This is a genomic window from Shewanella decolorationis, assembly GCF_004354305.1.
GTDB classification, from domain to species: Bacteria; Pseudomonadota; Gammaproteobacteria; order Enterobacterales; family Shewanellaceae; genus Shewanella; species Shewanella decolorationis.
Window position 1 is genome coordinate 4,391,869 of the sequence record NZ_CP037898.1, and the last position, 100,231, is coordinate 4,492,099.

Sequence of the window (100,231 nt, forward strand, 5' to 3'; positions counted from 1 at the left end):
TTGCAAACTTCTTGCTGCTTTCGAATCAAGTGCACATTTTGCATTCGATTCTCACTGATACCGCATTCGCTTTTGCTGTCTGCCGTGTCAGTGGATGCGCATTATAGGCAGCAGAACTTTTTGTGCAAGGGCTTTTTAAAAGAAAAAAGATCGCATGGCGATCTTTTCTACAATGGCGTTCTATTTACGCGCAATCTGCTGCTTAATTCAGCTTTTTCGCGCCTTTATCGATAAAACCTTGGATCAACGATACGGCTTTTGCATCATCCCAATCGACAAATGATCGCACAAACGCGATCAATTGGCCGTTTTGATCGAGAATAAAGGTCGCGGGGATAGTATCTAATGGAAACACCTGCCCGAGGTTTTGTTCTGGATCGTAGTAGGAATTAAAGTTCGCCATTCCTAATGAGGTTAAAAATGGCTGAACCTGCTGTTTGCCATCCGCATCGATAGAGATAGGTAACAGTGCAAACTCTTCCGCTTTAAACTTTGTCGCCAAGCGTTCAATCGCAGGTAACTCTCTGACACAGGGAGGACACCAAGTCGCCCACATGTTTACCATCACGACTTTGCCTTTGTATTGGCTGAAATCGAGCGCCTTGCCATCGACATCACTAAAGGCAACGGGCTCGATGGGATAAGTCTTGGGTAGAACGTTAATCAGATCGACTGTCGACTCTATCGGCTTATTTGCCTGCTGCATGCCGGGGTACGCTTGGGCACCACCAGCAAAGGCAACAGACAGACTCGCAAGGATTGCAGCTAAGGCAAATGACTTCATTTATTATCACGCTTTAATAAAGCATCGAGCGCTTTTTGATCTTCGGCACTGATCTCAGGCTCGGTCGCGCCACCGATGCGTTGTTTGCGGATAAAGATGAAACCAATGATAAGACCGAGCAGCAGCAAACCCACTGGGCCTAACCAAAGAATATAGGTCTTGGTTTCCATTTTAGGTTTGTAGAGAACGAACTCACCATAGCGGCTCGTCATAAACTCGATGATCTCATCATCGCCCTTGCCTTCATCAACCATCTTGTAGACTTCGAGACGCAGATCTCGGGCAACGGGAGAGTTAGAGTCGATCAGGTTTTGGTTTTGACATTGCGGGCAACGCAGTTCATGGGCCAGCGATAAACCACGTTTTTGGTTTTCTGGCGATTTAAACTCGTAGGTGTCGACGGGTGTCGCCATGGCCGTTGTTGCCATACTCAGCAACAACACTAAACCACCGATGATTTTTGTCAGAGTTTTCACGCTGCACCATCCTTCGCCGCTTCAGCTTGTAATTGTTGGATCATCGGGTACAAAGTTTCGCTCCATACGCGCTGGTCGATTGGACCCGCGTAACGGTAACGAATAATGCCTTTATGATCGACAATAAAGCTTTCTGGTGCACCATAAACCCCTAGGTCTAAGCCTAAACGACCATCCTTATCAAAGATATTGATATTATAAGGGTCACCCTGACGCTTTAATTCTTCCAGTGCGGGAATACGCTCATCGCGATAGTTAATCCCATAGATCGGCAGAATATTCTGGCGTTTCAGCATCACTAGATAAGGATGCTCATACTTACAGGATGGACACCAAGTAGCCCAGACATTGAGTAGCGAGACTTTGCCTTTCAGTTGCTCATTGGTAATCATCTCGCTTGGTGTTTCGAGACGTTCCAGTTGGAAAGCCGGAATAGGCTTTCCTTCCAGAGCTGAATCCAGTTTCTGTGGATTTAAAAACAATCCTTTGTATAAAAATACCCCCATGCCAAGAAAGATGACTAATGGGATAAACAGAACCAACTTCTTCATATATTCCCCAACTATTGCGCGGTAGCTAATTTCGCTTTTTCAGCTTGTGGCTTAACCGTAGCCGCCACTTTTGAGCGATAGCGTTTATCCGATGCGGCGAAGAAACCACCGACCATCATGAATATTGCTCCAAACCATAACCAACGAACAAATGGCTTGTAGTTCAAACGCACAGCAAACTCGGTGCTGCTGATTGGGTCGCCCATGGTGACATATAAGTCACGGAACAGACCCCAATCGATACCCGCTTCGGTCATGTCCATAGTACGCACATTGTATTGGCGACGATCAGGCTTAAGTAACGTCAGCAGTTTATCGCCTTTGTAGATCTCAATTTGACCTTGCTGCGCGGTGTAGTTAGGACCGACAACGTTCTTAGTCTCGAGATACTTAAAGGTATAACCCGCAAGCTCTTGGCTCACGCCTGGGCCCATACGCACACTCTTCTCAACCGAGTAGTTCGATACCATAGTGGCACCAATCACCGACACGGCAATACCTAAGTGGGCTAAGATCATCCCTAGTTCACTGCGGCCCATACGTGCCACGCTCACTTCGCCTTCTTTTGGCTTAACGATATTATACGCGGCTCTTGCCGTCGCTAATACAATCCAAGACGCGGCGGCGATACCACAGGCAACCCAAGCGTTGAACGCACCATCAACAATAAACGGTGTCACGATACCAATCGCAGCAGAGACTAATGCTGGCACCAGTAATTGGCGCTTGAGTTCACCAGCTTTGGATTTCTTCCAACGGATGATTGGACCTATACCCATAAAGCCAAACAGTACGAGGACAATTGGTACAAACACAGCGTTGAAGTATGGAGGTCCAACAGAAATCTTACCCATGCCGAGAGCATCGATCAGCAGTGGGTATAGAGTTCCTAACAACACAGTACCCGCTGCAACCGTGAGTAACACGTTACAGACTAACAGCATAGTTTCTTTTGATTTCAGCTCGAAACGTGCTGGGCTGCTCATTTCACTGGCGCGGAAGGCAAACAGCGTGAGCGAGCCGCCGATAGCTAAACCAAGCAGCAACAGAATAAACATACCGCGGCTTGGATCGGCTGCGAAGGAGTGCACTGAGGTCAGAACACCCGAACGTACGATAAAGGTACCAAGCAAGCTTAATGAGAAAGCGAAGATAGACAGCAATACCGTCCAGTTCCGGAAAGCACCGCGTTTCTCAGTCACGATCAATGAGTGCATCAGAGCTGTACCCACTAACCAAGGCATAAAGGAAGCGTTTTCGACAGGATCCCAGAACCACCAGCCACCCCAGCCTAATTCGTAGTATGCCCACCAAGAACCTAATGCAATACCGCCAGTGAGGAAAATCCATGCAGCTAAAGTCCAAGGGCGTGACCAACGTGCCCATGCTGAGTCAAGGTGACCACTCATGAGAGCGGCAATCGCAAACGCAAAGCTCACCGAGAAACCCACATAACCTAAATACAGCATAGGTGGATGGAAGATTAAGCCCACATCCTGCAGCATTGGGTTTAAGTCTCGTCCCTCGGCAGGCATAGGAAATAAACGCTCAAATGGGCTGGATGTCAGCAGCATAAATAAACTGAAACCAATCAGGATCAATGCCAACACAGCGAGAACTCGAGCAGTAAAGACTTCTTCCAAGCCTTTACTGAATAAGGCAACCGCAGCAGCCCACGTCGATAGCGCAAACACCCAGAACAACAGTGACCCTTCATGACCGCCCCATACGGCCGCAATCTTAAAGAAGATAGGTAACTGAGAATTAGAGTGATGTGCTACATAGGCAACGGAGAAGTCATCAACGGCGAAGCTGTAACCAAGAGATACTACGGATAAAGCGATAAAAAAGAACATTCCGTAGGTTAACGGCCAAGCATACCTCACTAGATATTGGTCTTTACGGGCAACACCTATAAGGGGAACGAAGACTAATAGGAAGGCGAATGCCACTCCTATAATCAACGAAAAGTGTCCAAGTTCTGGGATCATGGGTTTTCCTCAGTCTCTAATAATATGTTGATTTAGAAAGACTCTAGACCAACGCACAACATGCTGTTCACACAAATGCACGAAATTTGGTTCATTTTAGTATTTGCTATTGTTCCTGTCTGCCTCTTTCATACAAAACTGGGTGACTTGTCTCATTCTCGATTTTTGTCGAAATGGAGCCATCACAGGCCTACAGTTTTGCATGTGACAGATAAATGAGCCTTAAGTTTCATACAAAATTCACTCTATGGATCAATTTGTGAACCAGTGCCCAACTATCAGTTTTCACTGCAGTGAAGGTCTTATATTACTGTTCAATGAATAATCTTTACGTATAATCTTGCTTCCAAGCCGGCGGTCACAACCGCTTTTATGCAAACTAAAGTGAATATAGAAACAATGACGACATTTTGGATTTTTATTGCGCTTGTTGTGTTGGTCAGCTTAATGCTGATCTGGATCCCGCATTTCAGACAGCAAAAGTTATTACGCACTGAAGAGGCTGGCGTTCGTAAACAAACGAACCTTGAACTGTTCAATCAACGTCTTGCGACTCTCGAAAAAGAACTCAATGAAGAACTGCTAGACCAAGCCGAGTTTGATGCACTGAAGAAAGAGCTAGAAATCAGCCTGCTCCAAGACATCAAACAAGCGAGCGATGAATCACTCGTCAACCAGATCAAACCAAAAAGCATTTTATGGCCATCGGTCATGTCGGTCTGCTTGCTCGCCATTTCAGGTTATCTCTATCAACACTTAGGCGCCTTCGAAAATATTGACAACGCGCAACCTGCTAACCCACATGCAGGTATGGACGCGGCGCAAATCATGGCGCAGCGCGTACAGATGATGGAAGCACAAGTACAAGCCGAACCTGAAAACAGCCAAGCTTGGTTCAGCCTAGGTCACGCTTATATCTCTGCTAATCAGTTCGATAAAGCCGTTGCCGCCTTCGATAAAGTGATGGAATTAGTCGGTAAGCACGCTGAATTAATTGGTCCAAAAGCAACAGCCTTGTACTATAAAGCGGGTCAACAAATGACACCGCAAATTCAAGCCCTGATCGATGAATCCTTAGCACTAGATCCACAGGATCCATCGACCTTACTGCTCGTAGGTATGGATGCTTTCTTCACCGCTAACTATCAAAAAGCCATTGATTCATGGCAAACCATTCTCAATAGCGACCGCACCGATGTAGACCGTGCCGCGCTGATGAATGCCATTGAAACGGCAAACCTGCGTATGCAAGGCGAAACCGCTGGCATGCCAAACGATGATGTCCACAAGCAGGCAAAAGTTGCGACTAAGTCTGTGAGCATTGCGATTTCAATTTCACCCGAACTGGCCGCACAAGCTGGCCCAGATGACACTATCTTCGTCTTCGCCCGCGCGACTGAAGGTCCTAAAGTGCCATTAGCGGCAACTAAGGTGAGCGCAAAATCTTTACCTGTAACAGTAACTCTCGATGACAGCACGGGTATGGGCGGCGATGTGAAACTGAGCCAAACTGCGAGTGTTGAAGTGATTGCGGTGTTGTCTAAGCATGGCAATATCAAACCTCAAGCAGGAGATATTCAAGGCAAGGTCAGCAAAGTGAATGTGGGTGACACTGCAAGCTTAGTGTTAGATACCCAAGTGCAATAAGTTGTCCGCACCTAGCGCTAAGTTTCGGCTTAGCGCAGACATAAAAAAACCGGCTGATGCCGGTTTTTTTAACACTGCAAAAATTACTGAGCTTTAGACATAAACTCGATAGCTGCTTTGTAATCTTCGTCAGTACAATCAGTACACATACCACCTGGTGGCATTGCGTTTAAGCCAGTTTTTACACTGTGTAACAGAGTGTCCATACCTTTTGCTAAGCGTGGTTCCCACTCAGCAGCGTTGTGCGCCTTTGGAGCACCAGCAACACCCATGCTGTGGCATACGGTACATGCCTTGTTGAAAATAGCTTCAGCATCTTGAGCTGAAACGTTGACTGACATAGTCAAAGCAGCGACTGCAGTCATTGCTAACAGTTTTTTCATGTTCAATGTTCCTAATGCAAATACGTACAAAGCTCTCGCTGCCCTTTGAGGCAGACTCATTATAGCGGACTAAGATTACTACAAACTTCAATAAATCTCATCTTTTTGTGATTAGAATCTCAGCACAAATGATATAAGGCGACAAGCGTGACAAATTCGTTAATATATTAGCAAGTATTAAAAAAGTTCGATTAGTTCGAGAAATATTGCGGTTATTGGAACCACATCAAATTGCTGACATCTAGTATTAAGCAAGTGTAAACCCCGCAATATCGTTTGTGTTAGAATCACTTGTGTTTCCTTCCGGCTTGAGATAGAGGGTTCAGTGACAAATATAACTTCAGTAAACACACTGGTATCGGCGAGCAAGCTGACATGTATCCGCGAAGAACGCATCCTATTTGATGAATTAAGTTTTGATATTAATGCTGGCGATATCGTCCAGATCGAAGGCCCAAATGGCGCCGGCAAAACCAGTTTATTACGTATATTGGCAGGCTTATCTCGTCCTTACGCTGGACAAACTTTTTATCTCAATGAAGATATTAACCGTTGCCGCGACGAATATAACGAAGATCTATTGTATTTAGGCCATCTTGCCGGGGTGAAATCCGAATTAACCGCTGAAGAAAACCTTAACTTCAATTTAAGAATCAGTGGCTATGATGATTTCGATACTTCCGCCATTCTCGCTAAAGTGAATTTAACGGGGTTTGAGGAAGCACTCGCAGGGCATTTATCCGCTGGTCAACACCGCCGTACAGCATTAGCCAGACTCTGGCACAATGACTGTAAAGTGTGGATCCTCGATGAGCCTTTTACCGCAATCGATAAAAGAGGTGTCGAAGAGCTTGAACAGTTATTCATTCAACATGCGGATAATGGTGGCTGTGTGATCCTCACCACTCACCAAGATATGGGCATTATCAAAGATGATAGGCTTCGTAAAATTCGTCTAGATTATCGCTTCGTATAAGGTTTGGCATAATGAAAAGAGGCATCAGCTTTACTACAGCGTTTTTCACCTTACTGCAACGGGATCTAAAAATCGCTATTCGTCACCGCGGCGATATCTTTAATCCCTTGTTATTCTTCATCATGGTCGTCACCTTATTCCCACTCGGTATCGGCCCTGAACCACAAATGCTAGCCCGTATTGCCCCAGGGATTATTTGGGTTGCGGCATTACTCGCATCTATGCTTTCACTCGAGCGCCTATTTAAAGCCGACTTTAGCGATGGCAGCTTAGAGCAAATGCTACTCAGCCCACAGCCACTATCGGTTTTAGTGTTAGCCAAAGTATTAGCCCACTGGCTACTGACTGGCGTGCCACTCATTATTATCGCGCCACTGCTGGCGGTGCTGCTCAATTTAGACACCAACAGTTATGGTGCACTGATTGCAACACTTACACTAGGCACACCAGTTTTATCTCTCTTGGGCGCAATTGGTGTGGCCCTAACTGTGGGTCTGCGTAAAGGCGGCGTGTTGCTGAGTCTGCTTATTTTACCACTTTATATTCCTGTGCTGATTTTCGCGACCAGCGCCATTGATGCTGCAGGAATGAATTTACCCTATGATGGTCAGCTCGCTATAATTGGCGCCATGTTGATCGGTTCGTTAACCTTAGCACCCTTTGCAATTGGTGCATCTCTGCGAGTGAGTACTAACTAAAATGTGGAAATGGTTACACCCTTACGCGGATCCTGAACGCGCTTACAAGTTATCAGGAACATTATTTCCATGGTTTGCCACCTTGGCCTGTCTTTTCATTACCGTCGGCACAGTATGGGGATTATTATTTGCCCCAACAGATTACCAACAGGGTGATAGCTACCGAATTATCTTTATCCATGTGCCTGCAGCCTCGATGTCAATGGCTGCCTACATGGGCATGGCGACAGCCGCATTTATTGGCCTAGTATGGCAAATTAAACTGGCAGATTGGGCTGCGGCATCCATTGCACCTATTGGCGCCGTGATTACCTTTATTGCCCTCTTTACTGGTGCGGCTTGGGGCAAGCCAATGTGGGGAACCTGGTGGGTATGGGATGCGCGTCTAACGTCTGAATTAGTACTACTCTTCCTTTATTTAGGTGTGATCTCGCTCTATGCCTCCTTTGAAGACAAAGTGCTGGCAGCACGTGCAGCGGGGATCTTAGCGATCGTCGGCGTGATCAACATTCCGATCATCAAATACTCCGTTGAATGGTGGAGCTCTCTGCATCAACCATCAACCATTAAAATTACCTCTAAATCGACTATGTCGAGTGAAATGTTATACCCACTTTTAATCAATATTTTAGGTTTCGGCCTTATGATAGGGGCTATCACTATTGTGAGATTTAGAGCAGAAATCTTAGCAAGAAATGGCATGCGCCCTTGGGTACGTGAACTTGCTAAAGCTGAGGAGGTCAAATAATGCAATTCGATTCTATCAGTGATTTTTTCAACATGGGTGGCTATGCCTTTTATGTATGGCTTGCCTATGGCGTGACCTTCTTCTGTTTGTCGACGCTAATCATCACAAGCGCGCGCCAAAAGCGTAAAGTGCTTATTGAAATTGCGAAGAAAATGGACCGCGAAGAACGCCTTAAAGAGACTAGGAGTACCAAATCGTGAACCCAAGACGTAAAAAGAGACTGACGTTAGCAGTAGCATTAATCGGTGGTGTAGCCGCGATTGCTTCGCTTCTGTTGTATGCGCTGAACTCCAACTTAAACTTATTCTATACACCGTCTGAAATTGTGCACGGCAAAGCCGATACTGGCGTTAAACCCGAAGCGGGCCAACGAATTCGCGTAGGCGGCATGGTAACAGTTGGTTCTATGGTGCGCGATCCAAACAGCCTGCACGTACAGTTTGCCGTGCATGACTCATTAGGTGGCGAAATTCTCGTTACCTATGACGATCTGCTGCCGGATCTGTTCCGTGAAGGCCAAGGTATCGTAGCACAAGGCGTATTAGGTGAGGACGGTAAATTGGCTGCAACCGAAGTACTGGCTAAGCATGATGAAAACTACATGCCACCAGAAGTTGCCGAAGCCATGGGGCAAAAGCATGAGAAGTTAGATTACAGCCAGCAAAAATCAGCTGCTCAATAATCAAGAGTTCGGCAAAGCATATTAATAGTTATAGGCCTCCATTCGGAGGCCTTTTTATTGCCTACTGTAGACCCAAGGCTGAACTATACTCAAAGCTGGGCTCCACTAGGAAACTAACCATGGGTTTAATTAAGTCATTAATTAAAAGATGGCGTCAGGTTTTCAGCCTAACTCTTATAGGATTTCAACCGGCAGTTTACGCGGCAAAAGTTGTTGTTATTGAAAGCTATCATCAAGGCTATATGTGGGATAAGCAATATTACCAAGCCATTCTAGATACGTTAGCACCAGAAAATGAAGTAACTCACTTTGAAATGGACACAAAGCGATTGCCTAAAAATCAGCATCCCAAGCGTGCAGATCTAGCGTGGCAATTTATTCAACAACAGCAGCCAGAGCTTGTTATCCTAGCTGATGATAACGCTGTTAATTACCTTCACCGGCGCTTAAATGCTTCACAAATACCAGTGGTATACCTTGGGATCAATATGAATCCTAGAGAATACCATTTGAATGAATATAAAAATTTTACGGGTGTGCTTGAAAGACCTTTACTGAGGCGATCTCTGCTGCTATTACAACGAATATTACCCCCAACAAAGCATAGAAAAATATTAGTACTATTTGACCAAAGCGATACCTCAAAGCTTGCAGCTGAGTATATAAGCAAGCAACAACTAAGTATGCTTAGCGATGTTGAAGTTGAAATCTTGCAGCTAAAACAACTCGATGAATGGCGAAAGCAAGTGTTACAGGCAAAAGATAATGGTTTTAGCGCAATCGTTATCGCCCTTTACCATGCTGTTAGGGATGACCAAGATCAGTCAGTCAATGCAGAAGATTTATTAAAATGGATTTCAACTAACACACCTGTTCCTAATTTCGGTTTTTGGGGATTCAGTATTTACAATGAAGGTAATGTAGGTGGTTATGTTCTAGATGGTTACCAACACGGAAAGATTGCAGCCAAAATGGCTTTGAGGATCTTGGAGGGTGAGAAACCCGAAGATATCTTCCCAGTGACCGATGACGTCGGCCAATTTATGTTTAGCCGCAAAGGATTGAAGAAATGGCACTTAAACCTTCCGACAGAAATCGAGAAACAAACGTCCTGGGTTGAGTGATAACACACTATTAAATGCATATATCACTTTCTAAAACAGTGGATAGGCAAATTACATGATGAATGAGTAGAAGGACTTGCTAAGCTGGCGTAGTCATTCAAAACAAAAAACCGGGCCTAGAGCCCGGTTTTTTCAATCTTTGTAACCTTAATTACTCAGCAGCTTCAACTTCAACAGCTTGAGCAGCTTCTGGACGACCTACTAGCTCGATGTAAGCCATTGGGGCTTTATCACCAGCACGTAAACCGCACTTAAGGATACGGGTGTAGCCACCAGGACGTTCCTGGTAACGTGGACCCAATTCAGTGAATAACTTACCTACGACTTCAGCGTCGCGAGTACGTGCAAACGCTAAACGACGGTTTGCAACGCTGTCACTCTTAGCAAGTGTTATCAGAGGCTCAACTACGCGACGCAGTTCTTTCGCTTTAGCTACGGTTGTCTTGATGATCTCATGACGAACCAGTGAGCTTGCCATGTTACGGAACATAGCTTGGCGGTGGCTGCTGTTGCGGTTAAGTTGACGACCACTCTTACGATGGCGCATGACCTAATCCTTATAACCTAAATCTGTACAAACCTGAGACTTATAGGTCGTCTGCTAAACTAGCTGGAGGCCAGTTTTCAAGACGCATACCTAACGACAGTCCGCGAGAAGCTAAAACGTCCTTAATTTCAGTAAGAGATTTCTTACCTAAGTTAGGGGTCTTGAGCAGCTCAACTTCAGTACGCTGTACCAGATCTCCGATGTAATGAATCGCTTCGGCTTTCAAACAGTTAGCCGAACGTACAGTTAGCTCTAAATCGTCGACAGGACGCAACAGAATCGGATCGAACTCCGGCTTCTCTTCTTTCATTTCTGGCTCAGTCACATCGCGCAGTTCAACGAACGCATCCAGCTGTTCAGCTAAGATGGTTGCAGAACGACGGATAGCTTCCTCAGGATCGATAGTACCGTTAGTGGTCATATCAATAACGAGTTTATCTAAGTCAGTACGCTGTTCAACACGAGCTGCTTCTACATTGTAGGCAATACGTGCAACTGGCGAGAAAGAAGCATCAACCAGCAAACGACCGATTGGGCGATCATCGTCTTCAGTCTGTGCACGAGCAGATGCTGGCACATAACCACGACCACGCTCAACGCGAATACGCATGCTGATATCATTGTTACCTGTTAAATGACAGATAACATGATCAGGATTCACGATAGTGACATCACCATCATGCGTGATATCTGCTGCGATGACAGGGCCTGCGCCGGACTTGCTTAATGTAAGCATAGCCTCGTCTTTACCCTCGATAGTCACTGCTAACCCTTTCAGGTTCAGCAAGATTTCAAGGATATCTTCTTGTACGCCTTCCTTACTGCTGTATTCGTGCAGCACGCCGTCAATCTCGACTTCGGTAACCGCGCAGCCGGGCATAGACGACAATAGGATGCGACGCAACGCGTTACCTAAAGTGTGGCCGAAACCACGCTCAAGCGGTTCCAAAGTAACCTTGGCACGTGTTGAGTTAACCTGCTCGATATCAACGAGACGCGGTTTAAGAAATTCTGTAACAGAACCCTGCATTGTGTCCTCTCTTGTTTGTTAGCTTTACTTAGAGTAAAGCTCGACGATCAGCTGTTCGTTAATTTCCGCAGACAAATCGCTACGTTCTGGAATACGCTTGAAAGCACCTTCCATTTTCGCGCTGTCGACTTCAACCCATGTAGGCTTCTCGCGTTGAGCAGCCACTTCTAAAGCCGCTTTGATACGAGCTTGAGTGCGTGACTTTTCACGGATGCTTACAACATCATTCGCAGACACTTTGAATGACGGAATGTTAACAACACGACCGTTAACCATAACAGATTTATGGCTTACTAGCTGACGTGATTCTGCACGAGTCGCACCGAAACCCATACGATAAACAACGTTATCTAAACGAGTTTCTAAAAGTTGCAACAGGTTCTCACCGGTGTTGCCTTTCAGACGTGCAGCCTCTTTGTAGTAGTTACGGAATTGTTTTTCTAACACACCGTAAATACGACGAACTTTTTGTTTTTCGCGTAACTGTAAACCGTACTCTGACAGACGTGGCTTACGAGCGCCATGCTGTCCTGGTGCAGATTCCAGTTTACACTTTGAATCGATTGCTCTCACACCGCTTTTTAAGAAAAGGTCAGTACCTTCTCGGCGGCTGAGCTTGAGCTTGGGACCCAAGTATCTTGCCATGATCTTTCTCCAACTATCCTAATGAAACGCGTTATACACGACGTTTTTTAGGAGGACGACAACCATTATGAGGGATCGGCGTCACATCGGTAATGTTGGTAATTTTGTAACCAACAGCGTTCAGCGCACGAATGGCTGATTCACGACCTGGACCTGGACCCTTCACAAACACTTCAAGGTTTTTTAAACCGTAGTCTTGAGCAGCAGCACCTGCACGCTCAGCAGCTACTTGAGCAGCAAATGGAGTAGATTTACGTGAACCACGGAAACCTGAACCACCTGAAGTAGCCCATGACAACGCATTACCTTGACGATCTGTAATGGTGACAATTGTGTTGTTGAAAGAAGCATGGATATGAGCCATGCCATCTGCAACCTGTTTACGTACGCGCTTACGCGGAGAACGTGACGGAACTTTAGCCATTGTCTACCTTCCCGTTACTTCTTAATTGGTTTACGTGGACCTTTACGCGTACGCGCATTGGTCTTAGTACGTTGCCCACGAAGAGGCAGGCTACGACGATGGCGGAGACCACGATAGCAACCAAGGTCCATCAGACGCTTGATGTTCATGGAAATCTCACGACGTAAGTCACCTTCTACTAAGTATTTGGCAACTTCTTCGCGTAGGGTGTCGATTTGAGCTTCGCTCAATTCCTTGATCTTAGCAGTTTCAGCAATTGACGTAGCTGCGCAGATTGCTCTAGCGCGAGTACGGCCGATGCCGAAAATTGCAGTCAATGCGATGACTGTATGCTTTTGATCAGGAATGTTAATGCCAGCGATACGGGCCACTATGCACTCCTTAAGTTAAAGGCCAACTGCGAAAAGCCCGAAAGGATACTCGACAGTTGACAGATTTGCAAACAATATTTTGTTCAGCCCAACATTGGGCTGAACAATCTTTCAATTAGCCTTGACGCTGTTTGTGTTTTGGTTCAACACAGATAACGCGTACAACGCCACTACGCTTGACGATCTTGCAGTTACGGCAGATCTTCTTCACGGAAGCTCGAACTTTCATTTCATCACTCCGTAAAGCTACTTAGCGACCAAAGCGATCTAAGTTCGCTTTGTTTACTAGGTTAGCTTTCTTCATCACAGACTCATACTGATGTGACATCATATGGGTCTGAACCTGAGCCATGAAGTCCATGATTACGACTACCATAATTAGTAGTGAAGTACCGCCAAAATAGAACTGTACTTTCCACGCAATTAACATGAACTCCGGAATTAAACAGATAAAGGTAATGTATAACGCGCCAGCTAATGTCAGGCGAGTCATTACTTTATCAATGTAACGCGAAGTCTGTTCTCCAGGACGGATCCCAGGGATGAATGCACCACTCTTCTTCAGGTTATCTGCTGTTTCACGTGGGTTAAATACCAACGCAGTATAGAAGAAACAGAAGAAGATAATCGCTGCTGCATACAATAATGAGTAAAGCGGTTGTCCTGGTGACACGGCCAGTGAAAAATCACTTAACCATGACATAGACTCATTTTGACCAAACCACTGAGCCAGTGTGCCTGGGAACAAAATGATGCTTGACGCAAAAATTGGGGGAATTACACCCGCCATGTTTATTTTCAGCGGCAAGTGAGTAGATTGCGCAGCGAATACCTTACGGCCTTGCTGGCGCTTAGCGTAGTTAACAACGATACGACGTTGACCACGTTCTACAAACACCACGAAATAAGTCACAGCAAAAATAATTACCGCGAGCAACAACAATACTAACACATTCAGGTCACCTTGACGCGCCTGCTCAGCCGTTTGGCCGATAGCGGAAGGTAATCCAGCAACAATACCTGCGAAAATTAAAATCGAGATACCATTACCTATACCTCGTTCGGTAATTTGCTCACCAAGCCACATCAGGAACATGGTTCCTGTTACTAAGCTCACAACCGCAACAAAGTAGAAACCGAATCCAATGTTGACCACAAGGCCTGGGACTAAGTTTGGTAACCCTGTTGCAATACCGATCGACTGGAATGTACCCAGCACCAACGTGCCCCAACGTGTGTACTGACTGATTTTTTTACGTCCAGACTCGCCTTCTTTTTTCAATTCAGCGAGTGCAGGATGCACCACAGTCAATAACTGCATGATAATCGATGCCGAAATATACGGCATGATACCTAATGCAAAGATAGAAGCACGGGAAAGAGCACCACCCGAGAACATGTTAAACATGCCAAGGATGGTACCTTTTTGCTGAGCAAACAGCTCTGCTAATACAGCTGCGTCAATACCAGGAATTGGCACAAACGAACCGGCTCTAAAGACGATAATCGCACCAATCACGAACAGGAGGCGAGCTTTCAATTCAGAAAGTCCACCTTTCGCGCTTTTTAAATCAAGTCCTGGTTTTGCCATCGACGTATTATTCCTCGATCTTACCGCCAGCAGCTTCAATCGCTGCACGTGCACCTTTGGTTACCTTCAGACCTTTTACGGTCACTGGGCGCTCAATGGTACCTGAAAGAACGATTTTCGCAAACTGGATGTTGCGAGTAATTACGTTCGCATCTTTCAGAGCGTTTAAGTCGATAACATCACCGTTAACTTTAGCCAGTTCGAGTACACGAACTTCAGCTGTTACCATAGCGCGACGCGAGGTAAAACCAAATTTAGGTAAACGGATCTTAAGTGGCATTTGACCACCCTCGAAGCCTGGGCGTACACCGCCACCGCTACGAGATTTTTGGCCTTTGTGACCACGACCAGCAGTTTTACCTAAGCCTGAACCCATACCACGGCCTACACGCTTTGGTGCATGCTTAGCGCCTGCAGCTGGAGATAGAGTATTTAAACGCATCTATTAATCCTCCACCTTTACCATGTAGTAGACCTTGTTGATCATACCGCGAACTGAAGGAGTATCTTCTAATTCAACAGTGTGACCAATGCGACGCAGACCAAGACCAGTTAAGGTCGCACGGTGCTTTGGTAAACGACCGATAGCACTTTTAGTCTGAGTAACTTTTACAGTTTTAGTTGCCATGGTGCATTACCCCCGAATTTCGTCAACATTCAGGCCACGCTTAGCTGCGATTTGCGAAGGTGACTTCATGTGCACCAGAGCATCTACAGTCGCGCGAACGATGTTGATCGGGTTAGTAGAACCGTATGCTTTTGACAAAACGTTATGAACGCCTGCTACTTCCAATACGGCACGCATTGCGCCACCGGCGATAATACCGGTACCCTGTGATGCTGGTTGCATGTATACACGTGAACCAGTATGACGACCTTTAACTGGATGATGCAGAGTGCCTGCATTCAACTCAACGGTCACCATGTTACGACGGGCTTTTTCCATAGCTTTTTGAATCGCTGCTGGAACTTCGCGCGCTTTACCATAGCCATAGCCGACCTTACCGTTACCATCACCCACTACTGTTAGTGCAGTGAAGCTAAAGATACGACCGCCCTTAACTACTTTAGAAACACGATTAACTGCAATTAATTTCTCTTGCAGATCGTCTTTTTGCTGAGCTTCTAATTTAGCCATTTTTATAACCCCTTAGAACTGGAGGCCAGCTTCACGAGCAGCATCTGCCAGAGCAGCTACACGACCGTGATACTTGAAACCAGAACGATCGAACGCAACAGAAGTTACGCCTTTCTCGATCGCGCGCTCAGCAATAAATTTACCTACTGCTTTAGCCGCGTCTACGTTACCGGTACTCTTCAGTTGCTCTTTAACCGCTTTTTCCACGGTTGAAGCAGCTGCCACCACCTGAGCTTCAGGATTGATCACCTGAGCATAAATGTGACGCGGTGTACGATGTACAACCAGACGGTTCACGCCCAGCTCTTGGATCTTCTTACGAGCGCGAATAGCGCGACGTAAGCGAGATGTTTTCTTATCCATATCGCGTTACCTACTTCTTCTTAGCCTCTTTACGGCGTACTTCTTCGTCGTCATAGCGAACACCCTTGCCTTTGTATGGCTCTGGTGGACGGTATCCGCGAATCTCAGCAGCGACTTGGCCAATTAACTGCTTATCAACGCCACGTAGGACGATGTCAGTTTGGCTTGGACACTCTGCAGTAACGCCTGCGGGCAGTTTGTGTACTAACGGATGAGAGAAACCTAAAGTCAGGTCAATGTCAGAACCGACGAGCTTCGCACGGTAACCAACGCCAACTAACTTTAACTTACGCTCAAAACCTTGAGATACACCAACAACCATGTTGTTTACTAATGCACGTGTGGTACCAGCCTGTGCCCAAGCGCCAACAGCGCCTTCCACAGGTAGGAACTTGATCACGCCATCTTCAATAACAACATTGACCGCATTGTTGATCACTCGAGTCAGACTTCCTTTCGCGCCTTTGACGGTCAGGGTCTGTTCGTTTAAGGTCACCTCTACGCCAGCTGGAATAGATACTGGTGCTTTTGCTACACGAGACATTCCTAGCTCCTTATGCTACGTAGCAGATAACCTCGCCACCCATGCCTGCAAGGCGGGCGGCACGATCAGTCATCAGGCCTTTAGAAGTGGACACAATTGCGACACCCAGTCCGCCCATCACTTTTGGTAACTCGTTTTTACCTTTGTAAATACGAAGACCAGGACGGCTTACGCGCTGGATAGTCTCAACGACTGGTTGGCCTTGGAAATACTTTAAAGTGATTTCCAGTTCAGGCTTGGCTTCATCTGCTACGGCGTAATCAGCGATGTAACCTTCTTCTTTAAGCAGTTTCGCGATAGCGACTTTCAGCTTAGCAGAAGGCATCTTCACAGATACTTTGTTAGCAGCTTGGCCGTTACGAATACGGGTTAACATATCCGCAATAGGATCTTGCATGCTCATATTAGCTTACTCCGTGACAAGTGCTTACCAGCTAGCCTTACGCAGGCCAGGAACTTCACCACGCATGGTTGCTTCACGTAACTTGATACGGCTTAAACCGAACTTACGCAGGAAACCATGTGGGCGACCAGTTTGATTACAACGATTGCGTTGACGCGATGCGCTGGAATCACGTGGTAGAGCTTGCAGCTTTAATACTGCGTCCCAACGGTCTTCGTCAGAAGAAGCTGGACTTGCAATAATTGCTTTCAGAGCAGCGCGCTTTTCAGCGAACTTAGCTACGAGCTGTGCACGCTTTGCTTCACGTGCTTTCATTGATGTTTTTGCCATTACGCTACCCTTATTTCTTGAATGGGAAGTTAAAAGCGTCTAACAAAGCACGACCTTCTTCGTCAGTATTCGCAGAGGTAGTGATAACAATATCCATACCGCGAATTTTATCGATTTTATCGTAATCGATTTCTGGGAAAATGATCTGCTCACGCACGCCCATTGCGTAGTTACCACGGCCGTCGAACGCTTTAGCGCTCAGACCACGGAAGTCACGAATACGTGGGATTGCGATGTCAACTAAACGCTCTAAGAATTCCCACATACGCTCACCGCGCAGGGTCACTTTACAGCCAATAGGGTAGCCTTCACGGATTTTAAAACCAGCAACTGATTTACGAGCAACAGTCACTACTGGTTTTTGACCAGCGATTGCAGTCATGTCACGAACAGCATGTTCCATAACTTTTTTGTCTGCAACGGCTTCGCCAACACCCATGTTCAGGGTGATTTTCTCAATCCGAGGGACTTGCATGACACTGGTATAACCGAACTTTTTAGTCAGTTCAGCGACAACAGTCTCTTGATATTTATCATGCAGTTTCGCCATCGTTTACTCCAGTTACTTAACGAGTTCACTGTTCGATTTAAAGAAACGAACTTTTTTGCCGTCTTCAAATCGGAAACCAACACGATCCGCCTTGCCAGTGACAGGGTTAAAGATCGCAACATTTGATGCTTGAATCGGTGCTTCTTTCTCAACAATACCACCGGCTACACCCAGTTGTGGGTTTGGCTTTTGGTGTTTCTTGACAAGATTGATGCCTTCAACAATTAACTTACCAGTAGGTAATACCTGAGCAACTTTAGCGCGTTTGCCCTTGTCTTTACCTGCTAATACGATTACTTCGTCTTGACGACGGATTTTAGCTGCCATTTTGAAGCTCCTTACAGTACTTCTGGTGCCAGCGAGACAATCTTCATGAACTGCTCAGAGCGCAATTCACGTGTCACTGGTCCAAAGATACGAGTGCCAATCGGCTGCAGGTTGTTGTTCAGAAGAACTGCTGCATTCCGATCGAAGCGAATGACAGAACCGTCTGGACGACGTACGCCTTTCTTAGTACGGACTACCACCGCGTTATACACATCACCTTTCTTCGCTTTAGCGCGAGGAATTGCTTCTTTAACAGAAACCTTGATGATGTCGCCGATACCGGCATAACGACGATGAGAGCCACCCAAGACCTTAATACACTGAACTCTGCGTGCGCCGCTGTTACATGCGACGTCAAGAGTCGATTGCATTTGGATCATTTTAAGTGCTCCGCTATCGTTACTACACAATTCCCACAATTGGGACTATAAACACCATTTTTGCTTTGAATTTAGTCAAAAATGGCGCGCAAATATAACACCATAAATATGGAATGTATAGTATTAAAAAACAAACGGCCCCAAATACTGGAGCCGTTTACCTAAATACCTAATATAATTAGGCCTTTGATACTACTTCAACCAGAGTCCAAGATTTAGTCTTAGACAGAGGACGACATTCGCGGATCGCTACTACATCGCCTTCGTTGCACTGATTAGCTTCATCGTGTGCATGGATTTTAGTCGTACGCTTAATGTACTTCCCATAGATTGGGTGTTTCACTTGGCGTTCGATAGCTACAGTAATGGTTTTATCCATTTTGTTGCTTGTCACACGACCTTGCAAAGTACGGATTTTATCAGACATTATGCACCCGCCTTAGAAGTAATAATGGTCTTAACGCGCGCAATGTTACGGCGCACTAATTTCAGTTGATGAGTCTGAGTCAACTGACCAGTGGCGTGTTGCATACGCAGGTTGAACTGCTCACGCAGCAGACCAAGTAGTTCAGCGTTCAATTCTTCAACGCTCTTTTCTCTTAGTTCGCTCGCTTTCATTACATCACCGTCTTAGTTACGAAGGTAGTCTTAATTGGAAGCTTGGCAGCAGCTAAAGCAAACGCTTCACGAGCGATCACTTCAGAAACACCATTCATCTCATAAAGAACCTTACCAGGTTGAATCTGACATACCCAGTATTCAACGTTACCTTTACCTTTACCCATACGCACTTCAAGAGGCTTAGAGGTAATTGGTTTGTCCGGGAAAACTCGAATCCAAATTTGTCCCTGACGCTTAATGTGACGTGTCATGGCACGACGTGCAGATTCGATCTGACGAGCAGTTAAACGACCACGGCCGACTGCTTTCAGACCAAAAGTACCAAAGCTAACTTCGGTACCGTTCGCTAGACCGCGGTTGCGGCCTTTGAACATCTTGCGAAACTTCATACGTTTAGGTTGCAGCATTGCCGGCTCTCCTATTTACCACGAGGCTTGCGCTTAGGTTGCTGCTGTTTCGGCTCTTCAATCTGTGGCAGCATTCCGTCCAGAACTTCACCTTTGAAGATCCAAACTTTAATACCAATCACACCGTATTGAGTGTGACTTTCAGAGGTTGAATAGTCGATATCAGCACGCAGTGTATGCAAAGGTACACGACCTTCACGGTACCACTCAGAGCGCGCAATCTCAGCACCGCCTAAACGGCCACTAACTTCAACTTTGATACCTTGAGCACCAATACGCATTGCGTTTTGTACTGCACGCTTCATAGCGCGACGGAACATAACACGACGCTCTAATTGCTGTGCAATTGAGTCAGCAACTAACTTGGCATCTAGCTCAGGTTTACGGATCTCAGCGATGTTAATTTGAGCAGGAGTGCCAGCCAGTTTTGAAACTGCAGCACGCAATACTTCAACGTCTTCACCTTTCTTACCGATCACAACACCTGGACGGGCAGTGTGAATAGTAACGCGGATGCTTTTCGCTGGGCGTTCGATAACAATCTTAGATACTGATGCAGCTTGCAGTTTGTCTGCAAGATACTTACGCACTTCCCAGTCGCTGTTCAGGTTATTTGCATAATCTGACTTATCTGCGTACCAGGTAGAGATCCAAGGCTTGGTGATACCCAGACGGATACCATTAGGATGTACTTTCTGTCCCATTGCTCTCTCCTAGCGATCTGATACAACCACAGTGATGTGGCTGGTACGCTTCATGATACGATCAGCGCGGCCTTTAGCACGAGGCATGATACGCTTCATAGTTGGACCCTCGTCAACGAAGACGGCGCCTACTTTTAGCTCATCAATGTCAGCGCCTTCGTTGTGTTCGGCGTTTGCGATAGCTGAGTCAAGTACTTTTTTAACCAGTACGGCGGCTTTCTTTGGGCTGAAAGTCAAAATTTCGAGGGCCTTAGCAACAGGCAAACCACGAATTTGATCAGCAACGAGACGAGCCTTCTGCGCAGACGTACGGGCAAAACGATGTTTAGCTAAAACTTCCATCTTATTCCTCCCGTATTAACGCTTCTTCGCTTTCTTATCAGCAGCATGGCCGCGATAAGTGCGAGTTGGTGAGAATTCACCAAGTTTGTGGCCGATCATTTCGTCAGTTACGAACACAGGAACGTGCTGACGACCATTATGGACAGCGATGGTCAAACCAATCATATTTGGAATGATCATAGAGCGACGTGACCAAGTCTTAATAGGCTTCTTGTCACCTGCTTCCATCGCTTTCTCTACCTTCTTCAGCAAGTGCAGGTCAATGAAGGGACCTTTCTTGAGAGAACGTGGCATGGCGAATCCTCTTACTATTTATTACGACGACGTACGATGTACTTGTCAGTGCGCTTGTTACTACGAGTCTTATAACCCTTAGTTGGCACACCCCATGGAGTCACTGGGTGACGACCACCAGAAGTACGGCCTTCACCACCACCGTGTGGATGGTCTACCGGGTTCATTGCAACACCGCGAACTGTTGGGCGAACGCCTCTCCAGCGCTTAGCACCTGCTTTACCTAACTGGCGTAGCATGTGTTCGGCATTACCAACTTCACCAAATGTTGCGCGGCAATCAACTGGCACTTTGCGCATTTCGCCAGAGCGAAGACGTAAAGTGGCATATGCGCCATCACGAGCAACAACTTGTACATAAGCACCCGCTGAACGCGCGATCTGAGCACCTTTACCAGGCTTCATTTCTACAGCGTGCACAACAGAACCTACTGGAATGTTGCGCAGTGGCATTGCGTTACCGGTTTTGATTTCGGCTTCAACACCAGACTGGATCTTGTCGCCAGCTTGCATGCCTTTAGCAGCAAGGATGTAACGACGCTCACCATCCGCATACAGTACTAACGCGATGTGCGCAGTACGGTTTGGATCGTATTCCAGACGCTCAATTTTTGCAGGGATACCGTCTTTATCGCGTTTGAAGTCGATTAAACGGTAGTGCTGCTTGTGACCGCCACCAACGTGACGAACAGTGATACGGCCAGTGTTGTTACGGCCACCACTTTTAGATTTTTTCGCCAACAGGCCAGCAAAAGGTTTACCCTTGTGCAGGTCAGAGTTCACCACTTTAACAACGTGGCGACGACCTGGAGAGGTTGGCTTACACTTAATAACTGCCATGATAATTCTCCTTTGCTTACTCAGCGCCGCCGACGAAATCGATGTCAGCACCAGCAGCTAAAGTCACGTAGGCTTTTTTCCAATCGCTACGACGGCCAGCACGGCCACCAGTACGTTTAGTTTTGCCTTTGCTCACTAAAGTGCGAACTGATTCGACTTCAACTTCAAATAGCTTAGCAACAGCAGCTTTGATTTCAGCTTTAGTTGCATCGATAGCTACGCGGAAAACAACAGTGTTGTGCTTCTCAGCATTCACAGTGCTCTTTTCAGAGATGTGAGGTGCAAGAATTACTTTTAGCAAACGTTCTTCGCGGATCATCATGCTAGCATCTCCTCGATTTGCTTAACTGCATCAGCAGTCACAAGCACTGTGTTGAACGCGATCAGACTTACTGGGTCTAGACCTGCAACGTCACGAACGTCAACCTTGTACAGGTTGCGAGCTGCTAAGAATAAATTCTCGTCAACTTCTGAAGTCACAATTAACACGTCTTCTAAGTTCATTGCTTTCAATTTAGCTTTCAGCTCTTTAGTTTTAGGAGCTTCAACGCTGAATGATTCAACAACAACCAGACGGTCTTGACGTACCAGCTCAGACAGAATGCTTTTCAGCGCGCCGCGGTACATCTTCTTGTTAACTTTTTGGCTGTGATCTTGAGTTTTAGCAGCGAAAGTTACGCCACCGCCACGCCAGATTGGGCCCTTAACACCACCCGCACGAGCGCGGCCAGTGCCTTTTTGGCGCCATGGCTTTTTGCCAGAGCCAGTTACTTCCGCACGAGTCTTTTGAGCACGAGTGCCCTGACGTGCGTTTGCAGCGTATGCTACAACTACCTGATGAACCAGTGCCTCGTTAAAGTCACGGCCGAAGGTAGTTTCGGAAACTTCAAGAGCGCTTTGCGCGTCTTTCAATACCAATTCCATTACTATCTCCTCAGACCTTAAGCTTTAACTGCAGGCTTGATGATCAGGTCGCCGTTAGTTGCGCCCGGAACAGCACCTTTAACCAGTAGCAGGTTACGTTCAACATCTACACGTACAACGTCTAGATTTTGAGTAGTAACACGCTCGGCACCCATGTGGCCTGACATTTTCTTGCCTTTAAATACGCGACCAGGCGTTTGGTTCTGACCGATAGAACCGTTCGAACGGTGCGACAAAGAGTTACCGTGAGTCATATCTTGAGTACGGAAGTTCCAACGCTTAACACCGCCTTGGAAGCCTTTACCTTTAGATTGACCAGTAACGTCAACTTTCGCTACATCAGCGAAGATACCTACATTTAGCTCAGCACCAACTTCAATGCCTTCGCCTTCACCGTCTGCCAGACGCAATTCCCACAGTCCACGACCGGCTTCAACACCGCTCTTGGCAAAGTGACCTGCTTCTGGTTTAGTGATGCGATTGGCTTTTTTGGTACCAGTAGTAACTTGAAGAGCACGGTAACCGTCAGTTTCTAAAGTTTTCACTTGAGTAACACGGTTGCCAGCAACTTCAATTACTGTAACAGGTATAGAAACACCATCTTCAGTGAAGATGCGAGTCATACCAACTTTACGACCAATAAGACCGATAGCCATCTCTCAAACCTCTTCTAAGGATCTCAATTAACCCAAGCTAATCTGTACGTCGACACCAGCCGCAAGATCTAAACGCATTAGCGCGTCTACAGTCTTTTCAGTTGGCTCTACGATGTCAACCAGGCGCTTGTGTGTACGTAATTCGTACTGGTCACGAGCATCTTTATTAACGTGCGGAGAGATCAAAACGGTATAACGCTCTTTGCGCGTTGGCAGTGGGATAGGACCACGTACCTGGGCGCCTGTACGCTTAGCAGTTTCAACGATTTCCGCTGTAGACTGATCAATTAAGCGATGATCAAATCCTTTTAAGCGGATACGGATTCTTTGGTTCTGCATTGACCAGAGCTCCTAAAATGGACACATAAAAAATCACCCTCTAGCTTCTTCCTAACTGGAAAAGCAGAGCGAGATGATTTAACCGTTCGACTCCCAATCGGAGCCGCTATGATAATGACAAGTTCATTTACTTATCATTTAATTCGCTAACCTAGGTTAACGAGGGGGCCATTATACTTATCTAAAATTAGATTTCAAGCCCGCTGTGTAAATAGTCATCAAAAAGACTATTCAACTTCAGAGTGGCGAGCATTTTACACAATTTTCAGGATAACACCAGCCCAAAATAAAAAAGGAAGCCGAAGCTTCCTTTTTCAGTACTATAACTCGTTCGCGATTAAGCGAAAATCTTAGCTACAACACCAGCACCTACTGTACGGCCACCTTCACGGATTGCGAAGCGTAAACCTTCGTCCATCGCGATTGGGCAGATCAGAGTCACTTTCATCTTGATGTTGTCGCCTGGCATTACCATCTCTACGCCTTCTGGCAGTTCGATAGTGCCTGTCACGTCAGTTGTACGGAAGTAGAACTGTGGACGGTAGCCTTTGAAGAATGGAGTGTGACGACCACCTTCTTCTTTTGACAGAACGTAAACTTCTGATTCAAAAGTAGTGTGTGGGTTGATTGAACCTGGCTTAGATAATACTTGACCACGTTCTACGTCATCACGCTTAGTACCACGTAACAGGATACCACAGTTCTCACCTGCACGACCTTCGTCAAGCAGCTTACGGAACATTTCAACACCAGTACAGGTTGTCTTAGTAGTNGTACGGATACCTACGATTTCTACTTCGTCACCAACACGTACGATACCACGCTCAACACGACCAGTTACTACTGTACCACGGCCAGAGATTGAGAATACGTCTTCGATTGGCATCAGGAATGGCTTATCGATATCACGCTCTGGTTCTGGAATGTAAGAGTCTAAAGCTGCTGCCAGCTCAAGGATCTTCGCTTCCCACTCTGGCTCGCCTTCAAGCGCTTTCAGAGCTGAACCTTGGATTACTGGTAAATCATCACCTGGGAAGTCGTATTCTGATAACAGTTCACGTACTTCCATTTCAACGAGTTCTAACAGCTCAGCATCGTCAACCATGTCACATTTGTTCATGAATACGATGATGAATGGTACGCCTACTTGGCGAGACAGCAGGATGTGCTCACGAGTTTGTGGCATTGGACCGTCTGTAGAAGCTACTACCAGGATCGCGCCGTCCATCTGTGCAGCACCAGTGATCATGTTTTTAACATAGTCAGCGTGGCCTGGGCAGTCTACGTGTGCGTAGTGGCGAGTTGGTGTNTCNTANTCGATGTGAGAGGTATTGATGGTAATACCGCGCTCACGCTCTTCTGGAGCGTTATCGATTTGAGAGAAGTCTTTAGCTTCACCACCGTAGGTCTTAGCCAGTACGTGAGAGATAGCTGCAGTCAGAGTGGTTTTACCATGGTCAACGTGACCGATGGTGCCCACGTTAACATGGGGCTTAGAACGTTCAAATTTAGCTTTAGCCATGGTATTGCCTCAATCCAAGAGTCTTGGTGATGAAAACATACATATAGAAAAAATCCGATGCATATAAATGACATCGAACCGATTATTTAGGTATAGGAGCTTAATTTAGAAAGGCTGGTGCTGATAGGCAGATTCGAACTGCCGACCTCACCCTTACCAAGGGTGTGCTCTACCAACTGAGCCATATCAGCAACTAAATTTGGAGCGGGCAGCGGGAATCGAACCCGCGTTATCAGCTTGGAAGGCTGGAGTAATACCATTATACGATGCCCGCGCAACCTAACTAAGGCTACCTAACTACCTAGAAAATGGTGGAGGGAGAAGGATTCGAACCTTCGAAGGCGGAGCCGTCAGATTTACAGTCTGATCCCTTTGGCCACTCGGGAACCCCTCCAGTAAAATGGTGCCGGCACCAAGAGTCGAACTCGGGACCTACTGATTACAAGTCAGTTGCTCTACCAACTGAGCTATGCCGGCAAATCATTTCGGAACGGGATATTAGGTAAATGTGTGCCCAAGTGCAAGCAAAAATCGACGATTTGTTTAAAAAAAGCAATCAAATGATGCTTTTTTACACTCAAACCCAAGCTGTCGAGCAATTATTCTGCGAATACGCAAGCGAGACCAACAAACGGGGCATCGAGAATAGATTTTATATTGTCGATACTTAAGTCATGGTGTACTGTGCGATCCCTAAGCCGAGGAAAGCCAATGACGTCAAAAAATCCAATTCAAAAAGCACTCTATCTTGCCTTTGAGCGCGCGCAATGGTCTGTTTTACGGGACGCAGTGCCAATGACACTGAGTGAACAAGACTTGGAAAATTTGCGCGGTATTAATGAGAAGGTCTCCCTCTCTGAAGTAACCGATATTTACTTGCCACTCAGCAGATTACTCAATCTTATCGTAAAATCGAAGCAACAACGTGGCTTAGTCTTGGATGAGTTTCTCGGCCAAAAACCCTCAAGCAGCCCTTATATAATTAGTATCGCTGGCAGCGTTGCGGTGGGCAAAAGTACCACAGCGCGTATTTTGCAGGCATTACTGCGCCACTGGCCTGAGCATCCTAAGGTCGATTTAGTCACTACCGATGGTTTTCTGTATCCTTTAGCTGACTTAAAGCGCAAAGGTTTACTGCAGCGTAAAGGCTTTCCCGAAAGCTACGACATGAAGATGTTGGTCGAATTTATTTCGGCGGTAAAATCGGGGCAAGCCCATGTGAATGCGCCTATCTATTCCCACGTGACTTACGATCGTATTCGCGGCCAGCATCAAACGGTCTCTCAGCCCGATATTTTGATCCTAGAAGGACTCAATGTACTGCAAACAGGTTTAGATTCACCGGTTGATATACGGCGCCCCTTCGTCTCCGACTTTGTCGACTTCTCGATTTACGTCGATGCCGAAGAGCACTTATTAAAGCAGTGGTATCAGGAGCGCTTTTTGCAGTTCCGCAAAGGTGCCTTTAGTGATGAAAAGTCGTATTTCCACCACTATGCCAGCCTAACGGATGATGAGGCGAATGCGATTGCGGCAAAGATTTGGGACACGATCAACGGCCCCAATCTACAACTCAATATTCAACCAACAAGAGAGCGAGCACATCTGATCCTGCAAAAAGGCCAGGATCACTTGATGTCCCACGTATTATTACGCAAATAGCTATCTTGGCCTTAAACTGATTTCACCGCCGATGTATGCCTGTGTGCCATCGGCGGTTTCGAGTAGCACAGCGCCCTGTTCGTCGACGCCCCGGCAAATACCCTCAACATGATTTTCACCCATGAGCAAACGGATCTCTTTGCCATAGAATAAATCAGCCGCTTGCCAACGCAGTTTGAATGCCGCAAGTCCTTCTCGCTCAAAGAGTTGAATGTCTTTCTTCAGCTGCTTTTGCAGCGCAATCACGAGGTCCGTTTTATTCGGCATAGTAGCTAAGGCGGATAAATCGCTCCAAGGCTGGTCGATACCTTTTCCTTGGTCTTCCGACATGGCCATATTAACGCCAATACCAATGATCAATTGGCATTCGCTGTCGGCCTGACCTGACATCTCAATTAAAATCCCAGCAAGCTTTTTATAATTCAGGTAAATGTCGTTTGGCCATTTCACGCCGATATTATCAACACCAAAGGATTTCAATACCTCTACTAAGCTACAAGCCACCACTAGGCTTAAACCCATCGCCTGCGCCATCCCCTGGGGGAATGACCAAAACTGCGAGAAATATAAATGATGCCCATAGGGGGACACCCAAGTACGGCCGCGACGACCTCGCCCTGACGACTGGTATTCCGCGACACACAGGTCGCCACTCTTAAGCTCACCCGTATGGCTTAACATAAATCCGTTAGTACTAGGGATCTCATCAAAATAAAAGCAGCGATTATCAATCGACTGAATTAACCGCGCTGAGTCGATGAGGGAGATGGGATTCGCTAATTTATAACCACGGCCTTTAACACTGTAAATCGCCACGCCATAGTCTTCCAAAGCATCCACATGCTTACTTACCGCTGCACGAGAAATACCCAGTTGTATCGCCAATTCCTCACCTGAGACAAAATGTTCGCTCGACAACAATCCCAGTATTTCGCGTTTTCTCACCCAGTTATCAGACATCGAGACTCGTCTCCCCTGTTAATCCCATAATTCTTGGCTCGGCTTCGAGCTTAACACCAAAAACCTCATTAACTCGCGCAATCACATGCAATGCTAATCGACAAATATCTTGGCCAGTCGCATGGCCTAAGTTTACTAATACAAGGGCTTGCTTCGCATGCACTCCCGCATTCCCAAGAGCAAAACCCTTAAGACCAGCATGCTCGATTAACCAACCCGCAGCCAGTTTAACCTCTCCATTGGGTTGAGCATAACCGACGATACTCGGGAAACGCGCAGCAAGCTGTATATAAGTCGCCGCACTTACGATAGGATTCTTAAAGAAACTGCCTGCATTTCCGAGCTCTTCTGGGTTAGGTAGCTTTTCACTCCTCACCTCACAGACCCGATCAAAAATCTCTCTCGGGGTCACTGTATCAGCGGTAAATGATTGCAACGGACCATAGGCTAGTTTTGGTTGCCAAGCTTTAGGGAGACGCAAACCAACGGCGGTAATCACAGCTTTGTCGCGTAAGCTGCTCTTAAATATCGACTCCCGATAGGCAAACTCACACTCATCGACTGTAAGCCTTCGCAAGTTACCAGACTCAAGTTCCAGATATTCGACCCAATCACAAATATCGCACAGCTCAACGCCATAGGCGCCGATATTTTGGATCGGAGCCGCACCAACGGTGCCAGGGATCAGCGCTAAGTTCTCAAGTCCTGGCATATTCTGATTTAAGCTGAATTGAACCAACTCATGCCAGTTCTCACCTGCCTCAACAGCAAGGTAAAAGTGAGTGTCATCTTCAGAGCAGGAAATACCCTTAGACAAAACTCGCACTACAGTGCCATTAAAATCATCGGTGAATACGATATTGCTGCCGCCACCGAGTACAAGCATAGGTCGCTTAGACTGATATAAGGATAAGCAGGCCGATTGCAGCTCTGCCTTGGAATGGACTTCAATCAATGATAAGCAGGATTGCTCCACGCCAAAAGTATTAAACGGCTTTAGCGAATATGGAAAAGACATGATGATGTTCTGCTGCTACAAAAGCGACATTGTAAACGCTTCACCCTAGAATTGCAGCAAACTGAGGTCGATCGGTCAAAGCAGACAAATAAATGAAGCAAGATCTTGAACAAGAGTAAAAATAACAGTGGAAGTGGCAGTTAAGAACGCCGAATGCAAAAAAGCCAGCTTATTCAGCTGGCTTCATTGTTTAATTAGGCGCTTGGCGATGACCTACTCTCACATGGGGAGACCCCACACTACCATCGGCGCGATTGCGTTTCACTTCTGAGTTCGGGATGGGATCAGGTGGGACCACAATGCTATTGTCACCAAGCAAATTTGTTATTCACTACCCGTCTTATTGTCGCAGGCAGTAAATTAAATTCGGAAAGCTGGTTTGAGTTGCACTTCTTAAGTGTTTGTATTCAAGCTAAGTACTGTACGACCTCCAGGGAAGGAGGAAGTACTGGAAAATGTCTGGAACATTTTCAGTAAAACCCATCTGGGTTGTATGGTTAAGCCTCTCGAGTCATTAGTATCAGTTAGCTCAACGCCTCACAACGCTTACACACCTGACCTATCAACGTCCTAGTCTCGAACGGCTCTTTAGTGGACTTAAAGTCCAAGGGATGACTCATCTTGGGGCTCGCTTCCCGCTTAGATGCTTTCAGCGGTTATCGATTCCGAACATAGCTACCGGGCAATGCCATTGGCATGACAACCCGAACACCAGCGGTTCGTTCACTCCGGTCCTCTCGTACTAGGAGCAACTCCCCTCAATCATCCAACGCCCACGGCAGATAGGGACCGAACTGTCTCACGACGTTCTGAACCCAGCTCGCGTACCACTTTAAATGGCGAACAGCCATACCCTTGGGACCGACTTCAGCCCCAGGATGTGATGAGCCGACATCGAGGTGCCAAACACCGCCGTCGATATGAACTCTTGGGCGGTATCAGCCTGTTATCCCCGGAGTACCTTTTATCCGTTGAGCGATGGCCCTTCCATTCAGAACCACCGGATCACTATGACCTACTTTCGTACCTGCTCGACGTGTCTGTCTCGCAGTTAAGCTGGCTTATGCCATTGCACTAACCGTACGATGTCCGACCGTACTTAGCCAACCTTCGTGCTCCTCCGTTACTCTTTGGGAGGAGACCGCCCCAGTCAAACTACCCACCAGGCACTGTCCTTAACCCCGATTAGGGGCCCAAGTTAGAACATCAACACTACAAGGGTGGTATTTCAAGGACGACTCCACGAGAACTAGCGTTCCCGCTTCAAAGTCTCCCACCTATCCTACACATGTAGGGTCAATGTTCAGTGCCAAGCTATAGTAAAGGTTCACGGGGTCTTTCCGTCTAGCCGCGGGTATACGGCATCTTCACCGCAATTTCAACTTCACTGAGTCTCGGCTGGAGACAGCGTGGCCATCATTACGCCATTCGTGCAGGTCGGAACTTACCCGACAAGGAATTTCGCTACCTTAGGACCGTTATAGTTACGGCCGCCGTTTACCGGGGCTTCGATCATGAGCTTCTCTTGCGATAACCCAATCAATTAACCTTCCGGCACCGGGCAGGCGTCACACCGTATACTTCCTCTTGCGAGTTTGCACAGTGCTGTGTTTTTGATAAACAGTTGCAGCCACCTGGTATCTGCGACTGCCGTCAGCTTAGGGAGCAAGTCCCATCACCAACAGCAGCGTACCTTCTCCCGAAGTTACGGTACCATTTTGCCTAGTTCCTTCAGCCGAGTTCTCTCAAGCGCCTTGGTATTCTCTACCCGACCACCTGTGTCGGTTTGGGGTACGATTCCCGCTAACCTGAAGCTTAGAAGATTTTCCTGGAAGCATGGCATCAACTACTTCATCCCCTTGGGGACTCGTCATCAGCTCTCAGTGTATAGTGACCCGGATTTGCCTAAGTCACCCACCTACCACCTTAAACGCGGACTACCAACGCCGCGCTAGCCTAGCCTTCTCCGTCTCTCCATCGCAGTTAGCGGAAGTACAGAAATATTAATCTGTTTCCCATCGACTACGCCTTTCGGCCTCGCCTTAGGGGTCGACTCACCCTGCCCCGATTAACGTTGGACAGGAACCCTTGGTCTTTCGGCGAGGGGGTTTTTCACCCCCTTTATCGTTACTCATGTCAGCATTCGCACTTCTGATACCTCCAGTGTGGGTTACCCCTTCACCTTCAACGGCTTACAGAACGCTCCTCTACCGCGCAACTCTAATGAATTGCACCCGTAGCTTCGGTGGTATGTTTAGCCCCGTTACATCTTCCGCGCAGGCCGACTCGACTAGTGAGCTATTACGCTTTCTTTAAATGATGGCTGCTTCTAAGCCAACATCCTAGCTGTCTAAGCCTTCCCACATCGTTTCCCACTTAACATACACTTTGGGACCTTAGCTGACGGTCTGGGTTGTTTCCCTTTTGACGACGGACGTTAGCACCCGCCGTCTGTCTCCCGGATAGCACTCTTTGGTATTCGGAGTTTGCAAAGGGTTGGTAAGTCGGGATGACCCCCTAGCCTTAACAGTGCTCTACCCCCAAAGGTGTTCGTCCGAGGCGCTACCTAAATAGCTTTCGAGGAGAACCAGATATCTCCCGGTTTGATTGGCCTTTCACCCCCAGCCACAAGTCATCCGCTAATTTTTCAACATTAGTCGGTTCGGTCCTCCAGTTGATGTTACTCAACCTTCAACCTGCCCATGGCTAGATCACCGGGTTTCGGGTCTACGCCTTGCAACTAAACGCGCAGTTAACACTCGGTTTCCCTACGGCTCCGCTATTCGCTTAACCTCGCTACAAAACGTAAGTCGCTGACCCATTATACAAAAGGTACGCAGTCACGGTCTCAAGTACCGCTCCCACTGCTTGTACGTATACGGTTTCAGGTTCTATTTCACTCCCCTCACAGGGGTTCTTTTCGCCTTTCCCTCACGGTACTGGTTCACTATCGGTCAGTCAGGAGTATTTAGCCTTGGAGGATGGTCCCCCCATATTCAAACAGGATATCACGTGTCCCGCCTTACTCGTTTTCATCAAAGGTTAGTTTTCGTGTACGGGGCTATCACCCTGTGCCGCTGGACTTTCCAGACCATTCCACTAACACCCCTCTGACTTAAGGGCTAATCCCCGTTCGCTCGCCGCTACTAGGGGAATCTCGGTTGATTTCTTTTCCTAAGGGTACTTAGATGTTTCAGTTCCCCTCGTTTGCCTCGNAACGCTATGTATTCACGTTACGATGACCGCTTATGCGGCCGGGTTCCCCCATTCGGACATCGTTAGCTCAAATGCTTGTTACTAGCTCGCCAACGCTTTTCGCAAGTTACTACGTCCTTCATCGCCTCTGACTGCCAAGGCATCCACCGTATACGCTTAGTCGCTTAACCATACAACCCAAATGAGTTTCACATCACTTGCGTCGTTGCGACCAGCTGGTTTTACTTGTCTCATCTTCGACCAAGAAGATGGACTCGCCTTAGACTTGAATATTCAAGACACTTAAAAAGTGTTTTAAGAACTCAATTTTTTTCGTATTAACACAACGACAGACATCATTGTATTAATTACTATCAGCTTTCCAAATTGTTAAAGAACTATGCTTACCGGCTCGCGGTGCATATCGCTCTCCCTTCCCTTACAGGAAGTTCAACAAGCCATCTGTGTGAACACTCAGCAACTATCGAGTTAGTCGTATAGGTAAGGAGGTGATCCAGCCCCAGGTTCCCCTAGGGCTACCTTGTTACGACTTCACCCCAGTCATGAACCACAAAGTGGTGAGCGCCCTCCCGAAGGTTAAGCTACCCACTTCTTTTGCAGCCCACTCCCATGGTGTGACGGGCGGTGTGTACAAGGCCCGGGAACGTATTCACCGTGACATTCTGATTCACGATTACTAGCGATTCCGACTTCATGGAGTCGAGTTGCAGACTCCAATCCGGACTACGACGAGCTTTGTGAGATTAGCTCCACCTCGCGGCTTTGCAACCCTCTGTACTCGCCATTGTAGCACGTGTGTAGCCCTACTCGTAAGGGCCATGATGACTTGACGTCGTCCCCACCTTCCTCCGGTTTATCACCGGCAGTCTCCCTAGAGTTCCCGCCATTACGCGCTGGCAAATAAGGATAGGGGTTGCGCTCGTTGCGGGACTTAACCCAACATTTCACAACACGAGCTGACGACAGCCATGCAGCACCTGTCTCAGAGTTCCCGAAGGCACCAATCCATCTCTGGAAAGTTCTCTGGATGTCAAGAGTAGGTAAGGTTCTTCGCGTTGCATCGAATTAAACCACATGCTCCACCGCTTGTGCGGGCCCCCGTCAATTCATTTGAGTTTTAACCTTGCGGCCGTACTCCCCAGGCGGTCTACTTAATGCGTTAGCTTGAGAGCCCAGTGTTCAAGACACCAAACTCCGAGTAGACATCGTTTACGGCGTGGACTACCAGGGTATCTAATCCTGTTTGCTCCCCACGCTTTCGTGCCTGAGCGTCAGTCTTTGTCCAGGGGGCCGCCTTCGCCACCGGTATTCCTCCAGATCTCTACGCATTTCACCGCTACACCTGGAATTCTACCCCCCTCTACAAGACTCTAGTTTGCCAGTTCGAAATGCAATTCCCAGGTTGAGCCCGGGGCTTTCACATCTCGCTTAACAAACCGCCTGCGCACGCTTTACGCCCAGTAATTCCGATTAACGCTTGGACCCTCCGTATTACCGCGGCTGCTGGCACGGAGTTAGCCGGTCCTTCTTCTGTAGGTAACGTCACAGCTGCAAGGTATTAACTTACAACCTTTCCTCCCTACTGAAAGTGCTTTACAACCCGAAGGCCTTCTTCACACACGCGGCATGGCTGCATCAGGGTTTCCCCCATTGTGCAATATTCCCCACTGCTGCCTCCCGTAGGAGTCTGGGCCGTGTCTCAGTCCCAGTGTGGCTGATCATCCTCTCAGAACAGCTAGGGATCGTCGCCTTGGTGAGCCATTACCTCACCAACTAGCTAATCCCACCTAGGTTCATCCAATCGCGGAAGGCCAAAAGGTCCCCTCCTTTCCCCCGTAGGGCGTATGCGGTATTAGCAGTCGTTTCCAACTGTTATCCCCCTCGACTGGGCAGATCCCTAGGCATTACTCACCCGTCCGCCGCTCGCCACCTCATGAGTAAACTCACTTGTGCTGCCGCTCGACTTGCATGTGTTAGGCCTGCCGCCAGCGTTCAATCTGAGCCATGATCAAACTCTTCAATTAAAAGTTTTTTGTTTAACTCGCGTTAAACGACTCAATGAATTCTACTGTTTTGATTCGCTTTGCTCACTAAGAAGCATCGCGTTTCAATTCATACATTACTGTATGTACATATTGCTATGAACACTCATTCATTGATGTAAATTTTGATTACTCGACAAACGGCAGAGTAATTTCGATTAACTCAACACCTGTGAGTGTCCACACAGATTTGCTTGATAAATTGTTAAAGAGCGTGGTTATTTACCTTAAGTATTTAGCGCTTTTGGCTTTCACCGTTGACCCCGCTGGGCCAGTGGATGCGCATTATAGGGATGTCAGATTTTACCGCAACCCCTTTAGGCAAAATAATTAGAAAAAGCGATGTGAATGCGCATTTTTTAAACCAAACCTAGGTTTTAGCGCCTATTTCGCTGTAATTTCCATCACTTTGGCTATCTTTATCGCCTGATAACGCCGTTAGCATCGGTCACTAAGCAAAACGATAAAGCCAATACCGCACTTTTTTGTTGTTAAGCTCGCCCTTCAAGTTCAATCTCACGGCTCAAATAGATTGATGCACGCTTTAAGTTGCAAGAATAGGCTACTTCTTTAAAAAAACCGGTACATCGGCAATGCTATCGAGCACCACAGACGCCTCGCTATCATCCGCAATGGCTTTACCAGTACGGACGAGGATACGTGTCGGCACCCCTGCCGCTTTGGCCGCAAGCATATCGTCTGCTTTATCGCCCACCATCACCGACTGCGACAAGTCAATTTTTAGGAATTTTGCCGCATCGAGTAGCATGCCAGGTTTTGGCTTGCGGCAATCGCAATCGACTTTATATTCACCGAGACCTTTTTCATTATGGTGCGGGCAATAATAGATACCATCGAGGTCGACACCTTTATCGGCAAAATTCCAATCCATCCATTCGGTGAGACTGTGGAATTGATCTTCGGTATACATGCCACGGGCAATCCCCGACTGATTGGTGACCACCACCAATTTGTATCCCATTTGCTTTAATGCAAGGCAGGCTTCAAACACACCTTCTATATATTCAAAGTCATCCACCTGATGCACATAACCATGATCTTTGTTGATCACACCATCACGGTCTAAAAATACGGCTCGATTGACTGTACCCACAGTACTACTCCACTCACTAAAAACGGCGCTTAATGCGTAATTTCCCTATTATTCCATCCATTGCAAGAAATTGCACCGCGAAGTTGTCAGCGACATGACGGAGTTTGAACAAGTTCCGGCTTATCTCACCCCAAGCGGCCGCAAACTGTATTAAATCGTACTTATCCCGATGCATTTCGCCGATAAAATCGGCCGATAATGCTTTTTTAGGCTTAAGGGGGGCGGTATTCAATCAAGCTTTTCCCTTTATTTGTGCTGTTTTTAACGGTAATCTTGCACGGATAACAATAAAACACCTAAAAATAGACGGTCATAATGAGTCGAACTACGCCTATAGTCCATAAAACCCGCACCCAATTAGTAGTCGAAGTGCTCAGAGAGAAAATTCTTTCGGGTGAGATAGCCGCAGGGGAACCACTCAGACAAAGCGCCTTAGCCGAAGCCTTACATGTAAGCCGCATTCCCGTGAGAGAAGCCTTACTGCAATTGGAAGCAGAGGGGCTGGTGAAGTTCGAACCCCATAAAGGGGCGACCGCGACCGAATTATCCGTTGAACAAGTGACTGAGCTGTTTGAATTACGCGCCATGATCGAGACCGATCTGCTCGCCAAAGCCATACCACGACTTCAAGAAGACGATTTAATCAAAGCAGAACGCGTATTGGAGCAATTGGAATCGGCCTTTAAACATGAAGATGCCGTCGCCAGTTGGAGCGAGCTAAATACACAGTTTCATACCTGTTTATATCAAGCCGCCAATCGTCCACATACACTAGAGGTTGTCCACGGCCTCAATACTAACTGCGATAGATATATCCGTTTGCAATTGCTGCTCGCAGGAGGTATTCCCGCAGCAGAGCACGAGCACCGCGAACTGCTCAACTATTGCAAACAAAGAGAAACAGAGAAAGCCACGGCGTTGCTGCGACATCATATTTTGCATGCCGCAATGACAATTCGGGATCTCGTCGCCAAACAGGTGGTCTAGATCACGGACTGTCATTCGTTATACCGATAAGCTTTGTTGTCGATTTGAGGCAGCACTTCAGGTTCTGCCTTTTTTATTTGAGAGAAAACACCATGCAGTACGCCACTATCACTGGCTGGGGAAAATGTGTACCTCCCGCCACTTTGACCAACGATGATCTTGCCACTTTTATCGAAACTTCCGATGAATGGATTAAAAGCCGTACCGGGATCAGCCAGCGTCATATCAGCCATGTGAATACCTCTGAGTTAGCATCGGTTGCCGCTAAACGCGCCCTTGCTGCGGCGGGCATTGACGGCAGCGAAATTGATATGATCATTTTAGCCAGCGCCAGCCCAGATACCTTGATCCCGAATATTGCCTCCACAGTCCAGGCGAATATTGGTGCAAGTTGCGCAGCTTTCGATATCAACGCAGCCTGCAGTGGCTTTTTGTATGGCTTAGGCTTAGCCAGCTCACAGATCAAGAGTGGTCAGTGCAAAAAAGTACTAGTCGTCGGTGCCGAACGTTTATCTTTCTACCTCGATTGGTCACGCCGTGAAACCGCAGTACTATTTGGTGATGGCGCTGGTGCGGTTGTCGTGGAAGCGACCGATGTTCCGGGCGGTGTTTTAGGTTATGAGCTGAATAACGACCCTGACGGTCGCGATATCCTAAAAGCCAGTTTTGGTACTGCGATGGATAGATTCTCTGCAGAATCCTTAGACTTTTATATTCAATTCGATGGCCAAGAAATCTTTAAACGTGCCATTAACGGTATGAATAAGTTAAGCACTCAAGTGTTGGAAAAATGTGGTGTCGATAAAGATGAGATCGACTTAGTGATCCCACACCAAGCAAACGAGCGCATTATCGATACCCTCGTTAGCCGCATGAAGATCCCTAAAGAAAAAGCCTTCGTGAACATTGCTAACTATGGTAATACCTCTGCGGCCACTATTCCCATTGCCATCTGCGATGCATTGGAAAAAGGTTTAATTAAGCCAAATCAAACTATTTTGTCCTGCGCCTTCGGTGCGGGGTTAACCTCAGCAGCGCTGCTATTGCAATGGGGCGAGCGCGTAACGCCAGTTCAAGTGAGCGATGCCCAGCTACCACCTTGTGAGTTGACTGGCATTGAGCTGGTTAAACGTGCTGTGGATTATTTCTGTAAGTAAGTTTGTGCATATGAAGGCCATCCTCGGATGGCCTTTTATCTATCTGTAATCTCTGGCGTGAGACGCATTTCATCCCAGTAAATCCCTTGTTTAAAATAGCCTGCGAGTTTTTGATTTAATTCGTTAAAACTTTTTATGGCAACCTCTTCACCACACAAGCATGACCAGACGAATCGATGGCAGTTGTTGTCGAACAAATCGTATTCGCGGTACTGATAAATGGCCCGCTCGGCGCGACTCACCATATCACAGGCAATCAGTGGTTGATGTTGATGATTACAGGCAATATAGATTTGGCTACCAGTGCGCCCCGCTAAAAAGCGTTTTACCGATACCGCCCTTATCAGCCCTGAGCCATGTAGCTCGACGAGGCAATCATCCGCCAACCAAATACCCGTATGTTCAATGACCCCAAACACATAGCAGCAGACAATGCTGCCAGGCTGCGGCGAAACTTGTTTAAAGCCCTTTTGCCACTGACTCGGTGCTACCACCATAGCTTGGCTGCCCGTCGTTTGTCGTGGCGCCTTACCTAATAAGCGGTCACGCTCAAGCTGCTGGCGCTTTTCACGCTCATCGGCAAGCAATAACGCGCCCATTGCCGCGCTGCCTAGCCAAAGTAACGGTAATGCCATGCACTTCTCCTATTTAGCGGTTTAAACCGCGCCAATAACAGTTTGAGATAACCTATTTGCCGCACTAACGAAGATCCAGTTGTCGCTTGCAGATAAACGCGATGGGATACACAACGGTTAATCGCTTAGTTAAACTCAGTTTAGTCCCAAAGTCGTTAATCTAAAATGAAATATGCCTTCTTCGAAAATACCCCAGAGGCATTTAAAACTTCTTAGCTATCAGCTAAGTAAATCTGCGACAGAAATATCTGCACCTCCCCCCATGGCCGCCACTTGAGCTAACAATAATTCGGCACAGGCTAATGCATCGGTTAATGCACTGTGGGCGCCATAAATCGGTAAACCATAACGCTCACGACACGCCCCTAACCTCAAGCTGCCCTCTTTAAGCACCGAATGCTCACGTAACAAGCGATTTTTCTCTAGCACTAAGGTATCAATCGCGGGTAAAACAATAGCTTGTCGGTAAATGGACAAAATATCTTGCTGTAAAAAACGACAATCGAGGGGCGAGTGATGCGCCACTAAAACATGACCACGGGTTTGCGCAACAAACCATGCCATCGCCTCCTCAATGGTGACCGCCTCCGCTAAATGATTATCGAGGATCCCATGAATCGTCGCGCTCTGACCAACACTGCCCCGTATTTGCACCAATTTTTGTTGGGCGCCATCAAGGGGAATAACACCATTCACAATAGGCACTAAACCAATACTTAGGATTTGGTCCTTTAAAGGATCCAGTCCTGTCATCTCCAAATCCATCGCCATCAAAGGTGCTTGAGTGACCGGCAGCCTCATAAGCGGGATTAAAGACTGATAATAATCCTTAAATAACGAGTGGTTACACTTTAATGTCCGCCACTTTAATGTAGCGTTAATTAACCAAGCCTCCATTAAAAGCTCCGCATAAATTTCATCTTCATCCCCGATTGGGCATCATGGACAACTTTAAATGCATCACGTAGTTGATGACGAACGAGAGAGGATAAATGGCCGGGTAACAAATAATTACTGATCTTCAGCCCCTGTGTATGTTGGTAGCCTTGATTCGATAAACGCATATGGGCAATAAATTCATGGGCATCGGCCAAGTTAAGCGCATCCTTGCGATTAAGAATATTGGCGTCCATCAGCGCCCGAATCCGTTTGGCAGTATTTACTTCTTTAATTCCCGCCGACAGCGCGTATACGCGGGCGATATCATTGATTAAAGCGTTACCTTTATGTTTTAAATCAATGCCTTTTACCTCACTGCCATCACGCTCTAATACAAATTTTCGAAAGAAGCCTAAAGGCGGCGACTCTATTAAGGAATTACCCGTCATCCCCGCGAGGAAAATATCATTGTCTTTGGTTTGTGCTAGCACTTTATCCTGCAGGGCATCAAACAGGGATTGTGGGCCAAACACGGAGCGCATGTCGAAGAAAATACTCGCTCGCATCAATGCCTTAGGTTCTGGCGTGACCACCCACTTTTCAAAGACCTGTTGCCATGCTTTGAGTGACATTCGCCACTGCGGGTTTTGCGCCATGATATTACCGGGACAAAAAGCATAACCGCATTGGTCAAGCCCCGCACAAACCGCATGGGTCAAGGCATCGAAGTAGCCTTTGGCGTAGTCGTCCATTTCTTCGGCCACCAGTAAGCCGTTATCTTGGTCCGAACAAGCCGCTTGGTCTTGTCGCCCTTGCGAGCCAAAGGCTAACCAGCAAAACGCCATCGGCGCCTCTCCGAGAATTTGCTGATTGAGCACGATCAAACGCCGAGTTAATGCATCAGTCACCGAGGTTAACACTCGACCAATCTCCTCGGCCCTGGCATCGGCACTGATTAAGTTTTGTAATAACAAGGGAATTTGCTTACTGACACTGATAAGGCTGGCGAGATCTCGCTGCCGCTCAATTTCACCAATGAGGAGTAATGGCTGCGAACCTTGGCCGCGCAAAATGTCAGTACTGGTTACCATGCCAATGGCTTTCACTTCCTCACTATTTTGCTCATCGATGATTGGCAAGTGATGAATATTATGTTCACTCATCAATAACATCGCCTCGAAAATTAGCGCATTGGATGAGATCGAAATCGGCGATGTGGTCATGGCTTGGTGTACGGCGATTCGACCATCCAGCCCCGCGGCGAGCACCCGATTACGTAGATCCTTATCGGTTAAAATCCCCACTAGCTTACGATTATCTGTGACTAATAAAGATGAAACCCGCGAGTTACGCATCAAGAGCGCGGCTTGCGTGACGCTAGCATGAGCATCAATCATAATTGGCGAAGAGGACATTAAGGTACTGATACGACTGGTGGTCGTCAGATCCTTTGCCTTAAACCGCGCCTCGTGACGTAACCGCTTGGCAAAAGCACGGGTAAAAAATTTATCGAAATGCCTACTCTCACTTCGCAGTTGATCAAACAATGCCTGCGGTAGGTGATACACTAAACTGTCTTCGAGAATCGCGACCCGATTAACCACCTTCTCCCCAGATAACAGCGTCGAAAAACCAAAAAACTCCCCTTCTGCCACCCTGTCGACTAGCACCCCCTCAGGATCCCGCACCTCAAAAGCGCCGCTGCGGACCAGATACAACTTCGGCGCATCGGCATCAAATTTAACGAATCCCGAGGCTTTACTGTAATATCCAACCGTTACAGATTTCGCACAGCGGACTATGGTTTCCTCAGGCAAAGTATCAAAGGGCGCGGTAGAAGATAAAAACTGCACAACTGGTTGTAGTTCGCTGGCGTTCATAGCAACACCTTATTTTAGGTGAATTTTATCCCACTATAACGCGCCCAATTGTTGGGCCATATACGACTAAAGTCAGCCATTTTTGCGCACTGACACCAAAAACACAAAAGGACGCATAGGCGTCCTTTTGTGTTAATTTAGCTTAATCTCGCATAGATTAATGGCTGCTCGCTTCTCCCGCTCCTTTAGGGAAACGGATTGATTCAACCATATCTTGTACATGGGCAGGTGCCGCTGCGGTCAATTTACAGACGATAGCCGCTACCGCGAAGTTCACCACCATACCGACCATACCGATACCTTCTGGCGAAATACCGAGGAACCAGTTAGCCGCTACGTTAGCCGTTGGGTCAACAAACTTGAAGTAGATGATGTAACCCGCAGTGAACAGTAGACCAATCACCATACCTGCGATTGCACCTTCTTTGTTCATTGTCTTAGAGAAGATACCCATGATGATGGCTGGGAACAGAGAGGATGCCGCCAGACCGAAGGCGAACGCTACTACCGCTGCCACGAATCCTGGTGGGTTAACCCCGAAGTAACCCGCAATCACGATGCCGATACCGGCAGCCAGTCGAGCGTACATCAGCTCTTTCTTGTCAGAGATATTGGGCATCAGGTTCTTCTTCAATAAGTCGTGTGATACTGAAGTCGAGATAACTAACAACAGACCCGCAGAAGTAGATAACGCCGCCGCTAAACCACCCGCAGCGACCAGTGCGATAACCCAAGCTGGCAGATTCGCGATTTCTGGCGTTGCTAATACGATGATATCGTTGTCGATCTTCATTTCGTTAGGGCTAGCAGCATCTTCCATTTTGCCTTTGGCATAGTAGATTTTGCCGTCGCCGTTTTTGTCATCCCATTTGATCAGACCGGTTTTTTCCCAGTTTTTGATCCAATCTGGCGCAGTTTCATAGGCAACACCCTTTTGATCAGGACCGTTAATGGTCTCAATCATATTAACGCGAGAGAAGGCCGCTAATGCTGGAACAGTGGTGTACATGATGGCGATAAACACCAGCGCCCAACCAGCTGACACACGTGCATCTTTCACTTTCGGTACAGTGAAGAAACGCACGATAACGTGAGGTAAGCCCGCTGTACCCACCATCAAAGCACCAGTAATACAGAACACGTCAATCATGCTCTTAGAGCCATCGGTATAAGGAGCAAAGCCTAAATCGACAGACAGATTATTCAGTTTCTCTAACAGATAGACGCCAGAATTATTGCCTGCAGCATCAAGCAACTGAGCACCGAAACCGATTTGAGGAATGATATGACCCGTCATCATCACAGAGAGGAAGATAGCAGGCACCATAAAGGCGAAGATCAGCACGCAGTATTGGGCAACCTGAGTATAGGTAATCCCCTTCATACCACCGAGCACCGCGTAGAAGAACACCACGGCCATACCAATATACACGCCAGTATCCACATCCACTTCGAGGAAGCGCGAAAATACCACGCCTACACCGCGCATTTGGCCGGCGATGTAAGTAAAGCAGATGAAGATAGCGCAAATAACCGCGACCGTACGCGCCGCTTGGGAGTAGTAACGCTCCCCCACGAAATCAGGCACAGTGAACTTACCAAATTTACGTAAGTACGGCGCCATACACAGGGCTAATAATACATAACCGCCCGTCCAGCCCATCAGGTACACACTGCCGTCGTAACCGACGAAAGAAACAATACCCGCTAACGAAATAAAGGATGCCGCTGACATCCAGTCGGCAGCCGTTGCCATACCATTCACTACAGGGTGAACACCGCCACCCGCAACATAGAACTCTTTAGTCGAACCCGCGCGGGACCAAATCGCGATCCCAATGTAGAGCGCGAACGACAGCCCCACAATCAGATAAGTTAATCCTTGTACACCCATTTCCGTTCTCCTTAGTCTTCTTGTACGTTATATTTTTTATCTAAGGCGTTGGCTTTTGCCGCGTAGACAAAAATAAGCGCAACAAAGACATACATAGATCCCTGTTGGGCAAACCAGAAACCTAACTTGAAGCCCATGAAATGGATTTCATTGAGTACATCAACCAATAGAATGCCACATCCAAATGAGACTGCGGCCCAAATAGCCAATAGGCCTAAAACGAGACGTAAATTCTCATTCCAGTAACCTTTTGCTTTATCGTTGTTTTCAAATGCCATAGCGACTCCCCTGTGCTGTTTTATTTTTAAGTCTTGTTAAATCTAGCAACAGCTGGAGTGACCACAATCAAGACCTTAGTCTAATTTGCGAAGCACCTCACATCAGAAAAAATCGAATAGTATTTAAAATCATAAAGTTAACAATGATTTTACATTTTGATGCAAAAGTTATTTTTTAAGCGGCTTAGACCAATGTCGAAGATCCTAAGGCTAGAAACCGACAAAATGACGTGCTAGATGACAGTAAGATACGACGATAGGTAACACTAACTGGCTGTGATATAAACAAAATATCGTACTGCATTGGGGTTAGTCGGCTGTCATAAACTCAATTGCTGCAGCTAAGATATAACAGCAAAATGGCAAAAAATAACCCAGCATCGCTGGGTTATTGGAAAACAGTAAATTTACGCTGTGATAAACACAGCTATCAGCCTTTTACTTGGCGGCTAAGAATTTGACTAGCTCGGCCAACTCTTCAGGTGTATGCACCTTAGAGGTCACTAAATAGCGGCCATTGACTAATAAGGATGGCACGCCCTTAATACCCGATAATTCCGCCTGTGAGTCGTAATTCATCATAGTAAACTTCGCATCGACAGAGTTCATCGCTGCATCAACATCATCGGCCTTCGCGCCTTGTGCCACAAAGAAAGCTTTTACCTGTTCAGGACGAGTAAATTGTTCACCCTTTTCATGGATTTGTTTAAAAATCGCTTCGTGCACTTGCTTAGTCATGTTCAGCTTTTGCGCAACAAAATAGGCTAATTGACTCAACTCCCATGCAGGACGCCCCGCGCCCACAGGCGTGCGCTCGAAAGCCACATCCTTGCCTAAGAGTTTTACCGTGGAAGCGACAAAGGGTTCCTGCTTGTAACAATGCGGGCAATTATAGGAGAAGAACTCACGCAGCACAGGCTTTTGTGCTTCGCTGATGCCAGCGACAGTGACATAATCCTTCCCTTCTTCAAAACTCGCCGCCTGCAGCGCAAAGCTCGCACTTAACACCAATCCACAGGCCAGCGCCGCCAAAGGTCGAACAAAATTAGTTAGGCTTTTCATATTTTCTCTTCTTATTAGTAACTGCATCATTGAATCGTAAGTCGTTTGCGACACGCACAGACCATTAAGATACATCAAAATATGGCTAAGGTTCTTAAACATTTGTTAACAATAGGTGCTAAATCACCCACTAACAGGCCGCAAGCATTTCAAGGGGCGACGCAAACTGATACTCAAACCCAAGCTCGCGGACTATCGCATCTCCTAGAATGACTTTGCTGGGTTGTAGCTGCCCATTAAATTGCGGCGCCGCTAATCCCAAGGACTCGGCAGCCGCTACATAAAATTCGCTTCTCGAAGGATGCTCTGACGCGCAAAGATTATAGACAGCAGCGACCTTCTCTCCTTTCGCCTTTGCAGCAATAATCAAGCTCACCGCCGCGACGCAGTCCTGCAAATGCACAAGATTAACCACAACATTACCACCCGCCACATCGGTTTTACCGGCAAAGAAGCGCCCAGGATGACGTTTGGGTCCAACCAAGCCAGCAAAACGTACGATGCAACTATTCGGTTGGCGAGCAAATAAGGCTTCGGCATCCAATAACACCTGTGATGAAGCCGATTCAGCCTGTGCGTCCGCTTCTGTCATCGACTTATCTAGGGAGGGATAAACGCCTGTGGTACTGATAAACACTATACCTTGATAATGCCAGCCTTGGGTTAGCGCAATTAACTGCTGTAATTCTTGAATATAGGCGGTATTGCCATGTTTTAACCGCGGAGGAATATTGACGACAAGAAAATCTGTCTGGAACAACCCTTGTAGTGATTGTGGATCCGCTAATACCTCGGCTTCTGCCCCGAGTTGTAATTGAAATCCCTGGATACCGACTTCAGTGAGAGGCCCTAACTCCTCCATGTGGCGTTTAGCGCCAGTGACTCGGTAACCCGCTTGTACTAAATGCTTGGCAAGAGCAACCCCAAACCATCCACACCCAACAACTGCCACACTTTTTTGTTGTAACACTGTTTGTTCCATCCACTCTGGCCTAGTTATTATCGGCCAATAGCATACGGAACTCTGACACAGGGATTCAAGTCTGTAACGAGCTAAAATAAAAGCTTATGCCCTTATCCACTTGTAAAGTACGAGTCGCCCCTTCGCTTAAATCCTCAACGCGCAATGACTTTTGTACCGTAACGCCCTCATCACTTAAAAAGCGCAATGAGGCTTCACTACCATCTTCCTTACACGCCCACACCTGGGGTTGACTGACCTCTTTAGTCGTCATTATAACCTTTGCAACGCTCTCATCGGATAGCCTGACTAAGGTCCCGGGAGGATAAATACCTAAAATCTTAACTAAGACCGAAATTAACGATTCCGAATGCTTACTAGCCCTATTTTTAAATAAGTAGCCAAGGGCGACTTGGGGAGAAGAAGCTTGCTGACCACTCAGTTGCTGATCGTAATCATTTGCTAGACTGACAATTTGAGTCACGATGGGGATTTTATGACCGGTAAGCCCATCAGGAAACCCCGAACCATCCACAAACTCATGGTGATGTAACACAATATTCAGCACTTCTTTGGGGAACAGGCCCGAGCGATTAAGCATGTCGTAGCCAAAGTTCGGGTGCATTTGCAGGTAATTAGCCTCATGGGGAGTTAAAGCACTGCGTTTGCGACGGATCACGTCAGGCACTTTAAGTTTGCCAATATCATGGAACAAACTGCCTAAGGCGATATCACGCAAATCCCGCGCGGGTAAATCGAGTGCATGACCAATCATCATGGCTAATACCGCCACAGATACCCCATGCTGGGTTACACTGACATCCTTTTCATCCATACCCACTAAGGTTAAAAAAGGCTTTTCTACTTCTTGTAAATGGCTGAGCAAATCTTCAACTAAAGTAGCCGATAATCGATAAGCCCCTTCGGGATCACTGACGACCTTACCAAAGATATTACGACACTGATTAACACTCTCTAAAAATCGCTTTTGACTTAATCGCATCGATTTACGCGTATCCGATTTCAGATCTCGCTCTGGTGGCGCAGCTTCAGTATCTTCAATTTCCTCCTCTTCTTCAGTAATATCAATCTCATCATTACTGCCAGAAATGAGGTAAACATAGGGAACACCTAGCCCGCGGATCATCTCAATTTGAGCCGCACTATTGATATCAACTCGGTTAAATAAGAATGGGTGATTTGTCCACGACAAGGGGAGCTTAACCCGCATACCTGGTTGAAGCTGAGAAAGTAATAGTCTTCTATGATCTGCTTTTGCCACGCAATATGACTCCTTTCATGCACGCCCAAGGTTAACGACGACTCGCCTTTTGCCATACATTTAAGCTAAGTACATATAACTATAGATGATTCAACAAAATCAGTAAGCAGTCAGTGAAAAAATGCTTATCAAACTGAGGGATAGTACACACAAATTTGTACAAAATGGTAAATAAGCAAATAAATCGCAACAATTACAACTAGATGAAACGATAGCGCATAAGCGTCTTGAATTGGTGTTGGGCGATAGAAACTCGATCCGCATCATAAATAGCCCTGCGTCATGCTTCTAGTGCCCTATTAAGCATCAATACCAATCAGTCCTTGGTGACCGAGGGTTCCATCTCTTTTGGCCAATCAGCCAAGTAATAGCAGAGCCGTTTTGACTTGTAGACGTACAAACATGACCAAAACAAGACTAAGGCGTCGAGTGCTAAACTCCAGTGAAATAAAAACTGCCCATGAATTAACCTTTGTGCCAGCAAGGTTGCATCCAATAACAACAATAGCCATAGGCCCCATTTTAGGTGGACAAATATAGGCCTCAACCACATGGGAGAACGGCGCCTTTCTGCGAGCACCACAAAATAGAGTATGACAGCGCCAAGTCCGGCGGCGAGTGCGAGTAAAAAATCTGACTTTTCAGGATAAAAGATTCTCACCAGTTCAGATCTATCACTCGCTTGAGTCAGAGAAGCAATAAAAATACACCAGCCTCGGGCGAGAAAAGCCAGAATAGCATATAAAAAAACAGGAGGTTTTATATGGCCTTTATCATCAAGCCAAGTGATGTGACTGAAATTCAAAGATAATCCATTTAGTAAACACTAAAGCAATAACTGTTAAATGGTGTCTATTGGCATAATTTCAATGGGAGGGGAAATAAATCAAGCCCACTCAAGTGTAAGCTCAACATTGCCATTGAGCAGGCTTACCCTACACTCGACGCCGACAAGTAAATTTAACTATTTGAACTTAATATCAATAAGGTCGAAGGGTTAGCACCTTCGACCTGAACATGGCAATCAGCCATAAGGCTTCAACAAATACATTAATTTACCGTCATATATGGCCAAATGATTGCCGCGGCGATGCTCCACATAGTCAACCAAATAAAGCGATCTAAGTATCGCCACGCCGCTGGGCGGCTAAATATCGGTGCCAATAAACGCGCACCAAAACTTAAGCTAAAGAACCAAATAAACGAAGCCAGTACCGCGCCCGCACCAAACCAAGGACGATGGGCATCTTCGAACTGAGTACTAATGCTACCCAGCAGCACGACTGTATCTAAATAAAGGTGTGGATTAAGCAGGCTGATCCCAAGCGTGGTCAGCATGGCCTTACGCAAAGTGTCGGCATTTTGCGCATTACCCATCTCCATCCCCTTGGCGACAAACGAGGCCTTAAGTGCATTAGCTCCGTACCAAATCAAAAAGGCGGCACCACCAAAACTGGCCACATGTTTGATAGTCGGGAAGGCTTCGATAATGTGCCCAAGCCCCGCCACACCCGCAGTGATCATTAAGGCATCGATGATTGAACAAAGCAGCGCAATCGGCAAAGGATAAGCTCGCTTAATCCCCTGCTTTAGCACAAAGGCATTTTGCGCCCCTACGGCAATAATCAAACTACCACCAATGCCCATACCTTGTATAAACGCCGTTTGCATACCTACCTCTCATGTCTGAAGAAGGCGCTAGCATAGACAAAACAACAAAATTAATATAACTAATGTTTTTTATGTATCATAAGTAAAATTAATAATTTTAAGGACGGCAATCATGTTGGAATACGCCAATCTTAAAGCGCTTGCGGTCGTCGTCTCCGAAGGTGGCTTCGAGCGCGCCGCCAAGGTGTTGCATATCACCCAATCGGCGGTGTCACAGCGCGTCAGGCAATTAGAAGAACGAGTCGGCCAATCCTTACTTATCCGCTCAACGCCAGTGGTGGCAACTCCTACGGGTAAACGTTTATTGCGCCACTATTCACAGGTGCAACTACTCGAGAGTGAATTGAGAGCCGAGTTAGATGCCGATGACCCTAACCATCCCACGACAGTGCGAATTGCCGTCAATGCCGACAGTTTAGCGACATGGTTTTTGCCCGCCTTGGCCGATATGTTCAGCCGCCATGCTTGGCTGCTGGAATTGATTGTCGATGATGAATCCTACACTCATCACCTATTGAAAAATGGTGAGGCCGTCGGTTGTGTGACCACAACAGCCAACCCGATGGCTGGTTGTAGCAGCGAGTTTTTAGGAACCATGGAATATATGTGCGTCGCCACCCCAGCATTTGCGGCGCGTTATTTCGAATGGGCAAAAAATAACGATGATGTCGGCGCTCAAATTACCCAAGCACAGCTCGCGAAAGCCCCTGCCGTAGTATTTTCAACCAAAGATAAAATGCATGAAAAGTACCTCGCCCAGTACTTTCAAATGTTGCCAGGGCAATGGTGGCAACACAGCATTCCCTCATCGGAGAGTTTTTTAGAGGCGATTAACTTAAGTCTGGGTTATGGTTTAGTGGGACACTTACAGGCAAAACCTTTGATAGACAAAGGCATATTGATTGAGCTCACCCCAGAAAAACGTATTCGGGTGCCCCTCTATTGGCAGCATTGGAATATAAAAGCCAAGCAAACGACCTTGGTCTATCGCGCCCTCGCCGCCACCGCGGAGCATCTATTACAGCAATGATGAGTGCAGCATTCGTTAGTACAACAAACAATAGCTAGTACAAATAGTTAGCGGATAAAAAACTGAGCACTCAGGCCCAGTTTTTTATCTAAAAGTTTTTATCTATTAGCTTTTTATCTACTGCCAGCGGCTTAGGCTTGTTCCGAATCCGCCTTCACCTGCGTTATCGCCACAGGTTCAATCTCGGTTTTCGGCCAAGCATTGATCACCGCTTTCACCAAGGAGGCTAATGGAATGGCAAAGAACACCCCCCAAACGCCCCATAAACCACCGAAAACTAACACAGCAGCAATAATGATCACCGGATGCAAATCCACCGCATCGGAAAACAGGATAGGTACAAGTACGTTACCATCCAAGGCCTGAATAATGCCGTAACCTAGCATTAAATAACCAAACTCAGAGCTAAAACCCCACTGGAAAAAGGCCACCAGCATAATGGGTAGAGTCACTAAGGTCGCGCCCACATAGGGAATCAACACCGACAAACCAGTCAACACCCCGAGTAAGGCCGAGTATCTCAGCCCCATAAAGGCAAAGAAGATGTAGCTCGCTACTCCGACAATCACAATCTCAATCACTTTGCCGCGGATATAGTTGAAGATCTGCTGGTGCATTTCGAACCACACCTTGCGGGCCAGCTGTCGATTAGTGGGGAAAAAACGTTTACTGCCACTGATCAGTTGGTCTTTATCCTTCAGAAAGAAGAACACTAATAAGGGCACTAAAATGGCGTACACCATCAGCACCAATAATGAAGCCGAATAACCTATCAGTTGCTTGGCAATATCGAGCACATGCTGGGTATCGAGCAGTTTTTTAAGCTCGGCGACCATTAAATTGAGCTGCTCAGAGCTGACAAACTGCGGATACTGGGTCGCTAATCCCTGCAAGGTTTGTAATCCCTTGTCGATCATACTCGGCAAATCTGTCATCAGGCTCACGCCTTGGCGCCACACGCTCGGGATAAGGCCAAAGGTCAGCAGCACCACTATCCCTAAAAACAGCACGAGTACTAAAGAAGCGCCCGTCGTGCGATTAATCCCCAATTTCAGCATTTGCGCCACGGGCCATTCGAGCAAAAAGGCCAGCACTAACGCCACGAGTAACGGCGCTAATAAGCCACCCGCAAAATACAACACTAGGGCAAGACCAACGAGAATGGCGAGCAGCGTCACCGCCTGAGGATCGCTGAAGCGCTCTTGATACCAACGAGAGAAAAAACTAAACATGAATTCGTTCCAATGAGGTGATTGGCTTTCCGCAAACGCAGGAAAGAGCTTATGCTTTGGTGGTTAACCTTATCGCATCCGTTTTACTGTGTATATGCTTGAAAATCAGTTAACTGCTACCTATGACCGACACGCAAAAGCGAAGTTGCAACCAGCGATGCTAACTGACCATTTTTACTGCGGCATTGAATCATGCTTTGTGCGTGCTTATCCCTGCGATAAATCAACTTTTGTGATTAATAACCCTAACTGACTGGCGTCATCTTGCAATGTCACGACGGTATGCCCCTGTTTTTTAAAAAACGCGGGAACATCTCGGCGGGAACCTGGGTCTGAGAGTAGGATATGTAAGCTGTCGCCAGCAGACACGGACTTCAACGCAAGTTTGACCTTAACCAAAGGAACAGGGCAGCGAAATGATGTTAAATCAATAAAAATCATAATGAACTTGCTATGAATGAACTTGGGCTATTATCCTAAGTTGCAACTCAAACTACAAGCTAAGGGCTCCCTCGCCTTAGTTGAGACACTTAAAAAGAATTAAAGGATCCACTTGCGTAATTTGACGTTTTTGACCCGATGTAAACCCCTTGCGGCGAGTGTACTTTCATTAATGTTACTCGGTGGAGCCGCAAAGAGTTTTGCCAACAACGACTTGCCCGACTTGGGCACCGCCGCCGTCAATACCTTCAGCCTAGAAAAAGAAATGGTCTATGGCGATGCCTATATGCGCGTTATTCGCTCATCGGCGCCCATGCTGAACGATCCGGTATTGAGCCAATATTTGACTGAACTGGGCAATAAATTGGTCGCCCACGCCACGGGAGTCAAAACGCCCTTTTATTTCTTCTTACTGCAAAACGATGAAATCAACGCCTTTGCGTTTTTTGGCGGCCACGTTGCAGTCCACACAGGGCTATTCCTTAACGCCGATAATGAAAGTGAGCTGGCCTCAGTGCTCGGCCACGAAATTACCCACGTGACCCAACGTCACTTGGCGCGCTCCCTCGAAGCACAGCAAAAAAGTGGTCCGGCGACCGTTGCAGGCTTACTCGGGGCGATTTTATTAACCATCGCGGTTCCTCAGGCCGGGATGGCAGCACTGGCAACCACTCAAGCCATGGCTACCCAATCGAAAATCAACTATACCCGTCTGCATGAAAAAGAAGCCGACCGGATCGGCATGCAGATTTTGGTTGATGCGGGCTTTGACCCCAATGCGGCCGCTGATTTCTTTGGTAAGCTTGCCAGTCGCTACCGTTTTACGACTACGCCACCACAAATGTTGCTGACTCACCCATTACCCGAGTCACGGATCTCCGAGGCGCGGGATCGCGCCCACCAGTATCCACACCGCTATGTGCCGGATAATTTGAACTTCCAGCTCGCCAAAGCCCGTATTCAGGTGCGTTTTTCCAGTTACAGCGACGATGCGGTATTGAGCATGTTTGAAAAGCAGCTCAATAAGCAAACCTACGGCTTTAAAGAGGCCGCCCTCTACGGTAAAGCCTTAGCACTGTTTAGATTGAAGAAATTTGATGAGTCCGAAAAGATTATCGATGAGCTATTAAAAATCGATGATAACAACTTGTTTTATATCGATACCAAGACGGATTTACTCAACGAGCGTAAGGATTTTGCTCAGGCGACTAAGTTACTCGAAGCACAGCGTAAGATGAAGCCCACATCGCAGGTGATTAATGCGAACTTAGCCAATATCTATATTGAGGCCGGTGAACCCGCTAAGGCTATCCCACTGCTGGAAGACATGATTTTCCTCGATAAGCAAAATCAACTTCCCTATCAACTGCTCAATCTTGCCTATAAAAAATTGGGCAATCAGGGCATGGAGTATTTCTCCAATGCCGAGTTAATGGCACTAGGTGCTAACTATAAGGGCGCTATCGATCAGCTTAACTTTGCCTACCGCGCCTCGGAAGGTAATCCATTACAACTGGCGCGAATAGAAGCACGTATCCGCCAATTTAAACAAGCGGATAAAGAGATGGATGCCCTGAAGTAAAATAGCCATTTTATCTCTATCCCTTATAATCGCGCCCCGAACACCCTGACGGGGCGCTGTTTTTTCTGCTATCATCCGCGCCATTGTTTTAGCCGATTGAGCATAAGTACTATGACCCAAGCAACGATTTACCATAACCCACGTTGTTCAAAGAGCCGCGAAACCTTAGCCCTACTCGAGCAGCAAGGCTGTGATATCACAGTCGTGGAATACCTTAAGAATCCTCCAAGCGCCGCTGATATCCGTGGGATTTTAGCCACTCTCAAACTCAGCGCCCGTGAGTTAATGCGCACTAAGGAAGACGAGTATCAAGCACTGGGACTCGCCAATCCGGCATTAACCGAAGAGCAACTTATTGATGCCATGGTCAAAACGCCAAAATTGATTGAACGCCCAATCGTACTGGCCAATCAACAGGCAGCCATTGGTCGTCCACCGGAAAATGTACTGAACATTCTCTAATCTTCGGCCATTTCACCATCATTCGATGCGAAAAAAATAGGAACATCATGACCTCAAGCACTCTGCTGACACTAAGCCGTTTAGGCTACCTTGCCCTCGTTCTCCTGCTGGGCGGTTGGTTTATTGGTCAGGGCATCAATGGGGAATACACCTTATTATTCAGCCTACTCTGGCTAGTGCCTTTATTGTTGCCTGTACGAGGCATTTTAAAGGGCAATCCGTACACCTATGCTTGGGCCAGCTTTATTTTATGCTTATATATGCTGCACGCCCTCACCTTGCTGTATGTCACGACCGATGCATTGGCCTTTGCCATTATTGAAGTCCTGCTGATTGGCGCGCTGTTAGTCGCGTTCCCGTTTTATGCTCGTATCCGTGGACGAGAACTCGGTCTAGGCCTTAAGAAAAAGTCTGACAAGCAAGACTGATTGTGAGTACCAATCAATCTCATCGCTGGCAGCGAACAGCAAGTTCCGATTAGCCAGTGCCGACGAGCAAGTTCCGATAAGGAAGTTCCGATTAACAAGCGCGGTTCGGTTTTAATACCGCTCCGCGCTCTTGGATTCGAGAAGTTCTGATTCGAGAAGCCGTTATTCAAGATGCCGTTATTCATGATCTTATGAATCAAGAGATTGTGATTTAAAACATCATGACTCTATAAATTCTACCCCCGCTTTATAATCTTCACTCACAGTCAAAAACGCTGCTGTATTAATCCCTTGTCGGTACGGCTCCAACTCCGCAAGCTGACAACATTTAACTTACCTTTCATCACTTTTTGTAACCAAAAGAGCATGCTATAGTCGATTGATAAGCCAAGGAATGACGGCCAATCAAGCCAGTCATACTACAAAAACAATAACATAGCGTTAATTGGAGTGAGTCATGATGGAAAAATGGGTTCCAATGCGTCGATTAAGTATTATCGCGGCAGCCGTTGCACTCAGCGCCTGTGGTGGTGGCGGTGGTGGGGATAATAATGATGGTGGTACAGTCACCCCACCAACCACTAACGTGCCACGCTGCGCCCCAGTGGCTCCGCTCATCGCCACAGACTCAGGCGCCATCCGCTTTAAAACTGAGCCCCAATATGTGGCGGGACAATCCAGTGCCATTATCGCCAGCCTAGGGAATCGCGATTCACAGGATCTTACTTTCCGCTGGCAACAGTTAGAAGGACCCAGCATTGAACTCGTGAGTCAAAATAGTCCAGTATTAGCCTTCGATATTCCCACTGCAGGTAACTACCGTTTTAGCCTACATATCAGCGGCAGTAATATCGATGAGACTGGCGAAATAGCGATCAATGCCGACAACAGCGCGGGGGCAATGCTGAACATTCGTCAAGATCATCAAGCCGTTGAGGGTAACGATGTCAGCCTACGAATCGCTCAGCAAGCGGGCCTTAGTGCATCAAGCATCAATTGGTGTATCGCCGAGGGCCCCAGTGTCAGTCTCGATATCAGCGATCCCTTTAGGCCCCTGTTTATCGCGCCCACTGTAGGTCAAGATACCTTAACCCGCCTTAGGGCATCGGCCACGATTAACGGTAATACCGTGACAGACGAAGCCTATGTGCTCACCACTGCGGCGCCCACAATAAGCTCAACCTACTTCGATACACCCGTGGCGCGCACCCACGCTTATAACCCTGCCTCACCCTATGCCAGTGCCTTAACGAGCTGTGTGTACTCGAATCAGTTAAAAGAGGCTTGCACTATCAATCAATTGCCGCTTATCGGCCAAGTCTCAAATACACTCGATGTCGACACTATTCTCGATCGCGTATTAGTGTCCCACGATTGGATGGGGGACAATTTCGCCGCGTTTTTACGTCAAATGGACCCGAACAGCGATTTTGCCCGCCTGCTACAATCGGTCACTGCCGTGGTGATCAGCTATGATGTGCGCCCCTCGTTTTATTGGGTGGTCACAGGGGCGATTTATCTCGACCCGAATGATTTGTGGCTCACGCCAACCCAGCGCGACAGCATTAACGAGGCGCCGGATTATCGCAGCGACTTTGGCAGCGAGCTCAATTTCCTCATGCCGTGGCGTTACGTTAAAAATAACCAATATGCTTCACAGGGATTCCCAATCACGACGCGCGCCACCCGCACGCTCAGCCAGATTAATCCCGATCTTGCTTCACTCTTGTACCATGAACTTGCCCACGCCAATGACTTCTTCCCAAGAAGCATTCACGCCACGCTCACAGGCCCCAGATTGTTGGACGACTATAGCCGCCGAAATGCCAATAAGAGTTTGATATCCGATCAAGTGAGTCGCAGCTATCCCCTCACCAGTACCGAAATGACAGGCCTTGCTGCAGTGAGCTTCTTAGGCGCCAAAGCCACTGCAACCCAAAAAGCCTATCAACCTTCAGATGTGAGTACGTTTTTCTCCGGTGACATCGCCAATGACTTTTACAACTATTCCAGTACCCGTGAAGACGCGGCGATGTTGTTTGAAGAAGCCATGATGAGTTACCGCTACCAAATCCAGCGCGATGTGGCCGTCACTAACCTACCCGCAGTTCTTACAGCAGATACTGTGATTGTTGACTGGGGACAAAGGGGACGAATTGGTGATGATAGTTTGGCGAACCGCGCCGCCTTGGTGATCGATGGCATGCTGCCAGAGCTTGACGGCATCAGCTTGCTCACGAGCCTACCCGAGCCCATTGCCATGACTCAAGGCCAAAGCTGGCGCCAAACCCTGGGGATTTCACCCAATACCGCCGTGAAAGGACTACAAGGAGTTGCGGCCAGTAGCGAAACGCTTACCGAGCCAGCGCTGCGTTTCAGTGGCGATCGTCACCGTCATCCACAACAGTGATTTGAACAGTGATTTGGATTGCTAAATCGGCAGATACACTAAGCTCAAGCCTCTTAGTAGACCTAAGATAACGATAGATGTGAGATAAAGAGAGATAAAAAAGCCCGTCGTGATACGACGGGCTTTTTGTTAACACTAAATGTTTATTAACACAGACTTTCGATTAACAGTAAGTCAGTGCGATTACAGGTGCAGCATTTCTTTAGCAAAAGGAATCGTGAGCTTGCGCTGATGTACTAAGGATGCCTTATCCAGTTTATCTAACACATCAAACAAGGTACGTAGATCCCTTGCCATACGATTAAGTAAGAAACGGCCCACGTCTTCGGGCAACTGTAATCCGCGCATCGCCGCACGGCGTTGCAGTGCCGCTAGCTTTTCATCATCGGCCATGGGTTGCAGTTGATAATTGAGTCCCCACTGCATTCTAGAGACTAAATCAGGCAACAGGAAGCCTGCATCCGCGGGCGCCGAGCGGCCGCTAACCACCAGCGCACAACGCTTGTTCTCAGCGACACGATTATACAAATCGAATATGGCTTCTTCCCAAATCGGGTGACCCGCAATGTCATCCACATCGTCGATGCAGATCAAATCGAGCTGCTCCAGGCCTTCCAACAGCGCGGTCGAGATACTCGCATGAATGCCAAGGGGAAGGTAAAAACTGCGGCGGTCGAGTTCATTGGCATGGGCACAGGCGGCGTGCATTAAGTGCGTCCGCCCCGATTTCACTGGTCCCCACACATAAATAGCGGCTTCACCTTGGCCTTCGGCATTGGCGCGCAGCTTTTGGATAAGTTCATCATTACCCGCTGCCGGATAATAACTGTTAAAGGTTTCATCATCCGGTAAGTAAACCGGTAACGACAGTTGTAGCGGTGAGTTCAATGGCACTCGTACGTCTCAATATCAATAAATTATCGACTCCCCCACATGACTGAGCACGTATGCCCCGTCACAACGAGGGAAGTTTAAGGTAACCGCCATTGGTAGACAGTTTTACCCGCAGGGCTGGCACCGGCAGAAAATTCCCCAGGCGCCACCACCGAAATTCGCGGCTCTAGACTCAGTAAACGCTCAAAGTCGGTCTGAGAACCAAATAAATCCAAGGAAAACGTTGCGGTATTGCCTTGGATACGCGACAAGGTCGCATTCTTCACGGCGCTGAGTTGTTTTAAGTATTTTTCAACTTCAACCAGCTGCGCCATTTTATCAATGTTCACAAAGGTCACACTCGCACCGACCTGCTCGCCCGAATCGGCGATGGCGTACTTAGTAAAATAGTAATCGCCTAGCGCCGCCATCATAGCGGTGATCGCCTGCGCGCTATTTTCTGCCGTACCATTAAAACTAAACAGCGGTGGGGTTAACGAATCAATGGTGGTTTTGGAGTAAAGGTTTAAGCGATAACGCACTTGATTCACCGCAGGGTCAATAGCGACGAGGGCTAAGAAGTCGGCTTGATAACGTCCAGATACACTGGCCACGATATCAGCAAACATGCCTTTGACATCATTGGGATTGATGCCCATTAACTCATCAAGGTCGAGGATCGGTAGCATGACAGGAATGCCACGCTCATCAGAGAAGGTATTGAATGCCTGACGCTCGACTAAGGTTGATGAATCACTCAGTAAAATCGTGTCACCTTCACTTGGCATAGCAACCCAAAAGAGCGTCAGTGGACGTTGAATACCCCACACGGGTAACTGAGCCTGACGTAACAGGGTAATAATGCGGCGATGCTCAAAGTTGGCTTTTAACAACAGTTGGCCATTTTGCTCAAAGTAACCAAACTGGCTCAGCAGTGCATCGGGATTGGCCAGTTGCGATTGGATAACGGCGTTATCCAAAGAACGAGCAGTACCGGTATTCTTAATGATCACTTTTTCCAATGCCGTTTTTAGTGCGCTATTACGTTCAGGCACCGCACGGGAAGATACAGGTACGTCAGCCTCATCTAATTTACTCACTTCAACAGCTTGCAAGCTATTAACGGTAAATAGGCAATATAAAAACGCGAGTAAGCTAGGCTTTAATAGAAATTTCAGCATCTTTGAGTAGTTGAAGTAACATCAGATAGTGCAAATTGTACCATAGTTAGCGCCTTTAGCGAGCCTTAGCCTTATTCGCCACTCAGATAACCTATTCCCCGTCCCACATGCAATAAAACAGTGATCATCCCCAGCAAATGGGCATTTTATGGAGAACATTTAGCAACAAACTGTTATCATCTCGCGGTTTACCCTAAATATACGAGAATAATAAATGAAAAGACTCGCTATCCCACTTCAGGGTGCGCAAATGCTGTTTGTTGCATTTGGCGCCCTAGTGCTAATGCCGCTACTCACAGGGCTTGATACCAGTGTTGCCCTGTTTACTGCGGGTATTGGTACCCTTCTATTTCAATTAATTACTAAACGTCAGGTTCCTATCTTCCTTGCCTCCTCCTTCGCTTTTATTGCTCCAATTTTGTATGGAGTACAAACTTGGGGGATCCCATCAACCATGGGCGGCATCATTGCTGCAGGTATGGTGTATGTGCTCCTTGGCGCATTGGTTAAAGTGCGCGGCACCGACTTTATCCATAAGCTGCTACCGCCTGTGGTGGTTGGTCCTGTGATTATTATCATTGGCCTAGGTTTAGCCCCGGTAGCGGTGAATATGGCTCTAGGCAAAAGTGGAGACGGTAGCTTAACTTTAGTGCCAACAAATACTGCGTTAATTATTTCGCTGGTATCCCTGTGTACCACCATAGCAGTAGCAATTTTTGCTAAGGGCTTACTTAAAGTTATGCCAATTTTAGCTGGCATCATTGTCGGCTACGGTCTAAGCCTTGCCTTTGGTATCGTGGATTTTGCGGTGGTCACTGCAGCAAGTTGGATCGCCATTCCAAAATTTGTCGCCCCCGAATTTAACTGGCATGCCATCGCCTTTATGATCCCTGTTGCCATTGCGCCTGCGGTTGAACATATTGGTGATATCCTGGCGATTTCTAATGTCACTGGTAAGGATTTTATGAAAAAACCCGGCCTGCACCGCACCTTAACCGGTGACGGCGTCGCGACAATTGCCGCAGCAGCCTTCGGCGGTCCACCAAATACTACCTATTCGGAAGTCACTGGCGCTGTGACCTTAACCCGCAACTTCGACCCCAAAATCATGACGTGGACGGCGATCACCGCCATTACCTTAGCCTTCGTGGGTAAATTAGGCGCTCTGATGCAAACCATTCCCGTCCCAGTAATGGGCGGCATAATGTGTTTGCTCTTTGGTTCTATCGCCGCGGTAGGCTTAAATACGCTAATCCGTAACCACGTCGACTTAACCGAGCCTCGTAACTTAAGTATTGTGGGCGTGACCTTAGTATTCGGTATCGGTGGTATGGCCTTTGGCATCGGCTCCTTCAGCCTCACAGGCATCAGCCTCTGTGGTATTGTAGCCATCACCATGAATCTGCTGTTACCCGCGAGTAAACACCACGAGCGTGACGCTGCATCACACTAAACAGAGTGAGTTCGCGCCGTAGTTCATCACTCATCGCCTAATCCTTATGTTAGGGTTAGGCAACAAAAAAGCCGCTAAGTTATTACTTAGCGGCTTTTTATTATTCTTTCATCACTATAGCGTGTGATTACTCTGCGGTTTTGTACTTTTCAGCAGTCGCTTTGATTAACGGCTGTAATTCGCCTTTTTGGTACATATCAACCACGATATCACAACCACCAATCAGCTCGCCTTCAATCCACAATTGTGGAAAAGTTGGCCAGTTTGCATACTTAGGTAATTCAGCACGGATATCTGGGTGCTGGAGAATATCCACAAATGCAAACTGCTCACCGCAGTTGATCATGATTTGTGCTACCTGAGATGAAAAACCACAGCTTGGTAATTTAGGAGAACCCTTCATGTACACGATGATCGGGTTTTCAGCGATTTGCTGTTTAATTTTCTCTACTGTTTCCATTTTAATTCCTAAGTACGTGACATTGACTCAATGCCGCTATTGTACGACAGCTAGGCACAGAACAAAATCCCACAGTTTGTAAGGTTATGCCATACAATTAGTTTTTCGATGACGCCTATCTAATCAATTAGCCAAACAATGATTCACATCACAAATTTTATCGGTACAATAGAGCGCAGTGAGCACGTTTAAAAAACGATAACCTAAGACCATGGAGAGATACTAATGGCTTTCGAATTACCCGCATTACCATATGCAAAGAACGCACTAGAACCACACATTTCTCAAGAAACCATTGAATACCACTACGGCAAGCATCACAACACCTACGTTGTTAAGCTAAACGGTTTAATCGAAGGAACCGATTTCGCAGGTAAATCTTTAGAAGAGATCATCAAGACTTCTACTGGTGGCGTATTTAACAACGCAGCTCAAGTTTGGAACCACACTTTCTACTGGAACTGCTTAGCGCCTAACGCTGGCGGTGAGCCAACAGGTCCTGTGGCTGATGCCATCAATGCTGCATTCGATTCATTCGAGGCATTCAAAGCCCAATTTACCGATGCTGCGGTAAACAACTTTGGTAGCGCTTGGACTTGGTTAGTTAAAAAAGCTGATGGCACCGTTGCTATCGTTAACACTAGCAATGCTGCAACACCACTGACTGACAGCACTGTGACACCAATCCTGACTGTTGACGTGTGGGAACACGCTTACTACATCGATTACCGCAACGTACGTCCTGACTACTTAGCCCACTTCTGGCAATTAGTTAACTGGGACTTCGTGAACCAAAACTTCGCAGGTTAATCGCTGCTTAGTCATTCCTAAAAAGAGCCCAAGTGGCTCTTTTTTTATTCCCTAAAAAATCATCCACCTTGCCCTCTTTGCCTAACGCCGCCCAATAACTACAAGTGCAACAATTGCAATTGCAATCATTTGTTGTTGTTTTTATTTGATATTTTTTTGACACAGCTGGCAAGTTTGTGTCTAAGATTAGTGTAGGAAGCTGAAAATCAGTTATCCATCCATGACATCACTGGCGTTTCAGGGGGTTTATATGGGCATTTTCGAGCATTACCAAAAGCGCTACGAACAAAAACTCGATGAAGAATATACTTTGCAAGAGTTTCTGGATATCTGCAAAGAAGATCGCAGTGCTTATATGTCAGCGTCCGAGCGATTACTGCTTGCCATCGGCGAAGCCGAAATTATTGATACCGCGAAAAATCCAACCCTAAGCCGTATCTTTTCGAATCGTCTTATCTCACGCTATCCCGCCTTTAAAGACTTTTACGGTATGGAAGATGCGATTGAGCAAATCGTCGCCTACCTAAAACATTCGGCCCAAGGCTTAGAAGAATCGAAGCAAATTTTATACTTACTCGGCCCTGTGGGTGGCGGTAAGTCATCATTGGCGGAAAAACTTAAAGCCTTGATGCAAAAAGTGCCAATTTACATTTTAAGTGCTAATGGCGTGAGAAGTCCGGTGAATGACCACCCCTTCTGTCTCTTCGACGTCGAAGAAGACGGCCAGCTGCTGCGGGATGAGTTTAATATTCCCACCCGTTATCTTAAAACCATTATGTCGCCTTGGGCGGTGAAACGTTTGCACGAGTTTGGCGGCGATATTTCGAAATTCCGCGTGGTTAAGGTCTATCCCTCTATCCTCGATCAATTGGCGATTGCCAAAACCGAGCCTGGGGATGAAAACAACCAAGATATTTCCTCCTTGGTCGGTAAGGTCGATATTCGTCAGCTAGAGCATTTCTCGCAGGACGATGCCGATGCCTATGCCTATTCGGGGGCACTCTGCCGTGCAAACCAAGGGATGATGGAGTTCGTGGAAATGTTCAAAGCGCCGATTAAGGTGCTACACCCACTGCTCACCGCCACCCAAGAAGGTAACTATAACGGTACCGAAGGCTTATCCGCCCTGCCCTATAGCGGTATCATTTTGGCGCACTCTAACGAGTCAGAATGGTCAACCTTCAAAAACAACAAGAACAATGAAGCGTTTCTCGACAGGGTTTATATCGTCAAAGTGCCCTATTGCCTGCGGGTATCGGAAGAATTGCAGATTTACAAAAAATTACTGCAAAACTCCGAGCTGTCTCAAGCCCCTTGTGCACCTGGTACCTTAGAAACCTTGGCGCAATTTAGTGTGCTCTCGAGGATCAAAACACCTGAAAATTCCTCCATCTACTCAAAGATGCGAGTCTATGATGGTGAAAGCCTTAAAGATACCGATCCTAAGGCCAAATCCTACCAAGAGTACCGCGACTACGCCGGTGTTGATGAAGGCATGAACGGTCTTTCTACCCGTTTCGCGTTTAAAATCCTGTCGCGGGTTTTTAACTTTGATCACTCAGAGATTGCCGCTAACCCTGTACATTTGTTCTATGTACTCGAGCGCCAAATCGAGCAGGAACAATTCCCCGGCGATACCGCCGAACGTTATCTTGAGTTCTTAAAAGGCTATTTAATCCCTAAATACGTCGAATTTATCGGTAAGGAAATTCAAACCGCGTACTTAGAGTCCTACTCTGAATACGGCCAAAATATCTTCGACCGTTATGTCACCTACGCCGATTTCTGGATCCAAGATCAGGAATATCGCGACCCTGAAACGGGTCAATTGTTTGACCGCTCGGCACTGAATGCCGAACTGGAGAAAATCGAAAAACCCGCGGGGATCAGTAACCCTAAAGATTTCCGTAATGAGATCGTTAACTTTGTCCTGCGCGCCCGCGCAAGCCATGAGGGCAACAACCCACTTTGGACCAGCTACGAAAAACTACGCACGGTGATTGAGAAAAAAATGTTCTCAAATACAGAGGACTTATTGCCTGTAATTTCCTTTAACGCCAAAACCTCGACTGACGATCAACGTAAACACGATGATTTTGTTAATCGAATGATGGAGAAAGGCTATACCAAAAAACAAGTCAGACTGCTGTCTGAGTGGTATTTACGGGTTCGTAAATCCTCTTAACTTGCGCTCACTAAAAACGAGGCTTTGGTGTTGCCAAAGCCTTCGCTGGGGTTTGGGAGGTGCGTATGGCGAACTTTATCGATAGACGGTTGAATGCAAAAGGAAAAAGTACAGTCAACCGCCAACGCTTTATCAACCGATATAAGCAACAAATCAAAAAAGCCGTCAGCGATGCCGTCACGCGTCGCAGTGTAACGGATGTGGATAAAGGCGAAAAAATCAGTATTCCCACACGGGATATCAGTGAACCTATGTTCCATCAAGGCAGAGGAGGCGTAAGAGACAGAGTCCACCCAGGCAATGATCAATTCACCCGTGGCGATAAAATCGACAGACCTCAAGGCGGCGCTGGTGGCGGTGCGGGTAAAGGCGATGCCTCGGATTCGGGCGAAGGGAATGACGACTTTGTGTTTGAAATCTCAAAGGATGAATACCTAGAGCTGTTATTTGAGGACTTAGAACTACCGAATCTGCAGAAGAATCGCTTAAACAAGCTCGTCGAGTATCAAATATACCGTGCGGGTTTCACCAATGATGGTGTGCCAGCCAATATCAATATTGTGCGTTCGCTGCGTTCCTCCTTGGCGCGCCGCATTGCCATGTCGGCAAGTAAAAAGAAATTGCTCAAAGAGTTAGAACAAAATCTTGCGGAGCTTGAAAATATTCCGGGCACTAAAGCCGAATTGATTTTGGATTTAAAAGCCCAAATTGAGGCGCTCAAGCAGAAGATTGCGAAGGTCCCCTTTATCGATACCTTTGACTTACGTTTCAATAACTTTGCAAGGCGTGAGGTGCCCTCAAGCCAAGCGGTCATGTTCTGCTTAATGGACGTGTCAGGTTCGATGGATCAAGCGACAAAAGATATGGCGAAACGTTTCTATATCTTGCTGTACTTGTTTCTTACCCGAACCTACAAAAACCTTGAGGTAGTCTATATCCGCCACCATACCCAAGCGAAGGAAGTAGACGAACATGAGTTTTTCTACTCCCAAGAAACTGGCGGTACGATTGTCTCAAGCGCATTGAAATTAATGCACGAAATTCAGCAGGCTCGCTACCCTGCCGATGAGTGGAATATCTATGCAGCACAAGCCTCTGACGGTGATAACTGGGCCGATGACTCACCCACCTGCCGACAATTATTGGAGCAAAAAATCCTGCCGCTAGTGCGCTATTTTAGCTATATCGAAATCACCAATCGTGCGCACCAAACCCTGTGGCGCGAATACGAATCCCTACAACAACACTACGACAACATAGCGGTGCAACATATTCGTCAAGCCGAAGATATCTACCCTGTATTTAGAGAATTATTTAAAAAACAGGCGGTTTAAGGGGGCTCTATGGGGATAAAAGAAGCAAAAACGCGTACAGCCTTGAGTGACGGTCCCGACTGGAGCTTTGAGCTGTTACAAAGTTATCTAAAAGAGATTGAGCGGGTGGCGGCTATTTATAAGCTAAGCGCCTATCCCAATCAAATCGAAATCATCACCGCCGAGCAGATGATGGATGCCTATGCCGGCATTGGCATGCCCATTGGCTATACCCATTGGTCCTTCGGCAAACGTTTTATTGAAACCGAACAAGGCTACAAGCGTGGGCAAATGGGGCTCGCCTACGAAATTGTGATTAACTCTAACCCTTGTATCGCTTATTTAATGGAAGAAAACACCATCACCATGCAGGCATTAGTGATGGCTCACGCCTGTTTTGGCCACAATAGTTTCTTTAAAAATAATTACTTATTTAAAACATGGACGGATGCAAGCTCGATTATCGACTACTTGGTGTTTGCCAAAAACTACATCAGTGATTGCGAGCAAAAATACGGTGTCGAGCAGGTTGAAAGCATCATCGACTCCTGCCACGCCCTGATGAATTACGGTGTCGACCGCTATAAACGCCCATCGGAAATCTCCTTTAGGGAAGAACAGGCAAGGCAAAAAGACCGCGAGGCTTACCTGCAAAGCCAAGTGAACGATTTGTGGCGCACTATACCCACCCACCAACAGCAGCAACCTTCGACCACAAAGCGCCGTTTTCCCGCCGAACCGCAGGAAAATATTCTGTATTTTATTGAAAAAAATGCGCCATTGCTGGAGTCATGGCAGCGGGAAATTATCCGTATCGTACGTAAGATGGCGCAGTATTTTTATCCGCAAAAACAAACACAAGTGATGAATGAAGGCTGGGCAACCTTCTGGCATTACACCATTTTGAATCATCTGTACGATGATGGCGTGGTCACCGACCGCTTTATGATGGAGTTTTTGCAGAGCCATACTGGCGTTGTCGCACAGCCCGAATATAACAGTCGTTACTACAGTGGTATCAATCCCTATGCCTTAGGGTTTGCGATGTTTACCGATATTCGGCGCATCTGCGAGTCACCGACTGAGGAAGACAAAGCTTGGTTTCCAGACATTGCAGGCAGTAATTGGCTCGATACCTTACACTTTGCGATGCAAAACTTTAAGGATGAAAGCTTTATCAGCCAATACCTATCACCAAGGGTAATCCGTCAGTTCAAACTGTTTGGCATCCACGATGATGAAAAACGCAATTATCTGTCCGTGTCTGCCATTCACGATGAGCTGGGTTATCAAGACATTCGCAATCTACTCTCGCAGCAGTACAATTTGTCGAATATTGAGCCTAATATTCAAGTACATAACGTTGAGATAAACGGCGATCGTTCCTTAACTTTAAGGTATGTTCCCTGTAACGATATCCCGCTCGCCAGCACCTATAAGGAAGTGTTAAAACATCTGCATCGCCTCTGGGGCTTTACTGTTAGCTTGGAGCAGTTAAATGCCGATACCAGCGTGACCTTGTTAGCCTCCTGTCCAGAGCAACCAAAGGCCGACTAAATATCAGTTTAATTAAAAAGCAAAAAGTAAAAGCAAAAAGCCGTTTCTCAATGAAACGGCTTTTTATTTAACCAATCTTAAAACAGGCCACTTACCACACTTAAGCTTCGGAATCGAAACTTAAGCATTGCCGTCCTGCTGAGCAATCGAGGTTGGCATATCGTCACGCAATTGCAACCACATTTTGCCGCTGTTAATACCGTAGGTACGCATTAATGCGGGCACATCGATATAGTTTTTAGCTTTGGCTAATAGTTCGAGCTCTTTATAGAAATTCAGCGCTAACTGACGCGCCTCAGAACTACTGAAATAGTAACGCCCCACTCGGCTATACAGACCTTTAAAGCCGTTTAAAATCAACACATACAGTGGATTACCTGAAGAGAAGGCTAAGGTGTGATGCAACAGGTAGTCGTATTCGGCGAAGGATTCGGCCGTATCTTCTAATTGGTGAATTTGTCCAAGGACTTCCACCGCAGTATCCGGGCTGTTACGCAGTGCACCGCGAAAATAAATCGCGCTCACATTGGTTCGAGCCGACAGTAGCTGATCTACCAGCACAGGGAAGCCTTCAGGATTGAGATCGGCGATTGTCTCAAGGATATTAAGGCCGGAGGTTTCCCAAAAATTGTTTACCCGAGTCGGTTTACCATGTTGAATTTTCAACCAACCATCACGGGCTAGACGCTGCAATACCTCACGTAAGGTGGTACGTGTGACACCAATCAATTCAGAAAGCTCACGTTCAGCCGGTAAAATGGACCCAGGGGGAAACTTATTTTCCCAAATCGATCTTACAATATACTTCTCTGCAAAACTTGCAGGCCCTTTGGCATTGATAATCATCTGCCCACTTTTCCAGTTGTTGTGCTTTAAATGGTCACTGATCATACCAGAGCGGTAAAAAATGGAAACCATTCACTGAAAATCCACTTAATATCACCGTACAATTGTCACAAAAATGTTCAATAAACCGACATAAATCAATAGCAATTACCGCAATTTTGCCGATTAGCTCCGCTTTTTGAAATCTGGGTTTCAGTATCTCGTTACATTAGCATTCTCTTTAAGCTAGACTGAATCCTAAAACACGCGTAACTAAACAATAACCTGTGTAATTTAAAAAGATAATTAGAAGAGAGGATGCCATGCCGATGACAATGAGTCAGGCGTTTATTGGAAACTTCTTAGGGAATTCTCCTAAGTGGTACAAGATCGCAATACTGTCGTTTTTAATAATCAATCCAATACTCTTTTTCTTTGTCAGCCCCTTTGTGGCTGGTTGGGTATTAGTGCTTGAATTTATTTTTACCTTGGCAATGGCGCTAAAATGCTACCCATTACAACCCGGCGGTTTGTTAGCAATTGAAGCTGTCGCCATTGGCATGACCTCTGCCAGCCAAGTACTCCACGAAATTGAAGCGAACCTTGAAGTGCTATTACTGCTGGTGTTTATGGTGGCCGGCATTTACTTCATGAAACAGCTACTGCTGTTCGTATTTACTAAGATGATTACTAAGGTACGCTCAAAAATCTTAGTGTCTTTGTTGTTCTGTTTGGCTTCCGCCTTCTTATCCGCCTTCTTGGATGCATTAACCGTTATCGCCGTGATTATTACCGTGGCGGTTGGTTTTTACTCCATCTATCACAAAGTCGCCTCAGGTAAGGATTTCTCGGCAGATCATGACCATACCTCCGAAGGAAAAAATGACGATGGTGAAAACCAACTAAATGAAGATGAACTGGAGTCTTTCCGTGGTTTCCTACGTAACCTATTGATGCACGCAGGTGTTGGTACCGCATTAGGTGGCGTGTGTACTATGGTGGGTGAACCGCAAAACTTAATCATTGCAGCTCAAGCAAACTGGCAATTTGGTGAGTTTGCCATCCGTATGTCACCAGTGACTGTGCCTGTATTGTTCGCGGGTATCTTAACCTGTTTTATCGTCGAGAAATTCCGTTGGTTCGGTTATGGTGCCCAACTGCCAGATGCGGTCCATAAAATCCTGTGTGATTACGCAGCCTATGAAGACGCGCGTCGTACCAATAAAGACAAAATCAAGTTGATTATTCAAGCCTTTGTGGGTGTATGGTTGATTGCAGGTCTGGCGCTGCACTTAGCGTCCGTGGGCTTAATTGGTCTGTCTGTGATTATTTTAACTACGGCCTTTAACGGTATTACCGATGAGCATGCGCTGGGTAAAGCATTTGAAGAAGCGCTCCCATTTACTGCGCTGTTAGCTGTGTTCTTTGCTGTTGTGGCTGTGATTATCGATCAACAACTGTTTGCTCCTGTGATCCAATGGGCACTGAACCATGAAGGAAATACCCAATTAGTGATCTTCTATATCGCTAACGGTTTACTTTCTATGGTCAGTGATAACGTGTTCGTCGGCACGGTTTACATTAACGAAGTTAAAGCCGCTCTGATTAACGGCCAAATTACTCGCGATCAATTCGACCTGTTAGCGGTAGCAATTAACACTGGAACTAACTTGCCTTCGGTAGCAACACCAAACGGTCAAGCAGCATTCCTGTTCTTATTGACCTCTGCCCTTGCACCGCTGATCCGTTTATCCTACGGCAGAATGGTATGGATGGCATTGCCCTACACTATCGTGTTATCGATTGTAGGTGTAATGGCGATTGAATCGGGCTTCTTAGAGCAAATGACGCAATACTACTACGACTCCCATGCAATATTGCACCACAGTGTTAAAGAAGCGTTAGCGCCTGCCGCAGCTCACTAACATAAATATCGGAGTTGACTGAACTTTATGAGTTCAGTAAAGTCAAAAAAACGCCCTACCTTCGAGGGCGTTTTTTGTTGATACGGAGTTCACTTTTGACAGCATTCACTCGCTTTGCCCATTCCCGCGCATCTTGGTTCATTCTCACAGGCTCAGCGATTACCCTCGAAGCCGCCGCCTTGTATTTCCAATATGTGATGAAATTAGATCCCTGCGTGATGTGTATCTACCAGCGGCTTGCCGTATTCGGCATTTTGGCATCTGGACTAATTGGTATGACGGCGCCTAAGTTCCTTATCGTTCGCATTCTAGGTGCCCTTGGTTGGGCCGTCAGTGCAACCTGGGGACTAAAACTGGCATTAGCCTTAGTCGATATGCAGAATAATCCTTCGCCCTTTTCGACTTGCTCATTTTTACCCGAATTTCCAGCTTGGATGCCACTCCATGAATGGTTCCCCTCCGTCATGTTACCAACGGGCATGTGTACCGATGTACCATGGCAGTTTATGGGCGTCACCATGGCCGAATGGATGGTGGTAGCCTTTAGTGGTTATCTGGTCACGCTATTACTGTTTATTGTGCCTATCCTAAGCGGCTCGAATAAACCTTCGCTCTACAAATAATCTTCCTAAGGCAGACATAAGGTCTGCCTTATTTTTAGCTGCCTCTCAATATTTATCCCTGATAACTCAAGGCGAACTTTGATTTAAGCCAATGGCAAATAGGCTAAAAAACGCTAAACTGGCTCCATGATTGCGGTATTCGGACCCCGTATAACATGGAAAAACGGCGTATCATTGAGCCTCAAGCAGCATTGACACAATGGCAAAAAAGTTTGCCATTTAAATTGAGCCTGCTCCAACTAATTATCGCAAGCGTGCTAATTTTTAGTACTGCTTGGGTGATCCTGAATATCCAAACTCAACAAGTCAATGAACAACAAACTCTGCTTAATCAAAACCATGGTCAAATGATCATTGCCAAACTGCAGGAAATGACTTCTCAAGTTGAAAACCAAGTCAATGCGATTAGCAAGATTGCAATGTTATACCGCCATGAACCTGAACTTCTCAGTAAAAGCATTCCGGAATTACTGTCGATAGAAAATCAAAAAGACATTGTGTCTGGTGGTGGCATTTGGCCTGAACCCGGCGCATTTAATCGGCAAAAGTTTCGTGACAGCCTATTTTGGGCGCGCAATATTCACGGTGAATTAGTCGCCATTAACAGTTACAACGACGAAAGTTTTCCTAGCTACCATACTGAAGAATGGTACCGACCAACCCGTTATTTCCCTGCTGGCAAAGTATTTTGGTCCAAATCCTACATCGATCCCACCACCCATGAACCAATGGTGACTGCATCAAGTGCCATGTGGATGGAACATCAATTTATTGGTGCTGCGACCACAGATATTAGTCTCGAAAAACTCACTCAACTACTGCGAAATAGCATGCTAGATATGAGTGGTTATGTGATGGCTCTTGACCATCAAAACCAGATATTAGCCTCTCCAAATAGCGATAGTCTTCCGCAGTCTCAACCATTGCCATCCCATACTCTTCAGACCTTCGATGAACTTGTAAAGACGGAGTCAGCCTTTAGCCCAATCGCCTCGGCACTGCATTTAGCCGACCGCAGTTTTATCGAACAAGCCGTGGCTGAGCGTGTATTTACCCAAGAGCAAATGGATAACCTCACCCGCCTAAGCGGGGACAGTGAACGGGAGATGCTCTCAGCTATAGTCAACGACAATGCAAAGAACCATTTCTCAACAGCAAAGCGAATTGCATCAATCTCATTGGCAGAGGATCCCATTTTAAAAGGGCCATCGCTCGTTTCAGTATTCCTTATGCCTCACACATATTGGAAGATTTTAATTGTTACTCCCATTGCACCATTGCAAGACACGGCAAAAAACCTGATAGAGAAAGTTGGACTTTCGCTAGTCGCCATACAATTATTTGGCCTCATTCTTTTATTTTTACTGCAGCACAAATTGATTATTGCCCCCATCATGGGAATGGTGCAGGCACTCAAGCGTAATGATTCAGCGTCTATAGAGCTTAAAGCTAATGAACGCCATGATGAAGTGGGTTTGCTTGCAAAGACCTTCCTATCGCGAACCCAACAACTTGAAATTGCGATGGCAAGTCTTGATGCCAGCAATCTTGCGTTGGAGCAGCAATTACTAAGTCAGCAGCATTTTCAACAAGAGCTAAAACGACATAAAGAACAATTAAGATCACTACTCGACTTCTCGTCCACCATCATTTACATCAAAGACTTAAATGGCAGATACACCTTAGTTAACAACAAATATTGTGAAGTATTAGGAATTGAGCGGCGTAAAATTATCGGTGCCACGGATTTTGATTTATTTCAAAACACACTTGCTCAGCTTTATCAACAGAACGATCAGCGGGTAAGCCATAGTCACGATGCCATCCATTTTGAGGAGCCCATCCCCTCTCCTCGTGGTGAACTTATCTATCAAATGACCAAATTTGATATTCGAGACGATGAGGATAATTCAATAGGCATTGGTGCTATCGGATTTAATGTCGATCTAAGAAAGCGCCAAGAAAAAGAGCAAGAAAAACTACTGCAACACCAATTAAATCAATTTAAAGAACAACAACATAAAACTCTACTTGCACAACAAGAAAATGCTCAATTAAGAGAGCAGCAGCTAGCCATCAATAATGAAATGGCTCAGCTAATTCAACTTCATCTCAGTAAACAGCAAAGTCAAAAACTGATGCAGAACTTCCTTGCCGAAGTCATGAGTCAAATGATGCAAGAGCAGGATCGTCTCCTTGCTCAGGTTTGCCAAATCCAACAAACAGCGGATCCCCATCAAACCGAAATAGTGCAATTAATGAGCGAGCAAGCTGTTAGACTCAGGCATATTTCTCAGTTGTTTACTGATCAACAAAGTGAAATACGACCACTGCATTTAGCACAGTTTATCCGGCATTTGCTGAGCTTATTACAACCACAATTGCAGAAAACTCAAGTTAAAGTAAATCTGCTGTGCGACGAACAATTAGTGATCGACGGCAATGCTTGGCAATATCTACAATTTTTCTATCGACTCATCAACAACACCTTGCACCATGCCTTTAAAGAGCACAATCAACACCGAGAGTTGCAGTTAACACTTGAGAAGAAAGACGATGAATTGCATATCCGGCTTGAGGACAATGGAATTGGAATATCAATATCGCAGCTTGAACAGCTCAAAAAAGACATACTACAAAACCAATGTGTGGGCACACTCTCTTGTATTAACCTTTGGATAAAAGAAGAGTTAAAGGGGGAACTAATGGTTGAGAGCGAACTAAACCGAGGCACTCGAATCGAGTGCCATTGGCCATTATCAGAGGTATAGCAACAGTGATATGCCAGAGATTCAGATTAGATGTACGATCCTAGACTAGCCCTGCGCTTTATCTAAGGTCACATCCACTAAATAATGGCCTTGTAACCAGTTACGGCCAATCAGCAGTTTATTAGTCATCTGGCTACGATCCTTAAGATTCACTTTGACGGGATACTCAAATCCTGGCTCCCCTAAAGTCAGCTCGACCATATAGCGTACTTCGCTGCCCTGCGCGTTACGGATAAGCGAGGTATCAACAATCCGTGCCCTTAACCGTTTCGTCTCGCCACGCTCATTTTCGGTGGTGAAATTGAGCCACTTGCCGATGTTGTTATCCATATTGGTTGGATCTTCATTGTCAATCTTGAGATCAATCGCATGCAGTGAATTTTCAACCGCGCCGGTATCGATGCGTGTTTTAAAGGTCAATTCCGCCTCTTTCACTTTGATTAACGCTGTCGGGCCAATCAGACGTTTCTCGGCCACATCAACCACATAGCGGCCCGCTAACCAATTACGACCGATCAGTAATTTGTAATCCATATGACTTCGGTCACGAAGGTTTACCGCGACAAGACGATGCTGGTCCTCAAACCCAATATCTAACTCCACCAAATAGCGTACTTCACTGCCTTGAGCGTTATTCACTGTGGTGGTCTTTAAGATTTTCGCCGCTAAGCGCCGCTGCTCACCCGCCTCGTTTTCAGTGGTAAAATGCAGTGTTTTACCAATATTGTCCTGCATCTTGTCAGATGCACCGCCTTCAACTTGCAGATCGATGGCATGTAAGGAGGTGTTCGCCGCGCCTGTATCAATTCTTGCCTGAAAATCCAGTTGTGCGGCGATTAGGCGCATCTTCTCCGACTGACCAATTATCGCCTTAGTGTCAGAAGATACGGTGCTCTGCGCTGACGTTTGTACCTCTTCACTCAGTTTGCCGCAACCTGCAATATTCAGACTGGCGATAATGGCTACTAATACGAATACGGTGCTGCGACCTACACTTAGCGGTTGTAACATTCTCCACTCCTTATCTATCGCGGTTCCAGGGATACAATCCCCATAACTTAGGCTGTATTTTTTAAGGGCTAGAGATAACATAAAAGCGAAAGAAAAGAGTCGAAAAACACTAAGCTGAAGGCAAAAATAGCATTTAAACCAATGAAAAAAATAAGGAATAGTCACAAATCAGCACACTATGGTTACAGCCGTTACACCTCTGCCACTTTTACTTCGTCTAACCATGCTTTAGCAAGTTGGCGCTCATTTTCATTAAACACTCTCACCGGACAAGGCAACATAAAAGCCAGAGTATTGACCATTGCACCAACACTTTGCCGATTCGCAATCATTACGACCCGTGAAAAATCGCTAAAATGAAACACATTAAGCAAAGCATCATCCCACAGCGCCCCCACAGTAATACCCATAAAATCAGCGGCAAACTCGTACCATAAACGAATACTCGCATGGTCCTGCAACTTGGTCTCGATAGCAGGAAGCAATAAGCTCTCAATATCCTCATGAGTCACTTGACCCGATACCATAATGGTCAGCATATCATCAGCATAGCTTGGGCATAGGGTTAACATCGAGCTTCTCCTTTTACACCACACAAAAAAATGCGGCTCTAGAGTAAAGATATACTCTGTCAGCGAAGATGCTTGAAAAACGGCAATTATTTTACGGGAATAACCTTTATAGCCGGACAATTAGGTGGGGAGAAATGAGATAGAGTGAAATAACATCGCAAACCAAATCAAGGCTCGCCTCCCAGTTTAATATCAATCGTATTAAATATCTGTTCATCAGCGGGAGTCTCACAGGCATCTCACTCCCGTGTTACACTGACTTAAAAGGGAATAACCATTTCTTCGTCAACGCGCCTTGGATTGAGATGCTTGTGAGGCTCTGAAATGATTAGATATTTAATGTGATTGGTATAAAAGTCAAACCCGCTTTAGTGTTGAGAAAGGGCGGTGCAAATCTCAACCCCACATGACAAAGGTGCCCCGAAGCGCATTTTAAGATTGAGGCAAAGTGCAAAAGATGTGTTTAGATTTTCGAGATTTCTTGATCAAATAAATTTTTGATTAATCCTGAAAACTCGGTAATAAACAGCGTTTGTTCTGGTGTTGCCCTATGATTAGCAACGGAGGCGAGGATTTCCTCAAGATCATACACAATCGCATCGACCTCACGGATGATGGTATTGCGATCAGCAAAAGAAAGTGAAGGATTTTGGCCACAAACCATAATAATCTGTGCCGATAACTGCTCCTCAAATAACTCCATCACAGTATCATCGGACATATTTTGGGTATCAGGCGTTTCGAACAAGCCAAGATGCTCAGTCAAATACTGGATCAAATGCATGTAACCGTCTTTATCTGTGACCATTTTTAACCCTTAAAACAACTAAACCGAGCGCCATCAAGAACACTGTAAAATCGAAAAACTCTCAACAGCCACTCGTTAAGTGATCTGAATGAGGATTCATATGCCAGCCACCCTAGTAACATTAGCCTAAACAGTGTGGCCGACATATTGATCTAAACCAATCTTATCGTTGTTACTTTATTAAGGTTAGTACAAACGACACTGGAACGGCTTGGCTAATACTAGATAAACCTGCAATATCCCGCAACTTATCCACACCAGCAACCAAGTCAAACTCGTTTGCATTGACTATTATCGGCTGAAAACTACTAACCATCAGTTTATTATCAGATACTTTGGTCAAAATTACCGAAAAAGTTTTCGTTTGTTGTTTTCCGTGTAGTGAAATTTTTCCGTCAATGTCAGCCACTTTAGACTGCCCAACGGCAAGTTCTTTCACCATCTTGCTATCCACTTGTGAGCTTAGTTTCAGCTCAGGGAATAATGACACTTCAAACAACAGGTTTTGCATACGTTCATCACGTACATCAATCCCTGTCGCCACGCTCATCAGTGGAATGGTTAACTCGAATTGCCCATCATCTTTAAGTGCACCATTGAGTTGCTTAAAGTGGTGAACTTCAGCGATATCACCTTTCTTAACCGAGACAAAACTGACCCGAGAATCCTGTTCCGTCACTTGCCACTGGGCCGCACAACTAAAACTAACCAGCGAAGCTAATGCCGCGATTCCTATCCATTTTTTCATCGTATCCATCCTCAAGAGTGAGTTTAAAGGCAAGCAGCCACCCGATAACACCCGAGTAACCACAATAATAACTCAGGCTATTTGTGACAAAGATCACCTAAGCCACGCTAAAGATACTCTTTTTCTGAATTAGCGACCAGTAAACTATCGTTAAACTCGCACCAGCCACTTATCTAAACTATTGGCAAAAGCTTGTTTATCCGCCGCCGATAACGTATCTGGGCCACCGGTGTGCACGCCCGATGAACGTAAATCCTCCATAAAATCACGCATTGTCAGTTTTTGACGAATATTATCGGCGTTGTAAAGTTCACCACGGGGATTAAGCGCCAGCGCCCCCTTTTCTATCACTTGTGCCGCTAATGGAATATCGGCGGTGATCACTAAATGCGTGGCCTCGACATGGTCAACAATATATTGATCCGCGACATCAAAGCCTGAGCCGACACGCACTTGACTGATATAAGGCGATGGCGGCACTCGTAACATTTGGTTCGCCACCAACACTAACGGCAGTGATTTACGCTCAGCCGCACGAAATAAAATCTCTTTAATCGGGTTTGGGCAGGCATCGGCATCGACCCAAATCTTATACTGTCCCACGCTTACGCTCCTCGCCTATTAAGGTGCTAAACGGTCAATGACCCATTCATCCGCTTGGCGAGTGTAGAGGAAACGATCGTGTAGGCGATGTTCCCCTCCCTGCCAAAACTCAATACTCGAGGGCTTGACTAGATAGCCGCCCCAAAAGCTCGGTAATGGTACATCGCCCTTGGCAAATTTGGCTTTCATCTCAAAGAACTTACCTTCGAGTACTTGTCGTGCGCTCAGCTTACTCGACTGCTGTGACACCCAAGCGGCAATCTGGCTATCCTTGGGGCGGGTCATAAAGTATTTCAACACTTCGGCCGTAGAAAGCGGCTGAGCCTCACCAAGAATCGATACTTGCCGTTCAATCGGGTGCCACGGGAAATGCAGACTGACTTTATTATTGGCCGCAATCTGCTGCGCCTTGCGACTGCCCAAGTTAGTGAAGAACACAAACCCTGTCTCATCGAAGCGCTTTAACAATACAATTCGTTGAAAAGGTTGGCCATGTTCATCCACAGTAGCAACACACATCGCAGTAGGATCGCTAAGCTCTGCATCGCGAGCTTGCGTCATCCACAACTCGAATAGCTGCATAGGATTTTGGGGTAAATCGGCGCGTCTTAAGCCGCCTTTGGTATATTCACGGCGAATATCACTGAGATCTGTCATAGGATTTCCTTTTACAAGCGCACAATGATTGCTATCGGTGCAATCCGCTGAGAGGCCAAGTTTATCATGGCTCAGTGAGAAAACCGCGCCCAATAATGACGAACTCTCAACAAAAACGCCTTGCTAAGCAAGGCGATTTACTCATCAAATCAAACTCGAATTAGGTATTGGCGGCAAGCAGCGCAAGCAATTCGTCTTCGCCAATCACTTTCACGCCAAGCTCCTGCGCTTTGGCAAGCTTAGAACCCGCCGCTTCACCCGCAACTAAGCAATCGGTATTTTTCGACACACTGCCCGCTACTTTGGCGCCTAAGGCCTGTAGTTGCGCCTTAGCATCGTTACGGTTGAGTTGATTTAAGGTACCCGTTAGCACCCAAGTCTGCCCCTTCAACGGCTGCTCATCGGCGCTTGGCGCTGCAATCGCAGGCCAGTTGACGCCAGCCGCAATCAAGGCATCGATCACCTCTAGGTTATGGGGCTGGGCAAAGAAATGCGCCACATGCTGGGCAACCACTTCACCAATATCTTCAACTTGAATAAGTTGCTCAATGGTAGCCACGCGCAGCGCCTCTAAGCTGCCAAAGTGAGTCGCCAGGTTCGCCGCCGTGGCCTCCCCCACCTCACGAATGCCTAAGGCATAGAGAAAACGTGGCAAAGTCGTGGTTTTAGCCGCTTCAATCGCCAGTGCTAAATTGGTGGCCGACTTCATTCCCATACGGTCGAGCATGGTCATCATAGAGGCGGTGAGTTTAAATAAGTCCGCCGGGCTTTGAACCAGCTCCTTATCAATGAGCTGCTCGACTATTTTATCGCCCATGCCGTCGATATCTAATGCCTTGCGGGAGGCAAAATGTTTGATCGCCTCTTTACGCTGCGCCTCACAGAATAAGCCGCCACTGCAACGCGCCACGGCTTCACCTTCTAATCGCTCAACTAAACTGCCGCAAACCGGGCAATGTTGCGGGAAGGCAATCGCCTTAGCATCTTCTGGACGACGCTCGGGCACTATGGCCACAATTTGCGGGATCACATCGCCGGCACGGCGGATAATCACAGTATCGCCCACCATTACACCTAAACGAGCGATTTCATCGGCATTGTGCAAAGTCGCGTTCGATACCGTCACGCCACCGACGAACACAGGTTTTAAGCGCGCAACCGGAGTCACTGCGCCAGTGCGGCCGACCTGAAAATCTACGCCTTCGAGCAGCGTCATTTCTTCCTGCGCGGGAAACTTATAGGCAATCGCCCAACGAGGAGATTTAGCTACAAAACCTAAGGTTTGCTGCTGGGCGATATCGTTCACCTTCATCACCACGCCATCGATCTCAAAGGGTAAGTCGGCGCGGCGAGTTAATATATCTTGATAGTAAGCAAAGACTTGGCTGAGTTCGTCGCAGACTTTGATCTCGCTGCTGACTGGCAGCCCCCAAGATTTAAGTTGCTGCAATTGCTCATAGTGCGTCTTAGCTAATTCATGGGACGTTGGCTCAACTACACCTAAGGCGTAGGCATAAAACGACAGCGCCCGTGACGCGGTAATTTTACTGTCGAGCTGACGTAAGCTGCCCGCCGCCGCATTACGCGGATTTACGAACAGTTTTTCATCCTTTAAGCGCGCACGCTCATTTAGCGCCTCAAACGCCGCCTTGGGCATAAAGGCTTCGCCGCGTACTTCAACCAATTCGGGATAGTTGTCACCGCGCAGTTTGAGTGGAATCGACTTAATGGTTTTAACGTTTTCAGTAATATCCTCGCCCACGGTACCATCACCCCGAGTCGCGGCGCGCTCAAGCACACCATTGCGATACAAAATACTCACCGCTAAACCATCGAGTTTCGGCTCACAACAAAAACTCACTTGGCCAACTCTGTCGCTGACACGTTTATGAAACGCGCTAAAGTCTGCCTCATCGAAGGCATTATCGAGACTTAACATAGGTTTAAGATGAGTGATCTGCTCAAACTTTGCCAACGCCATGCCGCCCACTCTTTGGGTGGGCGAGTCGGCCGCAACAAACTGAGGATACTCGGCCTCAAGCTGTTTCAGCTGCTGCATTAATCTGTCGTATTCGGAGTCGGTAATGCTTGGCGCATCATCGACATAGTAACGAATATTGTGTTCATTCAGAGATTGGCTGAGTGCCTGCATCAATGGCTGCGCATTTTGTGGCGTGACAGCATGAGAAAGCAGTTCAGATAGGCGTTTATCGAGTTGAATGTCTTGCATATTCATTATCCAGAATTCTTAAGCATCAAAAAGTTGCAAAAAATGAGGCCGCATTTAGCGGCCCCATCTGTCTATCACCGCGGTCTCGCGGCGTTGCATTAAGCGTTTGCGCGAATGCGGTGTAAATAATCTTGCTTGGTAAACTCGCCCCAAGGTTGACGCTGACCATCGAGCACTACCGCGTCGATATCATCCGCCAATTGGCGCGCCGAGTTAAGCATGATGGAGAAGTTCATTAGCGCATCACCATAGCAAGGTAAGGTCATAAAGAACACCACGCCTTGGGTGCTGAATTGTTCCATATTATCTGGGTCAAAAACCCCAGGTTTTACCATATTCGCAATAGAGAACAACACCTTACCATTACCCGCATTATCCACATGGCGGTGGAAAATATTCATATCGCCATACTTAAAGTTAAGGGTTAAGAAGCAAGGTAACAATTCGGCGCCATTAAGCTGCTGACCTTCTTTTGCCACGACGTGCAGCACTAATACATCGCGTGGCTCGCCTAAATCATCATCTGGTTGTTCTACGGCCTGAGGTTGCTCTTCTTCATACGCCTCTTCCTCATCGAAAAGGGCGGTTTGCGTAGGCATTTGCACCTGCGCACGTTGCTCTTCGGCGGCTTTTTGCGCCACCATGGCCGCATGGGATTGCCCTACATGGGCTTGGGCTAGATTGGCAGAATGTCCTTGTAATACGGGCTCTTGGCGTGATGCTTTAGGACCGCGGTGTTGCTCTTTGGCCGTAGGGGATTGCAGACTAAAATCAGGCTGCGCCATGCTTGGCTCTTGCTTAAATAGCGGCTTAGGTTCAACTTGCACGGGTTCAACGGGTTGCGGTTGTACTTTGGCTTCTTGCTTTAAATAAGGGTTAAACGCAGGGGCCTCTGGGGTATGGGCTTCATTCGCTTTACGGACTCTGACGGCACCAATACCATCAGCGTCGAAACCATCGGCATCAACACGCTTAGGCGCACCCTCACCACGTTCGGCCTGCTTTTTATAGAAATTGCCCATTGGACTATCTTTCAATGACTTAGGTTGTTGTCTTCTGATAGACCAAAATCCATGCACCAGCACAGCAACTATGGCTATGGCGCCTAAAACGAACAATACTAGTTGCAAATCTTCCATTGGTTACCCTGTCTTTCTTCTAGTTATCAAGCGTCGGCCATTGCCACCGCTTGCTCTAAATCTACTGCGACTATACGGGATACACCCGGCTCATGCATAGTCACACCGATAAGTTGATCAGCCATCTCCATCGTAATTTTGTTATGACTGATATAGATAAACTGTACGCTCTGCGACATTTCCTTCAATAATCGGCAGAATCGTTCTACGTTGGCATCGTCTAAGGGCGCATCCACTTCGTCTAACATACAGAAGGGAGCTGGATTCAACCTGAAAATCGCGAATACCAATGATAAAGCCGTTAGGGCTTTTTCACCACCGGAAAGAAGATGGATTGTACTGTTCTTCTTACCTGGCGGCTGGGCCATGATGGTCACGCCCGTTTCTAATAAATCGTCTTCCGTCAGCGCTAAATACGCGCGTCCGCCACCGAATACCTTAGGGAATAAACGCCCCAGATCTTCGTTTACCGCATCAAATGTGGCTTTAAAGCGGGTGCGAGTCTCCTTATCGATCTTCCGAATGGCTTCCTCTAGGGTGGCCAGACCGTTATTTAGATCTTCATCTTGATGATCCAAATAGGATTTTCGCTCACTTTGTTGTTCGAATTCTTCGATCGCTGCGAGGTTTATCGCCCCTAAGCGGATAATTTTTTGGCGGATCTGATCCAAATCACGCTGCCACTTGTCGGGATGCCCATCTGCAGGCAGGGAATCGACAATCTGGGCGAGCACAATTTGTTGCTCTGACAGCGCCACTAATTGGCTATCGGCCTGCCCTTTTAATCCCTCACGACGTAACTTTAACGTGCTGAGGCTTTGAGTCAAGCCCTCAAGCTTACCAAGCTCTTGTTTTTGCTTTAATCCTATACTGTTTAGCGTTTCAGTGAGCGAACTTTGTTGCGACCTGAGGCTTTTCAGTGCTTGTTGCTGACCCTGCTGTTGATTGAGTAACTGTGCCAGTTGTTCACTGAGGTTCGCCGTTTGCTGATCGCCCTCTTGTGCCGCTACGTTGGCAAGTTGGGCTGACAGTGTTTCCTTTGAGTGGACTAATTCACTGACACGTACACGCTGTAATTCAATTTGTTCAGTGCTCACGGCCATCCGAGTGGTGACCGATTGCAGACTGGCATTGAGACTCGCTAAGCGGCGCTCCGCATCACCAATCTGCGCCTTCAGGGCTTGATGGCGGGTCATATCCCCTTGCGCATCTTGGCTTTGTTGCTGCTGCTTCTCAAGGCTTGACTCTAGCGCCTCTGCCAGCTCATCCTCTTGCTCCGCAAGCAGCATTAACTGCGCGGCAAGCTCGGCTAACTCGGCCTGGGTTCGTGCAACGGTTTCAGCTAGTTGCCCCCGTTTAGCTTCACGCTGTTTGGCCTGAGCCTGCGCGTTATTAAGCTGGGTAGATTTGGTGGCTTTATCCAGCTGTAACTGGTGTAAGCGTTTAGAGCCTTGGCTTAAGCTGTCACGCACTTGAGTTAATTGCTGCGCTAATTCATCAAGCTTTGCCTGCTGTATGGCCTTCGCCTGCTCACACTCGGCGATAGCCTCGCTCAGCTGGGTTTGTTCTTTACTCAATTGCACTAACGATTGGCTATTGTCTTGTTTGGCAATCAAAAAACCTTTGCCGAGCAGATAACCATCGGCGGTGACTATTCGCTCATCGGCCGCCAAGCTCGCCACTTGTGCTTGCGCGCTGGCCAGATTATCGGCCCATTTGAGTCCCTTAAGCCAAGGGGCAAGGTTCAATTTAGCACCTAAGATGGGAGAGCCATCGAGATGCGCATCCGCCGACAAGGCCGCATCGGCATAAAACCCTATCTCATTGGCGTTAACGCCCACGGGCAACGTCATCAATCCCTGCAATGCAAGCTCTGCCGCGGCTTCCCAGCCGTTTTCCACTTGAATGCTTTGCCACAGCTGCGGCTTATCACTTAACTCTTCTTGTTTTGCGAGCCATTGTTCAACCAGTTCGAAGCGGGCCCGCATCGAAGTTAAACGCTGTGATAATTGTTCAAACTCACCGCGCGCCAAATCTAACGCGTGAGTATCGGCAGCCAGAGTGGATTCAAACTCTTGATTGATTTCAACTTGTTCAGCTAATGCTTGCTCTAACTGGGCTATCTCGTCATTAAGTACTGCGCTGTTATCTTCGAGGGCATGCGCATTAAGCGAGGCCAACTCCTGTTGTTGCTCTTGGTGTAACTGGGTTTTATGGGCATTTAATTGCTGCTGATGAGTCAGCTTGCTGCGGTGTAATTCTAATTGCAGCTTATGCTGAGCGACGGCCGCCGCCAGCACTCTGGCGCTTTCACTTTGCGCCTCACTGCGCGAAACACTCATCTCCCACTGGGCTTGCAGCTCATCGAGCATCTCTTGCTGCAACTCATGTTGCGGCGCAAGTTGACTCAGCTCCGCCTCAAGCGCTTGAAAACTGGCTTGATAAGCGGCTAATTTGGCTTGGTTTTGAATGATTTGCTCGCTCAACTGCGCAAGCTGATTATGCAACTGGGCGTCGCGTTGCTTTTGGCTCTGTAACTGTTGCTCAAGCTTTGCGATTTCGGTACCTGTCAGGTAATAGGCTTCGACCGCCTGCTGCTCTTGCTCGGCTAACTGTGAAAGTTTAAGTTGCAGCTCGGTGCTTTCTAACTCGCCGGTTTGCGCTAGGGACTGGGCCGCGGCTTGTTGCAGCTCGAGCGAGCTAATCTGCTCCGACAAACTCGCCATTTGGTTCTGCAGCTCTTGATAGCGCATCACCAGCAGCTCGGCATGGGTTTTACGCTCAGCTTGTTTCAGCTCACGATATTGCTTAGCCGCCTTGGCCTGCTGACTGAGTTTTTCCAGTTGTTTAGCTAACTCGCTGCGAATATCCCCTAAACGCTCCAAGTTTTCGCGGGTATGGCGGATACGGTTTTCCGTTTCACGTCGGCGCTCTTTATAGCGGGAAATCCCCGCCGCTTCTTCAATAAAAGTGCGTAAATCTTGGGGTTTAGATTCAATTAAACGTGAAATTGTGCCCTGCTCGATAATGGCGTAACTGCGCGGCCCAAGCCCGGTACCCATAAACAGATCGGTGATGTCTTTACGGCGACACTTTTGGCCATTGAGAAAATACCAAGACTCGCCGTCACGGCTCACCTGACGTTTTACCGAGATTTCTTCATAACTGGCGTATTGGCCAGCAAGGCGGCCCTCTTTATTTTCAAACACCAGTTCAACGCCCGCGACAGACACAGGTTTACGGGCGCTAGAGCCGTTAAAAATCACGTCACTCATGGAGTCGCCGCGCAAATGTTTTGCCGAGCTTTCGCCTAGCACCCAACGCACGGCGTCAATCACGTTGGACTTACCGCAGCCATTTGGGCCAATAATGGCGCTTAATGCCTGTAAAAATGGAATTTTGGTGGGATCGACAAACGACTTAAAGCCGGCAAGTTTTATTTGTTTTAATCTCATGGTGCCAGTTAGCGCGTCTCAGTATAAAAAGCCATCGGGGCGATGACATATAGGGATGCAGGCCAATATTAGCCCGAGTCGTGTCATAGAATTCTGAGGCCAACTTTAGCAAAGCAGGCAGTATTTTGTAACGCTTTTTATTGAATTCATATGGCTTTTAGCTTGTCATCTCGCGACGAGTTGATCACAATCGCACTTATCTGTATCTCACGCTGTATCTCAACTTTTTTGGAATGACGATATGACACAGAAATCCTCCTCCCCTTCGCAGGGTAAAAGTGGTGTGAATTATTTTCTCGATGGCTTTGGTTTAATCAAACGTAAAGGCCTGCGCACCTTTGTATTTATTCCCTTAATGATCAACCTAGTGCTGTTTGCGGCGGTTATCTATGTGGCGATTGGGCAGCTCGATGTGCTCTTCACTTGGATGAATGCCCAGCTTCCCGAATACTTAAGTTGGCTTAACTTTTTGCTCTGGCCGTTAGCGGTGACCACTATGTTGGTGATGCTGGCGTTTGTCTTTAGTTCGGTAATGAACTGGCTGGCCGCGCCCTTTAATGGTTTGCTGGCCGAAAAGGTCGAGCAGTTATTGACCGGTAAACCGATGAATACCGGCTCGGGCATGGACATAGTCAAAGACTTGCCGCGCATTCTTGGCCGTGAATGGATCAAACTTAAATATTACTTGCCCCGTGCGCTGGTGTTTTTGCTGCTGTTTTTAGTGCCCATGGTGGGGCAAACCTTAGCTCCTATCCTGTGGTTTTTATTCAGCGCTTGGATGATGGCGATTCAATACTGTGACTATCCCTTTGATAACCATAAGGTGAGCTTCAAGGATATGCGCTTTGCCCTTAATCAAACCCGCGGCACCAGCTTTACCTTTGGTGCGACTGTAACCCTGTTTTCGATGATCCCCGTGGTCAACTTTATCGTCATGCCAGTCGCGATTTGTGGAGCCACCGCCATGTGGGTCGATAAGTATCGCGAAGCTTACCGCAATCCTGTGGTCGCACCTGAATAATCATCCTTATCGCACTGGATGACCGCCATCCAGTGCACTTTGGTTCTAACTCAATCCAAATACAATCCTTGTAACAATTACTCATTCTTGTTAACTCATAACTTCTGGCACACTGCGCGTTATTTACGGATTATTTTGGGCCCAGTTGTTGAAGACGTTTCTCCCCTTTCTACTATCGAGCATGGTTTTTCTCAGTTTGCCAAGTCAGGCCGGCTCAGTTAGCCAATTTCAATTAACGATTCCGACCTTAGAGGATGCCGCCAATATTGATGGTGAATTTGATGAGGCGGAGTGGCAGCACGCGGCGCAGGTCGAGCTAGGCTATGAGACTCAACCCGGTGAAAACATCGCAGCGCCCGTTTACACCGAGGCCAGAATCTACGCGACCCAAACCAGCCTATTTGTGGCATTTACCGCTAAAGACAGTCAGCCACAACATATTCGCGCCACACTCAAGGACAGGGATAATCTCTGGGGCGACGATCTGGTGGGGATCAAGCTCGATACCTTTAACAACGCGCGTTTGGCCTATCAGTTTTTTATCAACCCATTGGGCTTGCAACTAGACTCGATAGAGAATGAGCTAACAGGCGAAGAGAGCGAAGCTTGGGACGGCATTTGGAAAACCGCCGGAAAAATCACCGCCGAGGGTTATCAGGTGGAAGTCGAGCTGCCATTACGACTATTTAACTTTGACGATAAAAAACCTGTTCAAGAATGGGGTTTTGAACTGATCCGCTACTATCCTCGCAATGAAAATCATCGCATATCTACCCATAAAATCGATCGCAACATCAGTTGCCAGCTATGCCAGCTCGGCGTCGCTACGGGCTTAGCCTCCGCCAAGCAAGGACAAGATCTGCAAATTACCCCGTCCTTTGTCGCCAATCGCAATGAGCAAAAAAGCGCAAATGGCTGGCAAACTGAGAGTAACTATGAGCCAGGGCTCGATTTACGCTGGGGCATTAACTCGCGCACCTTGCTAAATGCCACCATAAATCCCGATTTCTCCCAGGTGGAGTCCGATGCTGGACAGCTCGATATCAACAGCACTTTTGCGCTGTTTTTTGATGAGAAACGCCCCTTCTTCCTCGACAATAAAGACTACTTCGATACCCAAGTGAATCTGCTGCATACCCGCAATATTGTATCGCCGGACTATGGGCTGAAACTCACCAGCCAAACCGAGCAACACACTTGGGCATTGCTGGCCGCCAATGACAGCCAAACGACCTTTTTGATGCCGGGTAATTTAAGTTCTGAGGTCACCTCCTTAGCGGAAGAAAGCCTTAACCTTGCGGCGCGTTACCGCTTCGATATGGATAAAACCTTCTCCTTTGGTGGTCTTATCACGGCAAAGAGCAGTGCCGACAATCAACTGACAGCATTTGCCGAGCAAAATGATTACCACAATTATGTCATGAGCTTAGATGCGAAATACCAACCGACAGCCCAGGATATCTTTACCGCTCAGGTGGCCTATTCGCAGACACGTTACCCCACAGCCCTGTACCAACAATTTTGTGGCAATGTGGAGGGAGAACTGACCGAAGGGCTACTCTGCGGCCAAACGCCATTAAGCTGTGAGCTTGGCCAATGCCAAGTGAATGAGCAAGTGTTACGTAGCCAATCGGATAGGGATTTCAGTGGCGCCCTGTATCAACTGACCTACGAACACAACGCCCGCGATTGGTTCGCCTACGGCGAGTACCACGATGTGTCCCCCGATTTTCGCGCCGATTTAGGCTTTGTGGAAAAAATTGATTACCGCACCTTGACGGCCGGTGGTGGCTTAATTTGGTATCCCGAAACTGTATTTAACAAGATTAAATTCGGTGGCGACTGGGATATCACCCACAATCAAGCCGGGGAGCAGCTCGAGCAAGAGTTTGAAGTTTTTTGGGAAATGTATGGCGCGCTGCAGAGTGAGTTATCTTTTGGGATAGAAACCCGTGAACGCGTCGGCCCACGCCATGACAGCGCGCAACTGGCGGTGTTAGCTAACAGCAATCAATACCAAGAAACCCAAGGCTGGCTTTACGGCGCAATTACGCCCACCTCTGCCCTCAGCCTTGAGCTGGAGATCCATTACGGCGATGAGATTGACTTCCTTAACGATCGCTTAGGCACAAAAACCTTAATCAATCCGATGTTCAAATGGAAAATAGCCAACGGCCTGTCGGTGGATGTTTCCCATCAATATCAACATATGGAAGTCGAGCAGGATAAACTCTTTACCGCAAACCTCTCGGATGTGCGCCTGCACTGGCAATTGAGTCTGCACAGCTTTATTCGCCTATCGAGCATTTACACCCAAATCGAGCGTAACCTTGCGCAGTATTTGTATTCGACGCCCGATAGCGAAGCGGCACACTTAGGGAATGAAATCCTCTATGGCTACAAACTCAATCCCCAGAGCGTGTTCTATTTGGGCTACTCCGACAGTTTAATCTCGGATGATGAGCTCACGCGGCTCACTCGGGATGAGAAGACCTATTTTATGAAGCTAAGCTACGCCTGGTTGCTCTAGGCTGAAAGATTTTGCATAAATCCCACAACAAGTCTTGTGGGCTTAAATCGAGATTCTAACTAAGACTCATAAATACCCAATAAGCTTGGGCTGGGAAGTGCAATCCCGATTGCAGTGAGCTCCGCGCCCCAATGTCGCAGTAGCGCAATATACGCCTGCTCAAAGGGATAGCGTGGCTCAGGGAATGCCCACTCAGAGGGAAAACACCATTCCTCCTCGCTCTCATCAATCGCTAAATAGGCGGTGAAATCATGCTTTGTCTCACTCAGCGCGGCGATTAAATTCATTGCCATTGCCGCCCTGTGGGCAGAGGTAAATCCCGACTGTTCACTAAACTCATCAAACACATAAGCATCGTACAGCGCTTGCAGCTGCGCGGAATCTAAAGGATCGTAGCGATTGAGTGTTTCCCCGAGCGTTTCCTCACGGTCATAACAATTAAAGGCACCAAGAAACCAGCCAGGATTGGGATGAAACGGAATATCCGAATCAGGGTGAAGAAGCGTCATGATGGCAGGTTCTCGCATTGCAACTGAGGCTTTAAAAAAGTGTTTTTTAGGCAGCTAACTGCCTTGTCTGATTAAAGGCATTTTCGGCTAAGGTACCGCATCAAGCCGTTTAATCAATATGCTAATATAAAAGCGAAGGCCCCATTGCTGGTAATGGGGCCTGAGTCGATTTAGCGTTTTTGCAAAATCACGCTACCGATGGAGTAACCCGCGCCAAAGGAGCTTAATAGCCCTAAATCGCCCCCGTTGAAGTCAGCGGAATATTTATGGAAGGCAATCACAGAGCCAGCGGAGGCGGTATTGGCGTACTCATCGAGCACCACAGGCGCTTGCTCTGGCGTTACCTCATCCCCTAGCAGTTTTTTCACCACGAATTGGTTCATATTGATGTTGGCTTGATGCAACCACAAACGTTTAAAGGACTGTGGTGTGAGGGATTGCTCGGCCAGATGCTCGTCTAAATGCTGATAAATCATCGGTAACAGCTCTTTAAAAACTTTGCGGCCCTGCTGATGGAATAACTTATCCGCCTGATGCGCCGAGCTTGGATCGCAACGATTTAAAAAACCGAAATTACTGCGAATATTGTTCGAGTAGTCAGTAAAACAACGGCTTGAAACAATGTTAAAACCCTTATTGGCGGCCACTAGGCTTTGCTCTTCGAGCACCATAGCAGTCGCTACATCGCCGAAGATAAAGTGACTGTCACGGTCACGGTAATTCACCTGCGCCGAACAAATTTCTGGGTTAATCACTAACACCCGTGACGCCGAGCCCGTCGCAATTGCATTGGCGGCGGCCACAATAGCAAAGGTTGCTGAAGAACAGGCAACCTGCATATCGTAGCCATAGCCACGGGTACCGAGTGCCCGCTGGATTTCAATTGCCATCGCAGGATAAGCGCGCTGCGTATAAGCACAGGCAACGATCACTAAATCGATTTGCTCGGCCTTCACATCCGCTTGCTTAAGCGCCATTACTGCCGCCTCAACCCCAATTTCGGCCTGCATAGATAACTCGTCACTGCTACGCTCAGGAATAAGCGGCATCATGATTTCAGGATCGAGAATACCGTCTTTAACCATCACATATCTGTGTTTGATGCCCGAGGCCTTCTCGATAAACTCACTGGAGGAATAAGACAGCGGCTCGACATGGCCCTGTTCAATTAGTCCTGCATTTTCAAGGTTAAACATATCGACATAGGCGTTGAAGCTCTCCACCAAAGCTTCATTTGAAATACTGTGTGGCGGCGTAAATAAACCGCTGCCAGAAATAACGACCTGTTTCATAGGTGCTCCGAACGGGTGCTTGTTGTAAGGTGAGCAGACGTCGCATTATTCTGTGTTGGCACAGCGGCCAATGCGGGTTCAGCCTGCGCCTGTTGCTGCTCTAATTGTTGCTTTTTATGCATTTGCGCTAAGTCTATCACGACTGTGGAAGATATTTTATCTTGGATCCCCTGCCGATTGGCATCCCAAAATATCTGCATAAAGCCCAGTAAGCCCGTCGTGAAGCCCGCCGCATAACCGCCATAGCGGCCAAATGCCCCCCAAAGGCTGATTTTAGCGCCATCGAGTTGGATAACGCGGATGCCTAAGAGTTTCTTACCTAAGGTCTGACCATCAAATTTAGCGGTAAATACGGTGAAGTAAAATGCAGCCCAGCCAAAACCTAAGCCCATATCGCTCATAAAGCCTTTGATCCACGCCAGCACACTGCGGGTATCACTCTCTTCCTCTTCATCGGCTTCACTGTTAGGGCTTTCGGTTTGATGTGCTGGATTGAGATTGATGTCAGGAACTAAGGAAGCATTTTCCATTGCCGCTCGATTATCGGTTTGAGCGTTGGCTAATCCATCGGTTATTGACTCAGGTGCAGAAACAGCTTCATGCGTGCCATCGGGCGATTGGTTTGCGAGCGACTGATTTGGCTTTGAAGAAGGTGGTAATGTGCTTGAATCCTTGGTTGAATTTTTAGCTAAGCCCTTGGTTGAATCTAGGGTGACTTCGCCCCCTTTTACCTCGGGCCAGAGACTACCCGCCATAATTTCATCACGTAACAGTGCTTTATCGGCCTCGGATAACTCCGTGCTATCTAAAGTATCTAACACCATATCGCGGCGCTCAACTGCCGACATCCCCTCAATGGGCACATTTTCGAGCGTCTGAGTTTCGAGCGTTTGCTGCAAAGCACGGATCTGTTCGCGGGCACAATCGGTATTTTCACAGAGTCCAAGGGAAACAAGGCCTGGAATCGCCTTAACAACAGCATTGATATCTTGTGGTGCGGAAATCTTTTCGCGGGAAGTTTTACTCGATTGATGGAAGTTCCACAAATTCCCCGCCGAGCTAAAGAGCATCAACCCCAGCATGGCGGCATAGAGGCCCCATTTGAGTAAGCGACCAAACTGACGACTGCGTTTCTCGATATAAATAATCCCCACCACCAGTAGAACAAACAGCCAATCCATTTGTTCGGCTAATATAGTGATAAATAAACCGTCGATTAACATCGCCAGCGCCCGCTTAAATGGCGTCGCTAATGGGGTGTAAAGTACCGATTCGGCAATAGTGAATGCCTTTGGGGTGACCATAGTTCTTGGATCTTTGCCCAAGTCCGTTTGTTGTTGCTTCATGTGGGTAGCAATCCGATTCCGATAGAAGTTTTATAAGTGACACATCAAGTGGTTATTCCTATTTACAGGTTATTTTTTATTGATGTTAGCAAGAGGTTAACACAGTTAACGTCAGTGCCAATCCGGCTTTGCGAAATAACAGAATTACCTTTAATAACCAAATCGAATAAAGAAGAACAAACAATCACTTCTAAATGCGCCACAGGTGATTATGATTCAGTAGTGCAAACATAGGAGCAAGCAATCCATGAGCAAAATTTTCGAAGACAATTCATATACTATTGGCAACACCCCGTTAGTGCGTTTAAACCGCGTAAGCCAAGGTAAAGTGCTGGCAAAGGTCGAAGCACGTAATCCAAGTTTCAGTGTCAAATGCCGTATCGGTGCCAATATGATTTGGGATGCCGAGAAAAAAGGCCTGCTCACCAAAGATCACGAACTGATTGAGCCTACCTCAGGTAACACAGGGATTGCCTTAGCCTATGTGGCGGCCGCCCGTGGTTACAAGCTGACATTAACTATGCCAAACACCATGAGCCTAGAGCGTCGTAAACTGCTTAAAGCCTTAGGTGCAAACCTTGTACTGACCGAAGGTGCAAAAGGCATGAAAGGTGCTATCGATAAAGCGGAAGAAATCCGTCAATCAGCGCCTGAAAAATACATTATGCTGCAGCAGTTTAATAACCCTGCAAACCCTGAAATCCACGAAAAAACCACAGGTCCAGAGATCTGGAACGATACCGATGGTGCTGTGGATGTGTTTGTTGCGGGCGTGGGTACAGGTGGTACCATCACTGGCGTGAGCCGTTACCTGAAGAAAGTTGCTGGCAAAGCCATTACTTCTGTCGCGGTAGAACCCGCTGACTCGCCAGTTATCACCCAGACTCTGGCCGGATTACCTGTGCAACCGGGTCCACACAAAATTCAAGGTATTGGCGCAGGTTTTATCCCTGGCAACTTAGATCTTGAGTTGATCGATCGCGTAGAAACCGTCACCAACGATGAAGCCATCGACATGGCGCGCCGCTTAATGCAAGAAGAAGGCATTTTAGTCGGTATTTCTTCTGGTGCTGCTGTGGTTGCGGCGAACCGCATCGCGGCTCTGCCAGAGTTTGCGGATAAAAACATTGTGGTTATCCTGCCTTCGGCTGCCGAACGTTACCTATCTTCTGTACTGTTCCAAGGTCAGTTTGGCGACGAAGAGAACATTCAGTAAGCGGTCAAGTTTGCTGACAAAAATACCCAGCACTGCTGGGTATTTTTATAACTAACATCCTGTGTGCGTTAAGGTTTTTAGGGGATTGCCCCAGCGTTTTCGGTTACTTTTTCCTCCAGTGTAACACTTACTGCTATAGCCTGTTGAGGTTTCAGTTTTTTGTAGCAATTTGCTAAACCATGCACCATTGAGTCTCGAACACCTCCCAAATAACGAACCTCATTCACTAGATATCATTAACCAATGATATTGATTCATAGATTAAGTAACCTGAGATCGGTTTAACAAGCCATAACTGCAATAGCATTAAACTCCGCGTGAGTGATGTTCAGTTGTGGCTTATTGTCTTTCAATTGATAGGCGATAAGTCCCGCAATCATATTGAGCATAAAACCATGCACGCTNCGGTGTCTAGAGTGCTCTATTTGAGAGATATTTTTTAACTGGTCGTTGATGGTTTCTATNATGAAACGTCTCGACAGCATCGCTCTATCCCACAACGACATTGCCTTCGCTTTCATATTCTTACGCACGTTTGTCACCAGTGTGACGCCTTTTTCCAGCAATTCACTGGAGAGNGCTTTACTGATATNCCCTTTATCNGCATAGAGTTTATTCATATCACTGTGCACCATCNCTTTCACCGGTTTTGTGTCATGTTCATTCGCTGGTGTCACTTTGGCCGCCACGATTNCACCTTGATGATTCACAATCAAATGCAGCTTAAAGCAATAGAACCACCCCATGGCTGTCTCTTGATCACAAGTCTTCGTGATTGAGAGACATGTCCAATTCGTAACCCTCAAGGATGGTTTGTAACCTAAACCATCCTTCCCACAATACCTCTACACAAGCTCGACCTGTCCGCTTGGTATCTTTCCAACCCCCTAATCTGGCCAGACGCTCGTACGCCCACTGCATATCGGGTGCCTGTTGAGGTAACGGACGTCCCTCCATTTTCAACCAAAGTCATTTCCACGCTTTCTGACCCAATAGCGTTTCACAACATTGTGCTGCCACTTCCGCTTTGGATACCTTCATAAAGCGAAGCTGGAGTCAGCGTGTGGCGATAAAAGCCAGTATCACACTCATACGCTCCAGATTCTCACGGCACTGCATTCTCAGCTCTTCCACCGCGGTGCCACTGCTTTTCCATACCTTGTGGTAATCTTCAATCAACCAACGGCGCTCGTCATAGCCGACAACCTCCAGTGCCTCCTTCGAGCATGTGATAGGTTCGGAGGTGAGTAAGTGCCATGCCAGTTTTTCTTCACGATGACTTTGCTCTACGACACTGACGTAATACAGAGGGATGTCTGCCTGAGTGCGTTTGTTGGCTGGAGCTTTGAGGGTCACTCGGGCATATCTCATTTCCAGCGTCACCGCCCGGGCTTTCCTTCCGCCTTTCTGAGGAATGAGGAGAGATTTCGTCGCTGCAAGCGGTAATGTATTCGAGTAGTCATAGAGTTTGTGTGCATGCTCTTGAATGCATCGGCTCTGCATCGAGCGGACGACAAAGCGCTGTTGGTGCTGGGTTTTATAGGTCAGATATTCAAACAAATCAGCCTCACGGTCACAGACGGAAATCACCTTGTTGATATGCTCGCCTAAACGGGCAGACATATTGGCGGAGGCTTGTTCCCATTTGTAGCTCTCTTTTTCCTCGTAAGGGCGAGTAGCATGTTGGCGGCGTTGCCCGCGCTTAGTGATATCCCGCGTCCAACGCTGTTGCTCAATCAGCCCAACGACTTGCTGGCTTTGCGGTGAAAACAGCAAGATAGAATGCGCCAGAATGGCACGGTTTTTATCCCCTTGATTGGTATGACCTAACTCCTCCCTGACACTGTCATGCTTGTAAGTCAGCGAGGTGGTATCCTCTAGTGCTAACAAAATGTCATGCTCTCGAGCTTGCTGCGCGGTGGCTTGAAAACCCGCTTCAGCAATATCACTGGCTTGAATATTCTCATTGCGGATAAATCGGTAGGCCCCTTCCATCTCAGCGGGGGATAAGGGAAGTCTGGACACGGCAACTCCGGGTTGTTGGGTAATAGAGGTAGCCAGTGAAACAAGTCTTTGTGTACGTCTTGGGTCGTTGAGGTTTGCTTGACATTGCGCCCACTGCTCTGGATCCATCATCTTCATCATAATCGCCTCGAATATTTAGCCCTAGACGATCTGATCACAATGCGGGGAATGAGTTCAAAAAAAATCCCTGAGCATTGTTCAGGGATTTGTGTATGAGAGACAGCCCTAGGGTGGCTTTTATCTTTAACTATCTAACTCTTTAAGACTTGGATTTAACTTGGCCACACGGCGCCAAGCATAAATACGGCTTTGGAAAATCACCTTGAATGATTCAAGTAAGATCGAACTAATAACCTAGGCCGATATCGCCAGCGGTGCAACGAGCGTCACATCGTTAGCCTTAGAAGTTTGCCAAGAAGACTTAGCAAGAAACGCCTTACCCGCCTTTATCCCTTGCTGGTAATCAATGCGTAAATCCGCATCTGTGCTGCCTAACAACTTGCTCTGTAATGGCGCCTTCGCAAAAATCTGCACAATTTCAACATCATCAGGAGGATTGGCAATAAAGTCTAGCTCGGCCTGATAGGCCTCTTCATGCTGCACTAAGTAATCAATGGTCTTAGGACAAAAACCAGAAACACAGATCCACGATTTAAGCTTATGTACCCAAGCCGATTGGGCTTGAAAGTCCTCATTGACCGTCCTGACCACCACAATTTTGCGGGCACCCCGTTTATACGCCTCACGCACGGGTAGCGGCGCCGCTAAGCCACCATCGAGGTAAAAGTCTTGCTCGGGTTCGAGTGTCGCATCGCTATGATTAGCAGATCCAATCCCTAACCAAGGCGTTAACTTGACCCCCTGTTTATATAAAAAAGGCAAGGCGCTAGAGGCTTTGAGAAGTTCACGCCAGTGCTCATGACTGGTTGGACTCAAGAAATACCCTTGGCGATCAGAGACTCGCGTAGTCGTAATAAGGAGTTCTCGCCCATTAAGGGATTGACTGGCCGCCGCTAAATCCAGCTTAAAACTGCCACGCTGAGTCTGCTCGAAATACCAGTCGAGATCGATAACATTGGCGCCGATCAGACCGCGGCCTAGTTGATAGAAGCGTTTATGGCGTGTTAGCCCTCGGATGAGTTTTTTGGCGTACCCCTTTTGTCTGGCTAAAAAACTGGTCAAGTTTTGCGAGCCTGCTGAGGTACCAATTAATAAATCGAAGGGGTCGAACTCCGCCTCGAGCCAAGCATCGAGTACGCCTGCGGTAAAAATGCCGCGCTGGCCACCGCCTTCTGCAATTAACGCTACTTTCGGCGCGGTAACAGATTGAGAAGCAGAAGATAAATGGCTAATCGGCGGCATAACTGACCTTATCGCAACAAAGACGCAATGGAGAATAGATAAGCTCAGTCTAAACAAAGATAGTCACAGTCAAAAACGGATAGAATCTATCGTTGTAATCGATAAATAAAATATGAGAAGCGTTTTACGCGGATCATGGCATGGTTAGCAGCAATGCTAAAACACTCATGCACATTAAAAGGTATAGTTAAATTTATCTTTAGATACAATATCTTGATAAGCAATCTATGCCCACGAATCATCACGCGGGCATAGATGAGACTTGGAAGCTTTACGCTAGAACTTATGGGTCAACTCCAAGGTGACATTGCGTGGCTCACCGGGGAAATGGCCATTGCGCTCACTAAATCCGCTAACAGCATATTCCTTGTCGAAGATATTCTTCAGATTTAAGCGCACTTGGGTTTGGTCCCATTGGGTCGTCCAGCTCATATCAAACACTGTATGGGGTTTCACCGTTTGACCATTGAGGCTAAATTGCTCGCCCACATAGTCCATCCCAAAAGCAATCGCCGAATCAATCGCTTGAATATCGTAACGCGTCCATAAACCTGCTTGATGACGCGGCGCATTGGCAAAGTGTTTGCCATCGCCAAAGGTGTTGGTTAGGCTGTCGTTGGTCACGCCTTTAATCACTTCGGTATCGTTATAGGCATAGTTAGCCGTTACGGTAAGGTTATCCGTAAGATCCCCCACCAGCGTCCATTCCACCCCTTGGCTACGTACTTCGCCAAAATTAACTAAATTCGGAATACCATCGTCATCGCCGGTATCTAGAGGGTTTGCTTGGGCAACATTTTGTTTTTCAATGCGGTAGAGTGCAAGCGTGGTCATAAACTGGCCATCGAGCCACTCGTTTTTCATCCCAAGTTCTATTTGATTACCAGTTTCGGGATCGAGTGCGCCGTCACTTTTAATGCTCTCTTGATCCGACAATGATGCCGGATTGAAACTCTCTGAGTAGTTCAAATAGAAAGACATAGATTCGATTGGACGATAATTCAGCCCAGCCCTTGGGGTAATGGCATTATCGCTAAAGGAGAATCCGGTCTTTTTGTCGTAATCATCAAACTGGCTAAAGCGTAGACCCGCAATTAAAGACCACTGCTCGTTGAAATGCAGATGCTCTTGCAGATACAGGCCAAAACGGTTGGAGCGAGTACCGTCGGTATCCATGTCTTTTAACTGATAAGTACTCGGATTTGTTTCACCGTAATTCAGCTCAAAGATATTGAGATTACCCACGCCTTCCTTGCTGGTCGCCAACTTGTAATGGTATTCGGTTTCGACGTAGTGATAATCACCACCAAACAGAAACTCATGCTCAAAACCTAAGGCATTAAAGCGATAGACAAAATCGTTGGTTAAACTGATTTCGTCATTGGCACGGGATTGGACACGATATTCACGTTTGATGGTGCCATCTGCGCTGTTTGCCTTACCATCACCGTTCACATCGACCCAGCCACGGGATTCGTGATATTGCTGATCGGATTCATTATTCAGATAACGAATTTGAGTTTTTACCGAAAAATCATCACTAAATTGATGATCGAGAATCGCTTGCAGCACCAAGGCATCCATTTTCTGGAAGTCGCTTTTCTCGTTGGCATTGTAGGATGAGTCAACGAGGAAATTCCCCGCATCATCCACGGGTACACCACGGAGTCGATTGCCGCCCAAATCCTGTCTTATCAGATCGAATGTGGTGGTGAGCTTAGTATCGTCACTGATTTCATACAGTAAGCCACCTGCTACTTCGGCATTTAAACTATCGGCATTGTTACGGAAGCTATCTTCCTGTTGATAATAGCCTCCCAATCGATAGGCTAAATCCTCGGTTAAGCCGCCAGTGAAATCCAGCGAACCGCCCATCATGTCGTAACTGCCCGTGCTTAAGGTGAGCTCTTTACGCTCGACAAAGGTCGGTTTTTTGGTGACATAGTTAATCATGCCGCCGGGCTCACCGCCGCCATAGAGTGCCGATGCGGGGCCTTTTAATACCTCAACCCGCTTCACGTTGAACAGTTGTGGCACCGAAAACCCCGAATATGGATCGCCACGCACGCCATCGTAAAACACGTTGGCATCGTCGCGAAAGCCACGAAAGGTCACGCCGGAATAGCTAAATTCACTTACACCGGCAATGGAGCGGTATAAGTCAGTAATATTGCGGGCGGCTTGATCGTCAATTAGTTGCTCGGTCAGCACTTGTACTGACTGCGGCAGCTCCATCACATTAATTGCCGTTTTAGTACCGATTTCCGTCTCTTTATCGACATACATTTGCATGGCGCGACCACGCACGACAATTCGCTCTGGCGCCTTAGTCTCGGCTTGTACTTCGGCCTGTGTATTGGTTTGTATATCGGCTTGTGCCGTTGAAGCACTTTCTTGCTCGGGTTGACGCTCTTGAGCGTTAGGCGCAGCCGCAAAGACCAAATGCGGCATCAGGGCAAGCGTTAGTATTGAATAGGCAAAACGTGATTTCACAAAGTACCCCAACCTTGAGCAAACCTGCGGTTTACCCATGTCATCTAAAATGTGCCGTCATTATAAAGTTTGATTATTAGATGACAATAATTCTCATTTAAATTTACATCGGTCAGGATTTGTAACAATTGTAAAGAGAGTCCATTCGTTAGGTGTGGATATAGCGGCATGGCTCTTACTGAATGGCTGAATGGCTGAATGGATCTTAGTGTATAGCTCTTACTGAATGACGCAGAATGAAAGCCATCTTAATAAAAAAGCCAGCATCACGCTGCTGGCTTTGACGGGTTGTAACTCTTTGAAGGTAAGACTTAAAAAATCGCCTCATCGAGCGTGGTTAGCATCTCACTCGCCTGCTCCAATTGTTTACGCAGGCTGCGGCTCTGCACGGCCCAATACGCCATGTAAAAGTCCGCCGTTTTCAGTTTAGCCTGGTAAAAGTCAGCCTCATGCGTGCCATTTTCGAGTGCAGTGAGTGCAATCTTCGCCATACGCGCCCACATCCAGGCAAGGGCAGTAATACCAAATAACTCGAGATACGCCATTGATGCCGCGCCGATAATGTCGGGATTGCTGGCCGCATGGGTCGCTATATAACCGCTCGCCTTTTGTAAATCGGTGGCGCAATCCATTAGCCCACTGATATAGGGCTGCATTTGCGGATCTTTACCCTGTGATTGAATAAACTCAGTCACTAACGCAGACCATTGCTGCATGGCGGCGCCGCGATCGCTCAGCAGCTTACGCCCAACTAAATCGAGCGCCTGAATGCCATTTGTGCCTTCATAAATCAAAGCGATACGGCTATCACGCACGAATTGCTCCATTCCCCACTCGTGGATATAGCCATGGCCACCAAATACTTGCTGGGCATCCACACAGGCGTTAAAACCACGATTTGTGATAAAGCCTTTCACCACTGGCGTAAATAATGCCGCTAACTGGGCAGCCACCTTCGCCTTGGCAGGATCGCTATGGCGCTCTGCTTCATCGAGCCACAGCGCCTGCTGGCCAACGAGTGCCCGAGCACCTTCATTAAAGGCTTTTTGCGATAACAACATCCGGCGCACATCACCGTGTACCAAAATCGGGTCGGCAGCTTTTTCAGGCGCTTTAGCGCCACTAATGGCGCGGCTCTGCAATCTGTCCTTGGCATAGGCTAAGGCATTTTGATAGGCGATTTCGGACACGCCTAATCCCTGCATTCCAACCCCCAAACGCGCTTGGTTCATCATGGTAAACATGGCGCGCAGCCCTTGGTGGGGTTCTCCCACTAACTCACCGAGTGCACCCTCAAATACCATCACACAGGTTGAGTTACCGTGGATACCCATTTTGTGTTCAAGCCCACTGGCATAGAGGCTGTTCGCCTCACCTAAACTGCCATCACTGTTCACTAACACTTTGGGCACGGCAAACAGCGAAATGCCCTTAACCCCTTCGGGCGCATCGGGCAAGCGTGCTAACACTAAGTGCACTATGTTATCGGTAAATTGATGGTCGCCCGAGGAGATAAAAATCTTCTCACCAGTGATCGCAAAGTAGCCGTCCGCTGCGGGAACAGCCTTAGTACGCAGCAGTGCTAAATCTGTTCCGGCATGGGATTCGGTTAGGTTCATGGTGCCAGTCCATTCACCACTCACTAATTTGGCTAAATACTTCTGTTTAAGCGCCTCACTACCGTGGGCATGAATGGCCGCATAGGCGCCATGGGTAAGGCCGGGATACATGGCAAAGGCCATGTTGGTCGAGGTTTGCATCTCGGTGGCGAAAATACCGACCACTTCGGGCAGTCCTTGACCACCATAGGCGGGATCGCAGGTCAGTGTTGGCCAGCCATTGTCGACAAACTGCTGATAGGCGTCGGCAAAACCTTCGGGGGTAACCACTTTGCCATCCGCGAGTTTGCAGCCCTGAACGTCCCCTACACTATTTAACGGCAACATGACCTCAGTACTGAAATCCGCCATACCCTGTAGGATGGCATCGACCAAATCGGGGTCGATTTCATCGAAGCCTTTTAGGGCATCTTGCTGATAAATATGCAACATTTCATCGAGGATAAATTGATAGTCACGTAGTGGTGCTTGATAGACTGGCATAATCGCTTCCCTTTCATTTTTATGACAATTGACAAAGTGCTCTGACCACTTTAGCTAAATCTGTTGAAAAAGGAAGCATCTGGACCTTGGTACAATGACTTTTGTTTGCACAATCGAACAGCAAAACCGTAAATTGATCGCAACAAAGGCTTATGCTCAAGTGCAAAAGTTTGTAAGCTAAGTGCCTGTATTGCTGATACGTCATCAGGTTGAGGATATTGTTACTATGGGTTCTGTTACCACCAAAAAACACGCAAACGGGCTCGATTATGTCGAAGTGAACACTGCGTTATGCCAAGCAAGGATTTTTTTACAGGGCGCGCAAATCGACCATTTTCAACCCGTAGGTAAGCCCCCCTTGTTATGGGTGTCTTTGGCGGATGACTATCAACCCGGTAATGGGATCCGTGGTGGCGTGCCCGTCTGCTGGCCTTGGTTTGGCATGAGCAATCAGGCAAATTTTCCGCAACATGGTTTTGCCCGTACCCGTATTTGGACACTTGAGTCGGTTGAAATGCGTAATCAACTGGTAGATTTGCGTTTCAGCTTAACGATCAGTGAAGAAGATAAGGTCTTTTGGCCGCACCATACCCAAGTCAACGTCCTCTTTACCTTAGGTGAAACCCTAAGTATCTGCTTAGTTAACACTAACCTCGGCAATGTGCCCGTTACGCTCACTCAAGCACTACACAGCTATTTTCCAATTGAAGATATTCACCAGCTTAAAGCCACTGGCTTTAGTGGCGCTCAATATATTGAGTTTGCCGAAGGGCCTTACCCGCAAACGACAGATGATGTGCTATTCGACCGCGAAACCGACCGCGTTTACACCAACCTAGGCCCGGTACAACACTTACATACGCCCCAAGGTGTGATTGAAGTGAGCCGCGAAAATAGCCACTCGGCCGTATTGTGGAATCCTTGGATTGAAAAATCAACTCGCCTTGCCCGCTTTAATGACGAAGACTATCTGACCATGGTGTGTCTCGAAGCTGCCAATGTGCTTGAAGATAAATTAACGCTGGCTCCCGGCGAGAGTCACAGTTTAGTCACCCATATTCGCTGGGCAGACTAATCCGTCTTTATCCCCCATCAATGCAAAAGCCCAGTGCATGACTTAATGCCACTCGCTTAAGAGCGAGTGGCATTTTTACTTGGATATTTCACCGTTTTCTTTAGCACCACACGCGGGTAGCTGGGCCGCTTCCTCTTCGGGGGTAAAATCAACCTTTTGCCATTTTCCCTCAGTCGTTTTAAGTGCTGTGGGATCGCTCCTGGACTCCCTCTGTCGCTCCAACCAAACTCATCTTGGATTAAAAACAGGGCATTAATGAAACTTATTCTCTGTGGCTCAACGTTATGCTGCACTGCCATGGCAGCCATCTCTAGCCGAACAATATTGTAGGTCGTCAAGATCCCCCATCATTCTTGATACACCCCATCCTTCTTCTTACTGCGCAGGACAGGTTTATTTTCCAGTTGATATTGCTTCAGCTCACCAG

95 protein-coding genes, 4 tRNA genes, 3 rRNA genes and 2 pseudogenes are annotated in these 100,231 nt (G+C 47.1%); 27 read left to right on the top strand and 77 right to left on the bottom strand.

Annotated elements, in window-relative coordinates:
- Nucleotides 1-202 precede the first annotated feature (202 nt).
- From EYR25_RS19645 to EYR25_RS19660, 4 genes are read right to left on the bottom strand one after another with little or no spacing between them, the layout of a single operon-like run.
- Nucleotides 203-784, bottom strand: a complete 582-nt coding sequence (locus EYR25_RS19645; RefSeq protein WP_133182405.1) for a TlpA disulfide reductase family protein — start codon at nucleotides 782-784, stop codon at nucleotides 203-205.
- Nucleotides 781-1,260, bottom strand: coding sequence for a heme lyase NrfEFG subunit NrfF (gene nrfF / locus EYR25_RS19650; protein WP_023265618.1), 480 nt, complete (start codon nucleotides 1,258-1,260; stop codon nucleotides 781-783). The genes EYR25_RS19645 and nrfF overlap by 4 nt, the downstream gene beginning before the upstream one ends.
- Nucleotides 1,257-1,811 carry a DsbE family thiol:disulfide interchange protein gene (locus EYR25_RS19655; RefSeq protein WP_023265617.1) on the bottom strand — a complete coding sequence of 185 codons (555 nt, stop codon included), beginning with the start codon at nucleotides 1,809-1,811 and terminating at the stop codon, nucleotides 1,257-1,259. Before EYR25_RS19655 ends, nrfF begins: the two co-directional genes overlap by 4 nt.
- A gap of 11 nt (nucleotides 1,812-1,822) precedes the next feature.
- On the bottom strand, nucleotides 1,823-3,802 hold the full coding sequence (locus EYR25_RS19660) for a heme lyase CcmF/NrfE family subunit (protein WP_133182407.1): 1,980 nt from the start codon (nucleotides 3,800-3,802) through the stop codon (nucleotides 1,823-1,825).
- Nucleotides 3,803-4,201: 399 nt separating this feature from the next.
- Between EYR25_RS19660 and ccmI the strand changes: the two genes are divergently transcribed.
- Complete coding sequence (gene ccmI / locus EYR25_RS19665; RefSeq protein WP_133182972.1) at nucleotides 4,202-5,449, top strand: c-type cytochrome biogenesis protein CcmI; 1,248 nt, start codon at nucleotides 4,202-4,204, stop codon at nucleotides 5,447-5,449.
- 83 nt (nucleotides 5,450-5,532) lie between these two features.
- On the opposite strand, the gene EYR25_RS19670 is transcribed toward ccmI, so the two are convergent.
- Nucleotides 5,533-5,832, bottom strand: coding sequence for a c-type cytochrome (locus EYR25_RS19670; protein WP_011621040.1), 300 nt, complete (start codon nucleotides 5,830-5,832; stop codon nucleotides 5,533-5,535).
- A gap of 325 nt (nucleotides 5,833-6,157) precedes the next feature.
- Between EYR25_RS19670 and ccmA the strand changes: the two genes are divergently transcribed.
- From ccmA to EYR25_RS19700, 6 genes are all read left to right on the top strand, one after another.
- A complete protein-coding gene (ccmA, locus tag EYR25_RS19675; protein WP_023265615.1) occupies nucleotides 6,158-6,808 on the top strand; it encodes a cytochrome c biogenesis heme-transporting ATPase CcmA in 651 nt (216 codons plus the stop codon).
- 11 nt (nucleotides 6,809-6,819) lie between these two features.
- Entirely contained in the window at nucleotides 6,820-7,506 is a 687-nt protein-coding gene (ccmB, locus tag EYR25_RS19680; RefSeq protein ID WP_023265614.1) for a heme exporter protein CcmB, read from the top strand.
- 1 nt (nucleotide 7,507) lies between these two features.
- Nucleotides 7,508-8,254: a heme ABC transporter permease gene (locus EYR25_RS19685; protein ID WP_133182409.1), complete on the top strand. Its 747-nt coding sequence runs from the start codon at nucleotides 7,508-7,510 to the stop codon at nucleotides 8,252-8,254.
- Nucleotides 8,254-8,454, top strand: coding sequence for a heme exporter protein CcmD (ccmD, locus tag EYR25_RS19690; RefSeq protein WP_023265612.1), 201 nt, complete (start codon nucleotides 8,254-8,256; stop codon nucleotides 8,452-8,454). The genes EYR25_RS19685 and ccmD overlap by 1 nt, the downstream gene beginning before the upstream one ends.
- Complete coding sequence (gene ccmE / locus EYR25_RS19695) at nucleotides 8,451-8,936, top strand: cytochrome c maturation protein CcmE (RefSeq protein ID WP_023265611.1); 486 nt, start codon at nucleotides 8,451-8,453, stop codon at nucleotides 8,934-8,936. The genes ccmD and ccmE overlap by 4 nt, the downstream gene beginning before the upstream one ends.
- Before the next feature lie 119 nt (nucleotides 8,937-9,055).
- Nucleotides 9,056-10,060 (top strand): ABC transporter substrate-binding protein, encoded by a 1,005-nt coding sequence (locus tag EYR25_RS19700; protein WP_133182412.1) that lies wholly within the window; start codon nucleotides 9,056-9,058, stop codon nucleotides 10,058-10,060.
- A 151-nt stretch (nucleotides 10,061-10,211) separates the two neighbouring features.
- On the opposite strand, the gene rplQ is transcribed toward EYR25_RS19700, so the two are convergent.
- The 33 genes from rplQ to EYR25_RS19865 all read right to left on the bottom strand — a co-directional run bounded on the left by rplQ (nucleotide 10,212) and on the right by EYR25_RS19865 (nucleotide 25,828).
- Nucleotides 10,212-10,607: a 50S ribosomal protein L17 gene (rplQ, locus tag EYR25_RS19705; protein ID WP_011621033.1), complete on the bottom strand. Its 396-nt coding sequence runs from the start codon at nucleotides 10,605-10,607 to the stop codon at nucleotides 10,212-10,214.
- 40 nt (nucleotides 10,608-10,647) lie between these two features.
- Nucleotides 10,648-11,637 carry a DNA-directed RNA polymerase subunit alpha gene (locus tag EYR25_RS19710; protein ID WP_011070632.1) on the bottom strand — a complete coding sequence of 330 codons (990 nt, stop codon included), beginning with the start codon at nucleotides 11,635-11,637 and terminating at the stop codon, nucleotides 10,648-10,650.
- Nucleotides 11,638-11,661: 24 nt separating this feature from the next.
- Nucleotides 11,662-12,282, bottom strand: a complete 621-nt coding sequence (gene rpsD / locus EYR25_RS19715) for a 30S ribosomal protein S4 (RefSeq protein ID WP_011070631.1) — start codon at nucleotides 12,280-12,282, stop codon at nucleotides 11,662-11,664.
- A 31-nt stretch (nucleotides 12,283-12,313) separates the two neighbouring features.
- Complete coding sequence (rpsK, locus tag EYR25_RS19720; protein ID WP_006083577.1) at nucleotides 12,314-12,706, bottom strand: 30S ribosomal protein S11; 393 nt, start codon at nucleotides 12,704-12,706, stop codon at nucleotides 12,314-12,316.
- Nucleotides 12,707-12,720: 14 nt separating this feature from the next.
- Nucleotides 12,721-13,077 (bottom strand): 30S ribosomal protein S13, encoded by a 357-nt coding sequence (gene rpsM / locus EYR25_RS19725; RefSeq protein WP_011070630.1) that lies wholly within the window; start codon nucleotides 13,075-13,077, stop codon nucleotides 12,721-12,723.
- A 115-nt stretch (nucleotides 13,078-13,192) separates the two neighbouring features.
- A complete protein-coding gene (rpmJ, locus tag EYR25_RS19730) occupies nucleotides 13,193-13,306 on the bottom strand; it encodes a 50S ribosomal protein L36 (protein ID WP_006083579.1) in 114 nt (37 codons plus the stop codon).
- Nucleotides 13,307-13,327: 21 nt separating this feature from the next.
- Nucleotides 13,328-14,668, bottom strand: coding sequence for a preprotein translocase subunit SecY (secY, locus tag EYR25_RS19735; protein WP_011621032.1), 1,341 nt, complete (start codon nucleotides 14,666-14,668; stop codon nucleotides 13,328-13,330).
- Nucleotides 14,669-14,675: 7 nt separating this feature from the next.
- Nucleotides 14,676-15,110 (bottom strand): 50S ribosomal protein L15, encoded by a 435-nt coding sequence (gene rplO, locus EYR25_RS19740; protein ID WP_011070628.1) that lies wholly within the window; start codon nucleotides 15,108-15,110, stop codon nucleotides 14,676-14,678.
- Between the two features lie 3 nt (nucleotides 15,111-15,113).
- Nucleotides 15,114-15,296 (bottom strand): 50S ribosomal protein L30, encoded by a 183-nt coding sequence (gene rpmD, locus EYR25_RS19745; RefSeq protein WP_007644440.1) that lies wholly within the window; start codon nucleotides 15,294-15,296, stop codon nucleotides 15,114-15,116.
- A 6-nt stretch (nucleotides 15,297-15,302) separates the two neighbouring features.
- Complete coding sequence (rpsE, locus tag EYR25_RS19750; protein WP_007644438.1) at nucleotides 15,303-15,806, bottom strand: 30S ribosomal protein S5; 504 nt, start codon at nucleotides 15,804-15,806, stop codon at nucleotides 15,303-15,305.
- Nucleotides 15,807-15,818: 12 nt separating this feature from the next.
- The gene (gene rplR, locus EYR25_RS19755) at nucleotides 15,819-16,169 is read right to left on the bottom strand and encodes a 50S ribosomal protein L18 (protein ID WP_023266116.1); all 351 of its coding nucleotides are present in this window, start codon (nucleotides 16,167-16,169) and stop codon (nucleotides 15,819-15,821) included.
- A 10-nt stretch (nucleotides 16,170-16,179) separates the two neighbouring features.
- Nucleotides 16,180-16,713: a 50S ribosomal protein L6 gene (gene rplF, locus EYR25_RS19760; protein WP_011715466.1), complete on the bottom strand. Its 534-nt coding sequence runs from the start codon at nucleotides 16,711-16,713 to the stop codon at nucleotides 16,180-16,182.
- A gap of 10 nt (nucleotides 16,714-16,723) precedes the next feature.
- Complete coding sequence (gene rpsH / locus EYR25_RS19765) at nucleotides 16,724-17,116, bottom strand: 30S ribosomal protein S8 (RefSeq protein ID WP_007644434.1); 393 nt, start codon at nucleotides 17,114-17,116, stop codon at nucleotides 16,724-16,726.
- Between the two features lie 24 nt (nucleotides 17,117-17,140).
- Nucleotides 17,141-17,446 carry a 30S ribosomal protein S14 gene (gene rpsN / locus EYR25_RS19770; RefSeq protein WP_011715465.1) on the bottom strand — a complete coding sequence of 102 codons (306 nt, stop codon included), beginning with the start codon at nucleotides 17,444-17,446 and terminating at the stop codon, nucleotides 17,141-17,143.
- Nucleotides 17,447-17,456: 10 nt separating this feature from the next.
- Nucleotides 17,457-17,996 (bottom strand): 50S ribosomal protein L5, encoded by a 540-nt coding sequence (gene rplE / locus EYR25_RS19775; RefSeq protein WP_011621029.1) that lies wholly within the window; start codon nucleotides 17,994-17,996, stop codon nucleotides 17,457-17,459.
- Between the two features lie 12 nt (nucleotides 17,997-18,008).
- Nucleotides 18,009-18,323, bottom strand: a complete 315-nt coding sequence (rplX, locus tag EYR25_RS19780) for a 50S ribosomal protein L24 (protein ID WP_011070623.1) — start codon at nucleotides 18,321-18,323, stop codon at nucleotides 18,009-18,011.
- A gap of 11 nt (nucleotides 18,324-18,334) precedes the next feature.
- Nucleotides 18,335-18,703 carry a 50S ribosomal protein L14 gene (gene rplN / locus EYR25_RS19785; RefSeq protein ID WP_011715463.1) on the bottom strand — a complete coding sequence of 123 codons (369 nt, stop codon included), beginning with the start codon at nucleotides 18,701-18,703 and terminating at the stop codon, nucleotides 18,335-18,337.
- Nucleotides 18,704-18,881: 178 nt separating this feature from the next.
- Entirely contained in the window at nucleotides 18,882-19,130 is a 249-nt protein-coding gene (gene rpsQ / locus EYR25_RS19790) for a 30S ribosomal protein S17 (protein ID WP_011070622.1), read from the bottom strand.
- Nucleotides 19,130-19,321 carry a 50S ribosomal protein L29 gene (gene rpmC, locus EYR25_RS19795; protein ID WP_007644429.1) on the bottom strand — a complete coding sequence of 64 codons (192 nt, stop codon included), beginning with the start codon at nucleotides 19,319-19,321 and terminating at the stop codon, nucleotides 19,130-19,132. Before rpmC ends, rpsQ begins: the two co-directional genes overlap by 1 nt.
- Entirely contained in the window at nucleotides 19,321-19,731 is a 411-nt protein-coding gene (gene rplP, locus EYR25_RS19800; RefSeq protein WP_006083593.1) for a 50S ribosomal protein L16, read from the bottom strand. Before rplP ends, rpmC begins: the two co-directional genes overlap by 1 nt.
- Nucleotides 19,732-19,742: 11 nt before the next feature.
- Nucleotides 19,743-20,435: a 30S ribosomal protein S3 gene (gene rpsC / locus EYR25_RS19805; RefSeq protein WP_011070621.1), complete on the bottom strand. Its 693-nt coding sequence runs from the start codon at nucleotides 20,433-20,435 to the stop codon at nucleotides 19,743-19,745.
- A gap of 9 nt (nucleotides 20,436-20,444) precedes the next feature.
- On the bottom strand, nucleotides 20,445-20,777 hold the full coding sequence (gene rplV, locus EYR25_RS19810) for a 50S ribosomal protein L22 (RefSeq protein WP_006083595.1): 333 nt from the start codon (nucleotides 20,775-20,777) through the stop codon (nucleotides 20,445-20,447).
- A 15-nt stretch (nucleotides 20,778-20,792) separates the two neighbouring features.
- Complete coding sequence (gene rpsS / locus EYR25_RS19815; RefSeq protein WP_006083596.1) at nucleotides 20,793-21,071, bottom strand: 30S ribosomal protein S19; 279 nt, start codon at nucleotides 21,069-21,071, stop codon at nucleotides 20,793-20,795.
- Nucleotides 21,072-21,085: 14 nt separating this feature from the next.
- On the bottom strand, nucleotides 21,086-21,910 hold the full coding sequence (gene rplB / locus EYR25_RS19820) for a 50S ribosomal protein L2 (protein WP_011621028.1): 825 nt from the start codon (nucleotides 21,908-21,910) through the stop codon (nucleotides 21,086-21,088).
- Between the two features lie 16 nt (nucleotides 21,911-21,926).
- Nucleotides 21,927-22,229, bottom strand: coding sequence for a 50S ribosomal protein L23 (gene rplW / locus EYR25_RS19825; RefSeq protein ID WP_039977607.1), 303 nt, complete (start codon nucleotides 22,227-22,229; stop codon nucleotides 21,927-21,929).
- The gene (gene rplD / locus EYR25_RS19830) at nucleotides 22,229-22,834 is read right to left on the bottom strand and encodes a 50S ribosomal protein L4 (RefSeq protein WP_011070618.1); all 606 of its coding nucleotides are present in this window, start codon (nucleotides 22,832-22,834) and stop codon (nucleotides 22,229-22,231) included. Before rplD ends, rplW begins: the two co-directional genes overlap by 1 nt.
- 17 nt (nucleotides 22,835-22,851) lie before the next feature.
- Nucleotides 22,852-23,490 carry a 50S ribosomal protein L3 gene (gene rplC / locus EYR25_RS19835; protein ID WP_011070617.1) on the bottom strand — a complete coding sequence of 213 codons (639 nt, stop codon included), beginning with the start codon at nucleotides 23,488-23,490 and terminating at the stop codon, nucleotides 22,852-22,854.
- A gap of 27 nt (nucleotides 23,491-23,517) precedes the next feature.
- Nucleotides 23,518-23,829, bottom strand: coding sequence for a 30S ribosomal protein S10 (gene rpsJ / locus EYR25_RS19840; RefSeq protein WP_011070616.1), 312 nt, complete (start codon nucleotides 23,827-23,829; stop codon nucleotides 23,518-23,520).
- 337 nt (nucleotides 23,830-24,166) lie between these two features.
- Nucleotides 24,167-25,351 (bottom strand): elongation factor Tu, encoded by a 1,185-nt coding sequence (gene tuf, locus EYR25_RS19845; protein WP_133182414.1) that lies wholly within the window; start codon nucleotides 25,349-25,351, stop codon nucleotides 24,167-24,169.
- Nucleotides 25,352-25,466: 115 nt separating this feature from the next.
- A tRNA-Thr gene (locus EYR25_RS19850) sits at nucleotides 25,467-25,542 on the bottom strand.
- A gap of 9 nt (nucleotides 25,543-25,551) precedes the next feature.
- A tRNA-Gly gene (locus EYR25_RS19855) sits at nucleotides 25,552-25,625 on the bottom strand.
- Nucleotides 25,626-25,660: 35 nt separating this feature from the next.
- Nucleotides 25,661-25,745 (bottom strand) — tRNA-Tyr (locus EYR25_RS19860).
- Between the two features lie 7 nt (nucleotides 25,746-25,752).
- Nucleotides 25,753-25,828: transfer RNA gene (locus tag EYR25_RS19865), tRNA-Thr, on the bottom strand.
- Nucleotides 25,829-26,062: 234 nt separating this feature from the next.
- Here EYR25_RS19865 and coaA point away from each other — a divergent pair.
- Nucleotides 26,063-27,013, top strand: a complete 951-nt coding sequence (coaA, locus tag EYR25_RS19870; protein ID WP_011715453.1) for a type I pantothenate kinase — start codon at nucleotides 26,063-26,065, stop codon at nucleotides 27,011-27,013.
- On the opposite strand, the gene birA is transcribed toward coaA, so the two are convergent.
- From birA to gmhB, 6 genes are all read right to left on the bottom strand, one after another.
- On the bottom strand, nucleotides 27,014-27,973 hold the full coding sequence (gene birA, locus EYR25_RS19875) for a bifunctional biotin--[acetyl-CoA-carboxylase] ligase/biotin operon repressor BirA (RefSeq protein ID WP_133182417.1): 960 nt from the start codon (nucleotides 27,971-27,973) through the stop codon (nucleotides 27,014-27,016).
- Nucleotides 27,966-28,991: a UDP-N-acetylmuramate dehydrogenase gene (murB, locus tag EYR25_RS19880; RefSeq protein ID WP_133182419.1), complete on the bottom strand. Its 1,026-nt coding sequence runs from the start codon at nucleotides 28,989-28,991 to the stop codon at nucleotides 27,966-27,968. Before murB ends, birA begins: the two co-directional genes overlap by 8 nt.
- Before the next feature lie 200 nt (nucleotides 28,992-29,191).
- Nucleotides 29,192-29,307, bottom strand: a 5S ribosomal RNA gene (rrf, locus tag EYR25_RS19885).
- A gap of 177 nt (nucleotides 29,308-29,484) precedes the next feature.
- Nucleotides 29,485-32,377: ribosomal RNA gene (locus EYR25_RS19890) — 23S ribosomal RNA — on the bottom strand.
- Nucleotides 32,378-32,688: 311 nt separating this feature from the next.
- Nucleotides 32,689-34,231 (bottom strand): 16S ribosomal RNA (locus tag EYR25_RS19895).
- The 16S, 23S and 5S rRNA genes sit together here, the layout of an rRNA operon.
- Before the next feature lie 580 nt (nucleotides 34,232-34,811).
- Nucleotides 34,812-35,363: a D-glycero-beta-D-manno-heptose 1,7-bisphosphate 7-phosphatase gene (gmhB, locus tag EYR25_RS19900; protein ID WP_133182421.1), complete on the bottom strand. Its 552-nt coding sequence runs from the start codon at nucleotides 35,361-35,363 to the stop codon at nucleotides 34,812-34,814.
- Nucleotides 35,364-35,678: 315 nt separating this feature from the next.
- Here gmhB and EYR25_RS19905 point away from each other — a divergent pair, with 315 nt between their 5' ends.
- Both EYR25_RS19905 and EYR25_RS19910 read left to right on the top strand, forming a co-directional pair.
- Nucleotides 35,679-36,350 (top strand): GntR family transcriptional regulator, encoded by a 672-nt coding sequence (locus EYR25_RS19905; protein ID WP_023266278.1) that lies wholly within the window; start codon nucleotides 35,679-35,681, stop codon nucleotides 36,348-36,350.
- 92 nt (nucleotides 36,351-36,442) lie between these two features.
- A complete protein-coding gene (locus EYR25_RS19910; protein WP_133182423.1) occupies nucleotides 36,443-37,507 on the top strand; it encodes a ketoacyl-ACP synthase III in 1,065 nt (354 codons plus the stop codon).
- Nucleotides 37,508-37,542: 35 nt separating this feature from the next.
- On the opposite strand, the gene EYR25_RS19915 is transcribed toward EYR25_RS19910, so the two are convergent.
- The 10 genes from EYR25_RS19915 to EYR25_RS19960 all read right to left on the bottom strand — a co-directional run bounded on the left by EYR25_RS19915 (nucleotide 37,543) and on the right by EYR25_RS19960 (nucleotide 48,049).
- On the bottom strand, nucleotides 37,543-38,142 hold the full coding sequence (locus tag EYR25_RS19915) for a lecithin retinol acyltransferase family protein (protein WP_133182426.1): 600 nt from the start codon (nucleotides 38,140-38,142) through the stop codon (nucleotides 37,543-37,545).
- A gap of 219 nt (nucleotides 38,143-38,361) precedes the next feature.
- Entirely contained in the window at nucleotides 38,362-39,039 is a 678-nt protein-coding gene (locus tag EYR25_RS19920; RefSeq protein ID WP_133182435.1) for an exonuclease domain-containing protein, read from the bottom strand.
- Complete coding sequence (locus tag EYR25_RS19925; protein WP_133182437.1) at nucleotides 39,039-40,901, bottom strand: DUF294 nucleotidyltransferase-like domain-containing protein; 1,863 nt, start codon at nucleotides 40,899-40,901, stop codon at nucleotides 39,039-39,041. Before EYR25_RS19925 ends, EYR25_RS19920 begins: the two co-directional genes overlap by 1 nt.
- Nucleotides 40,902-41,058: 157 nt before the next feature.
- Nucleotides 41,059-42,795 carry a sodium:solute symporter family protein gene (locus EYR25_RS19930; protein WP_133182439.1) on the bottom strand — a complete coding sequence of 579 codons (1,737 nt, stop codon included), beginning with the start codon at nucleotides 42,793-42,795 and terminating at the stop codon, nucleotides 41,059-41,061.
- Between the two features lie 11 nt (nucleotides 42,796-42,806).
- Nucleotides 42,807-43,073, bottom strand: coding sequence for a DUF4212 domain-containing protein (locus tag EYR25_RS19935; RefSeq protein ID WP_011622295.1), 267 nt, complete (start codon nucleotides 43,071-43,073; stop codon nucleotides 42,807-42,809).
- Between the two features lie 438 nt (nucleotides 43,074-43,511).
- A complete protein-coding gene (locus EYR25_RS19940; protein WP_133182441.1) occupies nucleotides 43,512-44,135 on the bottom strand; it encodes a thiol:disulfide interchange protein DsbA/DsbL in 624 nt (207 codons plus the stop codon).
- 130 nt (nucleotides 44,136-44,265) lie between these two features.
- Nucleotides 44,266-45,117, bottom strand: a complete 852-nt coding sequence (locus EYR25_RS19945) for a Rossmann-fold NAD(P)-binding domain-containing protein (RefSeq protein WP_133182443.1) — start codon at nucleotides 45,115-45,117, stop codon at nucleotides 44,266-44,268.
- Nucleotides 45,118-45,172: 55 nt separating this feature from the next.
- Entirely contained in the window at nucleotides 45,173-46,378 is a 1,206-nt protein-coding gene (locus EYR25_RS19950; protein ID WP_133182445.1) for an HD-GYP domain-containing protein, read from the bottom strand.
- A 316-nt stretch (nucleotides 46,379-46,694) separates the two neighbouring features.
- Complete coding sequence (locus tag EYR25_RS19955; protein ID WP_023266288.1) at nucleotides 46,695-47,183, bottom strand: DUF2919 domain-containing protein; 489 nt, start codon at nucleotides 47,181-47,183, stop codon at nucleotides 46,695-46,697.
- A gap of 245 nt (nucleotides 47,184-47,428) precedes the next feature.
- Nucleotides 47,429-48,049, bottom strand: coding sequence for a LysE/ArgO family amino acid transporter (locus tag EYR25_RS19960; RefSeq protein WP_133182447.1), 621 nt, complete (start codon nucleotides 48,047-48,049; stop codon nucleotides 47,429-47,431).
- A 112-nt stretch (nucleotides 48,050-48,161) separates the two neighbouring features.
- On the opposite strand from EYR25_RS19960, the gene EYR25_RS19965 reads away from it, so the two are divergent.
- Nucleotides 48,162-49,079 carry a LysR family transcriptional regulator ArgP gene (locus tag EYR25_RS19965; RefSeq protein WP_133182449.1) on the top strand — a complete coding sequence of 306 codons (918 nt, stop codon included), beginning with the start codon at nucleotides 48,162-48,164 and terminating at the stop codon, nucleotides 49,077-49,079.
- Between the two features lie 131 nt (nucleotides 49,080-49,210).
- On the opposite strand, the gene EYR25_RS19970 is transcribed toward EYR25_RS19965, so the two are convergent.
- Both EYR25_RS19970 and EYR25_RS19975 read right to left on the bottom strand, forming a co-directional pair.
- Nucleotides 49,211-50,311, bottom strand: coding sequence for an AI-2E family transporter (locus EYR25_RS19970; protein ID WP_023266291.1), 1,101 nt, complete (start codon nucleotides 50,309-50,311; stop codon nucleotides 49,211-49,213).
- A 207-nt stretch (nucleotides 50,312-50,518) separates the two neighbouring features.
- Nucleotides 50,519-50,752, bottom strand: coding sequence for a sulfurtransferase TusA family protein (locus EYR25_RS19975; protein WP_109287608.1), 234 nt, complete (start codon nucleotides 50,750-50,752; stop codon nucleotides 50,519-50,521).
- 112 nt (nucleotides 50,753-50,864) lie between these two features.
- Between EYR25_RS19975 and bepA the strand changes: the two genes are divergently transcribed.
- The 4 genes from bepA (at nucleotide 50,865) to EYR25_RS19995 (ending at nucleotide 55,634) form a co-directional block, all read left to right on the top strand.
- Nucleotides 50,865-52,334, top strand: coding sequence for a beta-barrel assembly-enhancing protease (gene bepA / locus EYR25_RS19980; protein WP_011716680.1), 1,470 nt, complete (start codon nucleotides 50,865-50,867; stop codon nucleotides 52,332-52,334).
- A gap of 111 nt (nucleotides 52,335-52,445) precedes the next feature.
- The gene (arsC, locus tag EYR25_RS19985; RefSeq protein ID WP_088211409.1) at nucleotides 52,446-52,796 is read left to right on the top strand and encodes an arsenate reductase (glutaredoxin); all 351 of its coding nucleotides are present in this window, start codon (nucleotides 52,446-52,448) and stop codon (nucleotides 52,794-52,796) included.
- A gap of 47 nt (nucleotides 52,797-52,843) precedes the next feature.
- Nucleotides 52,844-53,224, top strand: a complete 381-nt coding sequence (locus EYR25_RS19990; RefSeq protein WP_011716678.1) for a DUF2069 domain-containing protein — start codon at nucleotides 52,844-52,846, stop codon at nucleotides 53,222-53,224.
- Between the two features lie 457 nt (nucleotides 53,225-53,681).
- Nucleotides 53,682-55,634: a hypothetical protein gene (locus tag EYR25_RS19995; RefSeq protein WP_133182451.1), complete on the top strand. Its 1,953-nt coding sequence runs from the start codon at nucleotides 53,682-53,684 to the stop codon at nucleotides 55,632-55,634.
- A gap of 183 nt (nucleotides 55,635-55,817) precedes the next feature.
- Here EYR25_RS19995 and hda read toward each other — a convergent pair whose 3' ends face one another.
- Complete coding sequence (hda, locus tag EYR25_RS20000) at nucleotides 55,818-56,528, bottom strand: DnaA inactivator Hda (RefSeq protein WP_011622356.1); 711 nt, start codon at nucleotides 56,526-56,528, stop codon at nucleotides 55,818-55,820.
- A gap of 77 nt (nucleotides 56,529-56,605) precedes the next feature.
- Entirely contained in the window at nucleotides 56,606-57,688 is a 1,083-nt protein-coding gene (locus tag EYR25_RS20005) for a DUF2066 domain-containing protein (RefSeq protein WP_133182454.1), read from the bottom strand.
- A 214-nt stretch (nucleotides 57,689-57,902) separates the two neighbouring features.
- Here EYR25_RS20005 and EYR25_RS20010 point away from each other — a divergent pair, with 214 nt between their 5' ends.
- The gene (locus EYR25_RS20010) at nucleotides 57,903-59,141 is read left to right on the top strand and encodes a uracil-xanthine permease family protein (RefSeq protein ID WP_133182456.1); all 1,239 of its coding nucleotides are present in this window, start codon (nucleotides 57,903-57,905) and stop codon (nucleotides 59,139-59,141) included.
- 127 nt (nucleotides 59,142-59,268) lie between these two features.
- Here the strand turns inward: EYR25_RS20010 and EYR25_RS20015 are convergent, their stop codons facing one another.
- On the bottom strand, nucleotides 59,269-59,601 hold the full coding sequence (locus EYR25_RS20015) for a Grx4 family monothiol glutaredoxin (protein WP_007649079.1): 333 nt from the start codon (nucleotides 59,599-59,601) through the stop codon (nucleotides 59,269-59,271).
- Nucleotides 59,602-59,826: 225 nt separating this feature from the next.
- On the opposite strand from EYR25_RS20015, the gene sodB reads away from it, so the two are divergent.
- From sodB to EYR25_RS20035, 4 genes are all read left to right on the top strand, one after another.
- On the top strand, nucleotides 59,827-60,411 hold the full coding sequence (sodB, locus tag EYR25_RS20020) for a superoxide dismutase [Fe] (RefSeq protein ID WP_133182458.1): 585 nt from the start codon (nucleotides 59,827-59,829) through the stop codon (nucleotides 60,409-60,411).
- A 250-nt stretch (nucleotides 60,412-60,661) separates the two neighbouring features.
- The gene (locus EYR25_RS20025) at nucleotides 60,662-62,596 is read left to right on the top strand and encodes a PrkA family serine protein kinase (RefSeq protein ID WP_133182460.1); all 1,935 of its coding nucleotides are present in this window, start codon (nucleotides 60,662-60,664) and stop codon (nucleotides 62,594-62,596) included.
- A gap of 65 nt (nucleotides 62,597-62,661) precedes the next feature.
- On the top strand, nucleotides 62,662-63,930 hold the full coding sequence (locus EYR25_RS20030) for a YeaH/YhbH family protein (protein WP_133182462.1): 1,269 nt from the start codon (nucleotides 62,662-62,664) through the stop codon (nucleotides 63,928-63,930).
- A 9-nt stretch (nucleotides 63,931-63,939) separates the two neighbouring features.
- Nucleotides 63,940-65,466 carry a SpoVR family protein gene (locus tag EYR25_RS20035; RefSeq protein ID WP_133182464.1) on the top strand — a complete coding sequence of 509 codons (1,527 nt, stop codon included), beginning with the start codon at nucleotides 63,940-63,942 and terminating at the stop codon, nucleotides 65,464-65,466.
- 120 nt (nucleotides 65,467-65,586) lie between these two features.
- Here EYR25_RS20035 and fadR read toward each other — a convergent pair whose 3' ends face one another.
- Nucleotides 65,587-66,312 (bottom strand): fatty acid metabolism transcriptional regulator FadR, encoded by a 726-nt coding sequence (fadR, locus tag EYR25_RS20040; protein WP_039977705.1) that lies wholly within the window; start codon nucleotides 66,310-66,312, stop codon nucleotides 65,587-65,589.
- 302 nt (nucleotides 66,313-66,614) lie between these two features.
- Between fadR and nhaB the strand changes: the two genes are divergently transcribed.
- The 3 genes from nhaB (at nucleotide 66,615) to EYR25_RS20055 (ending at nucleotide 71,610) form a co-directional block, all read left to right on the top strand.
- Nucleotides 66,615-68,216 (top strand): sodium/proton antiporter NhaB, encoded by a 1,602-nt coding sequence (nhaB, locus tag EYR25_RS20045; RefSeq protein ID WP_023266303.1) that lies wholly within the window; start codon nucleotides 66,615-66,617, stop codon nucleotides 68,214-68,216.
- A 95-nt stretch (nucleotides 68,217-68,311) separates the two neighbouring features.
- Nucleotides 68,312-68,839: a disulfide bond formation protein DsbB gene (dsbB, locus tag EYR25_RS20050; protein WP_133182466.1), complete on the top strand. Its 528-nt coding sequence runs from the start codon at nucleotides 68,312-68,314 to the stop codon at nucleotides 68,837-68,839.
- A gap of 155 nt (nucleotides 68,840-68,994) precedes the next feature.
- The gene (locus EYR25_RS20055) at nucleotides 68,995-71,610 is read left to right on the top strand and encodes a PAS domain-containing protein (protein WP_133182468.1); all 2,616 of its coding nucleotides are present in this window, start codon (nucleotides 68,995-68,997) and stop codon (nucleotides 71,608-71,610) included.
- Between the two features lie 45 nt (nucleotides 71,611-71,655).
- On the opposite strand, the gene EYR25_RS20060 is transcribed toward EYR25_RS20055, so the two are convergent.
- The 9 genes from EYR25_RS20060 to smc all read right to left on the bottom strand — a co-directional run bounded on the left by EYR25_RS20060 (nucleotide 71,656) and on the right by smc (nucleotide 82,833).
- Nucleotides 71,656-72,621, bottom strand: coding sequence for a putative ATP-dependent zinc protease (locus EYR25_RS20060; protein WP_133182470.1), 966 nt, complete (start codon nucleotides 72,619-72,621; stop codon nucleotides 71,656-71,658).
- Between the two features lie 191 nt (nucleotides 72,622-72,812).
- Nucleotides 72,813-73,193: a SpoIIAA family protein gene (locus tag EYR25_RS20065; protein WP_133182472.1), complete on the bottom strand. Its 381-nt coding sequence runs from the start codon at nucleotides 73,191-73,193 to the stop codon at nucleotides 72,813-72,815.
- 463 nt (nucleotides 73,194-73,656) lie between these two features.
- The gene (locus EYR25_RS20070; RefSeq protein ID WP_023266308.1) at nucleotides 73,657-74,001 is read right to left on the bottom strand and encodes a DUF3802 family protein; all 345 of its coding nucleotides are present in this window, start codon (nucleotides 73,999-74,001) and stop codon (nucleotides 73,657-73,659) included.
- A gap of 172 nt (nucleotides 74,002-74,173) precedes the next feature.
- A complete protein-coding gene (locus tag EYR25_RS20075; RefSeq protein WP_039977683.1) occupies nucleotides 74,174-74,749 on the bottom strand; it encodes a YceI family protein in 576 nt (191 codons plus the stop codon).
- Between the two features lie 150 nt (nucleotides 74,750-74,899).
- Nucleotides 74,900-75,352 (bottom strand): YaiI/YqxD family protein, encoded by a 453-nt coding sequence (locus EYR25_RS20080; RefSeq protein WP_133182475.1) that lies wholly within the window; start codon nucleotides 75,350-75,352, stop codon nucleotides 74,900-74,902.
- 18 nt (nucleotides 75,353-75,370) lie between these two features.
- Nucleotides 75,371-76,009, bottom strand: a complete 639-nt coding sequence (pdxH, locus tag EYR25_RS20085) for a pyridoxamine 5'-phosphate oxidase (RefSeq protein ID WP_039977685.1) — start codon at nucleotides 76,007-76,009, stop codon at nucleotides 75,371-75,373.
- A gap of 160 nt (nucleotides 76,010-76,169) precedes the next feature.
- The gene (gene ligA / locus EYR25_RS20090) at nucleotides 76,170-78,239 is read right to left on the bottom strand and encodes an NAD-dependent DNA ligase LigA (protein WP_133182477.1); all 2,070 of its coding nucleotides are present in this window, start codon (nucleotides 78,237-78,239) and stop codon (nucleotides 76,170-76,172) included.
- A gap of 98 nt (nucleotides 78,240-78,337) precedes the next feature.
- Entirely contained in the window at nucleotides 78,338-79,378 is a 1,041-nt protein-coding gene (gene zipA, locus EYR25_RS20095; RefSeq protein ID WP_133182479.1) for a cell division protein ZipA, read from the bottom strand.
- 26 nt (nucleotides 79,379-79,404) lie between these two features.
- On the bottom strand, nucleotides 79,405-82,833 hold the full coding sequence (gene smc / locus EYR25_RS20100; RefSeq protein ID WP_133182481.1) for a chromosome segregation protein SMC: 3,429 nt from the start codon (nucleotides 82,831-82,833) through the stop codon (nucleotides 79,405-79,407).
- A 241-nt stretch (nucleotides 82,834-83,074) separates the two neighbouring features.
- Here smc and cysZ point away from each other — a divergent pair, with 241 nt between their 5' ends.
- Together cysZ and EYR25_RS20110 are read left to right on the top strand one after the other, a co-directional pair.
- Complete coding sequence (cysZ, locus tag EYR25_RS20105) at nucleotides 83,075-83,854, top strand: sulfate transporter CysZ (protein ID WP_023266315.1); 780 nt, start codon at nucleotides 83,075-83,077, stop codon at nucleotides 83,852-83,854.
- 181 nt (nucleotides 83,855-84,035) lie between these two features.
- The gene (locus EYR25_RS20110; RefSeq protein WP_165953529.1) at nucleotides 84,036-86,384 is read left to right on the top strand and encodes a carbohydrate binding family 9 domain-containing protein; all 2,349 of its coding nucleotides are present in this window, start codon (nucleotides 84,036-84,038) and stop codon (nucleotides 86,382-86,384) included.
- 59 nt (nucleotides 86,385-86,443) lie between these two features.
- Here the strand turns inward: EYR25_RS20110 and EYR25_RS20115 are convergent, their stop codons facing one another.
- From EYR25_RS20115 to EYR25_RS20125, 3 genes are all read right to left on the bottom strand, one after another.
- On the bottom strand, nucleotides 86,444-86,893 hold the full coding sequence (locus EYR25_RS20115; protein ID WP_133182485.1) for a hypothetical protein: 450 nt from the start codon (nucleotides 86,891-86,893) through the stop codon (nucleotides 86,444-86,446).
- A 170-nt stretch (nucleotides 86,894-87,063) separates the two neighbouring features.
- Nucleotides 87,064-88,185: a beta-ketoacyl-ACP synthase III gene (locus tag EYR25_RS20120; RefSeq protein WP_133182487.1), complete on the bottom strand. Its 1,122-nt coding sequence runs from the start codon at nucleotides 88,183-88,185 to the stop codon at nucleotides 87,064-87,066.
- Complete coding sequence (locus EYR25_RS20125; RefSeq protein WP_133182490.1) at nucleotides 88,182-89,531, bottom strand: RDD family protein; 1,350 nt, start codon at nucleotides 89,529-89,531, stop codon at nucleotides 88,182-88,184. The genes EYR25_RS20120 and EYR25_RS20125 overlap by 4 nt, the downstream gene beginning before the upstream one ends.
- A gap of 247 nt (nucleotides 89,532-89,778) precedes the next feature.
- On the opposite strand from EYR25_RS20125, the gene cysK reads away from it, so the two are divergent.
- Nucleotides 89,779-90,747, top strand: coding sequence for a cysteine synthase A (gene cysK / locus EYR25_RS20130; RefSeq protein ID WP_011622282.1), 969 nt, complete (start codon nucleotides 89,779-89,781; stop codon nucleotides 90,745-90,747).
- 281 nt (nucleotides 90,748-91,028) lie between these two features.
- Here cysK and EYR25_RS20135 read toward each other — a convergent pair.
- The 5 genes and pseudogenes from EYR25_RS20135 to EYR25_RS20155 all read right to left on the bottom strand — a co-directional run.
- Nucleotides 91,029-91,496 (bottom strand): annotated as a pseudogene (locus EYR25_RS20135) (IS982 family transposase); the annotation flags it as partial.
- Between the two features lie 10 nt (nucleotides 91,497-91,506).
- Nucleotides 91,507-92,880 (bottom strand): annotated as a pseudogene (locus tag EYR25_RS20140) (IS4-like element ISUnCu8 family transposase).
- A 246-nt stretch (nucleotides 92,881-93,126) separates the two neighbouring features.
- Nucleotides 93,127-94,134, bottom strand: coding sequence for a patatin-like phospholipase family protein (locus EYR25_RS20145; RefSeq protein WP_133182492.1), 1,008 nt, complete (start codon nucleotides 94,132-94,134; stop codon nucleotides 93,127-93,129).
- A gap of 276 nt (nucleotides 94,135-94,410) precedes the next feature.
- Nucleotides 94,411-96,627, bottom strand: a complete 2,217-nt coding sequence (locus EYR25_RS20150) for a TonB-dependent siderophore receptor (RefSeq protein ID WP_207953665.1) — start codon at nucleotides 96,625-96,627, stop codon at nucleotides 94,411-94,413.
- A 311-nt stretch (nucleotides 96,628-96,938) separates the two neighbouring features.
- The gene (locus EYR25_RS20155; protein WP_133182495.1) at nucleotides 96,939-98,729 is read right to left on the bottom strand and encodes an acyl-CoA dehydrogenase C-terminal domain-containing protein; all 1,791 of its coding nucleotides are present in this window, start codon (nucleotides 98,727-98,729) and stop codon (nucleotides 96,939-96,941) included.
- Between the two features lie 226 nt (nucleotides 98,730-98,955).
- Here EYR25_RS20155 and EYR25_RS20160 point away from each other — a divergent pair, with 226 nt between their 5' ends.
- Nucleotides 98,956-99,804, top strand: coding sequence for a D-hexose-6-phosphate mutarotase (locus tag EYR25_RS20160; RefSeq protein WP_133182496.1), 849 nt, complete (start codon nucleotides 98,956-98,958; stop codon nucleotides 99,802-99,804).
- Nucleotides 99,805-100,231: the final 427 nt, after the last annotated feature.

Bases quoted from the DNA above. Each gene is read 5' to 3' on its own strand.
- EYR25_RS19645 (WP_133182405.1), bottom strand. From the start codon at position 784: ATGAAGTCATTTGCCTTAGCTGCAATCCTTGCGAGTCTGTCTGTTGCC.
- EYR25_RS19655 (WP_023265617.1), bottom strand. From the start codon at position 1,811: ATGAAGAAGTTGGTTCTGTTTATCCCATTAGTCATCTTTCTTGGCATG.
- EYR25_RS19660 (WP_133182407.1), bottom strand. From the start codon at position 3,802: ATGATCCCAGAACTTGGACACTTTTCGTTGATTATAGGAGTGGCATTC.
- ccmI (WP_133182972.1), top strand. From the start codon at position 4,202: ATGACGACATTTTGGATTTTTATTGCGCTTGTTGTGTTGGTCAGCTTA.
- EYR25_RS19670 (WP_011621040.1), bottom strand. From the start codon at position 5,832: ATGAAAAAACTGTTAGCAATGACTGCAGTCGCTGCTTTGACTATGTCA.
- ccmB (WP_023265614.1), top strand. From the start codon at position 6,820: ATGAAAAGAGGCATCAGCTTTACTACAGCGTTTTTCACCTTACTGCAA.
- EYR25_RS19685 (WP_133182409.1), top strand. From the start codon at position 7,508: ATGTGGAAATGGTTACACCCTTACGCGGATCCTGAACGCGCTTACAAG.
- ccmD (WP_023265612.1), top strand. From the start codon at position 8,254: ATGCAATTCGATTCTATCAGTGATTTTTTCAACATGGGTGGCTATGCC.
- EYR25_RS19700 (WP_133182412.1), top strand. From the start codon at position 9,056: ATGGGTTTAATTAAGTCATTAATTAAAAGATGGCGTCAGGTTTTCAGC.
- rplQ (WP_011621033.1), bottom strand. From the start codon at position 10,607: ATGCGCCATCGTAAGAGTGGTCGTCAACTTAACCGCAACAGCAGCCAC.
- EYR25_RS19710 (WP_011070632.1), bottom strand. From the start codon at position 11,637: ATGCAGGGTTCTGTTACAGAATTTCTTAAACCGCGTCTCGTTGATATC.
- rpsD (WP_011070631.1), bottom strand. From the start codon at position 12,282: ATGGCAAGATACTTGGGTCCCAAGCTCAAGCTCAGCCGCCGAGAAGGT.
- rpsK (WP_006083577.1), bottom strand. From the start codon at position 12,706: ATGGCTAAAGTTCCGTCACGTTCTCCGCGTAAGCGCGTACGTAAACAG.
- rpmJ (WP_006083579.1), bottom strand. From the start codon at position 13,306: ATGAAAGTTCGAGCTTCCGTGAAGAAGATCTGCCGTAACTGCAAGATC.
- secY (WP_011621032.1), bottom strand. From the start codon at position 14,668: ATGGCAAAACCAGGACTTGATTTAAAAAGCGCGAAAGGTGGACTTTCT.
- rplO (WP_011070628.1), bottom strand. From the start codon at position 15,110: ATGCGTTTAAATACTCTATCTCCAGCTGCAGGCGCTAAGCATGCACCA.
- rpmD (WP_007644440.1), bottom strand. From the start codon at position 15,296: ATGGCAACTAAAACTGTAAAAGTTACTCAGACTAAAAGTGCTATCGGT.
- rpsE (WP_007644438.1), bottom strand. From the start codon at position 15,806: ATGGCTAAATTAGAAGCTCAGCAAAAAGACGATCTGCAAGAGAAATTA.
- rplR (WP_023266116.1), bottom strand. From the start codon at position 16,169: ATGGATAAGAAAACATCTCGCTTACGTCGCGCTATTCGCGCTCGTAAG.
- rplF (WP_011715466.1), bottom strand. From the start codon at position 16,713: ATGTCTCGTGTAGCAAAAGCACCAGTATCTATTCCAGCTGGCGTAGAG.
- rpsH (WP_007644434.1), bottom strand. From the start codon at position 17,116: ATGAGCATGCAAGATCCTATTGCGGATATGTTAACCCGTATTCGTAAC.
- rpsN (WP_011715465.1), bottom strand. From the start codon at position 17,446: ATGGCAAAAACATCAATGAAAGCACGTGAAGCAAAGCGTGCACAGCTC.
- rplE (WP_011621029.1), bottom strand. From the start codon at position 17,996: ATGGCGAAACTGCATGATAAATATCAAGAGACTGTTGTCGCTGAACTG.
- rplX (WP_011070623.1), bottom strand. From the start codon at position 18,323: ATGGCAGCTAAAATCCGTCGTCAAGACGAAGTAATCGTATTAGCAGGT.
- rplN (WP_011715463.1), bottom strand. From the start codon at position 18,703: ATGATCCAAATGCAATCGACTCTTGACGTCGCATGTAACAGCGGCGCA.
- rpsQ (WP_011070622.1), bottom strand. From the start codon at position 19,130: ATGTCTGATAAAATCCGTACTTTGCAAGGTCGTGTGACAAGCAACAAA.
- rpmC (WP_007644429.1), bottom strand. From the start codon at position 19,321: ATGAAAGCGAGCGAACTAAGAGAAAAGAGCGTTGAAGAATTGAACGCT.
- rplP (WP_006083593.1), bottom strand. From the start codon at position 19,731: ATGCTGCAACCTAAACGTATGAAGTTTCGCAAGATGTTCAAAGGCCGC.
- rpsC (WP_011070621.1), bottom strand. From the start codon at position 20,435: ATGGGACAGAAAGTACATCCTAATGGTATCCGTCTGGGTATCACCAAG.
- rplV (WP_006083595.1), bottom strand. From the start codon at position 20,777: ATGGAAGTTTTAGCTAAACATCGTTTTGCCCGTACGTCTGCGCAGAAG.
- rpsS (WP_006083596.1), bottom strand. From the start codon at position 21,071: ATGCCACGTTCTCTCAAGAAAGGTCCCTTCATTGACCTGCACTTGCTG.
- rplB (WP_011621028.1), bottom strand. From the start codon at position 21,910: ATGGCAGTTATTAAGTGTAAGCCAACCTCTCCAGGTCGTCGCCACGTT.
- rplW (WP_039977607.1), bottom strand. From the start codon at position 22,229: ATGATCCGCGAAGAACGTTTGCTAAAAGTAATTCTTGCACCTCACATC.
- rplD (WP_011070618.1), bottom strand. From the start codon at position 22,834: ATGGAATTGGTATTGAAAGACGCGCAAAGCGCTCTTGAAGTTTCCGAA.
- rplC (WP_011070617.1), bottom strand. From the start codon at position 23,490: ATGGCTATCGGTCTTATTGGTCGTAAAGTTGGTATGACTCGCATCTTC.
- rpsJ (WP_011070616.1), bottom strand. From the start codon at position 23,829: ATGCAGAACCAAAGAATCCGTATCCGCTTAAAAGGATTTGATCATCGC.
- coaA (WP_011715453.1), top strand. From the start codon at position 26,063: ATGACGTCAAAAAATCCAATTCAAAAAGCACTCTATCTTGCCTTTGAG.
- birA (WP_133182417.1), bottom strand. From the start codon at position 27,973: ATGTCTGATAACTGGGTGAGAAAACGCGAAATACTGGGATTGTTGTCG.
- murB (WP_133182419.1), bottom strand. From the start codon at position 28,991: ATGTCTTTTCCATATTCGCTAAAGCCGTTTAATACTTTTGGCGTGGAG.
- EYR25_RS19905 (WP_023266278.1), top strand. From the start codon at position 35,679: ATGAGTCGAACTACGCCTATAGTCCATAAAACCCGCACCCAATTAGTA.
- EYR25_RS19910 (WP_133182423.1), top strand. From the start codon at position 36,443: ATGCAGTACGCCACTATCACTGGCTGGGGAAAATGTGTACCTCCCGCC.
- EYR25_RS19915 (WP_133182426.1), bottom strand. From the start codon at position 38,142: ATGGCATTACCGTTACTTTGGCTAGGCAGCGCGGCAATGGGCGCGTTA.
- EYR25_RS19920 (WP_133182435.1), bottom strand. From the start codon at position 39,039: ATGGAGGCTTGGTTAATTAACGCTACATTAAAGTGGCGGACATTAAAG.
- EYR25_RS19925 (WP_133182437.1), bottom strand. From the start codon at position 40,901: ATGAACGCCAGCGAACTACAACCAGTTGTGCAGTTTTTATCTTCTACC.
- EYR25_RS19930 (WP_133182439.1), bottom strand. From the start codon at position 42,795: ATGGGTGTACAAGGATTAACTTATCTGATTGTGGGGCTGTCGTTCGCG.
- EYR25_RS19935 (WP_011622295.1), bottom strand. From the start codon at position 43,073: ATGGCATTTGAAAACAACGATAAAGCAAAAGGTTACTGGAATGAGAAT.
- EYR25_RS19940 (WP_133182441.1), bottom strand. From the start codon at position 44,135: ATGAAAAGCCTAACTAATTTTGTTCGACCTTTGGCGGCGCTGGCCTGT.
- EYR25_RS19945 (WP_133182443.1), bottom strand. From the start codon at position 45,117: ATGGAACAAACAGTGTTACAACAAAAAAGTGTGGCAGTTGTTGGGTGT.
- EYR25_RS19960 (WP_133182447.1), bottom strand. From the start codon at position 48,049: ATGCAAACGGCGTTTATACAAGGTATGGGCATTGGTGGTAGTTTGATT.
- EYR25_RS19965 (WP_133182449.1), top strand. From the start codon at position 48,162: ATGTTGGAATACGCCAATCTTAAAGCGCTTGCGGTCGTCGTCTCCGAA.
- EYR25_RS19970 (WP_023266291.1), bottom strand. From the start codon at position 50,311: ATGTTTAGTTTTTTCTCTCGTTGGTATCAAGAGCGCTTCAGCGATCCT.
- EYR25_RS19975 (WP_109287608.1), bottom strand. From the start codon at position 50,752: ATGATTTTTATTGATTTAACATCATTTCGCTGCCCTGTTCCTTTGGTT.
- arsC (WP_088211409.1), top strand. From the start codon at position 52,446: ATGACCCAAGCAACGATTTACCATAACCCACGTTGTTCAAAGAGCCGC.
- EYR25_RS19990 (WP_011716678.1), top strand. From the start codon at position 52,844: ATGACCTCAAGCACTCTGCTGACACTAAGCCGTTTAGGCTACCTTGCC.
- EYR25_RS19995 (WP_133182451.1), top strand. From the start codon at position 53,682: ATGATGGAAAAATGGGTTCCAATGCGTCGATTAAGTATTATCGCGGCA.
- EYR25_RS20005 (WP_133182454.1), bottom strand. From the start codon at position 57,688: ATGCTGAAATTTCTATTAAAGCCTAGCTTACTCGCGTTTTTATATTGC.
- EYR25_RS20010 (WP_133182456.1), top strand. From the start codon at position 57,903: ATGAAAAGACTCGCTATCCCACTTCAGGGTGCGCAAATGCTGTTTGTT.
- EYR25_RS20015 (WP_007649079.1), bottom strand. From the start codon at position 59,601: ATGGAAACAGTAGAGAAAATTAAACAGCAAATCGCTGAAAACCCGATC.
- sodB (WP_133182458.1), top strand. From the start codon at position 59,827: ATGGCTTTCGAATTACCCGCATTACCATATGCAAAGAACGCACTAGAA.
- EYR25_RS20025 (WP_133182460.1), top strand. From the start codon at position 60,662: ATGGGCATTTTCGAGCATTACCAAAAGCGCTACGAACAAAAACTCGAT.
- EYR25_RS20030 (WP_133182462.1), top strand. From the start codon at position 62,662: ATGGCGAACTTTATCGATAGACGGTTGAATGCAAAAGGAAAAAGTACA.
- EYR25_RS20035 (WP_133182464.1), top strand. From the start codon at position 63,940: ATGGGGATAAAAGAAGCAAAAACGCGTACAGCCTTGAGTGACGGTCCC.
- fadR (WP_039977705.1), bottom strand. From the start codon at position 66,312: ATGATTATCAATGCCAAAGGGCCTGCAAGTTTTGCAGAGAAGTATATT.
- nhaB (WP_023266303.1), top strand. From the start codon at position 66,615: ATGCCGATGACAATGAGTCAGGCGTTTATTGGAAACTTCTTAGGGAAT.
- EYR25_RS20055 (WP_133182468.1), top strand. From the start codon at position 68,995: ATGGAAAAACGGCGTATCATTGAGCCTCAAGCAGCATTGACACAATGG.
- EYR25_RS20060 (WP_133182470.1), bottom strand. From the start codon at position 72,621: ATGTTACAACCGCTAAGTGTAGGTCGCAGCACCGTATTCGTATTAGTA.
- EYR25_RS20065 (WP_133182472.1), bottom strand. From the start codon at position 73,193: ATGTTAACCCTATGCCCAAGCTATGCTGATGATATGCTGACCATTATG.
- EYR25_RS20070 (WP_023266308.1), bottom strand. From the start codon at position 74,001: ATGGTCACAGATAAAGACGGTTACATGCATTTGATCCAGTATTTGACT.
- EYR25_RS20075 (WP_039977683.1), bottom strand. From the start codon at position 74,749: ATGAAAAAATGGATAGGAATCGCGGCATTAGCTTCGCTGGTTAGTTTT.
- pdxH (WP_039977685.1), bottom strand. From the start codon at position 76,009: ATGACAGATCTCAGTGATATTCGCCGTGAATATACCAAAGGCGGCTTA.
- ligA (WP_133182477.1), bottom strand. From the start codon at position 78,239: ATGCAAGACATTCAACTCGATAAACGCCTATCTGAACTGCTTTCTCAT.
- zipA (WP_133182479.1), bottom strand. From the start codon at position 79,378: ATGGAAGATTTGCAACTAGTATTGTTCGTTTTAGGCGCCATAGCCATA.
- smc (WP_133182481.1), bottom strand. From the start codon at position 82,833: ATGAGATTAAAACAAATAAAACTTGCCGGCTTTAAGTCGTTTGTCGAT.
- cysZ (WP_023266315.1), top strand. From the start codon at position 83,075: ATGACACAGAAATCCTCCTCCCCTTCGCAGGGTAAAAGTGGTGTGAAT.
- EYR25_RS20110 (WP_165953529.1), top strand. From the start codon at position 84,036: ATGGTTTTTCTCAGTTTGCCAAGTCAGGCCGGCTCAGTTAGCCAATTT.
- EYR25_RS20115 (WP_133182485.1), bottom strand. From the start codon at position 86,893: ATGACGCTTCTTCACCCTGATTCGGATATTCCGTTTCATCCCAATCCT.
- EYR25_RS20120 (WP_133182487.1), bottom strand. From the start codon at position 88,185: ATGAAACAGGTCGTTATTTCTGGCAGCGGTTTATTTACGCCGCCACAC.
- EYR25_RS20125 (WP_133182490.1), bottom strand. From the start codon at position 89,531: ATGAAGCAACAACAAACGGACTTGGGCAAAGATCCAAGAACTATGGTC.
- cysK (WP_011622282.1), top strand. From the start codon at position 89,779: ATGAGCAAAATTTTCGAAGACAATTCATATACTATTGGCAACACCCCG.
- EYR25_RS20145 (WP_133182492.1), bottom strand. From the start codon at position 94,134: ATGCCGCCGATTAGCCATTTATCTTCTGCTTCTCAATCTGTTACCGCG.
- EYR25_RS20155 (WP_133182495.1), bottom strand. From the start codon at position 98,729: ATGCCAGTCTATCAAGCACCACTACGTGACTATCAATTTATCCTCGAT.
- EYR25_RS20160 (WP_133182496.1), top strand. From the start codon at position 98,956: ATGGGTTCTGTTACCACCAAAAAACACGCAAACGGGCTCGATTATGTC.